At 62.9% G+C, this 89,642-nt stretch carries 76 protein-coding genes, 1 tRNA gene and 1 pseudogene (1 of these 78 only partly in view); 43 read left to right on the top strand and 35 right to left on the bottom strand.

Annotation, left to right across the window (positions count from 1 at the left end; genetic code table 11):
* Positions 1 to 181: 181 nt before the first annotated feature.
* Positions 182 to 1,126 (bottom strand): LysR family transcriptional regulator, encoded by a 945-nt coding sequence (locus ASE60_RS29235; protein ID WP_057255112.1) that lies wholly within the window; start codon positions 1,124 to 1,126, stop codon positions 182 to 184.
* A 229-nt stretch (positions 1,127 to 1,355) separates the two neighbouring features.
* Between ASE60_RS29235 and ASE60_RS29230 the strand changes: the two genes are divergently transcribed.
* Together ASE60_RS29230 and ASE60_RS29225 are read left to right on the top strand one after the other, a co-directional pair.
* Complete coding sequence (locus ASE60_RS29230) at positions 1,356 to 2,951, top strand: GMC family oxidoreductase N-terminal domain-containing protein (protein ID WP_057255080.1); 1,596 nt, start codon at positions 1,356 to 1,358, stop codon at positions 2,949 to 2,951.
* Positions 2,952 to 3,159: 208 nt separating this feature from the next.
* Entirely contained in the window at positions 3,160 to 4,203 is a 1,044-nt protein-coding gene (locus ASE60_RS29225) for a Tim44 domain-containing protein (RefSeq protein ID WP_057255079.1), read from the top strand.
* 82 nt (positions 4,204 to 4,285) lie between these two features.
* Here ASE60_RS29225 and ASE60_RS29220 read toward each other — a convergent pair whose 3' ends face one another.
* The gene (locus ASE60_RS29220) at positions 4,286 to 5,212 is read right to left on the bottom strand and encodes a LysR family transcriptional regulator (RefSeq protein WP_057255078.1); all 927 of its coding nucleotides are present in this window, start codon (positions 5,210 to 5,212) and stop codon (positions 4,286 to 4,288) included.
* An 84-nt stretch (positions 5,213 to 5,296) separates the two neighbouring features.
* Between ASE60_RS29220 and ASE60_RS29215 the strand changes: the two genes are divergently transcribed.
* The 9 genes from ASE60_RS29215 to ASE60_RS29175 all read left to right on the top strand — a co-directional run bounded on the left by ASE60_RS29215 (position 5,297) and on the right by ASE60_RS29175 (position 14,598).
* On the top strand, positions 5,297 to 5,785 hold the full coding sequence (locus ASE60_RS29215; protein WP_057255111.1) for a DMT family transporter: 489 nt from the start codon (positions 5,297 to 5,299) through the stop codon (positions 5,783 to 5,785).
* A 250-nt stretch (positions 5,786 to 6,035) separates the two neighbouring features.
* Complete coding sequence (locus tag ASE60_RS29210; protein ID WP_057255077.1) at positions 6,036 to 7,328, top strand: MFS transporter; 1,293 nt, start codon at positions 6,036 to 6,038, stop codon at positions 7,326 to 7,328.
* Between the two features lie 14 nt (positions 7,329 to 7,342).
* Positions 7,343 to 8,821, top strand: a complete 1,479-nt coding sequence (locus ASE60_RS29205) for an aldehyde dehydrogenase family protein (protein ID WP_057255076.1) — start codon at positions 7,343 to 7,345, stop codon at positions 8,819 to 8,821.
* A 118-nt stretch (positions 8,822 to 8,939) separates the two neighbouring features.
* Positions 8,940 to 9,860, top strand: a complete 921-nt coding sequence (gene ppk2 / locus ASE60_RS29200) for a polyphosphate kinase 2 (protein WP_057255075.1) — start codon at positions 8,940 to 8,942, stop codon at positions 9,858 to 9,860.
* Positions 9,861 to 10,084: 224 nt separating this feature from the next.
* Complete coding sequence (locus tag ASE60_RS29195) at positions 10,085 to 10,927, top strand: MurR/RpiR family transcriptional regulator (RefSeq protein ID WP_057255074.1); 843 nt, start codon at positions 10,085 to 10,087, stop codon at positions 10,925 to 10,927.
* Positions 10,928 to 11,221: 294 nt separating this feature from the next.
* Positions 11,222 to 12,685, top strand: coding sequence for an MFS transporter (locus tag ASE60_RS29190; protein WP_057255073.1), 1,464 nt, complete (start codon positions 11,222 to 11,224; stop codon positions 12,683 to 12,685).
* Positions 12,682 to 13,341 carry an aspartate/glutamate racemase family protein gene (locus ASE60_RS29185; protein ID WP_057255072.1) on the top strand — a complete coding sequence of 220 codons (660 nt, stop codon included), beginning with the start codon at positions 12,682 to 12,684 and terminating at the stop codon, positions 13,339 to 13,341. Before ASE60_RS29190 ends, ASE60_RS29185 begins: the two co-directional genes overlap by 4 nt.
* 133 nt (positions 13,342 to 13,474) lie before the next feature.
* Entirely contained in the window at positions 13,475 to 14,065 is a 591-nt protein-coding gene (locus ASE60_RS29180; protein WP_057255071.1) for an ankyrin repeat domain-containing protein, read from the top strand.
* A 29-nt stretch (positions 14,066 to 14,094) separates the two neighbouring features.
* Positions 14,095 to 14,598 (top strand): YHS domain-containing (seleno)protein, encoded by a 504-nt coding sequence (locus ASE60_RS29175; protein ID WP_057255070.1) that lies wholly within the window; start codon positions 14,095 to 14,097, stop codon positions 14,596 to 14,598.
* An 89-nt stretch (positions 14,599 to 14,687) separates the two neighbouring features.
* Here ASE60_RS29175 and ASE60_RS29170 read toward each other — a convergent pair whose 3' ends face one another.
* The gene (locus ASE60_RS29170; protein WP_057255069.1) at positions 14,688 to 16,904 is read right to left on the bottom strand and encodes an adenylate/guanylate cyclase domain-containing protein; all 2,217 of its coding nucleotides are present in this window, start codon (positions 16,902 to 16,904) and stop codon (positions 14,688 to 14,690) included.
* A 234-nt stretch (positions 16,905 to 17,138) separates the two neighbouring features.
* On the opposite strand from ASE60_RS29170, the gene ASE60_RS29165 reads away from it, so the two are divergent.
* Complete coding sequence (locus ASE60_RS29165) at positions 17,139 to 18,161, top strand: DUF1254 domain-containing protein (protein ID WP_057255110.1); 1,023 nt, start codon at positions 17,139 to 17,141, stop codon at positions 18,159 to 18,161.
* A 39-nt stretch (positions 18,162 to 18,200) separates the two neighbouring features.
* Positions 18,201 to 19,007, top strand: a complete 807-nt coding sequence (locus ASE60_RS29160) for an alpha/beta hydrolase (RefSeq protein WP_057255068.1) — start codon at positions 18,201 to 18,203, stop codon at positions 19,005 to 19,007.
* A gap of 78 nt (positions 19,008 to 19,085) precedes the next feature.
* Here ASE60_RS29160 and metH read toward each other — a convergent pair whose 3' ends face one another.
* The 4 genes from metH to ASE60_RS29140 all read right to left on the bottom strand — a co-directional run bounded on the left by metH (position 19,086) and on the right by ASE60_RS29140 (position 25,580).
* Positions 19,086 to 22,856, bottom strand: a complete 3,771-nt coding sequence (metH, locus tag ASE60_RS29155; protein ID WP_057255067.1) for a methionine synthase — start codon at positions 22,854 to 22,856, stop codon at positions 19,086 to 19,088.
* A gap of 164 nt (positions 22,857 to 23,020) precedes the next feature.
* Entirely contained in the window at positions 23,021 to 24,181 is a 1,161-nt protein-coding gene (locus ASE60_RS29150) for an AGE family epimerase/isomerase (RefSeq protein WP_057255109.1), read from the bottom strand.
* A gap of 3 nt (positions 24,182 to 24,184) precedes the next feature.
* Complete coding sequence (locus ASE60_RS29145) at positions 24,185 to 24,679, bottom strand: heme-degrading domain-containing protein (protein WP_057255066.1); 495 nt, start codon at positions 24,677 to 24,679, stop codon at positions 24,185 to 24,187.
* Between the two features lie 4 nt (positions 24,680 to 24,683).
* A complete protein-coding gene (locus tag ASE60_RS29140; protein ID WP_057255065.1) occupies positions 24,684 to 25,580 on the bottom strand; it encodes an ROK family protein in 897 nt (298 codons plus the stop codon).
* Between the two features lie 251 nt (positions 25,581 to 25,831).
* Between ASE60_RS29140 and ASE60_RS29135 the strand changes: the two genes are divergently transcribed.
* Both ASE60_RS29135 and ASE60_RS29130 read left to right on the top strand, forming a co-directional pair.
* Positions 25,832 to 25,908, top strand: a tRNA-Arg gene (locus ASE60_RS29135).
* Between the two features lie 132 nt (positions 25,909 to 26,040).
* Entirely contained in the window at positions 26,041 to 26,541 is a 501-nt protein-coding gene (locus ASE60_RS29130; RefSeq protein ID WP_057255064.1) for a GNAT family N-acetyltransferase, read from the top strand.
* Here the strand turns inward: ASE60_RS29130 and ASE60_RS29125 are convergent.
* On the bottom strand, positions 26,538 to 27,440 hold the full coding sequence (locus ASE60_RS29125; RefSeq protein ID WP_057255063.1) for a LysR family transcriptional regulator: 903 nt from the start codon (positions 27,438 to 27,440) through the stop codon (positions 26,538 to 26,540). The genes ASE60_RS29130 and ASE60_RS29125 overlap by 4 nt on opposite strands.
* Positions 27,441 to 27,553: 113 nt before the next feature.
* Here ASE60_RS29125 and ASE60_RS29120 point away from each other — a divergent pair, with 113 nt between their 5' ends.
* Complete coding sequence (locus ASE60_RS29120) at positions 27,554 to 28,276, top strand: SDR family NAD(P)-dependent oxidoreductase (RefSeq protein ID WP_057255062.1); 723 nt, start codon at positions 27,554 to 27,556, stop codon at positions 28,274 to 28,276.
* A complete protein-coding gene (locus ASE60_RS29115; protein WP_057255061.1) occupies positions 28,270 to 28,758 on the top strand; it encodes a RidA family protein in 489 nt (162 codons plus the stop codon). Before ASE60_RS29120 ends, ASE60_RS29115 begins: the two co-directional genes overlap by 7 nt.
* A gap of 185 nt (positions 28,759 to 28,943) precedes the next feature.
* On the opposite strand, the gene ASE60_RS29110 is transcribed toward ASE60_RS29115, so the two are convergent.
* The 4 genes from ASE60_RS29110 to ASE60_RS29100 all read right to left on the bottom strand — a co-directional run bounded on the left by ASE60_RS29110 (position 28,944) and on the right by ASE60_RS29100 (position 31,596).
* On the bottom strand, positions 28,944 to 29,876 hold the full coding sequence (locus ASE60_RS29110) for a phosphatase PAP2 family protein (protein WP_057255060.1): 933 nt from the start codon (positions 29,874 to 29,876) through the stop codon (positions 28,944 to 28,946).
* 189 nt (positions 29,877 to 30,065) lie between these two features.
* The gene (locus ASE60_RS29105) at positions 30,066 to 30,434 is read right to left on the bottom strand and encodes a VOC family protein (protein ID WP_057255108.1); all 369 of its coding nucleotides are present in this window, start codon (positions 30,432 to 30,434) and stop codon (positions 30,066 to 30,068) included.
* A 135-nt stretch (positions 30,435 to 30,569) separates the two neighbouring features.
* Positions 30,570 to 30,731 carry a Thivi_2564 family membrane protein gene (locus ASE60_RS35325; protein ID WP_089044368.1) on the bottom strand — a complete coding sequence of 54 codons (162 nt, stop codon included), beginning with the start codon at positions 30,729 to 30,731 and terminating at the stop codon, positions 30,570 to 30,572.
* 142 nt (positions 30,732 to 30,873) lie between these two features.
* A complete protein-coding gene (locus ASE60_RS29100; RefSeq protein ID WP_057255059.1) occupies positions 30,874 to 31,596 on the bottom strand; it encodes an META domain-containing protein in 723 nt (240 codons plus the stop codon).
* A gap of 210 nt (positions 31,597 to 31,806) precedes the next feature.
* On the opposite strand from ASE60_RS29100, the gene dxr reads away from it, so the two are divergent.
* Positions 31,807 to 32,982, top strand: coding sequence for a 1-deoxy-D-xylulose-5-phosphate reductoisomerase (dxr, locus tag ASE60_RS29095; RefSeq protein ID WP_057255107.1), 1,176 nt, complete (start codon positions 31,807 to 31,809; stop codon positions 32,980 to 32,982).
* A gap of 248 nt (positions 32,983 to 33,230) precedes the next feature.
* Here the strand turns inward: dxr and hemA are convergent, their stop codons facing one another.
* The 4 genes from hemA to ASE60_RS29075 all read right to left on the bottom strand — a co-directional run bounded on the left by hemA (position 33,231) and on the right by ASE60_RS29075 (position 38,504).
* Positions 33,231 to 34,445, bottom strand: a complete 1,215-nt coding sequence (gene hemA / locus ASE60_RS29090; protein WP_057255058.1) for a 5-aminolevulinate synthase — start codon at positions 34,443 to 34,445, stop codon at positions 33,231 to 33,233.
* A gap of 330 nt (positions 34,446 to 34,775) precedes the next feature.
* Positions 34,776 to 35,573, bottom strand: coding sequence for a xanthine dehydrogenase family protein subunit M (locus ASE60_RS29085; RefSeq protein WP_057255057.1), 798 nt, complete (start codon positions 35,571 to 35,573; stop codon positions 34,776 to 34,778).
* A gap of 15 nt (positions 35,574 to 35,588) precedes the next feature.
* Positions 35,589 to 37,934, bottom strand: coding sequence for a xanthine dehydrogenase family protein molybdopterin-binding subunit (locus ASE60_RS29080; RefSeq protein WP_057255056.1), 2,346 nt, complete (start codon positions 37,932 to 37,934; stop codon positions 35,589 to 35,591).
* An 81-nt stretch (positions 37,935 to 38,015) separates the two neighbouring features.
* Positions 38,016 to 38,504, bottom strand: coding sequence for a (2Fe-2S)-binding protein (locus ASE60_RS29075; protein WP_034802397.1), 489 nt, complete (start codon positions 38,502 to 38,504; stop codon positions 38,016 to 38,018).
* Between the two features lie 430 nt (positions 38,505 to 38,934).
* Here ASE60_RS29075 and ASE60_RS29070 point away from each other — a divergent pair, with 430 nt between their 5' ends.
* From ASE60_RS29070 to ASE60_RS29050, 5 genes and pseudogenes are all read left to right on the top strand, one after another.
* Positions 38,935 to 39,192: a glycine zipper domain-containing protein gene (locus ASE60_RS29070; protein ID WP_034802400.1), complete on the top strand. Its 258-nt coding sequence runs from the start codon at positions 38,935 to 38,937 to the stop codon at positions 39,190 to 39,192.
* A 218-nt stretch (positions 39,193 to 39,410) separates the two neighbouring features.
* Positions 39,411 to 40,640: pseudogene (locus ASE60_RS29065) on the top strand (MFS transporter).
* Positions 40,641 to 40,909: 269 nt separating this feature from the next.
* Positions 40,910 to 42,823 carry an autotransporter assembly complex family protein gene (locus ASE60_RS29060; RefSeq protein WP_082616183.1) on the top strand — a complete coding sequence of 638 codons (1,914 nt, stop codon included), beginning with the start codon at positions 40,910 to 40,912 and terminating at the stop codon, positions 42,821 to 42,823.
* Positions 42,824 to 42,926: 103 nt separating this feature from the next.
* Positions 42,927 to 47,105 (top strand): translocation/assembly module TamB domain-containing protein, encoded by a 4,179-nt coding sequence (locus ASE60_RS29055; protein WP_057255054.1) that lies wholly within the window; start codon positions 42,927 to 42,929, stop codon positions 47,103 to 47,105.
* Between the two features lie 192 nt (positions 47,106 to 47,297).
* Positions 47,298 to 48,089, top strand: a complete 792-nt coding sequence (locus tag ASE60_RS29050) for an APH(3') family aminoglycoside O-phosphotransferase (protein ID WP_057255106.1) — start codon at positions 47,298 to 47,300, stop codon at positions 48,087 to 48,089.
* Positions 48,090 to 48,155: 66 nt separating this feature from the next.
* On the opposite strand, the gene ASE60_RS29045 is transcribed toward ASE60_RS29050, so the two are convergent.
* A complete protein-coding gene (locus ASE60_RS29045; RefSeq protein ID WP_057255053.1) occupies positions 48,156 to 48,638 on the bottom strand; it encodes a VOC family protein in 483 nt (160 codons plus the stop codon).
* A 111-nt stretch (positions 48,639 to 48,749) separates the two neighbouring features.
* Entirely contained in the window at positions 48,750 to 49,184 is a 435-nt protein-coding gene (locus tag ASE60_RS29040; RefSeq protein WP_043614769.1) for an Lrp/AsnC family transcriptional regulator, read from the bottom strand.
* 154 nt (positions 49,185 to 49,338) lie between these two features.
* On the opposite strand from ASE60_RS29040, the gene rocF reads away from it, so the two are divergent.
* From rocF to ASE60_RS29020, 4 genes are all read left to right on the top strand, one after another.
* A complete protein-coding gene (gene rocF, locus ASE60_RS29035) occupies positions 49,339 to 50,262 on the top strand; it encodes an arginase (RefSeq protein ID WP_057255052.1) in 924 nt (307 codons plus the stop codon).
* A gap of 22 nt (positions 50,263 to 50,284) precedes the next feature.
* Positions 50,285 to 51,490, top strand: a complete 1,206-nt coding sequence (gene rocD, locus ASE60_RS29030) for an ornithine--oxo-acid transaminase (RefSeq protein WP_057255051.1) — start codon at positions 50,285 to 50,287, stop codon at positions 51,488 to 51,490.
* 340 nt (positions 51,491 to 51,830) lie between these two features.
* Entirely contained in the window at positions 51,831 to 52,310 is a 480-nt protein-coding gene (locus ASE60_RS29025; protein ID WP_057255050.1) for a chemotaxis protein CheW, read from the top strand.
* Between the two features lie 433 nt (positions 52,311 to 52,743).
* Positions 52,744 to 54,528, top strand: coding sequence for a PAS domain-containing methyl-accepting chemotaxis protein (locus ASE60_RS29020; RefSeq protein ID WP_057255049.1), 1,785 nt, complete (start codon positions 52,744 to 52,746; stop codon positions 54,526 to 54,528).
* A 150-nt stretch (positions 54,529 to 54,678) separates the two neighbouring features.
* Here the strand turns inward: ASE60_RS29020 and ASE60_RS29015 are convergent, their stop codons facing one another.
* The 7 genes from ASE60_RS29015 to ASE60_RS28985 all read right to left on the bottom strand — a co-directional run bounded on the left by ASE60_RS29015 (position 54,679) and on the right by ASE60_RS28985 (position 62,750).
* Positions 54,679 to 54,912 carry a formate dehydrogenase subunit delta gene (locus tag ASE60_RS29015; protein WP_057255048.1) on the bottom strand — a complete coding sequence of 78 codons (234 nt, stop codon included), beginning with the start codon at positions 54,910 to 54,912 and terminating at the stop codon, positions 54,679 to 54,681.
* Positions 54,902 to 55,741: a formate dehydrogenase accessory sulfurtransferase FdhD gene (fdhD, locus tag ASE60_RS29010; RefSeq protein WP_057255047.1), complete on the bottom strand. Its 840-nt coding sequence runs from the start codon at positions 55,739 to 55,741 to the stop codon at positions 54,902 to 54,904. The genes ASE60_RS29015 and fdhD overlap by 11 nt, the downstream gene beginning before the upstream one ends.
* Before the next feature lie 21 nt (positions 55,742 to 55,762).
* Positions 55,763 to 58,642 (bottom strand): formate dehydrogenase subunit alpha, encoded by a 2,880-nt coding sequence (fdhF, locus tag ASE60_RS29005; protein WP_057255046.1) that lies wholly within the window; start codon positions 58,640 to 58,642, stop codon positions 55,763 to 55,765.
* Between the two features lie 11 nt (positions 58,643 to 58,653).
* The gene (locus ASE60_RS29000) at positions 58,654 to 60,210 is read right to left on the bottom strand and encodes an NADH-quinone oxidoreductase subunit NuoF (protein ID WP_057255045.1); all 1,557 of its coding nucleotides are present in this window, start codon (positions 60,208 to 60,210) and stop codon (positions 58,654 to 58,656) included.
* Positions 60,207 to 60,686 carry a formate dehydrogenase subunit gamma gene (locus tag ASE60_RS28995; RefSeq protein ID WP_057255044.1) on the bottom strand — a complete coding sequence of 160 codons (480 nt, stop codon included), beginning with the start codon at positions 60,684 to 60,686 and terminating at the stop codon, positions 60,207 to 60,209. Before ASE60_RS28995 ends, ASE60_RS29000 begins: the two co-directional genes overlap by 4 nt.
* A gap of 179 nt (positions 60,687 to 60,865) precedes the next feature.
* Entirely contained in the window at positions 60,866 to 61,762 is an 897-nt protein-coding gene (locus ASE60_RS28990) for a LysR family transcriptional regulator (protein ID WP_057255043.1), read from the bottom strand.
* Between the two features lie 220 nt (positions 61,763 to 61,982).
* Complete coding sequence (locus ASE60_RS28985) at positions 61,983 to 62,750, bottom strand: SDR family oxidoreductase (protein ID WP_057255042.1); 768 nt, start codon at positions 62,748 to 62,750, stop codon at positions 61,983 to 61,985.
* Positions 62,751 to 62,921: 171 nt separating this feature from the next.
* Here ASE60_RS28985 and ASE60_RS28980 point away from each other — a divergent pair, with 171 nt between their 5' ends.
* From ASE60_RS28980 to ASE60_RS28945, 8 genes are all read left to right on the top strand, one after another.
* Positions 62,922 to 63,686, top strand: coding sequence for a DeoR/GlpR family DNA-binding transcription regulator (locus tag ASE60_RS28980; RefSeq protein WP_057255105.1), 765 nt, complete (start codon positions 62,922 to 62,924; stop codon positions 63,684 to 63,686).
* Positions 63,687 to 63,817: 131 nt separating this feature from the next.
* Positions 63,818 to 65,335: a glycerol-3-phosphate dehydrogenase gene (gene glpD / locus ASE60_RS28975; protein WP_057255041.1), complete on the top strand. Its 1,518-nt coding sequence runs from the start codon at positions 63,818 to 63,820 to the stop codon at positions 65,333 to 65,335.
* Between the two features lie 139 nt (positions 65,336 to 65,474).
* The gene (locus ASE60_RS28970; protein ID WP_057255040.1) at positions 65,475 to 66,545 is read left to right on the top strand and encodes an ABC transporter ATP-binding protein; all 1,071 of its coding nucleotides are present in this window, start codon (positions 65,475 to 65,477) and stop codon (positions 66,543 to 66,545) included.
* 21 nt (positions 66,546 to 66,566) lie between these two features.
* Complete coding sequence (locus ASE60_RS28965; RefSeq protein WP_057255039.1) at positions 66,567 to 67,637, top strand: ABC transporter ATP-binding protein; 1,071 nt, start codon at positions 66,567 to 66,569, stop codon at positions 67,635 to 67,637.
* 2 nt (positions 67,638 to 67,639) lie between these two features.
* On the top strand, positions 67,640 to 68,506 hold the full coding sequence (locus ASE60_RS28960) for a sugar ABC transporter permease (RefSeq protein ID WP_057255038.1): 867 nt from the start codon (positions 67,640 to 67,642) through the stop codon (positions 68,504 to 68,506).
* A 22-nt stretch (positions 68,507 to 68,528) separates the two neighbouring features.
* Positions 68,529 to 69,347 carry a carbohydrate ABC transporter permease gene (locus ASE60_RS28955; RefSeq protein WP_057255037.1) on the top strand — a complete coding sequence of 273 codons (819 nt, stop codon included), beginning with the start codon at positions 68,529 to 68,531 and terminating at the stop codon, positions 69,345 to 69,347.
* The gene (locus tag ASE60_RS28950; RefSeq protein ID WP_082616181.1) at positions 69,347 to 69,769 is read left to right on the top strand and encodes a DUF2160 domain-containing protein; all 423 of its coding nucleotides are present in this window, start codon (positions 69,347 to 69,349) and stop codon (positions 69,767 to 69,769) included. The genes ASE60_RS28955 and ASE60_RS28950 overlap by 1 nt, the downstream gene beginning before the upstream one ends.
* Positions 69,770 to 69,848: 79 nt before the next feature.
* Complete coding sequence (locus ASE60_RS28945) at positions 69,849 to 71,570, top strand: ABC transporter substrate-binding protein (protein WP_057255036.1); 1,722 nt, start codon at positions 69,849 to 69,851, stop codon at positions 71,568 to 71,570.
* Positions 71,571 to 71,682: 112 nt separating this feature from the next.
* On the opposite strand, the gene ASE60_RS28940 is transcribed toward ASE60_RS28945, so the two are convergent.
* Positions 71,683 to 72,138 (bottom strand): hypothetical protein, encoded by a 456-nt coding sequence (locus tag ASE60_RS28940; protein ID WP_156414740.1) that lies wholly within the window; start codon positions 72,136 to 72,138, stop codon positions 71,683 to 71,685.
* A 302-nt stretch (positions 72,139 to 72,440) separates the two neighbouring features.
* Between ASE60_RS28940 and ASE60_RS28935 the strand changes: the two genes are divergently transcribed.
* Positions 72,441 to 73,928 (top strand): nucleobase:cation symporter-2 family protein, encoded by a 1,488-nt coding sequence (locus ASE60_RS28935; RefSeq protein WP_057255034.1) that lies wholly within the window; start codon positions 72,441 to 72,443, stop codon positions 73,926 to 73,928.
* A gap of 162 nt (positions 73,929 to 74,090) precedes the next feature.
* Positions 74,091 to 75,002, top strand: coding sequence for an EamA family transporter (locus tag ASE60_RS28930; protein ID WP_057255033.1), 912 nt, complete (start codon positions 74,091 to 74,093; stop codon positions 75,000 to 75,002).
* A gap of 71 nt (positions 75,003 to 75,073) precedes the next feature.
* Here ASE60_RS28930 and ASE60_RS28925 read toward each other — a convergent pair whose 3' ends face one another.
* The gene (locus ASE60_RS28925; RefSeq protein ID WP_057255032.1) at positions 75,074 to 75,502 is read right to left on the bottom strand and encodes a Fur family transcriptional regulator; all 429 of its coding nucleotides are present in this window, start codon (positions 75,500 to 75,502) and stop codon (positions 75,074 to 75,076) included.
* Between the two features lie 121 nt (positions 75,503 to 75,623).
* Here ASE60_RS28925 and ASE60_RS28920 point away from each other — a divergent pair, with 121 nt between their 5' ends.
* Genes ASE60_RS28920 through ASE60_RS28905 form a run of 4 tightly spaced genes read left to right on the top strand, consistent with a single transcriptional unit; the run spans position 75,624 to position 79,163 of the window.
* Positions 75,624 to 76,529 (top strand): metal ABC transporter substrate-binding protein, encoded by a 906-nt coding sequence (locus tag ASE60_RS28920; RefSeq protein WP_057255031.1) that lies wholly within the window; start codon positions 75,624 to 75,626, stop codon positions 76,527 to 76,529.
* Complete coding sequence (locus ASE60_RS28915) at positions 76,526 to 77,461, top strand: manganese/iron ABC transporter ATP-binding protein (RefSeq protein WP_057255030.1); 936 nt, start codon at positions 76,526 to 76,528, stop codon at positions 77,459 to 77,461. The genes ASE60_RS28920 and ASE60_RS28915 overlap by 4 nt, the downstream gene beginning before the upstream one ends.
* Entirely contained in the window at positions 77,458 to 78,318 is an 861-nt protein-coding gene (locus ASE60_RS28910) for a metal ABC transporter permease (protein ID WP_057255029.1), read from the top strand. Before ASE60_RS28915 ends, ASE60_RS28910 begins: the two co-directional genes overlap by 4 nt.
* Entirely contained in the window at positions 78,315 to 79,163 is an 849-nt protein-coding gene (locus ASE60_RS28905) for a metal ABC transporter permease (RefSeq protein WP_057255028.1), read from the top strand. Before ASE60_RS28910 ends, ASE60_RS28905 begins: the two co-directional genes overlap by 4 nt.
* A gap of 39 nt (positions 79,164 to 79,202) precedes the next feature.
* On the opposite strand, the gene ASE60_RS28900 is transcribed toward ASE60_RS28905, so the two are convergent.
* Both ASE60_RS28900 and ASE60_RS28895 read right to left on the bottom strand, forming a co-directional pair.
* Entirely contained in the window at positions 79,203 to 79,952 is a 750-nt protein-coding gene (locus tag ASE60_RS28900) for a F0F1 ATP synthase subunit A (protein WP_156414739.1), read from the bottom strand.
* A gap of 330 nt (positions 79,953 to 80,282) precedes the next feature.
* Complete coding sequence (locus ASE60_RS28895) at positions 80,283 to 81,188, bottom strand: aminoglycoside phosphotransferase family protein (protein ID WP_057255103.1); 906 nt, start codon at positions 81,186 to 81,188, stop codon at positions 80,283 to 80,285.
* A 277-nt stretch (positions 81,189 to 81,465) separates the two neighbouring features.
* Between ASE60_RS28895 and ASE60_RS28890 the strand changes: the two genes are divergently transcribed.
* On the top strand, positions 81,466 to 82,389 hold the full coding sequence (locus ASE60_RS28890) for a DUF6030 family protein (protein ID WP_057255026.1): 924 nt from the start codon (positions 81,466 to 81,468) through the stop codon (positions 82,387 to 82,389).
* A 36-nt stretch (positions 82,390 to 82,425) separates the two neighbouring features.
* Here the strand turns inward: ASE60_RS28890 and ASE60_RS28885 are convergent, their stop codons facing one another.
* Positions 82,426 to 82,857 (bottom strand): Lrp/AsnC family transcriptional regulator, encoded by a 432-nt coding sequence (locus ASE60_RS28885; protein WP_057255025.1) that lies wholly within the window; start codon positions 82,855 to 82,857, stop codon positions 82,426 to 82,428.
* Positions 82,858 to 82,982: 125 nt separating this feature from the next.
* Between ASE60_RS28885 and ASE60_RS28880 the strand changes: the two genes are divergently transcribed.
* Positions 82,983 to 84,086: a saccharopine dehydrogenase family protein gene (locus ASE60_RS28880; RefSeq protein ID WP_057255024.1), complete on the top strand. Its 1,104-nt coding sequence runs from the start codon at positions 82,983 to 82,985 to the stop codon at positions 84,084 to 84,086.
* 173 nt (positions 84,087 to 84,259) lie between these two features.
* Here ASE60_RS28880 and ASE60_RS28875 read toward each other — a convergent pair whose 3' ends face one another.
* The 5 genes from ASE60_RS28875 to atpA form a co-directional block, all read right to left on the bottom strand.
* Positions 84,260 to 85,687 carry a mannose-1-phosphate guanylyltransferase/mannose-6-phosphate isomerase gene (locus tag ASE60_RS28875; protein WP_057255023.1) on the bottom strand — a complete coding sequence of 476 codons (1,428 nt, stop codon included), beginning with the start codon at positions 85,685 to 85,687 and terminating at the stop codon, positions 84,260 to 84,262.
* 254 nt (positions 85,688 to 85,941) lie between these two features.
* Positions 85,942 to 86,343: a F0F1 ATP synthase subunit epsilon gene (locus tag ASE60_RS28870; protein WP_057255102.1), complete on the bottom strand. Its 402-nt coding sequence runs from the start codon at positions 86,341 to 86,343 to the stop codon at positions 85,942 to 85,944.
* 119 nt (positions 86,344 to 86,462) lie between these two features.
* Positions 86,463 to 87,980 carry a F0F1 ATP synthase subunit beta gene (gene atpD, locus ASE60_RS28865; RefSeq protein WP_093233134.1) on the bottom strand — a complete coding sequence of 506 codons (1,518 nt, stop codon included), beginning with the start codon at positions 87,978 to 87,980 and terminating at the stop codon, positions 86,463 to 86,465.
* Between the two features lie 24 nt (positions 87,981 to 88,004).
* A complete protein-coding gene (locus ASE60_RS28860; RefSeq protein ID WP_057255021.1) occupies positions 88,005 to 88,886 on the bottom strand; it encodes a F0F1 ATP synthase subunit gamma in 882 nt (293 codons plus the stop codon).
* 27 nt (positions 88,887 to 88,913) lie between these two features.
* A protein-coding gene (gene atpA, locus ASE60_RS28855) for a F0F1 ATP synthase subunit alpha (protein ID WP_057255020.1) crosses the window boundary here: on the bottom strand, positions 88,914 to 89,642 show its end. It continues 801 nt past the right edge of the window; 729 of the gene's 1,530 nt are visible here — the last part of the coding sequence; its start codon lies off the right edge, out of view — the gene reads right to left on this strand; the stop codon is at positions 88,914 to 88,916.

Raw genomic sequence — 89,642 nt, 5'->3', positions numbered from 1 at the left:
CCTCACAGACGTCAACAGCGATCTTCAAAAAAACTTCAAAAAAGAACAAGCCATTGAATCTAAATGACTATTTCGACTGTTGATAAACTCGCTCGATTTTGAGGAGCGGAAACACGGGCGTTTGCGGCGCAAATCACCCCTTGGCCACGAAGAGACCCATCCCGGCATCACCCGACACGGATTACGATCGCGATATGCGCCGCATGCCCGTCATCAGCGACGCAGTTTCCCGGGTGAAATCCGCCCGGTGTTCCCGAACGATCTGCATCAGGAATTCGCGCACCGCCCTTACCCGCGGCACCGCGACCAGATCCCGGTGGCAAACCAGCCAATAGGTGCGCTTGAGCTCAATCTCTTCAGGCAGGACGATCTCCAAGTCTTCTTCCTGCTGCGCGATGAAGTACGGCAGCACGCATAGTCCCAGCCCCTGCCGCACAGCCTTTAGCTGCGTCAGGATGCTCGAACTCTGGAAATGAGCATGCAGGCCCGGCTGGAGTTCTCCCAGATAATCGAGGCCCGGCGCAAAGATCATGTCTTCGATATACCCGACGAAGCGGTGCGCGGCGAGGTCGTTGCGTCCGGTGATCGGCGGATGTTTCGAGAGATAGCTGCGCGCGCCATAGACATGCAGCGTATAGGGCGTCAGCACCTCGGATTGGTAAGGTCCGGCTTTCGGCGCCGTCAGCGCCACCTGGATATCCGCTTCCTTGCGCGATAGCGACATGATCTGCTGGATCGCCACCAGTTCCAGCGAGACGTTCGGATAGTTTTCGGCAAAATCCGCCAACCGATCGGCCAGGAAGAAATTGCCGAAGCCTTCAAGCGTGCTCAACCTCACGACGCCGCGCTGCGCCGTCAGGCCATCATTGATGTCGAGCTGCAATTGTTCGGTCTCGCGCTCGACCCGCTCGGCGGTTTCGATGAAACGCTTGCCCATGCCGGTCAACACGTAGCCGCGCGGATTGCGCTCGAACAGCTTGACCTTGAGCGCGAACTCCAGCCGATCGATGCGACGCGAGACCGTGGCATGGCTGGTCCTCAGGCGTCGGGCCGCCGTCGACAATTGTCCGGTACGGGCAACCGCGAGAAAGAACTGCAGATCGTCCCAGGTGAAATTCGGATTCATCGCCACCCCCATCTGTTCGAAAATGAACAGATCCTGTTTCGCAATTTACGGTCCAGGCCGCTTGCATCCAAGCGGTTTTTTCCGGATTGTAGTCGCCGGAGCCGACATCTGAGGAGCATGTCTGGCCAATTATGAACAGAACGAAACGGCACCGCCATCCGCGCAGAGGAGCCCGCGTACATTCCTACGCGCGCGTTTCGCGGCGGTTCCCGAACACCAAGAGAACCCAATGGACACGTTCGACTATATCGTCGTCGGGGCGGGTAGCGCCGGCTGCGTGCTTGCCAATCGCCTTTCCGAAAACTTGAGCCATCGCGTGCTCTTGCTGGAGGCCGGTGGCCGCGACAACTACCACTGGATCCACATTCCGGTCGGCTATCTCTACTGCATCAACAATCCGCGCACCGACTGGTGCTTTACGACGGCCGCCGAAGAGGGCCTCAACGGCCGCTCGCTCGGCTATCCCCGCGGCAAGGTGCTGGGCGGCTGCTCGTCGATCAACGGCATGATCTACATGCGCGGCCAGGCGCAGGACTACGACCATTGGCGCCAGCTCGGCTGCACCGGCTGGGCCTGGGACGACGTGCTGCCGCTCTTCAAGAAGTCGGAGGACCACTATAAGGGTGCCAACGACATGCACGGCGCTGGCGGCGAATGGCGGGTGGAAAAGGCCCGCGTGCGCTGGGACGTGCTCGACGCTTTCCAGAAGGCCGCCACCGAAGCCGGCATTCCAGAAACGCCGGATTTCAACCGCGGCAGCAACGAAGGCTCCGGCTATTTCGACGTCAACCAGCGCTCCGGCATCCGCTGGAACACGGCGAAGGCGTTCCTGCGCCCGGCGCAGAAGCGCGGCAACCTCACGGTTCTGACCAAAGCGCATGTGCGCAAGCTGATCATCGAAGGCGATCGCATCGCCGGCGTCGAGTTTCAGCACGATGGCACGGTCAAACGTGCCCGCGCAGCCCGTGAGACCGTGCTTTCCGCCGGCGCGATCGGCTCGCCGCATATCCTCGAGCTCTCAGGCATCGGCCGCGGTGACGTGCTTCAGGCCAACGGCATCGAGCTTCGCCACGAACGCGCAGGTGTCGGCGAGAACTTGCAGGATCATCTGCAGCTGCGCATGGCCTACAAGGTGACGGGCGTGCCGACGCTCAACGAAAAGGCCAATTCACTCTTCGGCAAGGCGTCGATCGGGCTGGAATATCTGCTGCGGCGCTCCGGTCCCATGGCGATGGCGCCAAGCCAGCTCGGGATCTTCACCCGGTCCGGCCCGGAGAAGGAAACGCCCGACCTGCAATATCACGTGCAGCCGGTCTCGCTCGACAAGTTCGGCGAGCCTGTTCATTCCTTCCCGGCAATCACCGCCAGCGTCTGTAACCTGCGTCCGGAAAGCCGAGGCTCGGTACACCTGAAGGGGCCGGATTTTGCCGCGGCACCGGACATCCGGCCGCGCTACCTGACCGCAGAGGCCGATCGCAACGTCGCCGTCAGCGCCATCCGCCTGACGCGGCAAATCGTCAAACAGCCTTCCTTCGCCCGCTTCAACCCGGTCGAGTTCAAGCCGGGCCCATCCTACGAGACGGAGGACGACCTGAAGCGCGCCGCTGGCGATATCGGCACGACGATCTTTCATCCGGTCGGCACCTGCCGCATGGGCGCTGACGCTGAAAGCGTCGTCGATCCTGAACTGCGCCTTCGCGGCCTCAAGGGGTTGCGCATCGCCGACGCCTCGATCATGCCGACGATCACCTCGGGCAACACCAATTCGCCGACGATCATGATCGCCGAAAAGGCGGCAAGCCTGATCCTGGCAGCCAATCGCTAGCGAAAATGCGGGGTGGTTTTGTGTCAGCGAATGCGACATCCAGTGTGATCGAAGGTGCTGATTCGACGCCGGATTCGGCCCGGAGAGGGGCAGCGGATAACGGTAAACTGTCCGAAAAGCGACGCGAAACGCTTAAATCACGGGCCTTGAACCCCTATATCGGGCCCTGATGGCTCAGTTTTGAGCCCAAGCAAGATTAGGGGTTGTGATGGCAATGCAGCGATTTGGGCGTTTTGGACGAGCTCTGGCAATGATGGCGATCGGCTTGACCGTCGCGCTGACAGTTGTGGACGTCGCCGAAGCGCGGCGTTCGGGCGGCGGCTTCGGCAGCCGCGGCACCCGCACCTTCTCGCAGCCGCCCGTTACCCGCACGGCGCCGACCAACGCGGCACCGATCGACCGCTCGATGACGCCGCGCCAGGACGCCGGCCCCACCGCCACCAATCCGGCGGCCGGCCAGACGCGCCCGAACGCTACCCAGCCGAACGCCCGTCCGGGCTTCTTCAGCGGCTTTGGCGGCTCGCTGCTCGGCGGCCTCATGGTCGGCGGCCTGATCGGCATGCTGATGGGCGGCGGCTTCGGCGGTGCGGCCGGTTTCCTCGGCCTGATCGTGCAGATGCTCCTCATCGGCGGTCTGATCATGCTTGCCATGCGCTTCTTCGGCCGCAACCGCCAGCAGACGGCCTATGCGGGCCCGTCCGAGCGGTCGTCGGCTCAGCCGAACGGCATGCCGTCGTTCAAGATTCCGAGCATCGGTGGCGCCCAGGCCGGCGGTCAGGCGAACGCGCGCCCGACGGCAGCACCTGCACCGGCCCCCGTCACCGACGGCCCGGCTGACGAAATCGGCGTCCAGCAGGCCGACCTCGAACAGTTCGAAAAGATGCTGAAGGACGTGCAGGCGGCCTACGCCGCTGAAGACTACGGCACGTTGCGTCGCCTGACGACGCCGGAAGCCATGTCCTACCTCGCCGAAGAGCTGAGCGACAACGCGACGAGCGGCGTCAAGAACGATGTGCGCGACGTGCACCTTGTCCAGGGCGACGTGGCCGAGGCCTGGTCCGAAAACGGGACCGACTACGCGACCGTTGCCATGCGTTACGAAAGCATCGACGTGATGCGAGACCGCGCCACGGGCAAGGTCATCAGCGGTGATCCGGACAAGCTGACCGAAGCGGTCGAGCTCTGGACCTTCGTCCGCAAGCCGGGCGCGGAATGGCAGGTTTCGGCGATCCAGGGCGTCAGCCACGACTGACGCGAAACAGAGTCTATGAGAAAGGCCCGGTCGGCATCGCCGCACCGGGCCTTTTCATTTTCAGGATCACATTTTCCCACGATCAAACGATGGCCGGAACCGACTCCGATGGCGCGAGAATGTGGGTGATCAGATCCCGGAGCCAGCGGTGGGCGGGATCGCCGTCGCGCCGCCGATGCCAGATCTGACGGAACGAAAAAGGCGGGATGGCGAAGGGCGGATCGAAGACGGTCAGTGACCCGGCCTCAGCATCACGCGGCAGGATGCGGTGTGCCACCGTAAGCACCATGTCCGTGCCGAGAACCAGGCCGGGCGCAGCACTCCAATGGGGCAGCGCCAGCACGATGCGGCGCTTGTGCCCCGCGGCCGCCAGCGCCAGGTCGATCTCGTTGCCGGTGTCGCCGCGCAGCGAAACGAGAATATGCGGCCGCTCCAGATAGGCCGTCAGATCCATCGCCTTTTCGCCACCAAGGCTCGCGCCATCTGCCAGGCAGGCGAAGTGTTCCTTAAACAGGAGCGATGTCCTCAGATCCTCGGTCAGCGTCGGAAACACCCCGAGCGCCAGATCGATCTCGCCGTCGACAATTTGCGACATCATCACTTCACGGCTCGCCTGGCTAACGATGAGATCGACGTACGGCGCTTGCCGGCGCAGCACCGCCATCAAGCGCGGCAGCAGAACGAGGGCGGCATAGTCGGACATCGCGAGCCGAAAGATATGGCGCTCCATTGCCGGATCGAACGGCTGAGACCCCATGAGCTGGCGCATGTGCGCCAGGGCCTCGGCAAGCTGTGGCGCGATCTCCAGCGCCCGCACCGTCGGTTCAAGCTGTCCGCCATGGCGGACGAGCAAGGGATCGTCGAAAAGAGCCCGCAAGCGCGCAAGCGCATGACTGACCGCCGGCTGGCTCTTGTTCAGCCGCAGGGCCGCACGCGATACATGGCGTTCCGCCAGCAGGGCATCGAGCACCACCAACAAGTTCAGGTCGATTCCGCCGAGATTATTCATGAGGCGAATGTAACACGTACGAAATTTGAATTTCCATTCCTCCCATCGATGCGTGAGGATGAGGCAATCAAGAAGGAAAAAACAATGCCCACTCTCTCCTCCCTCCTCATGCTTGCCACGGCGATCTTCGCCGGCGCCGTCGTCCCCCTCCAGGCCGGCGCCAATGCCAACCTTGGCCGCCTCCTCGGCCATCCGCTCTGGGCGACGGTCGTCTCGCTCGGCGTCAGTCTCGCGCTCATCCTGCCGATGCTGATCGCGTTGCGGGCGCCGTTGCCCAGCCTTGCGACGGCATTCAAGGGTCCGTGGTGGATCTGGATCGGCGGCGCCGCCGGCGTGATCTATATCACCGCTGCTCTCCTCCTTGCGCCGAAGCTCGGCGCGGCAAGCTTCATCGTCGCCGTCATCGCCGGCCAGATGGCGGTCTCCCTGCTCATCGATCACTTCGGCCTGATGGGTTTCCCCGCAAAGCCGGTCAATGCGGCGCGACTGACCGGCCTACTCTTCATCGTCGGCGGCATGGTGATCACACAGATCGCCAATGTTGCTCCGGCGCTCGCCAATGCAACGCGATAGCGGATCGCCGCAACCCGACGCGGCAGCCGAGACCAGCCTGGCTGCCGCTTGTCACATGAGAAGCACGCATGGTAGATGGCGACCATGTCGAGCGAACCGCATTTGATGGCCTGATCTGCCCCGCAAGGCGGGGCTTGCACCTGTGAGCCCAGAACCGTCCGCCTGTTGAGCGGACAAATCTCGTTCGCATCGATCCGCCCACCCCGTTTTAACGGGGCACCCGGATCGACTGCCTGCCATCGGGCTCGTCATGACCACATCCAATCTCTGGGGCTGCGCCGCCTTCCGGCGCATCAGCTTCGTTCTCGTCGTTCATTCCTTCTGCTCCTGGATGTTCGTTGCCGCGCTGCCGCTCATCGTCGCCGCACGCTTCGGCACCGGGGCGGAACTCGTCGGCAGCCTGGCGTTTGGCCTTTTGCCGCGCATCGTGTTTGCGCCGCTCGCCACCGCGCTCCTCCGGCGGACCGGCCCGCGTATTCCCGTGTTCTGCGCAATCCTTGGCGTCGCCACTGCGATCCCGGGCCTGGCGGTGGCGCCCGATGCGACGACGTTGCAAGCCATCGTCTTCCTCATCGGCCTTGCGGATACGGTGATCACGCCGGGCCTCCTGACGCTCCGCGCCGCCTCCGTTCCGCCCGGCCGCAACATGGAGGCCAATACGACCTTTCAGGCGATCGACCGCTGCGCCAAGATCTTCGGCCCGCCAGCGGCAGGCCTCACAGCGGCTGCGACTTCGATCGCGATTACACTTATCGCCTTGGCGCTCGGCCACGTCGTCGCGGCAACTCTCCTTTTGCGCCATTCCGGCAACCGGCGGCCGCGCGAGCCATTTGTCTCCTGCACGCCGAGCTTCCGGCAGGAGGCGATCGCGATCATGCGCGACAATCCGCTGCTCTGGGCTCTGCTGCTCCCTGCCCTCGGCTACATGGTTTCGCTCGGCGCGCTGCAGCCCTTCCTGTTCTGGCTCAACCGTGACCAGTTTCACCTGGGACCCGAGATGTGGACCGTGCTGCTCGGAGCCCAAGGGCTGGGCGCGCTGAGCGGCGCCCTCGTCTCGAACCGGCTGGCAAGGGTCTTCACCGATACGCGCGCACTACTGCTTGCCTATCTCGTCGCAAGCCTCTTCGAGGGCGTCTCGACCTTCGCGCTGATATTCGCGCCCAACCACGGCACAGCCACGGCGCTGCTGATCCTCGGCGGCATACCGGAGATGGTCGCTTTCGCGGCCTATTTCACCCTCGTGCAGCGCGGCCTGCCCCTGGAACGCCAGACGGCTTTCTACGCCCTTACCTTGCCCCTGATGGATCTTGGCCTTGCCGCAGGGGTGCTGTCGGGAGCGATGTTTACGAGTGGGCTCATGTCGCTTTGGACAATTCTGGCTGTATGCCAGTGCCTGTGCCGTGCTGCCGGTTCTGCCGTTCCTCGCATGGCGCGGGCGCGTTACCGACCTCTGAGCGACGTCCCCGAACCAAAAAGATCAACGCCAGCCGTAACTTGCGACTGGCGCGCTTCGCATAGTCTGGCCATACTTGCTCCGGGCTAAAAAGGGGTTATGGCATGCAGGATCGGCTGTTCATTGGCGGCAAATGGGAAAAACCGCGGCGCGGCGGCACGCTCGACGTGGTCGACCCGGCAACGGAAGAGGTCATCCACCGGGCGCCGGCCGCGACCTATGAAGACGTGGACAGGGCCGCAAAGGCCGCCCGCATCGCCTTCGACAGCGGTTCCTGGCCGAAACTGTCAGGCACTGAGCGTGCCGTCTATCTCCGGGCGATCGCGGCGAAGATCGAAGAGAAGCGCCACTCGCTGGCGCGGCTCGAAGTCGCCGACAACGGCAAGCCGCTGCCTGAGGCGCTCTGGGACATCGACGACGCCGCCGGTTGCTTCCGCTTCTATGCCGGCCTCGCCGAGGAACTGGACGCCGATCCGGAGGAGACGATCCCCGTCGGCGACAGCCGCTTCACCGCACGCGCCGTGCGCGAGCCGCTCGGCGTGGTCGGTGCCATCACCCCCTGGAACTATCCGCTGCTGATGGTCTCCTGGAAGGTAGCACCGGCGCTTGCCGCCGGCTGCACCATCGTGCTCAAACCCTCGGAACTGACGCCGCTGACGGCGCTTGAGCTTGGCGTCATTGCCGAGGAAGTCGGGCTGCCGCCCGGCGTGCTCAATATCCTCACCGGCACCGGCCAGGATGCCGGCCAGCCGCTCACCGAGCATCCGCTGATCGACAAGCTCGCCTTCACCGGCTCTGTCGTGACCGGCCGCAAGGTGATGATGGCCGGCGCTCAGGACATCAAGAATGTCAGCCTCGAACTCGGCGGCAAGTCGCCCTTCGTCGTCTTTGCCGACAGCGACATCGACAAGGCCGTCGAATGGATCATGTTCGGCATCTTCTGGAACCAGGGCCAGGTTTGTTCGGCAACCTCGCGGGTGCTGGTCGAGGAGGAGATTTACGAGACCGTCGTCAGCCGTCTTTGCGAAGAGGCCGCGAAGATCAAGATCGGCAATGGCTTGGAGGACGGCACGCTGCTCGGGCCGATCGTCTCCCGCGGCCAATATGACAAGGTTGTCGGCGCCATCGATCGCGCCCGGCAGGACGGGGCCACGGTCGCTGCAGGCGGTGGCCGCCCGGCCGGCCTCAACAGCGGTTACTTCCTCGAGCCGACCGTGCTGACCGACATGCGCGAAGACAGCTTCGTCTGGCGCGAGGAGATCTTCGGCCCAGTCGTCTGCGTCAAGCCGTTCCGCGAAGAGGCGGACGCGATCCGCATGGCCAATGACAGCCGCTTCGGTCTCGCGGCGGCTGTCATGTCGGCTGACCGCGAGCGTTGCGAACGCGTCGCCCGGGCTTTTCGCGCCGGTATCGTCTGGATCAACTGCTCGCAGCCCACCTTCCCCGAGGCTCCCTGGGGCGGCTACAAGCAATCGGGCATCGGCCGCGAACTCGGCCGCTGGGGCCTTTCGAACTATCTCGAGACCAAGCAGATCACCAGCTTCGACACCGACGAACCCTGGGGCTGGTATATGAAGGGATAGGGACGATCAGGGGCGCAGAAGCGCCCGGCGTCAAATTCCTTTCATGCGTCTGTGAAATAAGCCGACTAACGATAGAATTTGCAAAGCTGTCGGTGGACACATCGTATCGGAGGGTCAGATGAACAGGTCGAACGACGAGATCGAGACGCAGGACTGGCTGGAAGCGGAACTGGCCGACACGCTCGACGAAGACTACGAACTCGAGCTTTCAGAACCGGCGCTCTCTGAGGAGATCCGCAAGATCTATCGCAAGAGCCACCCGCCGACGATCCCGCGCATCGATTACTTCCGCGCGCTGCTGAAGCTGCAGTCGGAGCTGATCAAGCTGCAGGACTGGGTGGTCTACCACAAGGAAAAAGTGGTGGTGATCTTCGAGGGGCGTGACTCCGCCGGCAAGGGCGGCGTCATCAAGCGCATCACCCAGAGGCTCAATCCGCGCGTCGTGCGCGTCGTCGCGCTGCCGGCACCCTCCGACCGTGAAAAGACGCAATGGTATTTCCAGCGCTACGTGCCGCATTTGCCGGCCGGCGGCGAGATCGTGCTCTTCGACCGCTCCTGGTACAACCGCTCCGGCGTCGAGCGGGTCATGGGCTTTGCCGCCGAAGATCAGGTCGAGCAGTTCTTCAACGACGTCCCTGAATTCGAGCGCATGCTGGTGCGTTCGGGCATTCGGCTGGTCAAGTACTGGTTCTCGATCACCGATGAAGAACAGCAGATGCGCTTCCTTGTGCGCATCCATGATCCGCTGAAGCAGTGGAAGCTGTCGCCCATGGACCTGCAATCGCGGGTGCGCTGGGAGGGCTATACCAAGGCCAAGGAAGAGACCTTCGCCCGCACCAACATTCCGGAAGCGCCCTGGCATATCGTCGAAGGAAACGACAAGAAGCGTGCCCGGCTCAACTGCATCGATCATCTTCTGACGCAGTTCCCCTACGAGGAGGTGCCGCACGAGGAAATCTCGCTGCCGGAACGCGTCTTCAACCCGGATTACGAGCGCAAGGTGCTGCCGCCGGAACTCTACGTGCCGTCGAAGTACTGACGGCGGGGCTACTGCATGTCTCCTTAAATCGACCTCGATTTAAGGACGAAGACATGCAGCAAATCAAAGTGCTACAGCGACCTTCGCGCGTCTGATAAGACGCGCGGCGCTGTAGGACCTTCCCCCGTTCCCAGTTGAAAGCGAGGCGGCACCCGCCCGCCTCGCTTGCAATATCCTCTCGAAAATCAGAGATTGCCGTGAAACGACAGTTTCATGGAATCGACATGAGCCCCAAAGAACGCTCCTTCCTCACGCGCGTCCGCCAGGTGCTGCCGGAGCTGCATCCGGCCGAGCGGCGGCTGGGGGATTTCCTTTGCGATTTTCCCGGCGAGGTCGCGAGCTACTCGGCCCAGGAGCTGGCGGCGCTGGCGCATGTGTCGAAGGCGACCGTCTCCCGCTTCATCCAGCGCTTGGGCTACGACAACTACGAGGAGGCGCGCCGTCATGCTCGCGCCGACAAGCAGACGGGCTCGCGGCTGTTCCTTGCGACTGCCACCGACAGCGGCGGCGAACAGTCGCTCTCCTCACATGTGGCGCAAGGCGTGGCCAACATCGAGGCGACCTTTCTCGCCATCTCCGAGACCCAGGTGACGGCGGCGGCAAACGCCATTCTCGGCGCCCGCAAGGTCTGGGTCATCGGCTTCCGCGCCAGTCATTCCTTCGCCACCTATCTGCAATGGCAGATGACCCAGGTGGTCGAGCACATCGCCGCCATCCCCGGCGGCGGCCAGACGCTCGGCGAACATCTGGTCAGCATCGGCCGCGACGATGTCGTGATCCTCTTCGGGCTGCGCCGGCGCGTCTCCCTCATGGAGCCGATTCTCGGACAGCTGGAAAAATCCGGCGCGCGGCTGCTCTACATCACCGACGAGGGCGTGCCCTTCCTCAACCAGGCGGAATGGCATTTCCGCTGCCAGACACTGGCGCCAGGCCCCCTCTTCAACCACGTCTCGGTCATGGCGCTCTGCCATCTCTTGACGACACGATGCATCGAAATCGCCGGCACTGCCGGTCGAAATCGGCTGCGTGGCATCGAAGCCATCAACGATGCGCTCGAGGAATTGTGAGCGTAGATTGGGCAGCGGCCTGAAACGCCAGATTATTTTTTGCACATAAGAAATCTCAGTTTCGTTCGCTTGCGACACGACAGCCAGCCTCCAAGCCGCTGACTGCAAAAGAGAAACTGTGGTTTCTCTTGAGATGGCACGAAACCTGCATTCCACGAATTTTATGCAGCGAAGGGCTCCTTCCTTTCGCAGTGCATCACAGAATCTTCTATGAAACCTCAGTTTCATGATGTAGATTTCATGAAACTGAGTTTTCACATTTTCACGTTGTTAAGCCATAAAGGGGAACGAACCATGGCAGCGGAAAATATGGTGCCGTCCGGCAGGTCATCGCCGGTCATCAGACAGTTGGAATCAGCCTTCACCAAAATTGGCGTCACCGGCGCCCACAAGCAGATCCTCGCCCTCGTGCTCATCGGCTGCCTGTTCGACAGCTTCGAGCAGAACACCATCGGCGTCGCCGGCCCGATCCTGAAGGAACATTGGGGGCTCACCGGCACCGACATCGGCTTCCTCAACACCATCACCTTCGGCAGCGCCGCCATCGGCCGCCTGCTCTCCGGTATCCTTGGCGACCGCTACGGCCGCCGCGTGATGCTGACCATCAACCTCCTGCTTTTCACCATCGGTTCGGCCGCCTGCGCCATGGCGCCGAACTTCGCCACCCTCTGCTTTGCCCGCGCCATCGTCGGCTTCGGGGTCGGCGGCGAGATCTCCACGGCGGTCACGATGCTGTCGGAATTCTGCTCGCCAAAATTCCGCGGCACGGCAGCCGGCCTCGTCAATGTCGGTGCTGGCGGTTTCGGCAACTTCCTGGCACCTGCCTTCGGCCTGATGATCTTCACCCTCTTCCCGGGTGAAAACAGCTGGCGCTGGCTTTTCGCCTCGCTTGCTCTGCCGGCCCTGCTTGTCGTCTTCTATCGCCGTTTCGTGCCGGAAACACCGCGTTTCCTGGCATCACAGGGCAAGATCGACGAGGCCAATAAGGTGCTTTCGATCCTCGCCTCCGGGTCGCTGCGCCCGCGCAACCTCAAGGTCCAGGAATATCTGACCAAGGACCACCTCAAGGACCAAGAACCGGCCAAGAGCGACTGGAAGGAACTCTTCCGCGCGCCCTTCATCGGCCGCACCGTCCCGGTCGCCATCGCCATCCTGATGAGCTACGGCGCCCAGCTCTCGGTGCTCACCTTGATGCCGATCATCTTCGTGTCCATGGGCTACACGCTCCAGGGAAGCCTGCTCTACAGCATGATCATCCAGAGCGGCAGTGTGCTCGGTGCTATCGCCGCCTCGATGTTCGGCTATTACTTCCCGCGCAAGAGGGTGCTGACCCTGGGTGCCGTCTTCGCCTGCCTTGCGGCGGTCTCGATCGCCTATCTCGGCACCAACATCTATCTGGTGCTGATGTTCGGCGCGATCTTCCAGTTCTTCGTGCTCTTGCTCAACACCTCGATCTGGATCTATGCGCCCGAACTCTTCCCGACCCGCGTCCGCGCCTTCGGCGTGGCGCTGATCCTGGCAACCGGCTCGGCCGCGGGCTCCTTCATCCCAACCATCGCCGGCGCGCTCTTCGACGTCTACGGCATGGTCGGGGTCTTCGGTCTCGCCGCCGGCATGTATGCGGTCTTCGCCTTCTGCATCCAGCTCGGGCCCGAGACCTATGGCATGTCGATGGAAGACCTGACCCAGCCTGCCGATGCCGACCTCGCAAAGGCTGACACTTCTGAAATCAAAGTCGGCGCGGAACTGAGAACGTGAGTGCACATATCCTTCTGATTAACCCGAACAGCTCGCTTGCCACCAGCGACATGATGGTCTCCATCGCACGCCGGGCTGCATCAGGACGCATGGCCGTGGCAGTCGCCACGGCCATGCGGAACCCGCCGATGATCGTGACGCCCGAGCAGTTGGATGCGGCCGCTGCCGAGGTCGTCGAGATCGGCGAAAGGCATGAGGCTGGATGCCTCGGTATTGTCGTCAGCGCCTTCGGCGATCCCGGCCTTGCCGCCCTCAAACGCCGCCTCGCGATCCCCGTGATCGGCATCTGCGAGGCCTCGATGATCGAGGCCTCGCAGGGCGGCCGCAAGTTCGGCGTCGCCACCACGACGCCGGAATTGATCCAGGCGATCGACGACCGCGCCCGCGATCTCGGCGTCTGGGACCAGTATACCGGCATCCGCTGCACGTCAGGCGACCCGCTCGCGCTCTCCGCCCACCCCGAGCGCCTGCTGGAAGCCCTCGGCGACGCCGTCCGTCAGTGTGTTGAATTGGATGGCGCCGAGGCCGTCATCATCGGTGGCGGCCCGCTCGGCCAGGCGGCCGAACAGCTCCAGCCGCTGTTCCCGACGCCGATCATCGCGCCCATTCCGAGCGCGATCGACCGCATGCTCGACCTGATGCAGGTCGCCGCCTGACAGGCATTCATCATCGCAGCCACCCAAAAGGAGTATGGATCAGGCAACGGTAACGCCTGTTTCCACCGGTCGCCCTGTGGTATTTTCGCTCTTTCCAATTGGGCAAGACCGAAGCTGGGGCGGAGGTTGCGCGATGAAATCTATCCTGGCAGCATTCGTCGCGGTGGCGTCCTTTGCTGCGGTGGCCATGGCCGGCCCTTTGCATGACGCGGCACGGGACGGCGACACGGAGCGCGTCAAGCAGTTGCTCGATCAGGGAACCGACATAACCGAGCCCGATGCGGCCGGCGAGCCGGCGCTGTTGATTGCCGCTCTGAAAGGACGCACCGAGGTTGTCGCGCTCCTCATCGAGCGCGGCGGCGACATCGAGATCCGCAACAAGGGCGGCCTGACGGCCCTGCACGCCGCCGCCTATGGCGGCAATCTCGAAACCGTCAAACTGCTCGTCGCCAAGGGTGCTGCTGTCAACGACGTCGCCAACTTCTACAAGATGTCGCCACTGCATGCGGCAGCCGAAGAGGGCCACGCCGAGATCGTGGCTTTCCTGCTGACCAACAAGGCCGACATCGAGGCCAAGGAACGCAACGGCTACACGCCGCTGACGCAAGCGGGGTGGCGCTCCCACTGGCCGGCCGCCGAGCTGTTGCTGAAGGCTGGAGCCACCTGCCAGAAGGCCGACCTCGTCGGCGACTGGCTCTACGGCGAATGCACCAAGCGACAATAACAAGCACATCCGGAAACGGAGGACATGGCATGTCTCGACACTCCATACCATTTGCGACCGCGGCGACGGCGGTGCTGCTCGCATTCGCCAGTCCGGCGTTGGCGGAAGAACCCGTCAACACCGGCTATTTCGGCGACGTGGCGATCAAGGGTTATGATCCGGTCGCCTACTTTACAGAGAACAAGGCGGTCGAAGGATCGCCAGAATTCAGCTATCGCTGGCTCGGCGCCACCTGGCAGTTCGCCAGCGCCGAGCACCGTGACCAGTTCATCAAGGAACCCACCCGCTATGCGCCGCAATATGGCGGCTACTGCGCCGACGGCGTCTCCTTTGGCACGGTGACGACCAACATCGACCCCAAGGCCTGGCGCATCATCGAGGACAAGCTGTACCTCAGCTACGATCCGGGCGCTGCTGACGGCCTTGTGAAGAATCCGAACAAGGTGGTCGATTCGCGCAAGCACTGGTCCGAGGTCGAGCAGACGCTGCTCACTGAAAAGGCGTCGATCAACTGGACGAAGCCCTCGCCCTAAAGCAGTTCCAGAAAAGTGTGTAGCGGTTTTCCGTCCAGAACAGCGTCAATTGAGTGAATCGGAGTGCCTTCGATGCCGGGTGACTGCCGTCACCGCTCGATCGAGAAGAACTTCAGCGCCTGCGGCGTGACGTTGATGTAGTCCGCCGTGCGCTCGCCCTTTGCCGTGTTGCGGTAGACATAGCCGCAAACCATGCGGTCGAGGAAATATCCGTCATACTTCTCGCAGAGCTGGTTGCCCTTCACCTCGATGCGGCCGGTGATGTTCGTATTGCTGGTGCGGTAGGCGGTGTTTCCGTCCTTGTCGAAGAACTGCGCGAAGCTCGTGCCGTTCTTGTGCACGCCAACCCAGGTCTTGTCATCGGTCAGTTGCTTGAGTTCCGCCGGGCCAAGCCGGTCGCTGGCAGCACCAACAAAGCCGAAGGGCCATTCCGGAATGCCAGCGACACGCAGGCCGAAAAGGTGACGATAGAGGTCCTCTTCGCGCCAGTAGTCATAGAGATAGCTATAATAGGTCAGGTTGGTGTCCGGAAAGAGTTTTAGCAGTTCCGCGGCTACTGCCGCTGCGCTCTGCTGATCGCCGCGCTGGGCATAGGCCGAGGCGAGATACTCCTTCACGGCTTCCGCCTTCGGCAGCGTCTCGCGCGCCGCTTCGATCAATGGGATCGCCTTTTCGAGGCGGCGCGCCGTGTAGTAGACGATGCCCGCCAGAAGCTGCAGGCTCGATGAGGGCGACGGATCGAGCCTGAGTGCCCGTTCGATATCGTCTAAGGCCTGCTCGTGCTCCCCGGTCTGGGCAAGGATCAGCGCCAGATTGGCGAGCGCCTCGGCATCGTTAGGCTGCATGGAGACGGCCCTGAGCGCCGATTCCTTTGCCTCCGAAGCGCGTCCATCGACGAGCTGCAGCAACGCCAGCACCGTATGGGCGCGCGCATTGTTGGCGTCGAGTTTCAGCGCCTGCCCGGCCGCATCATAGGCGATCTTGCGCGCCACCGCCGCCGACCAGAGATAGTTGTAGTCGTTGCGCCAGACGTCGACCGCGATGCGGGCTATGCCGGCATGAGCATCGGCGAAATCGGGATCGAGATCGATCGCCCGCTGGTAAAAGGCGAGTGTCTGACGATTGGTCTCGACATCGCGCCAGATAAGGCCCTGCTGCTCGGCGCGCATGTAGTTGTCATAGGCTTCGAGATTATCGGTGGGGATCCGTGCCAACCGGTCGCGCTCGCCCTCGCTGAGCTTGACCTCAAGCGCGGCAATGATCTTGCCGATGACGTCATCCTGAACGGCGAAGAGATCGGCATATTGGCGGTCGTAGCGCTCCGCCCAGAGCGACAACCCGCTCACCGCGTCGAAGAGCTTGACGTTGATGCGCAGCCGCTGGTCGGCCCGCTGCAGCGTGCCCTCCAGCACATAATGCACGCCGAGTTCGGCCGCCACGTCCTGGATCTTGGTGGCGCTCCCTTTGAGCGCAAACACCGAGTGCCGGGCGATGACGAAGAGGCCGGACACTTTGGACAATTCGGTGATGAGATCGTCGGTCAGTCCCTCGGCCAAGTGGTCGTGGTCGCTGTCGCCGCTGACATTGATGAAGGGCAGCACCGCGACGGAAGGCTGGTCCGGCAGGGGATAGGCGAAACGCTGCGCCGGGCCGTCCTGCCCGATCCATGTCCACGGCTGCCACCAGGCGAGCGCGGCTGAAATTGCGATCGCCGCAAGCCCGGCCACCAGCCCCTTTACCCAGACAGTCTTTCGCCGGTTTTTCTCAACAACCGTCCTGCCCGCGGCTTCCGGGTCCAGGAGCACGCGGTAGACCCGTATCGGATCGCCGAGCCCCTTGACCGGCTGCTGCCCGAGCGACACGAAACCGGCCTTAAGCTTCGAGCTGACCTGGTCATAGGCCGTGCCGGATATCGCAATGCCGCCAGGCTCGGCCAATCCCTGCACCCGGTCGGCGATATTGACGCCATCGCCATGGATGTCGTCGCCCTCGACGATGATATCGCCGAGATTGATACCGATGCGGAAATCCAGCCTCTCGCCATCTGGCCCCTTGTCGGCTTCTGCCGCCTTGCGCCTCTGGATTTCGATTGCGCACTGCGTCGCATCGACAACGCTGCGGAATTCAACGAGCAGCCCGTCGCCCATCGTCTTCACCAGACGCCCGTGATGCTCGATAAAAAACGGCTCCAGGATGTTGGAAAGGTCCGACTGGAATCGCAGGCGCGTCCCTTCCTCGTCCAGCCGACTCAGGCGGCTGTAACCGACGACATCCGCGATCAGGACGGCAGCGAGACGGCGCTCCATCGACGAGCTCTCAACGTACGATGTACTCCAACACAGATGTTACCGCAGCTTGGCAGACGGCGCCATCGGCGCGGTCCGGCGATGGCGCCCCGCGTGCGTCGTAACCGTTACGTACTTGCGGTTCCCCGTCGAACTGGCACGATTTTGGGCTACCATCGGATGGAGTTTGCCACGCTAGGTGACGAAGCGAGCACCGCCGATGCAGCGCGGCAACTGACTGAGAAGGATCCGAGCATGATGTATTGTCGTTCGCTCTTCATGGCCGGCGCACTGGTGATGGCCGTCGCCACACAATCAACCGCCGCCGACCCCGTCACGGTCGGCGTCGACAACTTCGTCCGCGCCGAGAGCGACATGTATGCGGCCAGCATGGTCAAGGACGGCGCCTTCGGCAAATTCCTGCACCGCCGCGAACCGGCTTCGATCGACAACCAGACCGTCATTCGCCTCAACCGCGACACGCTCTATTCGTCGGCCGTGTTCGATCTCGATGCCGGGCCGGTTACCATCACCATGCCGGACGCGGGAAAACGCTTCATGTCGCTGCAGGTGATCAACGAGGATCACTACGTGCCCGAGGTCGTCTACGGCGCCGGCGAGACGACGCTGACGAAGGAAAAGGTCGGCACGCGCTACGTCGTCGTCGGCATCCGCACGCTCGTCGATCCGGCCGACCCGAAGGACATCGCCGAGGTTCACACCCTGCAGGACGCGATCAAGGCCAGCCAGCAAAAGGAAGGCAAGTTCGAGGTCCCGGCCTGGGATCCGGCCAGCCAGAAGAAGGTGCGCGAGGCGCTGCTCGCGCTCGGCGCCACCATGCCGGACTTCAAGAAGGCCTTCGGCACCAGGCAAGAGGTTGATCCGATCCGCCATCTGATCGGCACGGCCACCGGCTGGGGCGGCAATCCGGACAAGGATGCGACCTATCTCAACATCACGCCCACTAAGAATGACGGCAAGACGATCTACAAGCTTACCGTCAAGAACGTGCCGGTCGATGCCTTCTGGTCGGTCAGCGTCTACGATGCGCAAGGCTTCTACGAGAAGAACCGGTATGATGCCTATACCATCAACAACATCACCGCAAAGAAGGGCGACGATGGCAGCGTCTCGATCCAGTTCGGCGGCTGCGACGGCAAGATCCCCAACTGCCTGCCTGTGGTCGACGGCTGGAACTATACCGTGCGGCTCTACCGGCCCCGCAAGGAAATCCTCGACGGGTCCTGGCACTTTCCCGAGCCGCAACCGGTGAACTAAGCTTCCCGCGTGATGAATCAGGCACGGGAGACTGAGCGCATGGAGTTCCGGGACGATGGTCTTGTCGCGTTTGCCGGGCATGGCGCAGCGCCCCTGCCCGCCGCAACCGTCGAGGGCCATGTCGAGCGCGATGGTGCGCGCATCTGGTATGCGACCTATGGATCGGGTACGCCGGTGATCCTGCTGCATGGCGGCCTCGGCCATAGCGGCAACTGGGGCTACCAGGTGCCGGCACTGCTGGAGGCCGGGCACCGCGTCATCCTGATCGATAGCCGAGGTCACGGCCGCAGCACCCGCGATGCCAGGCCCTACACCTACGAACTGATGGCGTCGGACGTGCTCGCCGTTATGGACAGGCTCGAGCTTCAAAAAGCAGCCTTTGCCGGCTGGAGCGACGGCGCCTGCATTGCGCTCGTCCTCGCCTCGATGGAACCGGAGCGTGCCGCCGGCGTCTTCTTCTTCGCCTGCAACATGGACCCGAGCGGAACCATGGAAATCGAGCCGAGCCCGGTGCTCGACCGATGCTTCGGCCGCCATTCGAGCGACTACAGACAGCTGTCGGCAACGCCGGATGATTTCGGCGCCTTCGTCGATGCCGTCAGCGAGATGCAGAAGACTGAGCCGAACTACACCGCCGAAGAACTCGGCCGGATCCGCGTACCGGTCGCGATCGTCCAGAGCGAAAACGACGAGTTCATCAAGCGCGAGCACGCCGACTATCTGGCGCGCAGCATTCCCGGCGCCAAATTCATCCTGCTCCCCGACGTCAGCCACTTCGCCCCGCTGCAGCGGCCAGAGCGCTTCAACGTCGCGCTCATCGGCTTTCTGGCAAGCCTTCCCGACTGACTGCATGCCCCGGGTGCGACGGCCTCCGTGCGAATGGACGGGCCAAGACCGGCCCGTCTGCCTGCCGTTCGAACGAGATTACTCGGCCGCCTCACTCTCCGGCATCGGCACGTAGTTGAGGATCGGCGACAGCCAGCGCTCGACCTCGCGCACCGGCATGCGCTTGCGTGTCGCGTAATCCTCGATCTGGTCGCGCTCCACCTTGGCGACACCGAAGTAATAGGCCTCGGGGTGGCCGATATAGAGGCCTGACACTGACGAACCCGGCCACATCGCATAACTCTCGGTGAGGCTGACGCCAATCGCAGCTTCCGCATCGAGCAGCCGGAAGAGCGTCGCCTTTTCCGTATGGTCGGGCTGCGCCGGATAGCCCGGCGCCGGACGGATGCCGGCATAGGGCTCGCCGATCAGATCCTGCGGCGTGAAAACCTCGTCGGCCGCATAGCCCCAGAGCTCCTTGCGCACATATTCATGCATGCGCTCGGCGAAGGCTTCGGCAAAGCGGTCGGCCAGCGCCTTGACCAGGATCGAGGAATAGTCGTCGTTGGCGCGTTCGAAACGCTCGGCAATCGCAACCTCCTCGATGCCGGCGGTGACGACAAAGCCACCAACATAGTCGTTGGAGCTGCTGTCGGCAGGGGCGACGAAGTCGGAAAGGGCCACATTCGGGCGACCGTCGCGCTTCGTCAGCTGTTGGCGCAGCGTGAAGAAGGTCGCAAGCTCAGACGACCGGTCTTCTCCAGTGAAGAGCCGGATGTCGTCGCCGACCGTGCCGGCCGGCCAGAAGCCGACCACCGCCTTCGGCGCAAACCACTTCTCTTCGATGATCTGCGCAAGCATCGCCTGGGCGTCGTCGAACAGTTGCCGGGCGGCGGCACCTTGCGCCTCGTCCTCCAGGATCTTCGGATAGACGCCCTTCAGTTCCCAGGTCTGGAAGAACGGCGTCCAGTCGATATAGCGGGCGAGTTCCGCCAGGTCCCAGCTCTCGAAGACCCGCGTGCCGAGGAAGGACGGCGTCTTCGCCTGATAGACAGACCAGTCGACCTTGTGCTGGTTGGCGCGCGCCTGCGACAGCGGCAGCCGACGCTTTTCCGCTTCGTTGCGTGCATGTGCGTCGGCAACCTTGCGGTACTCCGCCCGGACCGTCTCGATGTAGTTGCCCCGCGCCTCCGGCGACAGGAGGCTCGAAACGACGCCGACGGCGCGGCTGGCATCGGTGACATAGACAGTCTGGCCACGATCGTAGCGCGGATTGATCTTGACCGCCGTATGGACGCGGCTGGTCGTCGCGCCGCCGATCAAAAGCGGAATGTCGAAGCCTTCGCGCTCGAGTTCGGAGGCGACATGCACCATTTCGTCGAGCGACGGGGTGATGAGCCCCGAAAGGCCGATGATATCGACCTTCCGCTCGCGCGCCACGTCGAGGATCTTCGCCGAAGGCACCATGACGCCAAGATCGATGATCTCGTAATTGTTGCAGGCGAGCACGACGCCGACGATGTTCTTGCCGATGTCGTGCACGTCGCCCTTGACCGTCGCCATCAGGATCTTGCCGGCGCTTTCGCGCGCTTCGCCGCCATTGGCAAGCTTCTCCGCCTCCATGTGCGGCAAGAGCACGGCAACCGCCTGCTTCATCACGCGTGCGGATTTCACCACCTGCGGCAGGAACATCTTGCCGGAACCGAAGAGGTCGCCGACGACATTCATGCCGGCCATCAGCGGGCCTTCAATGACGTGCAGCGGCCGCGCGGCGGTTAGCCGGGCCTCTTCGGTGTCGATCTCGATATACTCGGTGATGCCGTTGACCAGCGCGTGCTCAAGACGTTTTTCGACCGACCATTCACGCCAGGAGAGATCCTTCTCGCGCGCCTGTGAGCCGCCCTGGCCGCGATAACGCTCGGCGATTTCAAGCATGCGCTCGGTCGAATCGGCGCGGCGGTTGAGCACCACGTCCTCGCAGGCCTCGCGCAGCTCCGGATCGATTGCATCGTAAACGGCAAGCTGGCCGGCATTGACGATGCCCATGTCCATGCCCGCCTGGATGGCGTGATAGAGGAAAACGGCATGCATCGCCTCCCGCACCGGCTCGTTACCGCGGAAGGAGAAGGAAAGGTTGGAGACACCGCCGGAGATATGCACATGCGGCAGCGTGGCGATGATTTCGCGCGTCGCCTCGATGAAGTCGACGCCGTAATTGTTGTGCTCCTCGATGCCGGTCGCCACCGCAAAGATGTTCGGGTCGAAGATGATGTCCTCGGGCGGGAAGCCGGCCTCTTCCGTCAGGAGCTTGTAGGCGCGGCTGCAGATCTCGACCTTGCGCGCCTTGGTATCGGCCTGACCGACCTCGTCGAAGGCCATGATGACGACGGCGGCGCCATAGGCGCGGCAGAGTTTCGCGTGGTGCAGGAAAGCCTCTTCGCCTTCCTTCATGGAAATGGAATTGACCAGCGGCTTGCCCTGAACGCATTTTAGGCCCGCCTCGATCACTTCCCATTTCGACGAGTCGATCATCACGGGCACGCGGGCGATATCCGGCTCGGAGGCGACGAGGTTCAGGAACTCGATCATCGCCTGCTTCGAATCGATCAGGCCCTCGTCCATGTTGATGTCGATGATCTGGGCACCGTTCGCCACCTGGTCGCGCGCGACATCGAGTGCGGCCGAATAGTCGCCGGCGGTGATCAGTTTGCGGAACTTGGCCGAACCGGTGACGTTGGTGCGCTCGCCGACGTTGACGAAGGGAATGTCCGCGGTCAGCGTGAACGGTTCCAGGCCGGAGAGCCGCATCAGCGGTTCGACCTTGGGGATCTCGCGCGGCGGATGCTTGGCAACCGCTCTCGCAATCGCGCTGATATGAGCCGGCGTCGAGCCGCAGCAGCCGCCGACGATGTTGAGGAGGCCATCGCGCGCGAAGGCTTCCACTTGGGCGGCCATCTGCTCGGGTGTTTCGTCATACTGGCCGAACTCGTTCGGCAGACCGGCATTCGGATAGGCGCAGACAAGGGTATCGGCAACGCCCGAGAGCTCGTCGATATGGGCGCGCATGGCATTGGCGCCGAGCGCGCAATTGAGCCCGATGGTGAACGGATCGGCATGGCGAACGGAATGCCAGAAGGCGGTCGGCGTCTGGCCGGAAAGCGTGCGGCCCGAAAGGTCGGTGATCGTGCCTGAGATCATCACAGGCAGCTCGATGCCCTTTTCGGCGAAGACTTCCTTGGTGGCGAAGATCGCGGCCTTGGCGTTCAGCGTATCGAAAATCGTCTCGATCAGGATGATATCGGCGCCGCCGTCGATCAGCCCGCGGATCTGTTCGGCATAGGCGATCCTGAGGTCGTCGAAGGTGACGGCGCGATAACCGGGATTGTTGACGTCAGGCGAGATCGACGCCGTGCGGTTGGTCGGTCCGAGCGCGCCGGCGACGAAGCGCCGGCGGCCGTCCTCGGCCTCGGCACGCTTGGCGGCACGGCGCGCCAGCCGGGCGCCGTCGCGGTTGAGCTCATAGACCATGTCCTCCATGCCATAGTCGGCCTGGGCGATGCGGGTCGAGGAGAAGGTGTTGGTCTCGAGGATGTCGGCGCCGGCGATCGCATAGGCGTAGTGAATGTCCTCGATCGCCTTCGGCTGCGTCAGCGTCAGAAGATCGTTGTTGCCCTGCTGATGACACGCGCAGCCGCCGAACCGGTCACCACGGAAATGCTGCTCGATAAAGCCGAGCTGCTGGATCTCCGTGCCCATCGCGCCGTCCATGATCAGGATGCGTTCACTCGCCGCCCGACGCAGCGCCTCTTTGAGCTCGGAGCCGTCCGGCTTGGAGGAAACGTCACCGAAAAGGGCGCCGATGGCGGACATGGGAAATCTCCCGTTCTGAAAACGACAAACAATAATCGAGTCAATCACATAAAGATATCTTTATGTCAACATATGGCGCGATCACATTTGGCCATCTGGACAAAGAAAATGGCCCGCCGCGATTGCGACGGGCCATTATGAAAGGACCTGCTCCGGACGGCAAATCAAAGCCGTGCCAGGCAATCCTCGGTTTCGTATATGGCGCAGAGGATGTGATAGAAGCTGCTGGCCGGTGCAGGCTCGTCAACGAAGCTGCCATCGGCCTTCTGCTTGTCGCGCCAGAGACCCGCGACCGGGGTCTCCAGGAAAGTCTGAAGCGCTGCCGCCGCCCGCGCAGCCGAAGCGAGATAACGCTCCCGCTCGGCGCCGCCGGTCAGCGCCGCGAAACGAACCGCGGCCTTCAGCCACTCGGTCTGCGGCCAGAGCCGCGCGATCGGGTCGGCCACCGAGAGATCGTCGAGAAGCGTCATGATCGCAACGTTGCGGTTCGCGCAGATGCCGTGCGCCTCGCCGATATCGAAGAGCCGCCGCGCTTTCACGATCGCCTCGGCGCTGCCGCGGCGTTCCGCCCAGCGCAACAGCAGCCAGGCCCATTCGAAGAGATGACCGGGCTCGACGATGCGGCCCTTGTCGCCGGCAATCGGCGCCCAGTCGTGATCGAAGAACTCACGCAGGACGCCGGTCTCAGCGTCGATGAAATGATCCATCGCCAGATCCGCAATCTCGTCAGCGAGATTGGCCCAGGCGACCTGATCGAAGCCCTCGACCGCCTCGCTGGCGAGGCACGCCTCGAAGAGATGCATGTGCGGGTTGGAGCAAAGCGGCAGCCGTGGGGGATTGTCTTCCTCGAAACCCGCAACCGGATGCTTGACATGCGCCTCGATCCGAGACCGAAGATCATTGCTGCGTTCGATCATTTCGGCCTTCCGTGCCGGCACGACCTCAGCGAGATAGGCGAAGGCGAGCAGCGCGAAGGCCTGGTTGTAGAGATCGAAGGATCCGTCGAGCAAATTGCCATCCGCATCGGCGAGCGCGCCGTAGAAGCCGCTCGGCTGCTTGAAGACGCGATCGAAATAGGCAAGCCCGCCTTCGGCAGCGCCGCACCAATCGCCGGACCAGCCGCGTCGGCCGGCTTCGGCAAAGCAATAGACCTGCCGCGGCTGGACGCGCGCGCGCCTGTTGGCGCGCGTCGGTTCACCCGCCATGTCGATCGTCTCGACGAAGCCGCCTGGGGAATCGACACCCTTGTCGCGCCATAGCGGCAGGGCCTTGTCGGCGAGCCATTGCGAAAGAGCCTGGGACTGAGACAAAATATCGCCTGACAACACTCAGCCCTCAAGCTTCAACGCGTCATGATCCTTGCCGAGCAAGGACGAAAGCGCTTCGACGACCATGTTGTGGTCCTCGCGCTGCGGCAGGCCGGAAACCGTGACCGCACCGATGCAGCCGGTGCCTTTGACGACGATCGGGAAGCTGCCGCCATGCGCGGCGTAATCAGCATCGGCAAGCCCGAGCTTTGCCTGCAGATTCGTCTGTGCCTTGGCGAGCTCGCGGCCCGTGGCATAGCTGCTCTTGAACAGCCGGAAGACCGTGTTGCGCTTGCGGCGCACCCAGTTCGGATTGTCGGGCGTCGCCCCTTCGAGCGCGGCGTAGAACACCGGCATCGAAAACAGCGTGATGTCGATGACGACGCCGAGCTTGCGCTCGACCGCCATCTTGCGCAGCAGCGCGCCGAGCTCCCAGGCCGTTTCGAGGTCGAAGCGCTCGAACTGCAATTCCTGTTCCTGCCGCGCGATGCGGCCCAAGTCCTTGTCGATATTCATGGGTTCAGTCCTTCCAGAGCCAGGCCGCACCGCGCACACCGGAACTGTCGCCATGCAGGGCCTTGCGGATGGGGGTTTCGAACGTGTCGCCGAAGAGATAGTTGACCACCCGCGGCGGCACGTCGTTATAGATCTCGTCGACATTCGACATGCCACCGCCGAGCACGAAAACGTCGGGGTCGACGATGTTGGTGAGCAGCGCCAGGCTGCGCGCCAGCCGGTCGACGAAGCGCTCGTAGACGCCCGTTGCAACCGGGTCGCCCGCCCGCTTTGCCTCGATGATGTCGCGGCCGCGGCGCTCCGCGCCTGTTGTGATCCGGTAGTCGAGCTCGACGCCGGTACCGCAGGCATACATGTCGAGGCAGCCGTGTTTGCCGCACCAGCACTTATGCCCGGGATATTCGTCCTTCGTCATCCACGGCAGCGGATAGTGGCCGATCTCGGCGGCAACGCCCTGATAGCCGGCATGCACCTTCTTGTCGATCGCAAGACCGCCGCCATGGCCTGTGCCGACGATGACGCCGAAAACCACATGCGCGTCCCTGCCCGCACCGTCGACCGCCTCCGAAACCGCCAGGCAGTTGGCGTCGTTGGCGAGCCTGACCGCACGGCCGAGTGCCGCCTCCAGGTCACGTCCGAGCGGCTTGCCGTTGATCAGCACCGCATTGGAATTGCGCACGATGCCCGTGCGCGGATTGGGGCTACCGGGAATACCGATGCCGATCGAGCCCTTTTCGCCCGCCGTCTGTTCGGCAGCAGTGACAAGATCGAGAACGGCGCGAATGCAGTCGTCGTAGCCGCTGTTCGGGGTCGCGACGCGATGCCGGGCGCGCGTTTCGCCATCGCGCCCGAGCGCGATGACTTCCATTTTCGTGCCGCCCCAATCTATTCCGATGAACATATGTGGATCAGGTCTCTGATGAAGGTCTCACGGGGAACGCCAGCCTCCTCAAGCCGACGCCCGCCTTGCTTAGCATTCGAGCGACCGGAAAGACCAGCCCCGTTTCGCAATCGATTTAAACACGCGGGAGATGGCGCCAATGCGTCGCTCTGACGAGATAACCCAGGCTCGGCGGCGCCGGCATTTCCGCGGACACACGCGCAAAAACACTTGGCTAAGACGCCTTGCTTTTGTATGGGTGCTATCCAAGTGGTCCCGTAGCTCAGCAGGATAGAGCACCAGATTCCTAATCTGGGGGTCGCGCGTTCGAATCGCGCCGGGATCACCATAAAAATCAAATAGATAGAATTCCAACCCTCCGACACATTCCCCGGGCCGTTCCCCACTCGCGTTTACGCAGCGCTCTATGCCCCCGGCCAAAATGTGAGATTCCAGCCAAACGCATTACACTGGTGCACTCATGGTTCAGTTGCTCGTGACCTATATGGAAATGCGTGGACAACGCGCGGGCGAAGCGCCTCCATCTCCGGTCGAGGGTGCGCGGGTCCTGCCCGAGTTGCCCGATGCCGCCACGTTCCTATCGCTCTACCGCGCCGTCGGCGATCCGTTGCGCTGGGATCAGCGCCTGCGCATGAGCGCAGCCGATCTCGACGGTTTTCTTCGCAGCGAATCGACTGGCCTCTACATCCTGCGGGTGGACGAGCGAGCGGTCGGGCTCTGCGAATTCGACCGCGTCGGGACACCCGACATCGAGCTCACCCATTTCGGCTTGGTCCCCGAGGCGTACGGCAGGAAGCTCGGACCGTTCCTGCTCGACAGCGCGCTGCGCGCTGTCTGGAGCGGCGGACCGAACCGCATCTGGCTGCACACGGACGAATGGGATCACCCAAAGGCGCAGGACACCTATCGCCGCGCCGGCTTCAGCGTTTTCGCGCAGAAGCTCGAAGAGGTCGATGGCTAGCGAAGCGGCTGCCATGCCGGGCCGCGCCAGGCTCTCAACGCCTGCAAGAAGACCTGAAGTCGCGACGGCAAAAACCGCCGCGTCGGACAGACCGCATGCACAAAGACATCCGGCGCCGACCATCCGGGAAGCACGCGCACGAGCTTGCCGCTCCCAAGCAGGCTGTCGCAGAAGATCGGCGGAAGCCGGCCGATGCCATGGCCGCGCTCGGTGATGGCGCTGGCCGACTGGATATCGTGGACCGAGACGGCTCCGGTCACGTGAAGCCTGATCGATTCGTCCCCGTTGACGAGATGCCATTCGGTTTCGTTGCTCCGGGCATTGACCAGCACACAACGGTGGTCGCGCAGATCTTCCGGCACGGAAGGCATGCCGTGTTCGTGCACGTATTCGGGAGCAGCCACGAGGAAGTGGGTGCTCCTGCCGATGCGCTGTGCGACGAGCGACGAATCGCGCAATTCGCCAAATCGGACCGCCACGTCGATGTTTTCGGCAACGAGATCCATGAACATGTTTGTGACCAGCAGGTCGACCTCGATCTCGGGGTATTTCTTCAGGAAACCAGACAGGAAATCAAAGAACGGCGGCTGCCCGAGAGTCATGGGGACTGTGATGCGCAAAAGCCCTTCGGGTTTTCTTTGCGCTTCGCTCAGGACCCGTTCCGCGTCGTGAAGCTGCTTCAGCGGTTCGCTGCACTCCGCGTAGTAAGCGCGCCCCTGAAGCGTGAGGTTCAGTTTGCGCGTCGTCCGCTGCAACAGAGTGACGCCCAGTTGCTCCTCAAGGGCCGTCACTTTGCGGCTAACCGTTGAAACCGGCATGCCGAGCGCGCGCGCCGCCCGGCTGAAACTCTCGAATTGCGCAACGGCAGCGAAGACCGCGATATCGTTCAGATCGACCATGGCAACGATTTTTGCACTGATGGAAAAGTAATTCCAGATAATTTCATCTAATCGTGCAATCGCACCTCGACCATATTGATCCCACGAACGCAATCCAACCGTGGAGAGATCAAATGACCAACAAGGTCGCCATCATCACCGGCGCGTCCCAGGGTATCGGCGCGGGCCTTACAAACGCCTTCCTCGCTCAGGGCTACAGTGTCATCGCAACCTCGCGAAGCGTCAGCCAGTCCCGGGACATCGTCGAATCGGACCGGCTGGCCCGCGTCGACGGCGATATCGCCGATCCGGCCACGGCGAAACGCGTGGTCGAAACCGCGATCGACCGGTTTGGCTCGATCGACGCGCTCGTCAACAATGCCGGCATCTTCTTCACCAAGCGCTTCGTCGACTACACCGCTGAGGACTACCGCCAGCTGAGCGCGACGAATATCGAAGGCTTCCTCCACACGACCCAACTGGTCGTCAGGCAGATGCTGGCGCAGAAGAGAGGCGGCAGCATCGTCAGCATCACGACGCCGCTGGCCGATCGCCCGATCGCGGGCATGAACGCCTCGGTCGCGATGCTGACCAAGGGCGGCATCAATGCGATCTCGAAGAATATCGCCATGGAATACGCAAGGGACGGAATTCGCGTCAACGTCGTTGCCCCCGGCGTCGTCGACACCCCGCTCCACAAGGACAACCCGAAGGATTTCCTCAACACGCTCTCGCCGATGCACAGCATTTCCAGCGTCGATGAGATCGTGGATGCCGTCCTGTTCCTGACCAGGGCGCCGCGCGTCACCGGGGAGGTGCTGAACGTCGACGGCGGCGCGCATTTGGGCAAATGGTAAGCCGCGGGCAAGCGACCGCCGCTGGCGCAGAACAGCGGCTGAATGAACTCGGCATCGCGCTGCCTCCTCCACCGACACCGTTCGGCAACTATGTCGAAGGGGTCAGGATCGGCAAGCTGCTCTATCTGAGCGGCATGCTGCCGGTCATCGACCGCAAGCCGCAGGTCGTCGGCCGACTTGGGGTCGAATTAACGGTCGATGAGGGACGTCGCGCGGCGGAAATCGCTACCCTGAGTGCATTGTCGGCAATCAACGCTGAGCTCGGTTCGCTCGACAAGGTCGCTGCCATCGCCAAGCTCGGCGTCTACATCGCAACATCAGGCGATTTCCGCGACCACCCCGCGGTCGCCGATGGCGCATCCGACCTGCTGGCCGATGTCTTCGGTCCCGAGCTTCTCTCGGGCCGTATCGTCCTCGGCGTCGCCAGCCTTCCGCTGGGATTGTCGGTCGAAATCGAGCTTTTGGTCGAAGTGGCAGATTGAGACCATCGGTCGGCGGCGATCCACGCCGCCGACTTTCGGGACGGAAGTCAGTTCGTCATTCGCCTGTCACGAACAGAAGCTATTTGAACAGTCACACCTTCTTGATGACCACGGATGAACTGGCGTCGATCGAAGGTGATGAGGAAGGTCGGGTTTGCCCCGGCCTTTTTTGTTTCGGTCATTGCCTACAGTGTCGTCGCAGCCTGCTCTGGCCGGTACCGTTCCCTTCCCAGCCCCATGACCGCTCTAACCACCAGGATTGAAACCACAGCGACCATTGCGCCGGCAATCACATCACTCAAATGATGTCCACCTTCCGGCAGCGTACCGATGATCATCACTGCGTTCAAAACAGCGATCGGGCCGGCGGCCCAGCGAACGCTGCGCAGGGAATACACGACCATGATTCCAAGGGCCGTGTGGTAGGAGGGGAAAGTCACAAGGCCTTGCGCGTTCCCAACGAACAGGTTGAAGTTGTCCCCCGACCTCAGCCTCAGCAGTTCGGAGTAGTGCCACATCCCGGCTTGTGCCGTAAACGCGTCGAAGGTTTCGGGCGGCGGATCGAAATAGGCATAGGCGCCCGCGGCCGGAAACATCGCCATCAACAGGCCGGTAAACACCGAGGAAACCGCAAGCAGCGCGACGAACTCCAAGGCTTTGTCCGCTCGCCGAGCCGCACTGTACAAGAGAAACAGCGCAATCACCTGAGGCGTCAGGCTGTGATAGGCGATTACCAATGCCCATGCGACCGGCGGAGACCCGTTCGTCGTCTCCAGAAACGAACGCCAATCGAAGCCTAGCGCCGCGTCGAGTGCGGCCAGTTTGCCATCGACCAGGGGAACCTGGGTTGCCGAGGCCAAATACATGAAGATGGCACTGACGAAGCCGAGTGGTAGAAAGATCGTGGAAACCGCGACCAGTACAATCAGGCGGTCCGCAGCCCATCGCATCGCACCGGCCGCCCACGATCTTTCATCGCGCAGGCGGTAGAGAACAAGCCTGCCGATCAGATAGGCAGCCAAAGCGGCCGACGCCGCCTTCGCAAGGTGACCAAAGTTTCGAGGATCAAGGCTGATCACTGAAAATGGCAGCCACACAACATCGATCGCCGCGAACAAGACAGTCACACAACGATGATCGAAACCAAACGACGATTAGCCCCCATATCGACATAGAACCATTCTTTGCCAGTACCGGCAATACTTGGTTCAACTCGAGCAAGGGCCGCGTCACTGCTTTCCCGAACAGGGATCGACCACCTGCAGGCTTAGGCAAAATCGGCCCGGAATCACAGCGTTCGCAGCACTTCAATCATCCGGCCGGCAGACGCGCAGGCGATGGCCATCCGGGTCGAGTGCGACGAAGGTGCGGCCGAAGACGGCCGTTTTCAGCTCCTGCTCGATCGTAAGCCCCCGCTCCCGCCAAGCGGTATAGAGCCGCTCGACCTCGGCATCGTCCTTCACCATGAAGGCGATTTCCGAGCGATGGCCCGTGCCGGAGGACATGAAATCCTTCGCCGCCGTGGACCAGAGACTGAACGTCAGGCCGTTTTTCAGTTCGAAGGCGACATAGCTTGGAAAGGCGGCGGCGGGCTCGCGATCGAGCAGGTCGGTGTAGAAGCGTGCGCTCGCCAGCGGGTCTTCGACATAAAGCAGGATGAGGTTTGGTGACAGCATGGTCGGGTCTCCCGTTTCGACAACGCGACCCTGGGCATAATGACTGTCAGCTTCCGTCAGCATCGACCGACCGCGCAGAAAAACCGCAGGCACATCGGAGCCGGCGGCTTTCACATTGGTTGGGAACGAGGCGCGTCAGAAGACGGCCAAGTATTTCAACAGAGAGATGATGCCGATGATGATGACGATGATCTGGACGATCTGTTTGGCGCGCGCGTCGAGCGGCAGCCGCTGGACGAGATAAAGCACCAACACGATGACAAGGAACGTAATCAGGATTCCGATAAGCAGCCCCATGGATCAACTCCCTTTTCACAACGACAGCGCGATAGCGCCGGGATTGTAACTATGGAGCGAGGGTAAAAGTTCCGATTCTCCCGGAAACTTCTTTAGCCGGGTTGGAAAGCGCGGTTGGAGAAGTTGCGGGGCAGCCTCCGCGTCAAGGCGCAGGCTTGCAGGCGATGCCCTGGTCCTGTTCGCCCTTCGTCGCGTCGAAAAGCGTCGCTTCGTCACCCTTGGTCCACCAGATATACTGGCCGCCGGCATATTTGGCGCCCGAAGCGGCAACCACATTGGCGGCGACGACAAAGGTATCGTCGATCGTGAAAGTCACCAATGAAACCGGGCCGGCATTGATGTACTCCGCTTCGACGGGCTTGCCGCCGCAGTCATAGCGCACCGATCGCCGATCCACCGTACCGGCTCCCGGAGCACGGAACGTCACGTCGATCCCTTCGGAACCCACCGTCATCGACGCCAGTTTGATCGCGGTCCTGCCCTCCGCCTTGTTGAGCACGAGTTTCGATCCCTCGACTGCCCAGGAGAGTTCGCTGCCAAGCGCCTCCAGGAATTTCTGTTCCTGGGTCATCGCCGCCGGCACGCACATCTTGCGTGTCGATGCGGCCGGGCCGAAGGTGATCTTCGTGCCCGACAGACTGAAGGTGCCGGTGAAATGGTTGCAGCCGGCCATGCCGCCGTAAGTGCCGTCCTCGCGGATTTCCAGCGTCGATTGCAGATCGTCGATGACGCCGCCGCCACCGATGTCCTCGGCAAGCCAGGTACCGACGAGCTGCGGCGGAACGTTTTCGGCTGCAACCGGCTGCATCGAGGCCATCTCGATGGTCACGCAGGCGCAGGAAACGGCGGTAATGATCTTCAGCATCGCGAACTCCTTCGGGCTCCGACTCAAAGCAGTCCGATTCTTAGCCCGTGGACGACACGGATTGAAGACCGCGCCCTTGTTGCCGGCGGAATTCGCCTGTAGAGCCTAGCAAACAACATAAAAAACTCGGATCGATCTCGCGAAGATCACGTGTCCGCAGCGCAGGCTGCGCCGGGCATCCCGTCCGAAAAGAAGAACATGGGTATTGGCATGGCATCCCGCGACAGTGCGAAGCGCCGACTGACGATCCTCGGATCAACCGGTTCGATCGGCACCAACACGCTCGACGTCATCGAGCGCCTTGGCGGTCGCGAGCGCTTCGACGTCGTCGCCGTCACCGGCAACGGCAACATCCCCCTGCTCGCAGAACAGGCCTTGAAGGTTGGCGCAGAACTCGCCGTCACCGCCAACGAAAACCAATTCGAAAACCTGAAGGCAGCCCTTGCCGGCACCGGCATTGCCGTCGCCGCCGGCCGAAGCGGTCTGATCGAGGCAGCCGAACGCGATGCCGACTGGGTGATGGCGGCGATCGTCGGCAATGCCGGTCTTGCTCCCACGCTCGCAGCCGCCCGCCGCGGCGCCGACATCGCGCTTGCCAACAAGGAGTGCCTGGTTTCCGCCGGAAGCCTGTTCATCGACGCGGTGAAGACGGGCGGCGGCCGATTGCTGCCGGTCGACAGCGAACACAACGCCATCTTCCAGGTGCTCGAGGAACAGCAGCGCCACGCGGTCGAGCGCATCATCCTGACGGCTTCGGGTGGCCCCTTCCGCACCAAGTCGCTCGAGGAGATGCGGCATGTAACCGCCGATGTCGCCCGCGCCCATCCCAACTGGTCGATGGGCCTCAAGATCTCGATCGACAGCGCCTCCATGTTCAACAAGGCGCTGGAGATGATCGAGGCGAAACACCTCTTTGCACTCAAGCCGGAGCAAGTCGAGGTGATCGTGCATCCGCAGTCGGTCATCCACTCGATGGTCGGCTACACCGATGGCTCAGTGCTGGCGCAGCTTGGCTGCCCGGACATGCGCACCGCCATCGGCTACGCGCTGTCCTATCCGAGCCGCTGCAGCCTGCCGATCGAGCGGCTCGATTTCGCCAAGCTGTCGCGCCTCGATTTCGAAGCGCCGGACGAAGTGCGCTTCCCGGCGATCAGCCTGGCGCGCCGCGCCATGGTCGAGGGCGGCGTGCAGGGGGCCGTGCTCAACGGCGCCAAGGAAACGGCGCTCGACGCCTTCATCGCCGGACGAACCGGCTTTCTCGCGATGGCCGAGATCGTCGAAAAGGTCATGGACAAGCTCGCCGACCTGCCGGCCGCCGCAACCATGGACGATGTCTTCGCCGCAGACGAAAAAGCCCGGCAACTGGCGGCCGGGCTGCTTCAATAACTGGTCTGGTCGGGCATCCCGCCCCTCATCCGCCTGCCGGCACCTTCTCCCCGCAAGCGGGGCGAAGGGACGTTGCAGCACCGCCTGATCCGCCCCTAACGCTCGAAGTTCCTGCTTCTCTGAATGGAGAGAGGCGGTGTTTCAGCATTGAACGGACACAGAGTTCAGCCGTTGTCCTCGTTCCCTCTCCCCGCGAGCGGGGAGAGGGTTAGGGTGAGGGGCATACTTCTCGGAAGCTAAGCCGCCGCTTACGCGACCGCGCGGGCCAGCGCACAGCGCGACCACAGCGAATGCAGCGCGTTGACGAGATGGTCGATATCGGCATCCGAATGCAGCGGCGTCGGGGTGATGCGCAGGCGCTCGGTCTTCTTGGGCACCGTCGGATAGTTGATCGGCTGCACATAGACGCCGAAATTGTCGAGCAGCAGGTCGGAGATCCACTTGCACTTGGCAGCGTCGCCAACCATGACCGGCACGATATGGCTCGGGTTCGGCATATGCGGAATGCCGCGCTGGTCGAGCAGCGAACGCAGACGACGGACGCGCTCCTGGTGTGCGAAGCGTTCGACCTGGCTTTCCTTCAGGTGGCGGATCGAGGCGAGCGCACCGGCGGCAAGCGTTGGCGGCAGCGCCGTGGTGAAGATGAAGCCGGAGGCAAACGAGCGGATGAAGTCGCAGAGCGCCGCAGAACCGGTGATATAGCCACCCATGACGCCGAAGGCCTTGCCGAGCGTGCCTTCGATCACCGTCAGGCGATGCATCAGGCCTTCGCGCTCGGCAATACCGCCACCGCGCGGACCGTACATGCCGACGGCATGCACTTCGTCGAGATAGGTCATGGCGCCGTACTTGTCGGCGAGGTCGCAGAATTCCTTGATCGGCGCGATGTCGCCGTCCATCGAATAAACCGACTCAAACGCAATGATCTTCGGCGCGCGCGGATCGGCGGCGGCGAGCTTGGCTTCGAGGTCAGCGACCGAATTGTGCTTGAAGATGACGCGTTCGCACTTGGAGTGACGGATCCCCTCGATCATCGAAGCGTGATTCCCGGCGTCCGAGAAGACGATGACGCCAGGAATCTTCGAACAGAGCGTCCCGAGTGCGGCCCAGTTGGACACGTAGCCCGAGGTGAACAGCAGCGCCGATTCCTTGCCGTGCAGGTCCGCGAGCTCGCGCTCAAGCAGGACGTGGTAATGGTTGGTACCGGAGATGTTGCGGGTGCCGCCGGCGCCGGCGCCGCATTCGTCGATGGCGCGCTTCATCGCCTCGGTGACGATGGAATGCTGGCCCATGCCGAGATAGTCGTTCGAACACCAGACGGTGACTTCCTGAACGCCCGCAGCCGTGTGGCGCGCTGCCTTCGGGAAGTTGCCGCGATGACGGGCGAGGTCTGCGAAAACCCGGTAGCGGCCTTCCTGATGCAGCCCGTCCAGCTCGTTCTTAAAGAAATTCTCGAAATCCATCATTTTCTCCAGTGCCCGGTCGCTTTTCTTCAATCAAAGCGACCTGGGGTCAACCTCGGAATGCTCGGCATCTGCCAACTGCGGCAAAAGGCCCCTGAAGCGCTGCGTGTCCAATGAATGCATCCGGAATGATCTAGCATTTTCGGACCGAAGCATCTTCACTGCTTTCACTGAAACCGTTTCAACCTGGAGAGCCCTAGTTTTGAAACATTCCAAAGAAAGCCCTAGCGCATGTTCATCTCTTCAAGCTTGATCGAAGTCAAGCAAGGATGAAAAAAGGACGGCCGAAGCCGCCCCCTTTTTTTGCTGTTTGGCGATACCCCATGCCGGTCAGGCCGCCGCCACGGCGCGCTTGGCCATGACCTTCACCAGATTGGCGCGGTAGGCCGCGTCGGCGTGAATGTCGGAGAGCAGTTCCGAGGCATCGACGCTGACATTGCTGAGCGCGTCCGGCGACCAGTTGGCAACCAGCGCCGCCTCCATATCGCCATGCCGGAACACCCCGTTCGCTCCCGCTCCGGTAACGGCCACCCGGACGTCGCCATTGTCCCGTCGCGCGACGAACACACCGGTCATCGCGTAGCGCGATGCCGGATTGGCGAACTTCTGATAGGCAGCCTTGGCAGGCGCTTCGAAGCTGATGGCGGTGACGATCTCGCTGTCCTCCAGCGCTGTTTCGAACAGGCCGGTGAAGAAATCATCTGCCGCAATCTCGCGCTTGTTGGTCACGATCGTCGCACCGAGCGCCAGCATCGCCGCCGGATAATCGGCCGCCGGGTCGTTGTTGGCGATGGAACCGCCGATCGTGCCCATGTGCCGCACATGCGGGTCGCCGATATGGCTGGCAAGGCTGCAGATCGCCGGACAGACGGCTTTGAGCGCCGCCGCCGACGCCACGTCATAATGTGTCGTGGCGGCGCCGATCCGCACTGACCGGCCGGAAACCGTGATGCCTTGCATCTCGGCGATATGCCGGAGGTCAATGAGATCGCTCGGTGCCGCCAGCCGCTGCTTCATCGTCGGGATCAGCGTCATGCCGCCGGAGACATACTTGCCTTCGCCGGCCGCTTCCATTCGGCTGACGGCATCCTGAACCGAGGACGCCCGGTGATATTGGGTCTCGTACATGCGGTGTCCTCCCGTTCACTTGGCCGCGTGCGCCGCCGCCCACACCTTCTGCGGTGTTGCCGGCATGGTGAGCGCGTTGTTGCCGATGGCATCCGTAATGGCGTTGATCAGCGCCGGCGGCGAGCCGATCGCGCCCGCCTCACCGCAACCCTTGATCCCCAAGGGATTGTTCGGGCAGGGCGTGTTCGAGGTCGAGACCTGGAACGACGGCAGATCGTCGGCACGCGGCATGGCGTAGTCCATGTAGCTTGCCGTCAGCAGCTGGCCCGAGGGGTCGTAGTGTACCCCTTCGAGCAGCGCCTGGCCGATGCCCTGGGCAATGCCGCCATGAACCTGCCCCTCGACGATCATCGGGTTGATGATATTGCCGAAGTCGTCGGCGGCGACGAACTGGACGATCTTGGTCCGCCCCGTATCGGGATCGACCTCCACCTCGCAGATGTAGCAACCGGCCGGGAAGGTGAAGTTGGCCGGATCGTAGAAGGCGCCCTCCTTCAGGCCCGGCTCCATGCCCGCGGGCAGGTTATGGGCGGTGTAGGCGGCAAGCGCCATCTGGAACCAGGGCACCGCCTTGTCGGTGCCGGCAACCTTCAGTTCGCCGTTCTCAATCACGATGTCGCTTTCGTCCGCTTCCATCAGATGCGCGGCGATCTTCTTCGCCTTGGCCTCCACCTTGTCGAGTGCCTTGACGACGGCGGACATGCCGACGGCGCCGGAGCGCGAGCCGTAGGTGCCCATGCCCATCTGCACCTTGTCGGTATCGCCATGCACGATGTTGACGCTGTCAATCGGAACGCCGAAGCGGTCGGCGACGAGCTGTGCAAAGGTGGTCTCGTGGCCCTGGCCGTGGCTGTGCGAGCCGGTCAAGACCTCGATCGTGCCGACCGCATTGACCCGCACCTCGGCCGATTCCCACAGACCGACGCCGGCCCCGAGGGAGCCCACCGCCGCCGACGGCGCGATGCCGCAGGCCTCGATGTAGCAACTCATGCCGATGCCGCGCTTCATGCCGCGGCGATCGGCTTCCGCCTTGCGGGCGGCAAAGCCGTTCCAGTCAGCCGCCTGCATCGCTGCGTTCAGCGACGCTTCGTAGTCGCCCGCGTCATAGTTCATGATCACGGGCGTCTGGTGCGGGAAGGAGCGGATGAAGTTGACCCGCCTCAGTTCCGCCGGTGAGACCCCGAGTTCGCGCGCCGCCGTCTCCATGGTGCGTTCGAGCAGATAGGTCGCCTCCGGCCGCCCGGCGCCGCGATAGGCATCCACCGGTGCGGTGTTAGTGTAGACCGTGCGCACATTCGCGTGGATCGCCGGGATGTCGTACTGGCCGGAAAGCAGCGTCGCATAGAGATAGGTCGGCACCGCCGAGGAGAAGAGCGACATATAGGCGCCGAGATTGGCGATCGTGTCGACCTTCAGCCCGATGATGCGATTGTTCGCATCGAAGGCCATCTTCACCGTCGACACGTGGTCGCGGCCATGGGCGTCGGTCAGGAACGCCTCGGTTCTGTCGGAGGTCCATTTGACCGGCACGCCGGTGCGCTTCGACGCCCAGAGACAGACGATCTCCTCCGGATAGATATAGATCTTCGAGCCGAAGCCACCGCCGACATCGGGCGCGATCACCCTGAGCTTGTTTTCCGGAGCGACATTATAGAAGGCGCTCATCACCAGCCGCGCCACATGCGGGTTCTGGCTGGTGGTGTAGCAGGTGTAGTGGTCGTCGCCGGCGTCATAGATGCCAAGTGCGGCCCGCGGCTCCATCGGATTGGGCGAGAGCCGGTTGTTATGAATCGTGACCTCGGTGACATGCGCGGCCGTTGCGATCGCCTTGTCAGTCTCCGATTCGTCGCCGATCTGCCAGTCGAAGATCAGGTTGTTGGGCGCTTCCGGATGAAGCTGTGGCTGTCCCGCCTCGAGCGCTTTCGACGCATCGATCACGACGGGAAGTTCCTGATAATCGACGACGACCGCCTCGGCCGCATCGCGTGCCTCGGCCACGCTATCGGCAACGACGATCGCCACGGCATCACCTACATAACGCACGGTCTCGTGCGCAAGCGGCCGCCAGGCGCCCATCTTCATCGGCGATCCGTCCTTGGAGTGGATCATCCAGCCGCAGATCAGGTTGCCGATACCGTCGGCGAGGATCTGCTTGCCGTCGAGCACGTCGATCACGCCGGGCATGTCCTTGGCCGCAGACGCGTCCACCTTCAGAATCTTCGCATGCGCATGCGGGCTGCGCACGAACACCGCATATTTCATGCCCGGCACGGACATGTCGTCCGTATAGCGGCCCTTTCCGGTCAGGAACCGTTTGTCTTCTTTGCGCGCCACCCGCGCGCCAATGCCTTCAACGCCCATTGCCTATCTCCTCCCGAGATATCCAGCGACAGTCCTTCGATGACATGCCTTCGGGGCGCGGTCCCGCCCCCAAATCTACCGCTATTCTGCGGCCACGCGGGCGCCACTCATCTCGGCGGCGGCAGCAAGGATCGCCTTGACGATATTGTGGTAGCCGGTGCAGCGACAGATGTTGCCTTCGAGCTCGGCGCGCACCGTCGCCTCGTCCAGTTGGCCCTGGTGCCTTCGGATCATGTCGACGGCCGTCATCACCATGCCGGGTGTGCAGAAGCCGCATTGCAGGCCGTGATTGGCCTTGAACGCCGCCTGCACCGGATGGAGTTCGCCGTCCGCCGCCAACCCTTCGATGGTGGTGATCGTGGATCCGGCCGCCTGTGCGGCGAGGATGGAACAGCTCTTGACCGATTTTCCGTCCATATGGATGACGCAGGCGCCGCACTGCGACGTGTCGCAGCCGACATGGGTGCCGGTCAGTCCGAGATTTTCGCGTATGAACTGCACCAGCAGTGTGCGGTCGTCGCAATGACCGCTCACCTGACGGCCGTTGACCGTCATTGTTACTTTCGCCATTTCGCTCCTCCGGGGTCGGTCAATGCCAACACGAGCGCGGCCGAAAAGTCGGGTGAGATGGTTCACGCGACTAGGGTACGCGCCAACTGATATCGATGCCCGTCGCCCACGGATCCGCTCCTCCGGATGTCGCAGGCTTGTTTGTATCATTTGTCTTTTTTGGGAATGCCGCAACCGCTACCGCCCGCCGGACGACAATATTTTTCCACGCGGGTTGTATCTCGCGGAACTGAGCCTTCATGTCCCGTTCAGGAACGATATCATTATCTTGCGCGCCGGAAGAAGCCGCAGGTCCCCGTAGACTTTCAATAGGGACCGCGTATTTTCCGAACTGCAAGTTCAGGTGGAGCGGGATGTTCCCGGCTTCGCCATCATCCACGGGACGGACTGAGCGCTAGGCTTAAGATCCGTAGAGATCGGAGAGAACAACATGAAGAAAGCCATCGCACTTGTGCTGGTCGCCCTGGCGGTCGCAAGCTGCACCCAGACGGAAAAAGGCGCCGGCATCGGTGCCGTTTCCGGCGCGATCATCGGCGGCGCTGTCACCGGCGACGTCCGTGGCGCAGCGGTCGGCGCGGCCATCGGCGGCGTTTCCGGCGCAGTCATCGGCAACGTCACCGAGCAGCCGGGCCAGTGCTACTACCGCGACCGCTATGGCCGCCGCTACATCGACTCTTGCCCGCGCTAAGGCGTAGCGAAGACGGTCATCCTTCGGCGTAGCGCAAGCTCTCCGTAGGATCCAATTACCCCCCTCATGGCGCAAAGCCTGAGGGGGTTTTTCGTTCCGGACGCGCCGGCGAAGCTAGGCATACCCCCAAGAAATGATCCGACGCGCGCAAACCGGGTGGTTATCGGCCGCGCAAATCCGTCTGCTGTCCTCGAAGTATCATCCATCGAGGCCGTCACATGTCGAAATCACCAGGCAATCCACTGCCGCCAGCCTTCAAGCGGATCGGCTGGTCCAATCTTTTTGCGCAATTCTCGGAGCAGATGGCGCTGGCTGCCGCTCCGCTCGCCGCGGTGCTGCTGCTCGCCGCCGGTCCGGCGGAAACCGGATGGCTGCAGATGGCCCAGACACTTCCGTTTCTCCTGCTCGCCATTCCGGCCGGGCTCGTCGCCGATCGCGCCTCGCGACTGAGGCTGATGGTCTCCTCGGAAATGCTGCGCGCGCTGTCGCTGGTCGCCACGCTGCTCCTGATGGTCAGCGGCCTTTTGACCCTGCCGCTTCTGGCTGCGATGGGGTTCGTCGGTGCCATCGGCACCGTTTGTTACAATGTCGCTGCCCCTGCCCTTATTCCGGTGATCGTTCCCCGCGCCCAACTGGCCGATGCCAACCGCTGGCTGGAACTCGCCCGCAGCCTTGCCTATTCGGGCGGGCCGGCGATCGGCGGCGCGATCGTCGCATGAACGGGCGCATCCCTGGCCTATGTCGCTGCCACATGCCTTTCTCTTCTCTCCGTCGTCCTGCTTGCCGGCCTTGGCGAGCATCACCAACCCGCCGCGGCAAAACGCAAACTTCTGCAGGATCTGACCGAAGGCGCACGGTTCCTTGCCGGCCACACGCTGCTCAGGCCGATCCTCGTCACGGCGATAGTCTTCAACACCGCCTGGTTCGTGCTGCAGGCGGTCTATGTCGCTTATGCCATTCAAACCCTCGGCATGACGGCGACAGGCGTCGGCATCACGCTCGGCATCTATGGCGCCGGCATGATGATCGGCGCATTCGCCGCGCCCGCCATTGCGCGCCGTGTCCCCTTCGGCGTGATGATTGCGCTTGGTCCGCTCGGCGGGTTGGCGGCGGCCGCCGTGATGCTCTCGACGATCTGGATGCCATCCGGCGTTCTTGCCGGCTTGAGCTTCTTCCTCTTTGGCGCAGGGCCTGTGCTCTGGTCGATCGCCACCCTCACCTTGCGCCAGGCCGTCACGCCGAATGCGATGCTGGGTCGAGTTTCCGCCTTCATCACCACAGCCACGTTCGGCGCGCGGCCGATCGGCGCAGCGCTGGGTGCCGTCGTCGCCACGCGTTTCGGCGTCGAGGCATGCCTGGCCGTTGCCGCGACGGGTTTCCTGGTCCAGTTTCTCGTTATCATAGCCTCTCGCGTGCCGCAGTTGCGGGCACTGCCGGAAGCCGCATAGGCTCGACGATCCGCGGACAAAACCAGCCAAACACCCAGCAAAATGCCGGCGCGCCTGGCTGGCAACCGTCCGTCCGGAGCCTATGGTTGTGCTGCGCCGACAACATTTCGGAGCTTTTTCCCGGAAAACGGCACCGAAAATCGGTATCAGGGGTGGATGCAGCCGGCTGTCATCGTTAACAGATGGAAAACCTTAGGCATGCAATAGTGACCCGGCCGCATAAGCAGGCAGTTTGTATTGGGTCGCCTGAAGACGGGATGCGGAAGCGAATGTCCCCACCACGGTCGAGTATTGCGTACTGGAAGGCCGCAACTGCGCTTGCAGTCGCCTTCTCGTTTGCGCTCGGCCCGATTTCCGCCAAAAACGCCCATGCCTTCAAGCTCTTCGGCATGAAGTTCTTCGAGAGCGACGAAGAGGAAGCGCCGGTCATCGACCCGGTCAACTATACGCTTACCTTCGACGCCGGCACCGAAGACAAGGAACTGAAGGAAGCGCTGGAAAACAGCTCGCAGCTCGTCCAGGGTCAGGAAAAGCCCGTGTCCGGCGATCTCGGTCTTGCCATCCGCGCGCGCGACGATCGCGACCGGCTGCTCGCCGCCCTCTACGAAAAGGCCCGCTACGGCGGCACCGTGGCAATTCGCGTCAACGGCCAGGACATCGACAGCCTGCCGCCGGATCCCGCCTTCCCCGACGGGCAGGCGATCCCGGTAACGGTCACCGTCACGCCCGGCCCCGCCTTTACGGTCGGTTCCGTCAGGTTCGAAGGTGATGCGGCCGGCTTCAATCCTGATAACTATGGCCTGCCTGCCGGCGCACGCGCCGATTCGACCCTGATCATCAAGGCTGGCGAAAAGGTCGTGAACGACCTGCGCGAGCAGGGCCGGCCACTCGCCAAGCTCACCGAACGCAGCGCCGTCGCCAACCACGCCAATTCCACCGTCGACGTCGTCATCGGCGCAAGCGGCGGGCCGGTCGCGCCTGTCGGCGATGTCAGCGTATCGGGAACCAAGACCGTCGATCCCGGTTTCGTGCGCGACTATTCGCGCCTCAACGAAGGGCGCCCCTATTCGCCCGAGGATATCCGCAAGGCATCCGAGCGCCTGCGCCAGCTCGGCGTGTTCTCAAGCGTGACGATCAAGGAAGCCAACACGCTGTCGCCTGACGGATCGATCCCAATGAAGATCGAGGTCTCGGAAGGCAAGCATAAATATTTCGGCTTCGGTGCGCAGGTTTCGACCACCGATGGTCTGGGTGTCTCGGGTTATTGGGGACACCGTAATCTCTTCGGGCGGGCGGAATCGCTGCGCATAGAAGGCTCGGTCGACCGCATCGGCGAGACGAAGGAACTGGACAAGCTCGACTATTCGGTCGGCATCCTCTTCGCCAAGCCCGGCGCCTTCGGCCCCGCCTCGACCTTTACCGCCAGCCTCAAGGCCAACATCCAGGATCCGGACGCCTACCGCGCCAAGATCCTGACGGGTGCTGCCGGCGCCACATTCGAACTCTCGCCGACCGACACCGTGTCCGGTGGCGGCGAGCTGAGCTGGGCCAACATCGACGACGCCTTCGGCTCGAACTCCTACCTGACTGCCGCCATTCCGCTCGAATATGTGCGCGACACTCGCGACGACAAGCTGAACGCGACCGACGGCTACCGGGCGATGATCAACGCCAAGCCGAGCTACGAGATCAAAGGCCAGACCTTCTTCTCGTCCTTCGAAGCGTCGGCATCGGGCTACCATGCGCTCGGCGACGAGAAGCGTTTCGTTCTCGCCGGCAAGATCGGCGCCGGCGTGCTCGTCGGCGGCAGCGGGCTTGAGGATATCCCGGCGAACCGTCGCTTCTATCTTGGCGGTGGCGGTTCCGTGCGCGGCTACTCCTACCAGGAGATCGGCCCGCGCAACGCCGACAACGAGGAGACCGGCGGGCGTTCCTATGTCAACGCCTCGCTTGAAGCCCGCATCGCGATCACCGACACGATCGGCGTGGTGCCGTTTATCGATGCCGGCACGGTGTCGGCGAAAACGACGCCCGATTTCTCCGACATTCGCGCCGGCGCCGGCATCGGCCTGCGTTATGCCACGCCCTTCGGCCCCATCCGTCTCGACTTCGCCGTGCCGCTCAACAAATATCCCGGTGGCACCAAGTACGGCATCTATGCCGGTATCGGCCAATCGTTCTGAGTAGGGCCGATTCTCCAGCAAGAACCGGCAAATTGCCGTCATTGCGCGATAGTTTCGCCCTGCGGCGATTCCGCTGCAGCGCAACTTGCGCTAAGGGTAGAGCATGAATCAGGTCGTCCGCTTCCTTCGCGCGACGCTGCGCTATGGCCTTCGTGTGCTTGGCGTGATTGCGGTCGTTGCCCTCCTTCTCGTCGCCTTCGTGGGCTTCACGACTCCAGGCGCCCGCCTCGTCGCCTGGGCAATCGAGAAATATGCGGCAACGCCTGACCAGATCGTGCGGATCGCTGATCCGAGTGCGCTGCTGACAGGTGAGTTTGCGGCAGGAAGCATCACGCTTTTCGACGGCCAAGGCGTCTATGCGGAGGTCCGCGACCTCAAGCTCAACTGGTCGCCGGCGGCCCTCCTCTCCTTCCGCTTCGACGCCGCGGCGTTGTCCGCCGGCTCGGTGCGTGTCGAACGCCTGCCGATCCCCTCGACCGAGACCAAGGAAGTGCGCGCGACCTTCGCGCTTCCCGTCGACGTCAAGATCGACGCGATCGATCTCAAGGAGATCGTCATCGGCAAGGCAATCGCCGGCGAAGATCAGTTCCTGACCGCCAGCGGCAAGATCAATGCGACCAACGAGAGCATTGCCCTCAGCCTGACCGCCGCCCAGCGTGACCGGCCGGAAGCGCGCGCCGTCGCCGATATCGTCTTCAATCCGGCGGGCAACGAGCTGAAGCTGGAGGCAACCGTCGACGAGCCCAACAACGGCGTGCTCGCAAAACTCCTTCGCCTGCCCAACGAGCCCGCGGTCAACATCAAGCTGACCGGCGAAGGTCCTCTTTCCGACTGGGCCGGCACTGCCACGGCCGCGCTCGACGGCAGCGAGATCCTCAAGCTCGACGGTCGCCACGTCCAGACACCCGACGGCATGCATCGGCTCACCGTCACTGGCGGCGGCGGCTTCGGTTCGCTGATGCCGCCGGCACTGCGTGCGATGTTCGAGGGCGAGACCAGCATCGACGTCGCAGCCGCGTTCAACGGCCAGGGCATGGTGCGCGTCGACAAGGGGCAGATCGCGACCGGCGCGCTGACCTTTGGCGCCTTCGGCACCTTCGACAGCAAGGGCGACAACAATCTGCAGGCCCGGCTTGCCGGCACCAACGGCGCGATCGACTTCCGCTGGCCGCTGCAGAAGGGCGAGGCCCAGGCAAAGATCAACGCCGTCAACCTGTCGCTGATCGGCGACGCGCAGGCCGCAATCCTCGATCTCGCCGCCGACGTCGCCTCCGTGACGCTGCCGGACGCGGCACTTGGCGCCGTCAAGCTGTCGGCGCGCAGCGACGGCTTCAACCTCGCTACACAATCAGGCCCGCTAAAAACGGTGATCGAAGTCGGTGAGGCAGGCTTCGTCGACGCCAACGTCACCCGGCTGGTCCAGGCGCCAATGAAGATCGACGCCAGCCTGTCGGTGACGAAGGAGAACATCGTCTTCGATCCGGTGACGATCGAAAGCCCCGGCATTGGCGGTTCGGTCACCGGTGCCGTCTCACGTGAGGAAAACACAGTTGCCGCCGCGTTCAAGCTCTTTACCGTTCCGGAGGCTCTGCCGCCGGCTGCGGCAGCGAAGTTCGACGGGACCATCGCGCTTGCCGGCGAAGTGAAGACGGCGACCGACGGCAGCGTGACCGTCGAGGGCCTCGAGCTCAAATCGAGCACGATCGAGGCGGCCGGCACGATAGCCTTGGCCCAGGGACAACTGACCACCGATCTCAAGGGAAAGCTGCCCAATCTCGGCAAGCTTCTGGCTGACGCCAAGGGCGAGGCTGAGTTTACCGCAGCCGTGACCGGCCCGCTCGCCGAACTCGGCATCAAGGCCGAACTGACCTCGAGCGGCGCCACGCTCGCCGGACGCACCCTCAGCGACCTCACGATCAAGGCCGACGCGAAGGCCAACCCCTCGAGCCCGCAGGCGAGCCTGACCGCAACCGGTGCGCTCGACGGCCAGGCGATCGACGTCAAGGCCGACGTCGTCTCCAAGGACGGACGCACCGCGATCCCCGTGCTCGAAGCCAGGATCGGTGAAAACAAGCTGACCGGTGCGATCAGTTTCACCCCGGACTTCAAACCGGACGGCAAGATCGATTTCAACCTGCCCGATCTCGGCCTGCTTGCCGCCATGGCCGGGCAGAAAGCCTCTGGCGATCTCAACGGGTCGGCCGCAATCAAGACCGCAAACGGCATCACCTCCGTCGTCGTCAAGGCCGGCGGCAGCGGCATCAAGCGTGATGCCCTGACGATCGCCAAGCCGACTGCCGATATCACGATCTCCGATGTCGCGGCCCTCGCCATCAAGGGCAGCGTGCGCGCCGAGACCATCGCTCAAGGCGCCAACCGCGTTGCCGGCCTCGCCGTCGATTTCCAGCAGCAGGCGGGACGCACCGGCTTTTCGATCGACGGCAAATATGATGGTGGCCCGCTCACGGCTAAGGGCGATCTCACGAGTGCGAAGGGACGCACGGAAATTCGCCTCGCCTCCTTCGGCGCGACGCCAAAGGGCATCCCGCTGAAGCTCGCGCAGCCGACGGTCATCGCCATCGAAAACGGCACCGTCCGCCTCAACGCGCTGACGATCCAGGCATCGAAGGGCACCATCGCGGTCAACGGAACGGCCGGCGAAAAACTCGACATCACCGCCAAGCTCAATGCGCTGCCCGCAGCGCTGGTCAACGCTTTTGTCCCGGACCTCGGCGCCGAGGGCACGATCGCCGGCACCGTCGACGTCGCTGGCGCAACGTCCGCACCTGTCGTCGCCTACAACCTCAAATGGTCTGGCGCGTCGCTGGCCGCCGCACGCACGGCCGGGGTCGCCGCCTTCGACATCGCCGCCAACGGCAAGTTCGCCAACAACAAGGTAACGCTCGACACGACGCTTTCGGGCGCCAGCGGCCTTTCCTTCAAGGGCGGCGGCAATGTCGATATCGGCGGCAACATGCCGATCGCAATGAAGTTCAACGGCAACCTACCCTTTGCCCTCATTGCCAACCTGATGGCGGAAAAAGGCTTCACGCTCACGGGCCAGGCCGGCATCAACCTCGCGATTTCCGGCTCCGCCAAGGCGCCGCAGATCGCCGGCACCGTCACGACATCCGGCGGGCGGCTCGTCGACGTGCGCCGCAACCTGGCACTGAACGATCTGACCGCCAATGTCGCGCTCGACGGAAAGCAGGCGACGATCTCCAAGCTCTCGGCCAATCTCGCGACCGGCGGCTCGATCGAGGCGACCGGCACCGTCGGCACGGTCCCCGGCTCCGGCTTCCCGGCCAATCTGACGATCCGCCTGAACAATGCCACCTATGTCGACGGCACGCTGTTCAACGCCAATCTCAATGGCGAAATGACGCTGACCGGTCCGCTGGTCGCGACCCCGACGCTCGGCGGCAAGGTTACGATCCGCAAGGCATCGATCACCATTCCCGAGAAGCTGCCCACCTCGCTCTCGGCAATCGACATCAAGCACAAGAATGCGCCGCCTAAGGTGCAGAAAATGGTCAAGGACCTGCGCAAGGACGAGGTGCCGGCAGCCGGCGCCAATGCCAGCGGCGGCATCGCCTTCGATCTGGCAGTTGCCGCCAACCAGGTCTTCGTGCGCGGCCGCGGCATCGACGCCGAACTCGGTGGCAACCTGACGATCCGGGGCACGGCCGTGCAGCCGATCGTTTCCGGCGGCTTCGAAATGCGCCGCGGGCGCCTCGAAATCCTCGGCAAGCGCCTGACCTTCACCGACGGCAATATCGGCTTCGGTGGCGACCTGATCCCGACGCTTGACCTCAAGGCGACCTCCAGCGTCGGCTCGACGACCATCACAGTCTCGGTTGCGGGCCTCGCTAACAATCCGCAGATCGCCTTCTCGTCATCGCCGGCGCTGCCGCAGGACGAGATCCTGGCACAGCTGATCTTCAACCGGTCGCTGTCGAACCTCTCGGCCTTCCAGATCGCCCAGCTCGCCTCCGCCGTCAGCCAGCTTGCCGGCGGAGGCTCGACGTCGCTGCTTGATGGCCTGCGCAACAAGCTCGGCGTCGACGACCTCGACGTCACCACCGACGAGAACGGCGGCGCTTCGGTGCGCGCCGGCAAGTATCTCAACGACCGGACCTATATCGAGCTGCAGCAGGGCTCTGATTCTGCCTCCAGCAAGGCGGTCATCAATCTCGATGTCGGCAAGGGCGTGAAGCTCAAGGGGTCGGCTGCGGGCGACGGCTCGGCATCGGGCGGTATCTTCTTCGAGAAGGAGTATTGAGGGGCGGTTTGTCTGGCGTCGCGCTCCTCGACGACATTTTGATCAGATCAAGGCACGGCCTGCGGACCGAATACGATCCGCAGCCGCGCGAATGCGTGCACGTCACGTGTGGAATCACCGCCACAGCGAACCCACATCGGCATCAGCCGCCGTCACGGCCAATTTGCTGCATTCATTTTTCAGGTGATTGTATTGTCTTCCCGAAAACCGCATCTCGAATTGCCCGAGAATCTCCTGCCGCTCGTTGCAGGCTATGACTGGAATCATGACACGCTCGGACAGTCGGACTCGAGCATCTATCTGCTGAAGGCGCCGGATCGCCCGATGCTGGTGCTGAAAGTCGAGGCTGCCGGCCCCTTCAGCGAATTCGTTGACGAGGCGGAGCGGCTTGATTGGCTGGCGTCTCAGGGCATGCCCTGTCCGCGGGCGATCGCCCGCGCCTTCGACGCGGAAACGAACTGGCTGCTGCTGCAGGCTGTCGAGGGCACGGACCTCGCCTCCACGACGCTGTCGCCAAAGGACCGGATCGTCATCTTGGTGGACGCCCTGAAACGCTTGCATGGGCTGGACGTCGCCGACTGCCCCTTCGATCACCGGATCGAAAAGCGCATCGCCATCGCGGGAGCGCGCACCGAAGCCGGCCTTATCGATGAAGACGATTTCGACGAAACGCGACTCGGCCGCACGGCGGCAGATCTTTTTGCAGAACTCCGAGCCCGCGTACCTTCGATCAGCAAGCTCGTCATTACCCACGGCGACGCCTGCCTGCCGAACATCATCGAGAAGAATGGCCGGTTCTCCGGTTTCATCGATTGCAGCCGGTTGGGCGTCGCCGATCCCTATCAGGACATTGCACTTGCCTGTCACAGCATCGCCCACAATCTCGGCGAGGAATGGGTGCAGCCGTTTCTGGCGCGCTATGGCATCGACAGGGACGATCCGGAGAAACGCGACCTCTACTGCCTGCTCGACGAGTTCTTCTGATTGCCACGCGGCGGGCAACATATCCCGCCAAAGTGCACGGCCATACAGCGAGAGGCCCGCAACGCCTCAGGCGGCGTTGCGGGCCTCGATGTTCAGATCGACGATTTCGGCATCCTCAATGGCGTTGAACAGCGCCCAGATATGGCCGAAAGGATCGATAAAGGCACCGACGCGGTCACCGGTCGACAAAGTCTCGGCCGGATTGCGCAGGCTTGCCCCCGCGCCGATCGCCCGGCCGATCACACGATCGACATCGCGAACATGCAGTTCCAGGATCACCGCCGTCGTGCCCAGCGCATGCGGAGAGCGCGGTCCCCCGAGCTTGGGCTCCGCATCGCGGCGCGGGTTGGCCCCGGCAATCCGGAAGACCGATTCCCCGATCCTCAGATCCGCACTCGTCAGAATGCCGCTCGGCCATTCGTGCCGCTGCAGGAGCTCGGCGCCGAGCGCCTCGCGATAAAAGGCGATGGCGCGATCCTCGTCGCCATGCCTGACAAACAGCTTCACACAGATCTGCCGATCGGCAAGCCTGCCGCCATTGGCAACCATGACATCCTCCATCTTGGGTGAGGCGCACATCATAGCGAAACATGAGAACAAAGCAAGAACAATTCGACTCAGAGACGCAATTTCCTCACCGCTTTGGGCGGCGAAAAATGCTCAGAATGCACCGGTCATCTTGCTGGTTTTCAACAGGATATTCGTCTCGGTGACGGTGATCCCGTCGATCAGGCGGATGCGCCGCAGCGTCTCGTCGAAGGAGACGAGATCGCGATCCTGCAGCTCGGCGATGAAGTCCCAGCGGCCATTGGTGCTGTGCAGCGCCCGGACCTGCGGCAGGCCGCGCAACTGTTCGGCAACGCGGTCGGCCATCTTTCCATGCACCTCGATCATCACCACGGCGCGGACCCCGGAAGCCGGGATTTCCGCGCCGGTTCGGATGGTAAAGGCGGCGATCGTGCCATTAGCGACGAGCCTGTCGATGCGGGCAGCAACGGTCGCGCGCGATACGCCTGTCATTTCCGATAGCGTTGAAACGGGGATGCGCGCATTCTGGCGCAAGGCGCTGATGAGAGCCTGATCGAGATCATCCATTGCTATCACTTTGTAACATGGTGCTTATCAATCTGTCGATTTTATCTCACTAATCGGCAGTTTTCCATCTTTTTGCTGACATGCATTTTGGCCATAATCCGCGCGATCCCAACCGGGTACACACGGAATTATCTTGAGAAGGAATCGGGCGGATATGACGACCATCACGCTGATCGGCGCACCCATCGAAGAAGGTTCTGGACGGCGCGGCGCAGCCATGGGGCCGACGGCCCTGCGCATAGCCGGCATCGACACGGTGCTGCGCGACCTCGGCCACACGGTTCACGACGAAGGCGACGTCAAGCCGCTGCCGGCCCGCGACCTCGCCAACCACCCGGGCGCCAACAATCTGCAGATCGTCGCAGCCTTTGCCCGCGCGCTGCACGATTCCGTGCACGACACGGTTCGCAAGGGCCACTTCCCGATCATCCTCGGCGGTGACCACGCGCTCTCCATGGGCAGCGTCTCCGGCATGGCGCGTTACGCCGCCGAAGTCGGCCGGCCGCTCTTCGTGCTCTGGCTCGACGCCCACGCCGACTTCAATTCGCCGTCAACCTCCCCCTCCGGCAACATGCACGGCATGCCGGTCGCGTATTTCTGTGGCGAAGCGGAATTCGCTCCGATTCTGCCGGCCGACCGGCCGTTCGTCGATCCGAAGAAGGTCTTCCAGGTCGGCATCCGCTCCGTCGACGATCGCGAGCGCGAAGAGATCACCGAGCACGGCGTACGCGTCTATGACATGCGCGCCGTCGACGAACTCGGCATGGCCCACATCATGCGCCAGATCCTCAGTGAGGTTCGCGCCGCCAACGGCCTGCTGCATGTCAGCCTCGATGTCGATTTCATGGATCCGGAACTCGCCCCCGGCGTCGGCACCACCGTTCCCGGCGGCGCGACCTTCCGCGAGGCGCACCTGATCATGGAAATGCTCTGGGAAAGCGAACTCGTTTCCTCGCTCGACGTCGTCGAGCTCAACCCCTTCCTCGATGACCGCGGCAAGAGCGCGCGTATCCTGGTCGAATTGACGGCGAGCCTCTTCGGCCGCCGTGTGCTCGACCGGCCGACCCGCAGCGCCTGAGATAACAAACGGAGGACAATGTATGAATACGACGGCAGCCCTGATCGAAACCGAATACCGGCTTGGCGCGCATAACTACAAACCGCTCGACGTGGTGCTCTCGCGCGGCGAAGGCGTCTATGTCTGGGACATGGAGGGCAATCGCTACCTCGATTGCCTCTCGGCCTATTCGGCCGTCAACCAGGGCCACTGCCATCCGAAGATCCTGAAGGCGATGATGGAGCAGGCGCAGAAGCTGACGCTCACCTCCCGCGCCTTCCGCAACGACCAGCTCGCGCATTTCTATGAAGAGATCGCAGCCCTCACCGGCTCGCACAAGGTGCTGCCGATGAACTCCGGCGCCGAAGCCGTCGAAACCGCCGTCAAGGCGGTGCGTAAGTGGGGTTACGAGGTCAAGGGCGTGGCCGAGAACCAGGCCGAGATCATCGTCTGCTCCAACAACTTCCATGGCCGCACCATGGGCATCGTCGGCTTCTCCACCGACCCGGATGCCCGCACCGGCTTCGGTCCTTTCGCACCGGGCTTCAAGGTCGTGCCCTTCGGCGACATCGACGCCTTCCGCGCTGCGATCAACGAGAACACCGTCGCCTTCCTCGTCGAGCCGATCCAGGGCGAAGCGGGCGTTATCGTTCCGCCGGTTGGCTATTTCACGACCGTTCGCGAGCTCTGCACCAAGCATGGCATCACGCTGATCCTCGACGAAATCCAGACCGGCCTTGGCCGCACCGGCAAGCTGCTCGCCGAAGAGCACGAAGCCATCGAAGCCGACGTGACGCTGATCGGCAAGGCGCTCTCTGGCGGCTTCTACCCGGTCTCCGCCGTGCTTTCGAACTCCGAAGTATTGGGTGTTCTGAAGCCGGGCCAGCACGGTTCGACCTTCGGCGGCAACCCGCTCGCCTGTGCCATCGCCCGGGCGGCGCTGAAGGCGCTGACGGAAGAAGGCATGATCGAGAACTCAGCCCGCATGGGCGAGCGCTTCCAGAAGGGCCTCACCGACATCCGCTCCAACATCATCAAGGAAGTTCGCGGTCGCGGCCTGATGCTGGCGGTCGAGCTGGTGCCGGAAGCCGGTGGCGCCCGCAAGCACTGCGAAGCACTGAAGCAGCTGGGTATCCTTGCTAAGGACACCCATGGCGACACGATCCGCATTGCGCCGCCGCTAGTGATCAACGCTGAACAGGTCGACTGGGCCGTGGAACAGTTCGCAAAGGTTCTCGCCTCCGCCTGACCCCAAGATCCGATCCGCCCCGAGCCAGGCTCAGGGCGGATCATCAATTGAAGCGACGCAATTCCGGACGGAAAACCGTTTCACACTTTTCCTGGAACTGCTCTAAGCACTTGCAAAAGCAAGTCTTAACGAATCCCGGCCTATAGTCCCTTCCCAAAGCGCAAAGCGGTTCTTCCGCGCATGATGCAGCTGCGCCCCGCCGGATGTGATCGGCGGACTGTAAGGATCTCTCCCCAACGGACCATCGCCGCGCTCCCATGCGCCGGCAGCCATGCGGAGATATCTCGAGTTTGGCGGTGTCGCGCCATGGGCGTCGACCGGAAAGCTGGAAGGACCTTCGATGACAAGCACACTCAGGACGGCCGGGTTTGACGGCGAGACGCTGGAGATCATTGCGTTCCGCCTCCACGATCAGGAATTCTGCGTCAAGACGACGACGATCCGCGAAATCCGCGGCTGGGCGCCCTCCACCCCCATTCCCCATTCGCCGCCGGAAGTGATCGGTGTCATGAACCTGCGCGGCACAGTGATCCCGATCATCGATCTTGCCCACAAGCTCGGCATGAAATCGACGACGGCCAACGAACGCAGCGCCATCGTCGTCGCCGAAGTGCACAACATGGTGATCGGCCTCGTCGTCGATCGCGTCTCCGACATCCTCACTGTTCAGGGCAGCCAGGTGCAGCCGGTGCCGGAAGTGACAGCGTCCTTCGACAAGAGCTTTGCCGAAGGCATCATCGCCAACGAGAACGGCATGATCTGCTTCCTCAACCTGGCGCGAATGTTCAAGGAACGTGAAGTCGAAGAACTGGCCGCCTGAGGTAACCCTGAGGTAGCAGACGAACGACATGAAGGCCGCCCTACGTGCCGTGGGGCGGCCTTTCTTATTGACGGCAGACCCAGATTGCACGGCAGTAGATTAGAAAAGCAGGATTAACTAATTCAACTAAAATTGGATATACGAGTTTTTACAACTGAAATTTGATAGTTGCTATTTTAACACCTGCTTAATAGTCCTGTTACTAACCTAGATTGTAGAAACACGGCGCCTTGGGCATGAAGCCCGGTAGTTCGAACTCCCCTCACGAAGCACGAAGCCGCTGACCCGGTGGGCCGGCGTAGGACGACCAGACAATTTTCGGCAGGCCGGTATTTGTCTTAGTCCGGGAGTTGCGCCGCTTTGGCCCCGCAAACCCTGTCAAAGAAGGCACGAAGCCCCGGCTTGAGCCAACAAACGAGATCAGAGGGTTACAATGTTCGCTCTCGGTAAAATTGCAGATGCGCGCCAGATCGTCGCCGCGCTTTCGAAGTCGCAGGCCATCATTCAGTTCGACCTGACCGGCAAGATCCTGACCGCCAATGAGAACTTCTGCCAGGCGCTCGGCTACGGCCTTTCGGAAATCGTCGGCCAGCACCATCGCATGTTCTGCCCGGCCGACTACACCCAGACGCAGGAATACCGCGACTTCTGGGCCCGCCTCGGGCGCGGCGAGTTCGACGCCAATGCCTACAAGCGCATCGCCAAGGGCGGCCGCGAAATCTGGATCCAGGCGACCTACAATCCTGTGTTCCGCGGCGGCAAGCCGTACAAGGTGGTGAAGTTCGCAACCGACATCACCGCCGCCAAGGCGCGGGCAACCGAGGATGCCGGCAAGCTCGACGCGATCTCGCGTTCGCAGGCGGTCATCGAGTTCACACCGACAGGCGAAATCCTGACGGCCAACGAGAATTTCTGCGCCGCACTCGGCTACAGCCTCTCGGAAATCCAGGGCAAGCATCACAGCATGTTCTGCGAACCGAATTACGCCCGCACCGCCGAATATGCCGACTTCTGGAAACGTCTCGCCGCCGGCGAATTCTTCTCCAACGAGTTCGTGCGCTACGGCAAGGGCGGCAAGGAGATCTGGATCCAGGCGGCCTACAACCCGATCCGCGACTTCAGCGGCAAGGTCTACAAGGTCGTCAAGTTCGCGACCGACGTCAGCGAGCGCATGAGCGCGATCAATAGCCTCGGCGCCGGCCTGAGGGCGCTCGCCGAGGGCGACCTGACCCGCAACCTCGACACGCCCTTCGTGCCCAGCATGGAAGCGGTGCGGACCGACTTCAACGGGGCGACCGCCAAGCTGCGCGAGGCGATGCGCACCGTCGGCGACAATGCCAGCGCGATTGCCTCCGGCGCCCGGGAAATCCGCTCAGCGGCCGACGACCTGTCGAAGCGCACGGAACAGCAGGCGGCCTCCGTCGAGGAAACCGCAGCCGCGCTCGACGAGATCACCACGACGGTTGCCGACTCCAGCCGCCGGGCCGAAGAGGCGGGCGGACTGGTGGCCAAGACCAAGGCCGGCGCCGAACGCTCCGGCAATGTGGTCAAGAGCGCCATCGGCGCGATGGGCCAGATCGAACAGTCGTCACGCGAAATCTCCAACATCATCGGCGTCATCGACGACATCGCCTTCCAGACGAACCTGCTGGCGCTCAACGCCGGCGTCGAGGCGGCACGCGCCGGTGAAGCCGGCAAGGGCTTCGCCGTCGTCGCCCAGGAAGTGCGCGAACTGGCGCAACGCTCCGCAAGTGCGGCCAAGGATATCAAGGCGCTGATCGGCACCTCCACCGAACATGTCAAGAACGGCGTGTCGCTGGTCGGCCAGACGGGTGCTGCGCTCGAAGAGATCCTTTCCCAGGTCCAGGAGATCAACGCCAACGTCTCGGCGATCGTCGAGGCCGCCCGCGAACAGTCGACCGGCCTCAAGGAGATCAACCAGGCGGTCAACTCGATGGACCAGGCGACCCAGAAAAATGCAGCGATGGTCGAGGAAAGCACGGCCGCAAGCCACGCCATGGCCCGCGAGGCAGACGCCCTGCACGAACTGCTCCGACAGTTCCGCTACGGCGAGCAAGCCCAGATCATCGACGCGAACCGCCACTTTGACGACCGCGCGCAACCGACCCGGCTCCACGCAACCGCCCGCGCCATGCGCAGCGGCCAACGAACAAGCCTTGCTGCGGCACCGGCCGCGGATGGCTGGCAGAATTTCTGAGCGCACATCCCTGCACCCCGCGCTCGGGAATGGGGAAGGCGGCTACCGGTAGCCGCCTTCCCTTCAATCTTTTCAGACACGGCAATTGCTTGGAAAACGCCCCGTCCGCGGAGAGCGGAGAACCTGCGGTCGATGATGAGCGCAGGCTAGCTAGGCGGCTTCCGGACGCTTGATCTTCGCCGCCGCTTCCAGCACCAGCGGCGTCAGCCCCTCGCCGCCATTGTCGATGTGCTCGAACAATTTCCGCCGCATGCGTGGTTCCCAATATTTGTTGATATGAGTGGCAACGCCCTGGGCCGCCTCGTTCTGCGGCTGGCTCTTGAAGAAGGTGGCGATCTGGTTCGCCATGTAGATCAGCTTGGCGTTGGTGTTGTCATGCGACATCGGCGACAGCTCCGGACTTGATGCGTTCGGTATGGGTGAATATCTCGAATTCGTCGCCGCGCACCAGCGCAATCAGCGTCATGCCCGCAGCCTCGGCCGTACGGATGGCCAGCGCCGTCGGCGCCGAAATGGCGATGATCACGGGGCTGCCGACGACCGCCGTCTTCTGCACCATCTCGACGGAAACGCGGCTGGTAACGACGACGGCGCCCTCGCTACCCCTAAAGCCGGCGCGCGCCGCAGCACCCACCAGCTTGTCGAGCGCATTGTGGCGGCCGACATCCTCTCGGACTGCGATCAGGCCGCGTCCAGGCACATAGAAGGCGGCACCGTGCACGGCGCGCGTCTCGAAATGCAGCGGCTGCTGGCCGTTGAGCAGTGCCACGGCCGAGACGACATCCTCCTGCGACAGCGTCAACTTCGACCCGGAAACATCAGGCGTCGGCCGCACCGCCTGCTCGATCGATTCGATGCCGCAAAGCCCACACCCGACCGGACCCGCCATGTGCCGGCGACGCTGGCGGAGCATGTCGTTCTCTTCGTCCTCAAGCACAATCTGCAGGTCGATGCCGAGATTGCCGGCCACCGTCTCGGCGACGATCTCGACCGTTTCGATCTGGCCGGGATCCGTGATGATGCCTTCGGTCAGGCTGAAGCCGACGGCGAAGTCTTCGAGATCGCCAGGCGTCGCCATCATCACTGCATGGGTCGAGCCGCCATAGCTGAAGGCGACCGGCGTCTCCTCCGGCACGGTGCGCGAGCCGTCCCGAAGCACGCCGCCGCGGCGGGCAGCCTCGGGAACGGTCTCGGATGTCCTAAACGTCGCCATGGTCGGTCGCGGCGCAAAACATCATTCCGCCGCCTCCAGCTTGCCGGAAATCCGGCGCGACTGGCGGGCCTGCTCGTCATAGTCCACCTGCCAATCCGAAGGCCCGTTCGAGGGCATCACCTGCACCGCCGTCACCTTGTATTCCGGGCAGTTCGTCGCCCAGTCGGAGAAGTCGGTGGTGATGACGTTTGCCTGCGTCGTCGGGTGGTGGAAGGTGGTGTAGACGACGCCCGGCGCCACGCGATCGGTGATCAGCGAACGCAGGGTCGTTTCGCCGGCGCGGCTGGCAAGCCTGATCCAGTCGCCGTCGCGAATGCCACGCTGCTCTGCGTCGTGCGGGTGGATCTCCAGTCGATCTTCCGCGTGCCAGACAACGTTGTCGGTGCGCCGCGTCTGGGCGCCGACATTGTACTGGCTGAGGATACGGCCGGTGGTCAAAAGCAGCGGGAAGCGCGGGCCTGTGCGTTCGTCGGTCGCGACATATTCGGTGCGGATGAACTTGCCCTTGCCACGCACGAAGCCGTCGACATGCATGATCGGCGAGCCCTCGGGATGCTTCTCGTTACATGGCCACTGCACCGAGCCCAACTTGTCGAGATAGTCGTAGGAGACGAGCGCGAAGCTCGGCGTCGTGGCAGCGATCTCGTCCATGATCTCGGACGGATGACGATAGTTCCAGTTGAGGCCCATGGCCTGGGCAAGCTTCTGCGTGACCTCCCAGTCGGGATAGCCGTTTTTCGGCGTCATCACCTTGCGCACCCGGTTGATGCGGCGCTCGGCATTGGTGAAGGTGCCGTCCTTTTCCAGGAATGTCGAACCCGGCAGGAAGACGTGGGCGTAATTCGCCGTCTCGTTGAGGAAGAGGTCGTGCACGACGACGCACTCCATCGCGGCAAGCCCGGCGGCCACATGCTTGGTATCCGGGTCGGACTGCAGGATGTCTTCACCCTGAATGTAGATGCCCTTGAAGGTGCCATCGACCGCGGCATCGAGCATGTTCGGGATGCGCAGGCCAGGCTCGTTGGAAATCTCGACGCCCCAGAGTTTCTCGAACGTCTCGCGCGTCGCGTCGTCGGAGATATGGCGGTAACCCGGCAGCTCGTGCGGGAACGAGCCCATGTCGCAGGAGCCCTGCACGTTGTTCTGACCGCGCAAAGGGTTCACGCCGACGCCCGGCCGACCGATATTGCCGGTGACCATCGAGAGGTTGGCGATCGCCATGACCGTCGTTGAGCCCTGGCTGTGCTCGGTGACGCCAAGACCATAGTAGATCGCGCCATTGCCGCCGGTGGCATAGAGCCTTGCTGCACCGCGCACGAGTTCGGCCGGCACGCCGGTATAGGCTTCGGTCGCTTCCGGGCTGTGATAGGGCTCGGCGACGAAAGCCGCCCAGTCCTCGTATTCCGACCAGTCGCAGCGCTCGCGGATGAATTTCTCGTCGGCGAGGCCTTCGGTGACGATCACATGCGCCATCGACGTCAGGATCGCGACATTGGTGCCTGGCTGCAGCGGCAGGTGATAGGAGGCTTCGATATGCGGCGAGCGCACGATGTCGGTGCGCCTGGGATCGATGACGATCAGTTTGGCGCCCTCGCGCAGCCGCTTCTTCAGTCGTGACGCGAAGACCGGATGGCCGTCCGTCGGGTTGGCGCCGATGATGACGGCAACGTCAGTGAACTCGACCGAATCGAAATTCTGCGTGCCGGCCGATGTGCCGAAAGCCTGGCCGAGTCCGTAGCCGGTCGGCGAGTGGCAGACGCGGGCGCAGGTATCGACATTGTTGTTGCCGAAGCCGGCACGCACCAGCTTCTGCACCAGATAGGTCTCTTCATTGGTGCAGCGCGACGAGGTGATGCCGCCGACGGAATCACGGCCGTACTGATACTGGATCCGCCGGAACTCGGAGGCCACATGCGCATAGGCCTCCTCCCAGGTGACCTCGCGCCAGGGATCGGAGATCTTCTCGCGGATCATCGGGTTGAGGATGCGGTCCTTGTGGTTGGAATAGCCATAGGCAAAGCGACCCTTGACGCAGGAATGGCCGCGGTTGGCCTGGCCATCCTTCCACGGCACCATGCGCACCAGCTCCTCGCCGCGCATTTCCGCCTTGAACGAGCAGCCGACGCCGCAATAGGCGCAGGTGGTGACGACGGAATGTTCCGGCTGGCCGATCTCGATGACCGATTTCTCTGTGAGCGTCGCCGTCGGGCAGGCCTGCACGCAGGCGCCGCAGGAGACGCATTCGGACGACATGAAGTCTTCCGCCATGCCGGCCGAAACGCGACTGTCGAAACCCCGACCGCCGATCGTTAGCGCGAAGGTGCCCTGCACTTCCTCGCAGGCCCGCACGCAGCGCGAGCAGACGATGCACTTGGCCGGATCATAGGTGAAGTATGGATTGGACTCGTCCTTCGGCAGCCACTTGGCATTGATTTCGCCATTGTTGCGGGCCGTGACGTGGTTCTCGCCCTCATACCCGTAGCGCACGTCGCGCAGGCCGACGGCGCCGGCCATGTCCTGCAGCTCGCAATCGCCATTGGCCGCGCAGGTCAGACAGTCGAGCGGGTGGTCGGAGATGTAAAGCTCCATCACCCCCCGGCGCACGTCCTTCAGCCGCGGCGTCTGGGTGGAGACTTCGATACCCGCCGCCACCGGCGTCGTGCACGAGGCCGGCATGCCGGCGCGTCCCTTGATCTCGACGAGACAGAGCCGGCAGGAGCCGAAGGCATCCATCATGTCGGAGGCGCAGAGCTTCGGCACCTCGATGCCAGCATCCATCGCCGCGCGCATGATCGAGGTTCCCTCAGGTACCGTGACTTCGCACCCGTCGATCGTCAGCGTCACCAGTTTTTCGGACTTGGAAGCGGGAGTGCCGTAGTCGATTTCATGTATGAGAGACATGGTCTTCCTCCTCACTCCGCCGCTTCAACGCGCGGTGCCGGCTGAAAGTCATCCGGGAAATGGGTCATGGCGCTCATGACGGGATAGGGCGTGAACCCGCCAAGCGCGCAGAGCGAACCGAACTTCATCGTGTTGCAGAGATCGGCGAGCAGTTCGCGGTTTTTCTCCGGCTCGATGCCGGCGGCGATCTTGTCCGCCACCTCGACGCCGCGCGTCGAACCGATGCGGCAGGGCGTGCACTTGCCGCAGCTCTCGACGGCGCAGAACTCCATGGCGAAACGCGCCTGGTGCAGCATGTCGACGGTATCGTCGAAAACGACGATGCCGGCATGGCCGATGAGGCCGTCGCGCGCGGCAAAGGCCTCATAGTCGAACGGCGTGTCGAACAGAGCGCGAGGGAAATAGGCGCCGAGCGGGCCGCCCACCTGCACGGCCTTCACCGGCCGGCCACTCGCCGTACCGCCGCCGATGTGATCGATGATCTCACCGAGCGCGAGGCCGAAGGCGGTTTCGAACAGGCCGGCATGCTTGACGTTGCCGGCGATCTGGATCGGGATCGTACCGCGCGAGCGGCCCATGCCGAAGTCGCGATAGAAGGTAGCCCCCTTGTCCATGATAACAGGGACGGAGGCGAGCGAGATCACGTTGTTGATCACGGTCGGACAGTCGAAGAGGCCCTTGTGGGCCGGGAGCGGCGGCTTGGCGCGAACGATGCCACGCTTGCCTTCGAGGCTGTTGAGCAGCGCCGTTTCCTCGCCGCAGACATAGGCGCCGGCGCCGGTGCGCACCTCCATGTCGAAGGCCTTGCCGGAGCCGAGCACCGAAGCGCCGAGCACGCCGGCCTTGCGCGCGATCTCGATCGCCTCAGCCATCGCCGCGATCGCATGGGGATATTCGGAGCGGGTATAAATGAAGCCCTTGGTGGCGCCGGTCGCGATGCCTGCGATCGCCATGCCCTCGATCAGCACGAAGGGATCACCCTCCATGATCATCCGGTCGGCAAAGGTGCCGCTGTCGCCCTCGTCGGCATTGCAAACGATGTATTTGCGTGTCCCCGCGGCCTCGAGAACCGTCTTCCACTTGATGCCTGTCGGGAAACCGGCGCCGCCGCGGCCGCGAAGGCCGCTCTCGGTCACCTGCGCGACGATCGCCTCCGGCGCCATGGCGATGGCGTTGCGCAGACCGGCAAGGCCGCCATGGGCCTGGTAGTCGTCGAGCGACAGGGGATCGGTGATGCCGCAGCGCGCAAATGTCAGTCGCGTCTGCTGCTTGAGGAAGGGGATCTCCTCGGTCTTCCCGAGACAGAGCGCGTGGTCGCCGCCATCGAGCAGCCCGGCATCAAGCAGTGAACCGACATCGCGTGCCTTGACCGGACCGTAGGCGACGCGACCTTCAGCGGTTTCCACTTCGACCAGCGGCTCCAGCCAGTGCATTCCGCGTGAGCCATTGCGTATGATTGTCGCCTCGAGACCGCGGGCCGCGATCGTCTCGGCCACGGCCTTGGCGACCTTCTCGGCACCGAGCGCCACGGCGGCGGCGTCACGCGGGATATAGATTTTCACCGTCATCGCCGCGCCTCCTGAACGAGCGCCTCGAGATCGGCGGCATCGACCCGGGCATGCACCTCTCCGTCAAGCATGGCCGAGGGTGCGCAGGAACAGAGCCCGAGACAGTAGACCGGCTCCAGCGTCACCGCGCCATCCGGCGTCGTCTCATGGAAATCGATGCCGAGCAGCCGCTTGGCGCGCTCGGCGAGCTGATCACCGCCCATCGACTGGCAGGCCTCGGCGCGACAGAGCTTCAGCACATGGCGTCCGGCCGGATGCTCGCGGAAGTCATGGTAAAACGTCATCACACCGTAGACTTCGGCGCGCGACAGGTTGAGCTCGCGCGCAATCACCGGAAGGCACTCCTGCGGCACATAACCGAACTCTTCCTGAAGCTCGTGCAGGATCGGCAACAGCGGACCTTCGAGCCCTTTGAGCTCCTCGACGATGGCAAGGGTGGTTTCCGCGATGTCGGCGCGCGGCTGATGGATGTTCAACGGGAGCCCTCCCGGCTCATGGGCTAGACGGCGACACCCGCAAACGGGCGACCGGTCCAGCCGACATTTCAATACCTGGCGAAGGCCGATCCTCGGCGGTCTCCGGCCATGATCAAAAAAGCTTCGCGCTTATGGCCCGATGGGTCAATAAGGCTGTTCCGTCGATCGATAGAAATAATCTATTGAACCTGGTTTCGCTCACCCAGGATACGCGCCTCGTGCAACAGAGCCGAGACAAGCGGCGTAAACGGCTCACGATGGGTCGCAACCAGGCCGACCGTGTGACGGGCATCCGGCTCGACGATCGGGATCATCCGGATATCCTCATGAAAACCGAATGATTTCGCGACGTTGAACGGCATGATGCTGGCCCAGCGCCCGGTCCGCACATGCGAAAAAAGCACGATCATCGAGTTCGATTCGAGCGTCGGCCTGGCGACCACGCCTGCCTCGGCAAAATGCTGGTTGACGATGCGGCGGTTCTGCATGTCGGCCGTCAATAGACAAAGCCGAACGTCGCTAACCTCTTTCCACGTCACGCTTTCCCGCTCTGAAAGCGGCGTTCCGGCGGCGGTGACGAGGTGATAGCGCTCGACTTGCAGCGGAACGCTGGTTACCCGGCCGAGCGGCTCGTTCTCCAGATAGGTGAGACCTGCATCGATCTCGAGATTTTCGAGCAGCGCCAGAATCTGCAGCGACGTGGTCGACAGCACCGAGAAGGTGACATCAGGATGTTTCTCCTGGAATGGCGCGGTAATCATCGGCACCATCGCCAGCGTCGTCGGCACCGCGGCCAGGCGGATATGGCCGGAAAGGCCCTTGCGCGCCGCCCGCATCTCCTCGCGCATGGTGCGGGCATCGCCGACGATACGGCGCGCCCATTCGAGCACGCGCTGCCCCTCCGGCGTCAGTCCCTGGAAGCGCGACCCGCGGCTGACGAGCATCACGCCAAGCTGATCCTCGAGCTGGCGGATGGCGGCCGACAAGGTCGGTTGCGCTACGCCACACTCCTCCGCCGCGCGACCGAAGTGTCTTTCGCGTGCGAGAACGAGGAACATTTCCAGCTTGTCGATCATGTCATGCCTTTGGAGTTCTTGATTCTGCCACGCTACTGGACTGGCTTGCCCCTCACCCTAACCCTCTCCCCGCTCGCGGGGAGAGGGGACGTGCCCGGCGAGACAAGCCCGCTTGCAGTCAAGGCAGAACGAATACGGCGCAGCGCTGTCCCTTCTCCCTGCGCGCGGGGAGAAGGTGCCGGCAGGCGGATGAGGGGCGAACGCCGACGCAAACACATGTTCAAGCAATCAATTGCCCGCCATTGACCTCCAACACCTGCCCGGTGATGTAGCCCGACAGCGCGTGCGAAGCGAGGAACAGATAGGCCGGCGCGCAATCTTCCGCCGTCCCGAGCCGGCCGAGCGGGATGGTCTTGCGGGTCGCCTCCAGTTTTTCCGGCGACGAATAGCGCTCGTGGAAGTCGGTGGTGATCGTGCCCGGCGAAACGCAGTTGACCCGGATGTCCTCGGGCGCGAGCTCGCGCGCCAACGCCTTCGAATAGGTGGCGACGAAGGCCTTGCTGGCCGAATAGATCGAAGAGCCGGCGCTGCCCCCAGTCAGGGCCGAAATCGATACGGTGTTGACGATCGCCGGGTGCGTGCCCTTGCGCAGAAGCGGCAGCATCGCCCGCGTCATCTCGACGACTGCGGTCTGGTTGAGCTGCACGACGGTCTGGTACTGCTCGTCGGTCAGCTCCGCCGCGGGAAAGCGACCGACCATGGTGCCGGCATTGTTGATGAGGATATCGACGCTATCGAACTGGCCTCTGACCACCTCGGCCAGCCCCTCGACGCCGCCGGGCGCCAGAAAATCCGCGGTGACGACATGCGCCCGGCCTTCCGTCGCCGCCGATTCGAGAAAATCGGGCAGATCGCCGATCGACCGGCCGGCATGGACGAGCACATGCGCGCCGCAATCCAGAAACTGCCGGGCAACCTCCAGCCCGATGCCGCGCCCGGCACCGGTGACCACAACGGTCATGCCCTTGAACAACGCCGGATGAAACATGTCCTTCCCCTCTTCATTCCTCAAGCAGAGTCGCCCATCGGCGAAACGAATGCAACGCGCACTGATCCTTTCGCTCGCAGCGAAAGCGATTTCATCGAAACCGCCGAATCTGAAATTGCATGGCTTTCGTTTTTGCATATTATGAAACAAAACGAAAATGGGGAGGACGGAATGTACCTGACAGGTCGGCAGGCGGAGATCCTGGAGCTGGCAAAGAGCGAGGGCCGGGTGCTCGTGGAGGAACTGGCGCAGCGCTTTTCCGTTACGCCGCAAACCATCCGAAAGGACCTGAACGACCTCTGCGACGCCAAGGTTTTGAACCGCATTCATGGCGGCGCCATCTTCCCGAGCGGCAAGGAAAACGTCAAATACGATGCCCGCCGCCAGATCGCAGCACCGGAGAAGCAGGCGATCGGCAAGGCGGCCGCCGAACTCATCCCCGACAACGCCTCGCTGTTCATCAATATCGGCACGACGACCGAGGCCGTGGGTGAAGCGCTGCTCGACCACAAGGAATTGATGGTCATCACCAACAACATCAACGTCGCCAACCGCTTGCGAGTGTTCCCCTCGATCGAGGTGGTGATCACCGGCGGCGTCGTGCGTGGCTCCGACGGCGGTATCGTCGGCGAGGCCGCCGTCGACTTCATCAAGCAGTTCAAAGTCGATTTCGCGGTCATCGGCGCCTCGGCGATCGACCATGACGGCGCGCTACTCGATTTCGATTTCCGAGAAGTGAAAGTCGCCCAGGCGATCATCGCCAATGCACGCCATGTCATCCTCGTTTCCGACTCCACCAAGTTCGAAAGAACCGCGCCGGTGCGCATCGGCCATATCTCCCAGGTCCAGACCTTCATCACCGATCGCTGTACGCTTGAAAATGTCAGGAAAATCTGTGCCGAACAGGATGTTCGGCTGATCGAAACCGACGTCTGAATCGGGAGGTTTAGACACCCCTAAAGATTCGGGGCGCATTCGTTTGACATTCGGTATGTTTTCGTTTTAACTGATTTCACTTTCGCTCATGCATCAATTTGTGCATCGCGAAAAGTGGAGGGGAAACAGCAGTGTCAGAGCAGGCAATCTACGACGTCTTCGTCATCGGCGGCGGCATCAACGGATGCGGCATCGCGCGCGACGCGGTCGGCCGCGGATACTCGGTCGCCTTGGCCGAAATGAACGATTTCGCCTCCGGCACCTCTTCCGGCTCCACCAAGCTCATTCATGGCGGCCTGCGCTATCTCGAGCATTACGAGTTCCGCCTCGTGCGCGAAGCGCTGATGGAGCGTGAAGTGCTCTGGGCAATGGCGCCGCACGTCATCTGGCCGATGCGCTTCGTGTTGCCCTATCATAAGGGCGGCCTGCGCCCGGCCTGGCTCATCCGCCTCGGCCTCTTCCTTTACGATCACATCGGCGGCCGCAAGCTGTTGCCGGCGACGGCGACGCTGGACATGAACCGCGATCCGGCCGGCAAGCCGCTGAAGCGGCTGTTCAACAAGGCGTTCGAATATTCCGACGGCTGGGTCAATGACGCCCGCCTGGTTGTGCTCAATGCCCGCGATGCTGCCGATCGCGGCGCCGTGATCATGGCCCGAACCCGCGTCGTCTCGGCACGGCGTAACGGCGGGCTCTGGACCGTCGAGACCGAAAATCAGGCAACCGGCGAACGCAAGACCCTGCAGGCGCGCATGCTCATCAATGCGGCCGGCCCCTGGGTCGATGCGGTGCTTTCGGGCGCGCTCGGCAAGAACGACGTCCACAATGTCCGCCTCGTCCAGGGCAGCCACATCGTCGTGAAGAAGAAGTTCGACGATCCGCGTGCCTATTTCTTCCAGAACCCGGATGGCCGCATCATGTTCGCCATCCCTTACGAGGAAGACTTCACGCTGATCGGCACCACCGATCGCGACTACACCGGCAACCCGGCGGATGTGCGCATCAGCGATGCCGAGGTCGACTATCTCTGCAGCGCGGCGAGCGAATATTTTCTGGAACCGGTGACGAAGGACGATATCGTCTGGACTTATTCGGCCGTGCGCCCGCTCTATGATGACGGCGCCAGCAAGGCGCAGGAAGCAACCCGCGACTACGTGCTGCGCGTCGAGGGCGACAAGGGTGCGGCACCGCTGCTCAACGTCTTCGGCGGCAAGCTCACGACCTACCGCCGCCTCGGTGAATCCGCGCTCGAAAAGATCGGCGAGGCGATCGGCGTCAAGGGTTCGAAATGGACCGCAGGATCAAAGCTGCCGGGCGGAGAATTCCCCGCCCAGGGTTATGCCGACGAAGTCGCAAGACTGCAAAAGCAATACCCCTTCCTTGCGCCTGTGCATGCCCGTCGCCTTGTGCGCCTCTACGGCACGCAGGCAGCCACCCTCCTGGGTTCGGCCTCGAACGAGGCGGCGCTCGGCCGCCGCTTCGGCGCCGATCTCTACGAGGCGGAAGTCAAGTGGCTGATCGCCAAGGAATGGGCACGGCGCGCTGAGGACGTGCTGTGGCGCCGCACGAAACTGGGATTGAAGCTGACGCCCGGCGAGGCGGCGGCACTGGAGGAATACATGCGAGGCGCGGCCGACGCAGCCGCGTGAGGATCCTCGCATTCCGAAGCATTTCCAGCCAAAGCGCGCTGCGGTTCTGGGTCCGGAAATGCGAAAAACGACGAGATGGAGCGTTTCCACGCCGGCTTGGAAACGCTCAGGACTGCCGACAGGCTGGGTGGAGAATTCAATGCTTGAAATGAAGAAGATATCCAAGGTCGTGGGCGGGGAGACGCATATCTACCCGACCGACCTGGTGCTGGAGAGGGGGTCGCTCAATGTACTGCTCGGCCCGACCCTGTCCGGCAAGACGTCGCTGATGCGGCTGATGGCCGGTCTCGACAAGCCGGCTTCCGGTTCGCTGATCTTCGACGGCATCGATGTGACGGGCCTGCCGGTGCAAAAGCGCTCGGTCGCCATGGTCTACCAGCAGTTCATCAACTACCCGGCGATGACCGTCTATGAGAACATCGCCTCGCCGATGCGCATCAGCGGCGCCGACACCGCGACGATCGACCGCGAAGTGCGCAAGGCCGCCGATCTCCTGAAGCTGACGCCCTATCTCGACCGCACGCCGCTCAATCTCTCGGGTGGCCAGCAGCAGCGCACGGCGCTGGCGCGCGCCATCGTCAAGAACGCCGATCTCGTGCTGCTCGACGAACCACTCGCCAACCTCGACTACAAGCTGCGCGAGGAACTGCGCGAGGAACTGCCGAAGATCTTTTCCGCCTCCGGTGCCATCTTCGTCTATGCGACGACAGAGCCTTCGGAAGCGTTGTTGCTTGGCGGCAATACGGCAGCCCTCAGCCAGGGCCGCATCACCCAGTTCGGCAAGACCATCGACGTCTATCGTCGTCCAGTCGACCTCATCACCGCCCGCACCTTCGCCGATCCGCCGCTGAACTGCATCGAACTCGTCAAATCAGGTTCGGCCTTCACGCTTGAGGGCAAATCTGTGCTCGCGGTGCCTTCGCATCTGGCTGGCATTGCCGACGGTCCCTGCACCGTCGGCTTCCAGCCGCACCATATTTCGTTCGACCGTCCGCAAGGCAGCGGCGACGCACTCACCGTCAAGACCGCGATCTCCGAGATCGCAGGCTCGGAAAGCTTCATTCACGTCGGATTTGCCAATGCGCGCTGGGTCATGCTCGCGCCAGGCATTCACGACATCGAACCCGACGCGACCCTCGAGGTCTTCGTCGACACCCGTCATCTCATGGCCTTCGGGCCTGATGGACGCGCCATCGGCGGCGCGGCCTAAAGGGGGCGCTGGGAGGAAAACATGGCACGCATCGATCTCGAACATATCCGCCACGCCTATGGCGCCAAGCCGAAGTCTGAAAACGACTACGCGCTGAAGGAAGTGCATCACGAATGGAACGACGGCGGCGCCTATGCGCTGCTCGGCCCTTCCGGCTGTGGCAAGACCACGCTGCTCAACATCATCTCCGGCCTGATCAACCCGTCGGAAGGGCACATCCTCTTCGACGGCAAGGACGTGACGCATCTCTCGACCCAGGAACGCAACATCGCCCAGGTGTTTCAGTTCCCGGTGATCTACGACACGATGACGGTCTACGACAATCTGGCCTTCCCCTTGCGCAACCGGCATGTGCCGGAAGCCGAGGTTGACCGCCGCGTCAAGGAGACGATCGAAATGATCGGTCTCGGCGGCTGGGCGAAGAAGACCGCCCGCGGGCTGACCGCCGACCAGAAGCAGAAGATCTCGCTTGGCCGCGGCCTCGTGCGCAACGACGTCAGCGCCATCCTGTTCGACGAGCCGCTGACGGTCATCGATCCGGAAATGAAGTGGGTGCTGCGCTCACAGATCAAGCGGCTGCACAAGCAGTTCGGCTTCACCATGGTCTATGTCACCCACGACCAGACCGAGGCGCTCACTTTCGCCGACAAGGTCGTCGTCATGTATGACGGCCAGATCGTTCAGATCGGTACCCCGGCCGAACTCTTCGAGCGCCCGCGCCACACGTTCGTCGGCTACTTCATCGGTTCGCCGGGCATGAACGTGCTTCCGGTCAAGCTCGACGGCAACACCGCGACGGTCGGCGGCGAACACGTGGCGTTGAACTTCCTGCCCAAGTTCAAGGCCGGCGCCAAGACCGAGCTCGGCATCCGCCCGGAATTCGTCTCGCTCGGCCGCGAAGGCATGCCCGTGGCGATCACCAAGGTAGAGGACATCGGCCGCCACAAGATCGTGCGTGCCCGCTTCGCCGATCAGCCGATCTCGATCATCGTCGACGAGGATGGCGAGATCCCCGCCGATCCGCGCGTCCGCTTCGATCAGAAAGCCATCAACATCTACGCCGATTCCTGGCGCGTCGGCGAGGAGGCCTGACCATGGAAAAAACCTGGAACAACAAGGCCTGGTTCATGGTGCTGCCGGTTCTCGTGCTGGTCGCCTTCTCGGCCGTCATCCCGCTGATGACCGTCGTCAACTATTCGGTCCAGGACACCTTCGGCAACAACGCGTTCTTCTGGGCCGGCACCGACTGGTACGTGCAGGTGCTGACCTCCGACCGCTTCTGGGACGCGCTCACCCGCAACCTGATCTTCTCGGCGATCATTCTGGCCATCGAAATCCCGCTCGGCATCATCATCGCCCTCAACATGCCGAAGAAGGGTCTCGGCGTCCCGGTCTGCCTCGTGCTGATGGCGCTGCCGCTCTTGATCCCGTGGAACGTCGTCGGCACCATCTGGCAGGTCTTCGGCCGCGTCGATATCGGCCTGCTCGGCCGCACGCTCGAAGGCATGGGCATCAACTACAACTACGTGCAGAACCCGGTCGCTGCCTGGGTGACGCTGATCGTCATGGACGTCTGGCACTGGACGAGCCTCGTCGTGCTCTTGTGCTATGCCGGCCTCGTCTCGATCCCGGACGCCTATTACCAGGCGGCCAAGATCGACGGCGCCTCGCGCTGGTCGGTGTTCCGCTACATCCAGCTGCCGAAGATGAAGCGTGTGCTCCTGATCGCCTTCCTGCTGCGCTTCATGGATAGCTTCATGATCTACACCGAGCCCTTCGTCGTTACCGGCGGCGGCCCCGGCAACTCCACCACCTTCCTGTCGATCGACCTCGTCAAGACGGCCATTGGCCAGTTCGACCTCGGTCCGGCGGCAGCGCTATCGATCATCTACTTCCTCATCATCCTGCTGCTCTCGTGGATCTTCTACACCGTGATGACCACGAGCGACGCGCAAGGCTGATAAAGGCGGGAGGAGAACCAACATGCAAACACAACCGCTTACCGAACGCCTTTCCTGGCTGGTGCCGACGATCTACATCGTCTTCCTGCTCCTGCCGATCTATTGGCTCGTCAACATGAGCTTCAAGGAAACGAGCGAGATCCTCAGCACCTTCTCGCTCTGGCCGGTGAACCCGACGCTCAGGAACTATCAGGTGATCTTCACCGATCCATCCTGGTACAACGGCTACATCAACTCGATCATCTACGTCGTGATGAACACGGTGATCTCGGTATCGGCAGCGCTGCCGGCGGCCTACGCCTTCTCGCGCTACCGCTTCCTCGGCGACAAGCACCTGTTCTTCTGGCTCTTGACCAACCGCATGGCGCCGCCGGCCGTTTTCGCCCTGCCGTTCTTCCAGCTCTATTCGGCCTTCGGCCTGATCGACACGCACATCGCCGTGGCACTTGCCCACTGCCTGTTCAACGTGCCGCTCGCCGTCTGGATCCTCGAAGGCTTCATGTCGGGCGTGCCGAAGGAAATCGACGAAACCGCGTATATCGACGGCTATTCGTTCCCACGCTTCTTCGTGAAGATCTTCATGCCGCTGATCGCCTCGGGCATCGGTGTCGCCGCCTTCTTCTGCTTCATGTTCTCCTGGGTCGAACTGCTGCTAGCCCGCACGCTGACGACCACGGACGCCAAGCCGATCGCCGCCACCATGACCCGCACCGTTTCCGCTTCCGGCCTCGACTGGGGCGTGCTGGCCGCTGCCGGCGTGCTCACCATCATTCCGGGCGCGCTGGTGATCTATTTCGTCCGCAACTACATCGCCAAGGGCTTTGCCCTGGGGAGGGTATGATGACCGCTCAACCCATTCGCAAGGCCCGTTGGCAACTGCCCTTCGCCGCCGTTCTGATCGTCTATGCCGCCGCCGCCGGGCTGCTCATGAGCATGCTGCCGATCAAGGACGGTGCGCGCGACTGGTTCGCGCCGCTGGTCGCCGGTGGCTGGATGGCCTGGTCGTTTCCGTCGGCCATGTTCTTCCTCACCATCTTCGCGCTGCTGTCGATGATGGCGGTCTGGGAATATGCCGCGCCGGGCGGAAACCCGCGCGTCGGCATCCTGCGCTTCGAGACGACACGGGGCGATCGCCTCTTCGTGTCGCTGCTCGGAAGCGCCTTCATTCACCTCGCATGGCTCGGTTTCGTCGGCGGGCAGAACCTGTGGTGGGCGCTCGCGCTCTCGCTGGTCTATGCCGTCGGCGTCTTCCGCTATGTCTGAGGCGAGCCGATTTGAGGGGCCGCGGGAGCGGCCCCTCAAAAGCTAAAGAACCGCATTCGCAAACCTAAGGGAGGGAATTATGCGACGGCATCTTTTGACTACGACGGCGGCTATGCTGCTGGCTTTCACCGGCACCGCTTTTGCCGGCATGGACGAGGCAAAGAAGTTCCTCGATACCGAAATCGGCGACATGTCCTCGCTCGACCGCGCGGCCCAGGAAGCCGAAATGCAGTGGTTCGTCGATGCGGCCAAGCCCTTCGCCGGCATGGAAATCAAGGTCGTTTCCGAAACGATCACCACCCATGAATACGAATCGAAGACGCTGGCCAAGGCCTTCGCCGACATCACCGGCATCAAGATCACCCACGACCTGATCGGCGAAGGCGACGTCGTCGAAAAGCTGCAGACGCAGATGCAGTCGGGCGAAAACGTCTACGACGCCTACATCAACGACTCTGACCTGATCGGCACCCATTGGCGTTACCAGCAGGCGCGCAGCCTGACGGACTTCATGGCCAATGAAGGCAAGGACGTCACCAACCCGAACCTCGACATCGACGACTTCATCGGCAAGTCCTTCACGACCGCGCCGGATGGCAAGCTCTACCAGCTGCCCGACCAGCAGTTCGCGAACCTCTACTGGTTCCGCTACGACTGGTTCAACGACGAGAAGAACAAGGCGGACTTCAAGGCGAAGTACGGCTACGACCTCGGCGTTCCGGTCAACTGGTCGGCCTATGAGGACATCGCCGAGTTCTTCACCGGCCGCGAAGTCGACGGCAAGAAGGTCTATGGCCACATGGACTACGGCAAGAAGGACCCGTCGCTCGGCTGGCGGTTCACCGACGCCTGGCTGTCGATGGCCGGCAACGGCGACAAGGGCATCCCGAACGGCAAGCCGGTCGACGAATGGGGTATCAAGGTCGACGAGAACTCGCGTCCGGTCGGCTCGTGCGTTGCCCGCGGCGGCGACACCAACGGCCCGGCGGCCGTCTACTCCATCCAGAAGTACCTCGACTGGATGAAGGCCTATGCACCGGCTGCTGCCCAGGGCATGACCTTCTCGGAATCCGGTCCGGTTCCGTCGCAGGGCGAAATCGCCCAGCAGATGTTCACCTACACGGCCTTTACCGCCGACTTCGTCAAGCCGGGCCTGCCCGTCGTCAACGAGGACGGCTCGCCGAAGTGGCGTTTCGCTCCGAGCCCGCACGGCGTCTACTGGAAGGACGGCATGAAGCTCGGCTACCAGGACGCCGGTTCCTGGACGCTCTTGAAGTCCACCCCTGACGATCGCGCCAAGGCCGCCTGGCTCTATGCGCAGTTCGTGACTTCGAAGACCGTCGACGTGAAGAAGAGCCATGTCGGCCTCACCTTCATCCGCCAGTCGACGCTTGACCACAAGAGCTTCACGGACCGTGCTCCGAAGCTCGGCGGTCTGATCGAGTTCTACCGTTCGCCGGCCCGCCTGCAGTGGTCGCCGACCGGCACGAACGTTCCTGACTATCCGAAGCTGGCTCAGCTGTGGTGGCAGGCGATCGGCGACGCATCCTCGGGTGCCAAGACCGCTCAGGAAGCCATGGACTCGCTGTGCGCCGAGCAGGAGAAGGTTCTCTCCCGTCTCGAACGTTCGGGCGTTCAGGGCGACATCGGCCCGAAGCTCGCCGAAGAGCATGACCTTGAGTACTGGAACGCCGAAGCCGTCAAGGCTGGCAACCTCGCTCCGCAGCTGAAGGTCGAGAACGAGAAAGAAAAGCCGCAGACCGTCAACTACGACGATCTGGTCAAGAGCTGGCAGAAATAACAAGAAGGCCGCCCCCACCGGGCGGCCTTTTTCTTTCAGGAGATGCGGCACCGGGGTCGGCAACGGCCCCGGTATTTCTTTGCCGGCAATCCCTGAGGGGGCATGGCCGTGCCTACATCCGGGCCAGCCGAAGGCGTCCGGACTTCTCGGACCGGCGCTTGTCGAAGATCGCTCGGACGGCGTGCGTCGAGCCGTCGTCCATCTGCACGGTCATGTCCATGTAGAGATGCTTGTCGACGATAGCGATCCGGATATCGAATGGCTGGCCGCGATAGTGGCTGTCCCCGTCCTCGCTCCAGCGACCGATCCCCTCGGCGCTATGGCCGCCTCCAGCGCGTCCGAGATGGACCACCGCGAACCATCCGTCCTTGCCCGTCACCTTCAGGACCGGACCGTTCCGCCTGATTTCGACCCAGCAGGCCTCGCACGCGTCCGTTCCTGACGCCACCTGCTGCCACTGCCCCGGAAAGGTGGCGCCGTTGGCGCGCGCGGCAACCGGTGGAAGCGCGAAGGCGAGCGCGAACAGCACAGCGAGCAAACGCCAGAAGGCCAATCTCCAAGATACCATCGACCATGATCCCAAACGAACAGCGCCGGAGCACCGGCGTAAGAGACCATCGCTGCTTCGCATTGCGGCTACGTTGCATGGTCTCCCGCCTCGTCAGGCTCGCCTGTAGCTTTTCGTCAAGGCTCGCGACCTTGGCGGCAACCGTTCCCGCCACCAGGGCATCGTGACTGATTTCCCCCGGATTCCGGAAAGTGTTTTCGCTTTCGCAATACTTGCGACATTCTGCCTCGGCACGGAAAAATTGCGCTCCCCTGTTGGAGGACGGGGGAACCGGACTGGTCGACGTGATGGGAGGAGGAACCATGAGCGACGTTTCCAGCATACACCCGGTGGACGAGAAGCTGCCTGTGGGCAGGCTCGCCACGCTTGGGATCCAGCACGTTCTTGTCATGTATGGCGGCGCCGTCGCGGTACCGCTGATCGTCGGCCGGGCATTGCAGCTCAGCCCCCAGGATGTTGCCTTCCTGATCTCGGCCGATCTGTTCGTCTGCGGCATCGTCACCATCATCCAGTCGCTCGGCCTCGGTCGCAGCTTCGGCATCCGCCTTCCCGTCATGATGGGCGTTACGTTCGCGTCCGTCGGCCCGATGGTTTCGATGGCGGCGATGACCCCGGACCAGGAGGGCGCGCGCATGATTTTCGGCGCCATCATCGGCGCCGGCCTCGTCGCCCTGCTGATCGCGCCGTTGATGGGCAGATTGCTCAAGTTCTTCCCGCCGATCGTCACTGGCACCATCATTCTCGTCATCGGCGTTTCGCTGATGCGGGTGGGCGTCAACTGGATCTTCGGCAATCCTTTCGGCCCAACGGCGCCGAAACTGGTCGACCCAGCCCATGCCGAATGGCTGGCCGCGATGAAGGCCGCGGCCGCCGCCGGCGGCGGGCCTGCTATTCCTGATGGTCTGGTGCTCGGCGCCACGGTGCCGAACCCGCTCTATGCGGAGCCGAGCCACATCGCGCTTGCCGCCTTCGTGCTTGTGTCCATCCTCGTCATCGCACGCTTCGGCCGCGGATTGATCAGCAACATCGCGGTGCTGACCGGCGTCGTCCTCGGCTGCGTCCTCGCCGCCGCACTCGGCATGATGCACTTCGACCGGGTGGCCGACGCCGGCTGGTTTGCCGTGGTCACGCCGCTGCGCTTCGGCATGCCGATCTTCGATCCGGTGCTGATCGCCACCATGTCGCTCGTGATGATCGTCGTCATGATCGAATCGACCGGCATGTTCCTGGCGCTCGGCGAAATGACCAACCGCGAAGTATCGCAGCAGCAACTGACGGCGGGGCTGCGGGTCGATGGCCTCGGCACGATGATCGGCGGCCTGTTCAACACCTTCCCCTATACGAGCTTCTCGCAGAATGTCGGTCTCGTCGGCGTCACCGGCGTAAAGAGCCGCTATGTCTGCGTGATGGGGGGCGCCATCATGATCGCGCTCGGACTGATCCCGAAGATGGGCGCGCTGGTGGAAGCGGTGCCGACCTTCGTGCTCGGCGGCGCCGGCCTGGTGATGTTCGGCATGGTGGCGGCCACCGGCGTGCGCATCCTGTCGACCGTCGACTTCAAGTCGTCGCGCAACAACCTCTTCGTTGTCGCCGTCTCGGTCGGCTTCGGCCTGATCCCTTTGATCGCGCCGAACTACCTGATGTGGCTGCCGCATGCGATCCACCCGATCATCGAGTCCGGCATCGTGCTCGCCTCGATCTCGGCCGTGGTGCTCAATGCCTTCTTCAATGGCTTGAGCTTCGAAAGATCCGCGTCCGTCGACGCGGCCAAGCTCGCCGACAGCCACTGAGCATAAACGAAAGCATCTGCCCCGCCCCCCCCGAAAGGTGGGTCGGGGCTTTGTCGTCTCACGTCCGCGGAGAGATCTCGATACTTCGATCGCCACCGAAGCATCTGTCGTCTCCATCGCGCTAGAGGAAGGACAACGACGACGACACGAAGGTTCTCTGCCATGGCCAAGACCAATCTCACCCTTGAACTCCTCCTGCTGCTTGCGCTTGCGACGCTCTGGGGCGCTTCCTACACCTTCATCAAGATCGGCGTTGAAACCATTCCGCCGGTCACGCTGATTGCCGCCCGTACCTTGATCGCCGGCGCCCTGCTTCTCGCGGTTCTCCGTTGGCGTGGCCTGAAGATGCCGCGCGACCTCGCAACCTGGCGGCGGTTCCTGTTCCAGGCTTGCCTCAACAGCGTCGTGCCCTTCACGCTGATTGCCTGGGCGGAACAGACGATCGATGCCGGCATCGCTTCGATCCTCAACGCGACGACACCGATCTTCGCCTTCCTGATGACGGCCCTGATTACCCGCCACGAGGCGGTAACCGCCCGCAAGCTCGTCGGCGTGATTGCCGGCATGACCGGCATCAGCCTGATCATCGGCATGGAGGCCTTCGGCGGTCTCGGCGCGCAATTGCTGCCACAGCTGGCCGTGGTGCTCGCCACCGTCTGTTATGCCGGTGCCGCCATCTTTGGACGCAGCTTCAAGGGCCTGGATCCAATGATGCCCGCTGCCGGCTCGCTGATATCAGGCACGGTGCTGCTGATTCCCACCAGCCTCATCGTCGACAGGCCCTGGACGCTGGCTCCATCCATGGATTCGCTGCTTGCGCTCCTTGGCCTCGCAGTCTTTTCGACAGCACTTGCCTTCGCCATCTACTTCCGGCTGATCCAGACGCTGGGTTCGGTCGGCGCCACGGCCCAGGCCTATCTGCGCGTGCCGGTCGGTGTCGCCATCGGCGCGCTCTTCCTCGGCGAACGGCTGTCGGACACCGCCTGGATCGGCCTTGGCTGCGTCATCATCGGCGTTGCGGCCATGACCATACCGGCACGGCGGCACACCTCCGCCGTCGCGCGCCGCGGCTGACACTCTTTCATTTGAAAGCAAGAGGAGACGTTGCGCGACATCACGAGCGCAACGACTCTGACGAGCTTCGCTCAGTCCTTGCGCTTGCGGCAGTAGAGCTCGAGCCGGTGGCGCACGAGATCGTAGCCGAGCTCGGCGGCAATCTCCGCTTGCAGTTGCTCGATCTTGTCGGAACGGAACTCGATCACAGCCCCCGTGTCGATATCGATCAGATGATCGTGATGCGGGGCGTCGGCGGTCTCGAAACGCGCCGTCGCGCTTTCGAAGGCATGGCGCTGCACGACGCCCTGCTGCTCGAGCGCTGACAGCGTCCGGTAGACCGTCGAAAGCGAGACGGTGGCGTCGATTTCCTTCGCCCGGCGATGCAGTTCGTTTGCATCCGGATGGTCTTCGGCGGTGGCGAGAATCTTCAGGATTGCGGAGCGCTGGCGCGTAACGCGCACGCCGCCATCCCGCAAAACGCCTTCCAGCTCTTCGACACGATTCTTGTTCTGTTTCATGGTCGTTACACTAGCCAAGGGCATTGGTTTTGAAAATAGCTAGTTGCGAATGCTTCGCATTTGCATTGACTTATGCAAATCATTCCCCTACTCCTGTGATGTCAACATCTGGGAGTAGCGAATGATCGATCAGACGAAGCGCGCGATCCTGGCAGCGGCAGCTGCCCTGGCAGCCATCGCGCTCCTTCCCGGCGCCGGCTCAGCGCAGGAGAAATTCAAGGCAGTGACGACCTTCACGGTCATTGCCGACATGGCCAAGAACGTCGCGGGCGACGCCGCAATCGTCGAATCGATCACCAAACCGGGTGCCGAGATCCACAACTACCAGCCGACCCCGCGCGACATCCTGAAGGCGCACGACGCCAAGCTGATCCTGTGGAACGGTCTGAACCTGGAGCTCTGGTTTGAGAAATTCTTCCAGAACTTTGATGACGTCCCCGGTGCCGTCGTCTCGACCGGCGTCGAGCCCATGGGCATTGCCGAAGGCCCCTACAGCGGAAAGCCCAATCCGCATGCCTGGATGTCGCCATCGGCAGCCCTCATCTATGTCGACAACATTCGCGACGCCTTCGTGAAGTACGATCCCGCCAATGCCGAGACCTACAAGGCGAATGCCGAGGCCTATAAGCAGAAGATCGAGGCGACCATCGCGCCGATCCGCGCCGAGATCGCCAAGATCCCCGAAGACAAGCGCTGGTTGGTTTCGAGCGAAGGCGCCTTCAGCTACCTGATCCGCGATTTCGGCATGAAGGAACTCTACCTCTGGCCGATCAATGCCGACCAACAGGGTACCCCGCAACAGGTCCGCAAGGTCATCGACGCCGTCAGGGCCAACCACATTCCGGTCGTCTTTTCCGAAAGCACGATCTCGCCCGATCCGGCTGAGCAGGTGGCGCGCGAAACCGGTGCAAAATACGGTGGCGTGCTCTACGTTGATTCCTTGAGCGAGGCGGACGGTCCGGTTCCCACCTATATCGATCTGCTGCGCGTCACATCGGAAACCATCGCCAAGGGGCTTTCGCAATGAACCTTCAGGTGAAGCCCCGCTCCGGCCCCGCGCCGGCGTCCGGCGAACAGGGCAGCGGCATCCGTGTCTCTGGCGCGACAGTCACCTACCGCAACGGCCTGCGGGCCCTGCGCGACGCGACCTTCGAGATCCCGACGGGCACGATCACCGCGCTCGTCGGCGTCAACGGCAGCGGCAAGTCGACACTCTTCAAGGCGATCATGGGCTTTGCCCGGCTCTCGCGCGGCGAGATCTCGATCCTTGGCCGTTCGGTTCCGGAAGCGCTCAAGAAGAACCTCGTCGCCTATGTGCCGCAGGCCGAGGAGGTCGACTGGAACTTCCCGGTCCTGGTCGAGGACGTCGTCATGATGGGCCGCTACGGCCACATGAACATGCTGCGCATCCCGAAGACGGCGGATCATGAGGCGGTCGAGGCAGCGCTTGCGCGCGTCGGCATGAGCGACTATCGCAAGCGCCAGATCGGTGAACTCTCCGGCGGCCAGAAGAAGCGCGTCTTCCTGGCGCGCGCGCTCGCCCAGGATGGCAAGGTCATCCTGCTCGACGAACCGTTCACCGGCGTCGACGTCAAGACCGAGGACGCGATCATTCGCCTCCTGATCGGCCTGCGTGACGAGGGCCGGGTCATGCTGGTTTCCACCCACAATCTCGGCAGTGTGCCGGAATTCTGCGACCGCACCGTGCTCCTCAAGAACACCGTGCTCGCCTATGGCCCGACGGAAACCACCTTCACCCGCGAAAACCTGGAACTCGCCTTCGGCGGCGTTCTCCGGCACTTCGTGCTCGGCGGCGAAAACCTGCATGACGATGCCGATCCGCGGCAGCTCGCCGTCATCACCGACGACGAGCGCCCGCTCGTCATGTATGGCGACAAGGATCGGATGGTGGCGCAGCCGGCAAAACCCGAGACCAACGGGGAACCGAACGGCAAATGATCGCCACGCTCCTGGAACCCTTCACCTATGGCTACATGGTCAATGCCATGTGGGTGAGCGCGCTGGTCGGCGCCGTCTGCGCCTTCCTCTCCTCCTATCTGATGCTCAAGGGCTGGTCGCTGATCGGTGATGCCCTCTCGCATTCGATCGTCCCGGGGGTCGCCGGCGCCTATATGCTGGGCCTGCCCTTCTCGCTCGGCGCCTTCTTCTCCGGCTCGCTTGCCGCCGGCGCCATGTTGTTTCTCAATCAGCGCACAAGGCTCAAGGAAGACACGATCATCGGCCTGATCTTCACCTCCTTCTTCGGCCTCGGGCTTTTCATGGTCTCGCTGTCGCCGACATCGGTGAATATTCAGACCATCGTGCTCGGCAACATCCTGGCGATCACGCCCGCCGACACACTGCAGCTCGCGATCATCGGCATCGTCTCGCTGGTCATTCTGACAGCGAAGTGGAAGGACCTGATGGTGACCTTCTTCGATGAGAGCCACGCCCGCTCGATCGGCATTCCCACCACCTTCCTCAAGGTGCTGTTCTTCACCCTGCTCTCGGCCTGTACGGTCGCAGCACTGCAGACCGTCGGCGCTTTCCTTGTCATCGCCATGGTGGTGACGCCTGGCGCGACCGCTTACCTGCTCACGGATCGCTTTCCGCGGCTGATCCTGATCAGCGTCGCCATCGGTGCGCTGACGAGCTTCTTCGGCGCCTATTTCAGCTACTTCCTCGACGGTGCCACCGGCGGCATCATCATCGTGCTGCAGACACTCATCTTCCTGACGGCCTTCGTCTTGGCCCCGAAGCACGGGCTGCTCGCCGCGCGCAGGCGCAGCGCCGAACCGATGGAGGCTGCCCGATGATCTCGCTCGACATGCTGCTTGCGGTCCTCGAATTCGAGTTCATGCGCAACGCGCTTCTGATCTCGGTGCTGGTGGCGATCCCGACCGCCATGCTCTCCTGTTTCCTGGTGCTGAAGGGCTGGTCGCTGATGGGCGACGCGATCTCGCATGCGGTCTTCCCCGGCATCGTCATCTCCTACATCGTCGGCCTGCCGCTTGCCGTCGGCGCCTTTGCCGCCGGCATGTCCTGCGCGCTTTTGACCGGCTATCTCAAGGAAAACAGCCGCATCAAGCAGGATACGGTGATGGGCGTGGTCTTCTCCGGCATGTTCGGCTTCGGGCTGGTGCTCTACACCAAGATCCAGAGCGACGTGCACCTCGACCACATCCTCTTCGGCGACATGCTCGGCATCGGCTGGCGCGACATCGCCGAGACCGGCGTGATCGCCTTGGTCGCCACCGGTATTCTCGCCGTCAAATGGCGCGATTTCCTGCTGCACGCCTTCGATCCCGCCCAGGCCAAAGCCGTCGGTCTTCCGGTTAACTGGTTGCACTATGGGCTGCTCGCGATCCTGTCGCTGACGATCGTCGGCGCGCTGAAGGCGGTGGGGCTGATCCTTGCCATCGCCATGCTGATCGCACCCGGCGCCATCGCCTTCCTGGTCACCCGCACCATGGGCGCCATGCTCATCGTCGCCGTGCTCATCGCGATGACGGCCTCCTTCTGCGGCGTCTATCTCTCCTTCTTCATCGACAGCGCGCCGGCGCCGACCATCGTGCTCCTGATGACCGTGATGTTTCTCATCGCCTTTGCCTGGACCTCCTGGCGGACCTACCGGAACGAAGCGCGGCGGGCGATCGAATGACAAAGAGGCTCCCGGTGCAGGGAGCCTCATCGCCTGTTCTCAGTGGCTCGGATGGAGCGCGTCGTTGAGATACATGCAGGTCAGCATGGTGAAGATATAGGCCTGGATGAGCGCCATCAGCAGTTCGAGCGCGGTCAGCGCCACCGTCATCAGCAGCGGCATGACCGCGGCCAGGATCCCGAGCGCCCCAAAGCCGCTGAGGCCCACGACGAAACCGGCGAAAACCTTGAGCGTGATGTGGCCGGCCAGCATGACCGCGAATAGACGAACCGAGTGGCTGACGGGACGCGAGAGGTAGGAGACCACCTCGATCGGGATGATGATCGGCGCCAGAATCAACGGCACGCCCGCCGGCATGAACAGCCTGAGGAAGCCGAAGCCGTGCCGGTAAAGGCCATAGAGCGTGACCGTCAGGAACACCAGCATGGCCAGCGCGAAGGTGACCGCGATATGGCTCGTCACCGTGAAGGCATAGGGGAACATGCCGATCAGGTTGGCGGTGAGGATGAACACGAAAAGCGAGAAGACCAGCGGGAAGAAGCGCATGCCCTTCTCGCCGGCATTGTCGCGCAGCGTCTTTGCCGCAAACTCATAGAGGATCTCGGCCGCCGACTGCGCCCGGTTCGGCACGAGGCCGCGTCTTCCCGTTGACAGGATCAGGAACAGACTGGCGATCGCCACCGTCAGCACCATATAGGCGGCCGAGTTGGTAAAGCTGATCTGGTGACCGCCGATCTCGGCGATCGGTAGGAGTGACTTGATCTCAAATTGTTCGATGGGTCCGGCCATCATCAACCTCATGTGTTGGCGGAGACGCATCGGCGGCGCGCGTCGGCGGCCGCCGGCGCGTCAATGTGTTGGACAAGCGATCGGCGGCCGAGATCGTTCCACGAAGCGATTGCTTCCGATGGAATGACTAGGCTGTTCAATAAAGGGAAAGGTCGCGCGGACGTGCCGCGAGCTTTGGGGCTGCATGATGCGATCGACTCCAAGTATCTCGGTCGAGATACTGGGGCCGTCCCCAGGCGAAGCACCGACGCGGGTCGTCCCGCGTGCGCCTGACCTAGAGGCAATTTGCAGCGGGGTCAAGCTGGCTTGCCCCCGATCGTGGCTTGGGCGCTAGCCGAAGCGGCGATGATCCGCAAGCACGTCTTCGATCACCGTGCGCTGCTTTGCCTGCTCGCTTGCAGGTGCGCCGGTCATGCCGGCAAGCACGATCAGCGCCTTCCACAGGGTCCAGCCACGCCCGCGGGCCCAGGCACCGCGATCGAGTGCCATGCCATGACGGAAGACCTCGCGGCTCTCGCCATGGAAGAACGTCCAGGCGATCGCCAGATCGCAGGCGGGGTCGCCGACACCCGAAGTGCCGAAATCGATGACCGCGCTCAAGCGACCCTGCGCGACCAACAGGTTGCCCCAGGCGATATCGCCGTGAAACCAGACGGGCGTCCCCTCGAATGGCGCAGCAAGGGCCGCTTCCCAGACCTCTCTGGCCGCCGCCGTGTCGACCTGTCCCTCAAGCAGTGGGAGCGCCTGACGTGTCTGCTCGTCATAGAAGGCAGGCGGACCGCCGCGGTGGAAGTTATGGTCGCCGGGCAAAGGCCCACTCGCAGCATCCGCCTGCCGCAAGGCGCGCAGAAACCGCGTGAGATCCTTCGCCACTTGCCCGAGATCTGCGACCCGTTCCACCACCAATGTTTCCCCCTGAAGCCAGCGGTAGACAGACCAGGGCCAGGGAAAGCCTTCTCCCGGCGTGCCCTTGGCAAGCGGCACGGGAATGGGCAGCGGCAATTGGGGAGCCAGCCGCGGCAGCCAGCGGTGCTCCTTTTCCACTTGCAGCACATAGCGCTCGGCGCTTGGAAGGCGCACGGTCATCTGCTCGCCGAGCCGGAAGCTTCTGTTGTCCCAGCCGCCGGGCTCGATCGGGCGCACCGCAAGATCCGACCATCGCGGAAACTGTGTCGCGATCAGCCGCCGTACCAGCGACGCATCGATCGCAAGCTCGGCTGAATTCGGGTTTGCCATGACGTATTCCATTCGATGTTTGCGTCCAGCAAGCTATGGGATCGTCCCCGAATTTCAACTTCCTAGTTCACCGTAACACTCGCTCAGCGGCGCGTTGTGTTGAGACGTGACAGTCGCTTGCCGATATCGGCGGTTGCATATTGCCGCCGCGACGGATTTCGAGGATGAAGAAGGCCTAGACCCGTTGATAGCTTGAGATCATGGAAGCCCGGCCGACCGATCATCTTTTGCTGGAGGTCCCGCGCCTCATCGCACCCCGCCGGGCAGGCGGGACCGCATGAGCACGCCCCGTGGCAAGACGCCGGCTCCAAAGCCTGCCGGTCGGACGGGACTGCGCTTCTTTCTCGTCGCTCTCATCCTGATCGTCACCGCCATTCTCGCGACGGCCCTGCTTGCCAACGAACAGCGCAACCTCAAGAAAGTTCTCGTGGCATTGGGTCTGCCGACGACCTTCCTGGCGAAGAGCAAGCCCTCCGAATCGACGGCCGAGAAGCCGGCAAGGCGCGAACCGCCACGCATCGCCCTGCCCGCCTGGACCTTCCAGGATCTGCAGACGCCGGAGCAGCAGTTCCTGCGCGTCATCCGCAGCGATCCCAAGGCGCTCTGCGACGAGTTGCGCGACGCCGGCTTTCGCGAACTCGAATGGAAAGCCGGTGCCGGTGAGCGTGCCCAATGGGAATGTTCGTCACTCGTCTCCTTCCCGCGTCCGGGCGAGGACAAGCCCTCATCGATCTTCATCTTCGTCAAAGGCAGCGGCGAGGAGGAAATCACCTCCTTCCGCGTCAAGCTCAACATCGAGCGACCGGAGGACCGCCAGGCCGTGACCACGGCAGCGGCGCGGGCAGCGGCGGTGTTCCTCGACCACGTGCGCTGGGCCGATGCCGCAAGCGTCACCCTGCAAATCCAGGCGCTGAAGGAATTCGATCTCAAGCGTTTCGGCAGCCGCATCCAGTTCAAGCGCGAGTCCGACGAGGTGACGCCGCGCTTTAACTTCCTTGCCAACCAGCCGCGCGCGCGGCCGAAGAGCATTGCCGAGCTTTACTTCGACCGGAGCAAATGGCTCGCCTATGGCGATGCCGGACTGCGTAGCTTCGTCAAGGGCCCGACAGACTGGAACGTGCCGGCAAAAGTGCCGAATGGGAAGGAGCCAGCGACGGACGCCACGCTCGGCGAGAAGCCCTCCGCGGGTCATGCGCCATGACGATTCCGTCGCTCGCTGACTTAGGAAAGCAACGGCCTACCGATCGATCCGGGTCGAAAGGATAATCGAAGAAAGCGTCCGGTCGACGCCGTCGATCTCGCCGATGCGGTCGATCAGAAGATCAAGTTCGCTGATCGACGTCGCCGCGACCACGGCGATAAGATCGAAACTGCCGCTGACAGAATGCAGCGTCTGGATTTCACGGATGGCACTGAGTTCAGGGGTCACGCGGCTCAGCGCCCGCGGCGCGATGGTGATCAGCACATGCGCCTTGACCAGCCCCTTCTCGTAGCTCTCCGACAGGCGCACGCCGTAGCCGGCGATGATTCCCTCGCGCTCCAACCGCTCGATCCTCGCCTGCACTGTCGTGCGCGACAGGCCGAGCCGGCGCGCGATCGTCGCCGTCGGCATGCGGGCATTTTCGCTGAGGACGGCGAGGAGCTCTCGATCCTTGTCCGTGATTTGCATTTCGTCGGTCCTGTTGGGCAATCTGCCGAATATCTATAGGCGATTTAGTCGTTTCGGCGCTTCAAATCAACCACCCCTCCCACGACAATAGGGGCACACACAGTTCTCATGCCCTGGGGGAAAGAATGAAGAATATCGTCGTCATCGGAGCAGGCAAGATCGGCTCCACCATCGCTCGCATGCTCGCCCATACCGGCGACTACAGCGTCTGCGTCGCCGACCGCAGCGCCGAACAGCTGGAGCAGGTGGAAAAGCACGCTGCCATCACGACCGCGACGGTCGATATCGCCGACAAGAAGCAGCTCGTCGCTCTTCTCTCGGGCAAGTTCGCCGTCCTCAGCGCCGCTCCGTTCCACCTGACGGTCGCAATCGCCGAAGCCGCTGCTGAAGCCGGCATCCACTACCTGGACCTGACCGAAGACGTCGAATCCACCCGCCAGGTCAAGGCGATCGCCGCCAAGGCCAACACCGCCTTCATCCCGCAGTGCGGCCTCGCACCGGGCTTCATCTCGATCGTCGCCAACGATCTCGCCAGCCACTTTGAGACGCTGGAAAGCGTGCGCATGCGCGTTGGCGCCCTGCCGCAGTACCCGTCGAACGCGCTCAACTACAATCTCACCTGGAGCACCGACGGCGTTATCAACGAATATATCGAGCCCTGCGAAGCGATCGTCGAAAACAACCTCATCGAAGTGCCGGCCATGGAAGAGCGCGAAGAATTCTCGCTCGACGGCGTCACCTATGAAGCCTTCAACACCTCGGGCGGTCTCGGCACCCTCTGCGAAACGCTGAAGGGCAAGGTTCGCACGCTTAACTACAAGACGATCCGCTATCCGGGCCATGCCGCCATCATGAAGGCGCTCCTCAACGACCTCGGCCTGCGCCACCGCCGCGAAGTCCTCAAGGACATCTTCGAGAACGCCCTGCCGACCACCACCCAGGACGTCGTCGTGATCTTCGTTACGGTTTCGGGCTTCCGCAGCGGCCGCCTGATCCAGGAAACCTACGCCAACAAGGTCTATAGCGGCGTCGTTGCCGGCCGCATGCAGAGCGGTATCCAGATCACCACGGCAGGCAGCATCTGCGCCGTGCTCGACCTGCTCGCCGAAGGCAAGATCGCCTCCAAGGGCTTCGTTCGCCAGGAAGACATCAGCCTCGACACCTTCCTCGCAAACCGCTTCGGCCACTACTACGCTCAGAAGGGCGAAACCGAGCGCGTCGCCGGCTGATCCTTCAGCTATAAGCGTGCCGAATTTGGAGCGGGACAGACGTCCCGCTCTCACCTACGCAAAGCCCGGGTCTTGGCCCGGGCTTTTTTCGTGTCGTCCGATCATTCGGGCCTGCGGCGCCGCGTCGTATCAGACGCGCACAAAGGTCGCCGTAGCACTTTGACGGATACCCCTTAGCTTCGGCCGAATTCGTCCTCGATACGGATGATGTCATCTTCGCCGAGATAGGAGCCGGTGCGCACCTCGATCAGTTCCAGCGGGATTTTGCCCGGGTTGTGAAGCCGGTGCACGATCCCCGGCGGAATATAGACCGACTCATTCTCGTGCAGCATTCGCGTTTCCCCGGACATCGTGATCTCCGCAGTGCCGCGCACCACGATCCAATGTTCCGCCCGATGATGATGCTTCTGCAGTGAGATCTTCTTGCCGGGGTTCACGCGCAGACGTTTGACGGCAAAGCGTTCTCCGTCCGAAATGGCCGCGACCGCCCCCCAGGGGCGATAGGACGTCGGGTGGATCTCGGTCAGCACCGCCGTCTGTGGCGACTTCGCCAGCGTCTTGACGATGGAACCGACGCTCTGGCTGTCGGCCAGCCGTCCGACATAGACGGCATCCTCGCCGGCAATGACGGCGACATCGTCCAGCCCTTGAACTGCAAGGTGAATGTCGCGCGACAGGACCAGCGAATTGCGCGTGTTCGACACCGTGGCCTTGTCGGTGACGACATTGCCGTCGCCGTCCTTTTCTCCCGTCTTCCAGACCGCGTCCCAGCTGCCGAGATCGGACCAGAGGAAGGAAGACGGCACCACGGCCGCCCGCTCAGTCTTTTCAAAGACCGCATAATCGACGGAGATATCAGGCGCAGCGGCAAAGCTCGCCGCGTGCAGCCGGGTGAAGTCGAGATCCTTCTGAGCCCCTTCCACCGCGAGCTTCGTCGCTTCCCAGACCTGGGGCGCGTGGCGCTTCATCTCATCAAGAAAGTGCTTTACCGGCAGCATGAACATGCCGGAGTTCCAGAGGTAGCGCCCGGTCTCGAGCATTGCCTCGGCTTTGGCGCGGTCCGGCTTCTCGACGAACCGCGCCACACGGTTCGTGCCAGCCGTCAGTTCTTCGCCGCGCTCGATGTAGCCGTAGCCGGTCGCCGGTTCCGTCGGCGTGATGCCGAAGGTCACCAGTTCTCCGTGGCGGGCGGCCTGGTGCGCCCTGAGTATGCAATCCCTGTAGACCTCGCCGGCATCGATCTCATGGTCAGAAGCAAGCACCTGCATGACCGCACCCTTGCCGTAACGGCTGAGTACCTGGAAAGCCGCGGCAGTCAGCGCCGGCGCTGTGTTGCGTGCAACCGGCTCAAGGAGGATGTCGCCCAGATGTACGTCGATCGCCCGCGCCTGCTCCGCGACGATGAAGCGAAAGTCGCTGTTGGTGACGATGATGGCCGGCTCGAACTGGCCGGCGTCGCGCACGCGCTCCAGCGTCTGCTGGAACAGTGAACGATCGGAAAGGATCTGCAGGAATTGCTTCGGAGCGGCGGCGCGAGAGAGCGGCCACAAACGGGTGCCGCGCCCGCCCGCCATGATCACCGGAACAATCTTTGACGTCATGCCGGCGCCTCTTCTTCTTTGAGCTGAACTTTCAGGGACCAATAAAGGGCTTCTGATGAAGAATAGCTAAAGCGCCGATCCGGGCAAGCCATTCACCGACGCGAAGGCTAATACTGATGAGGAAGGGTATACGGTTGTCCGCCCGCATCCCGCTCCACTTAAGCGAAGCGTCACGGCAAAGAACTCGCGATCAACAAAAAACCCCGCACGAAGGCGGGGCTTTCGGATTTGCATTACCCTTCCGGGTGTCCCTTTCAGGCCGGGATCACGATCTCGCCGAGCTTCGTCAGTTCGGCGACGAACTGCTCGAGACGGGTCTTCTTCTCGTCGCCGGCGCCTTCCAGCTCGGCACGAACCGCATCGATGCGGTTTTCAAGAACCGTACGGTCGAGTTCGTCGACGTGGACGGCGGACTCGGCCAAAAGCGTGCAGCCGGTCGGCAGGATGTCGGCAAAGCCGCCGAACACAGCAAAGCGCTCGGTCTTGCCGTCAGCCGTCTTCACCGTGACCACGCCGGGCTTGACCGTCGTCATCGTCGGAGCGTGATTGGCCATCACGGTCATCTCGCCCTCGGTCGCCGGAATGACGACTTCCGTCACCTTTTCGGAGAGGAGCAGGCGCTCGGGGGAAACAAGCTCAAAGTTGAAATCGGCCATGACCATTCACTTCTCGTGGGCGCGCCACCTAAAAGGCGGCTGTGCATGTCTTCCCTGCCTTCTGATAAGGCAGGATGAAAGCCTCGGCGCTTGGATCGCGCCGAGGCTTAACAGTGCAATCAAGCGGCTTCAGCAGCCAGCTTCTTGGCCTTTTCGACCGCTTCTTCGATCGAGCCGACCATGTAGAAGGCAGCTTCCGGCAGGTGGTCGTATTCGCCGTTGACCAGGCCCTTGAAGCCCTTGATCGTGTCTTCGAGAGCGACGAGCTTGCCCGGCGAACCCGTGAAGACTTCGGCGACGAAGAACGGCTGCGACAGGAAGCGTTCGATCTTACGAGCGCGGGCAACGGCGATCTTGTCTTCTTCAGACAGTTCGTCCATGCCGAGGATGGCGATGATGTCCTGGAGCGACTTGTAGCGCTGCAGGGTCGTCTGCACCTTACGCGACACTTCGTAGTGCTCCTCGCCGACGATCATCGGGTCCAGCATGCGCGACGTGGAGTCGAGCGGGTCAACGGCCGGGTAGATGCCCTTTTCGGCGATCGAGCGCGACAGAACCGTCGTTGCGTCCAGGTGGGCGAACGAGGTAGCCGGCGCCGGGTCGGTCAAGTCGTCGGCCGGAACGTAAATGGCCTGAACCGAGGTGATCGAACCCTTGGTCGTCGTGGTGATGCGTTCCTGCATCTGACCCATGTCGGTCGCCAGCGTCGGCTGGTAACCCACGGCCGAAGGAATACGGCCGAGCAGAGCCGACACTTCGGAACCTGCCTGGGTGAAGCGGAAGATGTTGTCGACGAAGAACAGAACGTCCTGGCCCTTGTCGCGGAAGTCTTCAGCGATCGTGAGGCCCGTCAGAGCGACGCGAGCGCGGGCGCCCGGCGGTTCGTTCATCTGGCCGTAAACGAGCGCAGCCTTGGAGCCTGCGCCGCCGCCATGCTTGTTAACGCCGGACTCGATCATTTCGTGGTAGAGGTCGTTGCCTTCGCGGGTGCGTTCACCCACGCCTGCAAACACCGAGTAACCACCGTGCGCCTTGGCGACGTTGTTGATCAGTTCCATGATGAGAACGGTCTTGCCGACGCCTGCACCACCGAAGAGGCCGATCTTGCCGCCCTTTGCGTAAGGCGCGAGAAGGTCGACGACCTTGATGCCGGTGACAAGGATCTGTGCTTCCGTCGACTGCTCGACGTAGGACGGCGCATCCTGGTGGATCGCGCGCTTGCCCGAGGTAACGAGCGGACCGGCTTCGTCGACCGGCTCGCCGATGACGTTCATGATGCGGCCGAGCGTTTCGTCGCCAACCGGAACCGTGATCGGCGCACCGGTGTCGGTGACCGGCTGGCCGCGCACGAGACCTTCGGTCGAGTCCATGGCGATCGTGCGGACGGAGTTTTCGCCGAGGTGCTGAGCGACTTCGAGAACGAGGCGGTTACCGTGGTTGTCGGTCTCCAGCGCGTTCAGGATCTGCGGAAGCTGGCCTTCTTCGAACACGACGTCAACGACGGCGCCGATGACCTGCGTTACGCGACCGACAGCGCCGGTTGCGGCAACTGCTGCGGTCTTGGCGGAAGCTGCCTTCCTCGGTGCAGCGGGCTTCTTCTCCACTGCGGTTTCTTTCGGGGTAGCTGCCTTAGCCATAATCCTTACCCTCTTTCCGTAACCTTAGAGCGCTTCCGCGCCCGAGATGATTTCAATGAGTTCCTTGGTGATCTGAGCCTGGCGCTGACGGTTATAGTTCAGCGTCAACTTGTTGATCATCTCACCAGCATTGCGCGTCGCATTGTCCATCGCGCTCATCTTCGCGCCCATTTCGCCGGCGACGTTCTCGAGCAGGGCCCGGAAGATCTGCACGGAAATGTTGCGCGGAATGAGGTCGCTCAGGATCGCGCCCGCGTCCGGCTCATATTCATAGACGGCCGAAGCATCCGATGCTTGCGCTGCGACCGGGCCGGCCGAAGCGGGGATCAGCTGCTGAGCCGTCGGAATCTGGGCGATAACGGACTTGAACTCGGAGTAGAACAGCGTGCAGACATCGAACTCGCCCTTTTCGAAGAGCGCGATGACCTTGTGGCCAATCTGGTCGGCGTTTTCGAAGCCGATCTTCTTGACTTCACGCAGGTCGACACGATCGATGATCAGCGACGCGAATTCGCGACGCAGAATATCGAAGCCCTTCTTGCCCACGCAGATGATCTTGACCGTCTTGCCGGCTGCGAGCAGCTTGCGAACGTGGTCGCGGGCATGACGGGCGATCTGCGAGTTGAAGCCGCCGCAAAGGCCGCGTTCAGCCGTGCAGACGACCAGAAGGTGCGTATCGTCCTTGCCGGTTCCGGTCATCAGGGCAGGCGCGCTGTCGTCCGCACCAACCGCCTGGGCGATGTTGGCGAGAACGGTAGCCATGCGCTGCGAGTAAGGCCGGGCGGCCTCGGCCGCCTCCTGCGCACGCCGAAGCTTCGCCGCGGCGACCATTTTCATCGCCTTGGTGATCTTCTGCGTCGCCTTGACGGAGGCGATCCGGTTCTTCAGATCCTTAAGTGAAGGCATCCGTTATCCGTCCTAAATGAAATCCGCTCAGGCGAAAGACTTGGCGAAGCTGTCGATTGCAGCCTTCAGCTTGCCCTTGACGTCGTCGGAGATCGCCTTGTCCTTGCGGATGGTTTCCAGGATGTCCTTGCCTTCCGAACGCATGTACGAAAGCAGGCCCTGCTCGAACTTGCCAACCTGGTTGACCGGCAGCTTGTCGAGGTAACCGTTGACACCTGCGAAGATGACAGCGACCTGCTCTTCCGTCTTCAGCGGCGAGAACTGCGGCTGCTTCAGGAGTTCGGTCAGGCGCGCACCGCGGTTCAGCAGGCGCTGCGTAGCGGCATCGAGGTCCGAGCCGAACTGCGCGAAGGCGGCCATTTCACGATACTGAGCGAGTTCGCCCTTGATCGAGCCGGCAACCTGCTTCATCGCCTTGATCTGCGCGGCGGAGCCGACGCGCGAAACCGACAGACCGACGTTAACGGCCGGACGGATGCCCTGGTAGAACAGGTCGGTTTCAAGGAAGATCTGGCCGTCGGTGATCGAGATCACGTTGGTCGGGATGAACGCCGAAACGTCGTTGCCCTGCGTTTCGATGACCGGCAGAGCCGTCAGCGAACCGGCGCCGTTGTCGTCCGAGAGCTTTGCAGCGCGCTCGAGCAGGCGGGAGTGCAGGTAGAAAACGTCGCCCGGGTAAGCTTCGCGGCCCGGCGGGCGGCGCAGCAGGAGCGACATCTGACGGTAGGAAACAGCCTGCTTCGACAGGTCGTCGTA

The organism is Ensifer sp. Root278 (assembly GCF_001429285.1).
Taxonomy (GTDB): domain Bacteria; phylum Pseudomonadota; class Alphaproteobacteria; order Rhizobiales; family Rhizobiaceae; genus Ensifer.
This window is presented reverse-complemented; position numbering and strand designations above follow the sequence as displayed.

Excerpts from the sequence above, each read along its gene's own strand:
- ASE60_RS29070 (WP_034802400.1), top strand. The coding sequence starts at position 38,935 with ATGAAGAAAGCCATCGCACTTGTGCTGGTCGCCCTGGCGGTCGCAAGC.
- ASE60_RS29220 (WP_057255078.1), bottom strand. The coding sequence starts at position 5,212 with ATGAATAATCTCGGCGGAATCGACCTGAACTTGTTGGTGGTGCTCGAT.
- ASE60_RS29000 (WP_057255045.1), bottom strand. The coding sequence starts at position 60,210 with ATGACGGTGAAAATCTATATCCCGCGTGACGCCGCCGCCGTGGCGCTC.
- ASE60_RS29170 (WP_057255069.1), bottom strand. The coding sequence starts at position 16,904 with ATGGAGCGCCGTCTCGCTGCCGTCCTGATCGCGGATGTCGTCGGTTAC.
- ASE60_RS28965 (WP_057255039.1), top strand. The coding sequence starts at position 66,567 with ATGGCACGCATCGATCTCGAACATATCCGCCACGCCTATGGCGCCAAG.
- ASE60_RS29205 (WP_057255076.1), top strand. The coding sequence starts at position 7,343 with ATGCAGGATCGGCTGTTCATTGGCGGCAAATGGGAAAAACCGCGGCGC.
- ASE60_RS28870 (WP_057255102.1), bottom strand. The coding sequence starts at position 86,343 with ATGGCCGATTTCAACTTTGAGCTTGTTTCCCCCGAGCGCCTGCTCCTC.
- ASE60_RS29045 (WP_057255053.1), bottom strand. The coding sequence starts at position 48,638 with ATGGTTGCCAATGGCGGCAGGCTTGCCGATCGGCAGATCTGTGTGAAG.
- ASE60_RS29100 (WP_057255059.1), bottom strand. The coding sequence starts at position 31,596 with ATGCTGAAGATCATTACCGCCGTTTCCTGCGCCTGCGTGACCATCGAG.
- ASE60_RS28890 (WP_057255026.1), top strand. The coding sequence starts at position 81,466 with ATGAGCACGCCCCGTGGCAAGACGCCGGCTCCAAAGCCTGCCGGTCGG.
- ASE60_RS29075 (WP_034802397.1), bottom strand. The coding sequence starts at position 38,504 with ATGGCGAAAGTAACAATGACGGTCAACGGCCGTCAGGTGAGCGGTCAT.
- ASE60_RS28880 (WP_057255024.1), top strand. The coding sequence starts at position 82,983 with ATGAAGAATATCGTCGTCATCGGAGCAGGCAAGATCGGCTCCACCATC.
- ASE60_RS29175 (WP_057255070.1), top strand. The coding sequence starts at position 14,095 with ATGTCTCGACACTCCATACCATTTGCGACCGCGGCGACGGCGGTGCTG.
- ASE60_RS28895 (WP_057255103.1), bottom strand. The coding sequence starts at position 81,188 with ATGGCAAACCCGAATTCAGCCGAGCTTGCGATCGATGCGTCGCTGGTA.
- ASE60_RS28940 (WP_156414740.1), bottom strand. The coding sequence starts at position 72,138 with ATGGTATCTTGGAGATTGGCCTTCTGGCGTTTGCTCGCTGTGCTGTTC.
- ASE60_RS29180 (WP_057255071.1), top strand. The coding sequence starts at position 13,475 with ATGAAATCTATCCTGGCAGCATTCGTCGCGGTGGCGTCCTTTGCTGCG.
- ASE60_RS28950 (WP_082616181.1), top strand. The coding sequence starts at position 69,347 with ATGACCGCTCAACCCATTCGCAAGGCCCGTTGGCAACTGCCCTTCGCC.
- ASE60_RS29115 (WP_057255061.1), top strand. The coding sequence starts at position 28,270 with ATGGTAAGCCGCGGGCAAGCGACCGCCGCTGGCGCAGAACAGCGGCTG.
- ASE60_RS28985 (WP_057255042.1), bottom strand. The coding sequence starts at position 62,750 with ATGTTTCATCCGGCGTTGTTCAAGGGCATGACCGTTGTGGTCACCGGT.
- ASE60_RS28905 (WP_057255028.1), top strand. The coding sequence starts at position 78,315 with ATGATCTCGCTCGACATGCTGCTTGCGGTCCTCGAATTCGAGTTCATG.
- ASE60_RS28945 (WP_057255036.1), top strand. The coding sequence starts at position 69,849 with ATGCGACGGCATCTTTTGACTACGACGGCGGCTATGCTGCTGGCTTTC.
- ASE60_RS29080 (WP_057255056.1), bottom strand. The coding sequence starts at position 37,934 with ATGGGCGTTGAAGGCATTGGCGCGCGGGTGGCGCGCAAAGAAGACAAA.
- ASE60_RS28915 (WP_057255030.1), top strand. The coding sequence starts at position 76,526 with ATGAACCTTCAGGTGAAGCCCCGCTCCGGCCCCGCGCCGGCGTCCGGC.
- ASE60_RS28920 (WP_057255031.1), top strand. The coding sequence starts at position 75,624 with ATGATCGATCAGACGAAGCGCGCGATCCTGGCAGCGGCAGCTGCCCTG.
- fdhF (WP_057255046.1), bottom strand. The coding sequence starts at position 58,642 with ATGTCTCTCATACATGAAATCGACTACGGCACTCCCGCTTCCAAGTCC.
- ASE60_RS29215 (WP_057255111.1), top strand. The coding sequence starts at position 5,297 with ATGCCCACTCTCTCCTCCCTCCTCATGCTTGCCACGGCGATCTTCGCC.
- ASE60_RS29230 (WP_057255080.1), top strand. The coding sequence starts at position 1,356 with ATGGACACGTTCGACTATATCGTCGTCGGGGCGGGTAGCGCCGGCTGC.
- atpD (WP_093233134.1), bottom strand. The coding sequence starts at position 87,980 with ATGGCTAAGGCAGCTACCCCGAAAGAAACCGCAGTGGAGAAGAAGCCC.
- ASE60_RS28970 (WP_057255040.1), top strand. The coding sequence starts at position 65,475 with ATGCTTGAAATGAAGAAGATATCCAAGGTCGTGGGCGGGGAGACGCAT.
- ASE60_RS29210 (WP_057255077.1), top strand. The coding sequence starts at position 6,036 with ATGACCACATCCAATCTCTGGGGCTGCGCCGCCTTCCGGCGCATCAGC.
- ASE60_RS29165 (WP_057255110.1), top strand. The coding sequence starts at position 17,139 with ATGATGTATTGTCGTTCGCTCTTCATGGCCGGCGCACTGGTGATGGCC.
- ASE60_RS28900 (WP_156414739.1), bottom strand. The coding sequence starts at position 79,952 with ATGGCCGGACCCATCGAACAATTTGAGATCAAGTCACTCCTACCGATC.
- ASE60_RS29055 (WP_057255054.1), top strand. The coding sequence starts at position 42,927 with ATGAATCAGGTCGTCCGCTTCCTTCGCGCGACGCTGCGCTATGGCCTT.
- ASE60_RS28910 (WP_057255029.1), top strand. The coding sequence starts at position 77,458 with ATGATCGCCACGCTCCTGGAACCCTTCACCTATGGCTACATGGTCAAT.
- ASE60_RS29140 (WP_057255065.1), bottom strand. The coding sequence starts at position 25,580 with ATGTTCATCGGAATAGATTGGGGCGGCACGAAAATGGAAGTCATCGCG.
- rocD (WP_057255051.1), top strand. The coding sequence starts at position 50,285 with ATGAATACGACGGCAGCCCTGATCGAAACCGAATACCGGCTTGGCGCG.
- ASE60_RS28990 (WP_057255043.1), bottom strand. The coding sequence starts at position 61,762 with ATGATCGACAAGCTGGAAATGTTCCTCGTTCTCGCACGCGAAAGACAC.
- ASE60_RS29105 (WP_057255108.1), bottom strand. The coding sequence starts at position 30,434 with ATGCTGTCACCAAACCTCATCCTGCTTTATGTCGAAGACCCGCTGGCG.
- ASE60_RS29025 (WP_057255050.1), top strand. The coding sequence starts at position 51,831 with ATGACAAGCACACTCAGGACGGCCGGGTTTGACGGCGAGACGCTGGAG.
- hemA (WP_057255058.1), bottom strand. The coding sequence starts at position 34,445 with ATGGATTTCGAGAATTTCTTTAAGAACGAGCTGGACGGGCTGCATCAG.
- ASE60_RS29195 (WP_057255074.1), top strand. The coding sequence starts at position 10,085 with ATGAGCCCCAAAGAACGCTCCTTCCTCACGCGCGTCCGCCAGGTGCTG.
- ASE60_RS28930 (WP_057255033.1), top strand. The coding sequence starts at position 74,091 with ATGGCCAAGACCAATCTCACCCTTGAACTCCTCCTGCTGCTTGCGCTT.
- ASE60_RS29015 (WP_057255048.1), bottom strand. The coding sequence starts at position 54,912 with ATGTCGCATGACAACACCAACGCCAAGCTGATCTACATGGCGAACCAG.
- ASE60_RS28925 (WP_057255032.1), bottom strand. The coding sequence starts at position 75,502 with ATGAAACAGAACAAGAATCGTGTCGAAGAGCTGGAAGGCGTTTTGCGG.
- ASE60_RS28955 (WP_057255037.1), top strand. The coding sequence starts at position 68,529 with ATGCAAACACAACCGCTTACCGAACGCCTTTCCTGGCTGGTGCCGACG.
- metH (WP_057255067.1), bottom strand. The coding sequence starts at position 22,856 with ATGTCCGCCATCGGCGCCCTTTTCGGTGACGTTTCCTCCAAGCCGGAC.
- ASE60_RS28935 (WP_057255034.1), top strand. The coding sequence starts at position 72,441 with ATGAGCGACGTTTCCAGCATACACCCGGTGGACGAGAAGCTGCCTGTG.
- ASE60_RS28960 (WP_057255038.1), top strand. The coding sequence starts at position 67,640 with ATGGAAAAAACCTGGAACAACAAGGCCTGGTTCATGGTGCTGCCGGTT.
- ASE60_RS28860 (WP_057255021.1), bottom strand. The coding sequence starts at position 88,886 with ATGCCTTCACTTAAGGATCTGAAGAACCGGATCGCCTCCGTCAAGGCG.
- ppk2 (WP_057255075.1), top strand. The coding sequence starts at position 8,940 with ATGAACAGGTCGAACGACGAGATCGAGACGCAGGACTGGCTGGAAGCG.
- ASE60_RS29020 (WP_057255049.1), top strand. The coding sequence starts at position 52,744 with ATGTTCGCTCTCGGTAAAATTGCAGATGCGCGCCAGATCGTCGCCGCG.
- ASE60_RS29235 (WP_057255112.1), bottom strand. The coding sequence starts at position 1,126 with ATGAATCCGAATTTCACCTGGGACGATCTGCAGTTCTTTCTCGCGGTT.
- ASE60_RS28980 (WP_057255105.1), top strand. The coding sequence starts at position 62,922 with ATGTACCTGACAGGTCGGCAGGCGGAGATCCTGGAGCTGGCAAAGAGC.
- ASE60_RS29145 (WP_057255066.1), bottom strand. The coding sequence starts at position 24,679 with ATGAATATCGACAAGGACTTGGGCCGCATCGCGCGGCAGGAACAGGAA.
- ASE60_RS29190 (WP_057255073.1), top strand. The coding sequence starts at position 11,222 with ATGGCAGCGGAAAATATGGTGCCGTCCGGCAGGTCATCGCCGGTCATC.
- fdhD (WP_057255047.1), bottom strand. The coding sequence starts at position 55,741 with ATGGCGACGTTTAGGACATCCGAGACCGTTCCCGAGGCTGCCCGCCGC.
- ASE60_RS29085 (WP_057255057.1), bottom strand. The coding sequence starts at position 35,573 with ATGTACGAGACCCAATATCACCGGGCGTCCTCGGTTCAGGATGCCGTC.
- ASE60_RS29225 (WP_057255079.1), top strand. The coding sequence starts at position 3,160 with ATGGCAATGCAGCGATTTGGGCGTTTTGGACGAGCTCTGGCAATGATG.
- ASE60_RS35325 (WP_089044368.1), bottom strand. The coding sequence starts at position 30,731 with ATGGGGCTGCTTATCGGAATCCTGATTACGTTCCTTGTCATCGTGTTG.
- ASE60_RS29040 (WP_043614769.1), bottom strand. The coding sequence starts at position 49,184 with ATGGATGATCTCGATCAGGCTCTCATCAGCGCCTTGCGCCAGAATGCG.
- dxr (WP_057255107.1), top strand. The coding sequence starts at position 31,807 with ATGGCATCCCGCGACAGTGCGAAGCGCCGACTGACGATCCTCGGATCA.
- rocF (WP_057255052.1), top strand. The coding sequence starts at position 49,339 with ATGACGACCATCACGCTGATCGGCGCACCCATCGAAGAAGGTTCTGGA.
- ASE60_RS28885 (WP_057255025.1), bottom strand. The coding sequence starts at position 82,857 with ATGCAAATCACGGACAAGGATCGAGAGCTCCTCGCCGTCCTCAGCGAA.
- ASE60_RS29060 (WP_082616183.1), top strand. The coding sequence starts at position 40,910 with ATGTCCCCACCACGGTCGAGTATTGCGTACTGGAAGGCCGCAACTGCG.
- ASE60_RS29125 (WP_057255063.1), bottom strand. The coding sequence starts at position 27,440 with ATGGTCGATCTGAACGATATCGCGGTCTTCGCTGCCGTTGCGCAATTC.
- ASE60_RS29160 (WP_057255068.1), top strand. The coding sequence starts at position 18,201 with ATGGAGTTCCGGGACGATGGTCTTGTCGCGTTTGCCGGGCATGGCGCA.
- ASE60_RS29120 (WP_057255062.1), top strand. The coding sequence starts at position 27,554 with ATGACCAACAAGGTCGCCATCATCACCGGCGCGTCCCAGGGTATCGGC.
- ASE60_RS29130 (WP_057255064.1), top strand. The coding sequence starts at position 26,041 with ATGGTTCAGTTGCTCGTGACCTATATGGAAATGCGTGGACAACGCGCG.
- ASE60_RS28875 (WP_057255023.1), bottom strand. The coding sequence starts at position 85,687 with ATGACGTCAAAGATTGTTCCGGTGATCATGGCGGGCGGGCGCGGCACC.